Here is a 111,471-nt window from a genome sequence, read left to right on the forward strand (position 1 = left end):
TAAGCGATACCAGTCGCCGCCACGCGCCTGACTTCCACGCCGTCCTCGCCCGCGAAGACTGGCAGAACCAGACCATTACCCATCTCAACCGCCTGCCGGCCCATCCCGCGTTCGCCAGCTGGCGCGATGAGCTTGCCGCCCGCGATAATCATCCTTCGCCCCATCGTCGTCAGCTGGACGGCGAGTGGCAATTTGCTTACGCCCGCAGCCCGTTTGCCGTCGATGCGCAGTGGCTGACGCAGGACCTGCCGGACAGCCGCGGCACGCCGGTGCCCTCCAACTGGCAGATGGAGGGCTATGACGCGCCGATCTACACTAACGTCCGCTACCCCATCGACACCACCCCGCCGCGGGTGCCGGAGGATAACCCAACCGGCTGTTACTCCCTGCACGTTGCGATCGATGACGCCTGGCGCGCGGATGGGCAGACGCAGATTATATTCGACGGCGTTAACTCGGCCTTTCATCTCTGGTGCAACGGCGCCTGGGTCGGTTACTCCCAGGACAGCCGCCTGCCGGCGGCGTTCGATCTCAGCCCCTTTCTGCGTCCGGGCGACAACCGCCTGTGCGTGATGGTCATGCGCTGGAGCGCCGGCAGCTGGCTGGAAGACCAGGATATGTGGCGGATGAGCGGTATTTTCCGCTCGGTGTGGCTGCTGAATAAGCCGCACCAGCGGCTGAGCGACGTCCAGCTGACGCCGACCCTTGACACCCTCTGCCGCGACGGCGCTCTGCAGGTCCAGGCGACCGTCGAGGCGACAGAAGCGGCGCTTGCCGGGCTCAGCGTCGGGGTTAGCCTGTGGCGCGGCGAGCAGCCTGTCGTTGCCCACCGTCAGCCGTTAGGCACCCCGACGGTGGATGAGCGCGGCCGTTACGCCGAACGGGTCGATTTCTCCCTGGCGGTGGCGACGCCGGCGCACTGGAGCGCGGAAACCCCGGATTGCTACCGGGCGGTGGTCACCCTGTGGCGCGGCGAGGCATTGCTGGAGGCCGAGGCGTGGGATATCGGTTTTCGCCGCATTGAGATCGCCGACGGCCTGCTGCGCCTTAACGGCAAACCGCTGCTGATCCGCGGCGTTAACCGCCATGAACACCACCATTTACGCGGTCAGGTGGTCAGCGAGGCGGATATGGTGCAGGACATTCTGTTGATGAAGCAGAACAACTTTAACGCCGTCCGCTGCTCGCACTACCCCAACGCCCCGCGCTGGTATGAGCTGTGCAACCGCTACGGTCTGTACGTGGTCGATGAAGCCAATATTGAAACCCACGGCATGGTGCCGATGAATCGGCTGTCCGACGATCCGGCGTGGCTGCCAGCCTTCAGCGCCCGCGTCACCCGGATGGTACAGAGCAACCGCAACCATCCGTGCATTATCATCTGGTCGCTGGGCAACGAATCCGGCGGCGGCGGCAACCACGAAGCGCTGTACCACTGGCTGAAGCGTAACGACCCGACCCGTCCGGTGCAGTACGAGGGCGGCGGCGCGGATACCACCGCCACCGATATTATCTGTCCGATGTACGCCCGCGTCGAACGCGACCAGCCGATCCCGGCGGTACCGAAGTGGGGGATCAAAAAATGGATCAGCCTGCCCGGCGAGCAGCGGCCGCTGATCCTCTGCGAGTACGCCCACGCGATGGGCAACAGCCTCGGCAACTTCGCCGATTACTGGCAGGCCTTCCGCGAGTATCCGCGGCTGCAGGGCGGGTTTATCTGGGACTGGGCCGACCAGGCGATCCGCAAAATCTTTGACGACGGCAGCGTCGGCTGGGCCTACGGCGGCGACTTTGGCGATAAGCCGAACGATCGCCAGTTCTGTATGAACGGCCTGGTGTTCCCCGATCGCACGCCGCATCCGTCGCTGGTCGAGGCGAAGCACGCCCAGCAGTATTTCCAGTTCGCCCTGCTGTCAACCTCGCCGCTGCGGGTGCGCATCGCCAGCGAATACCTGTTCCGCCAGACCGATAACGAAGCGCTGCGCTGGCAGGTGCAGGCGGCCGGTGAAACCCTGTACCACGGCAACCTGACGCTGGCGCTCCCGCCTGAGGGCAGCGACGAGATAACGCTGCTCGACAGTCTGATCCTGCCGCCAGGCGCCCGCGCCGTGTGGCTGACGCTGGAGGTGGTCCAGCCCCAGGCGACAGCCTGGTCCCCGGCGGATCATCGCGTCGCCTGGCAGCAATATCCCCTGCCGGCGCCGCTGGCGCTGCCTGCGCCCACGGTGCCAGCCGGCGCCCCGGATCTTATCGTCAGTGATGAGGCCTGGCAGATCCGCGCCGGCACGCAGTGCTGGACCGTCGGTCGCCGGACCGGTTTGCTGAGTGGCTGGTCGGTTGGCGGTCAGGAGCAGCTGCTGACCCCCCTGCGGGATCAGTTTATCCGTGCGCCGCTCGACAACGACATCGGGGTCAGCGAAGTGGAGCGCATCGACCCCAACGCCTGGGTGGAGCGCTGGAAAAGCGCCGGCCTGTTCGACCTTGAGGCGCGCTGCGTGCAGTGCGACGCCCAGCGTCTGGCGAATGAGACCCTTGTCGACAGCCGCTGGCACTACCTGCGCGGCGACGAGGTGGTGATTGTCAGCCACTGGCGCCTGCGCTTTACCGCGGACGGAACGGTACGGCTGGCGGTGGACGGCGAGCGCGCGGAAACGCTGCCGCCGCTGCCGCGGGTCGGGCTGCACTTCCAGGTGGCGGATCAGCAGGCGCCGGTGAGCTGGCTGGGGCTGGGGCCGCATGAGAACTACCCCGACCGGCGGAGCAGCGCCTGCTTCGCTCGCTGGGAGCAGCCGCTGGCGGCGATGACCACCCCCTACATCTTCCCGACGGAAAACGGCCTGCGCTGTGATACCCAGGCGCTGGACTGGGGACGCTGGCACGTCAGCGGTCATTTCCACTTCTCCGTTCTGCCGTGGAGCACCCGTCAGCTGATGGAAACCGACCACTGGCACAAGATGCAGGCCGAAGACGGCGTGTGGATCACCCTTGACGGCCTGCATATGGGGGTGGGAGGCGATGACTCCTGGACCCCAAGCGTGCTGCCGCAGTGGCTCCTGACCCAAACGCGCTGGCAGTACGAGGTCTCATTGCGTTGCCTTTAATCCGTGGGGGCGGCAGCCCCCACCCTACAAACAGAATAACAAGGGATCATGGTGATGAAATTCTCTGAACTGGCGCCGCGAGAACGGCATAATTTTGTCTATTTCCTGCTGTTCTTTTTCTTTTACTATTTCATTATGTCGGCCTATTTCCCGTTTTTCCCGGTGTGGCTGGCGGACGTTAACCATTTAACCAAAACGGAAACCGGGATCGTCTTCTCCTCCATCTCGTTGTTCGCGATTATTTTTCAGCCGGTATTTGGTTTAATGTCGGATAAGTTCGGCCTGCGCAAACATCTGCTGTGGACTATTACGGTGCTGTTAATTCTGTTCGCGCCGTTCTTTATTTTCGTTTTCTCCCCGCTGCTGCAGATGAATATTATCGCCGGTTCGCTGGTGGGCGGGATCTACCTGGGGATTGTTTTCTCCAGCGGCTCCGGGGCGGTGGAAGCCTATATCGAGCGCGTCAGCCGGGCAAACCGCTTTGAATATGGCAAAGTGCGGGTCGCTGGCTGCGTCGGCTGGGCGCTGTGCGCCTCGATAACCGGCGTGCTGTTCGGCATCGACCCCAATATTACCTTCTGGATCGCCTCCGGCTTTGCGCTGGTGCTGGGTCTTCTGCTCTGGCTGTCGCGTCCGGAAAGCAGCAACAGCGCCCAGGTTATCGAGGCGCTCGGGGCCAATCGCCAGGCCTTTTCGCTGCGTACGGCGGCAGAGCTGCTGCGTATGCCGCGCTTCTGGGGCTTTATCGTCTATGTGGTGGGGGTCGCCAGCGTCTACGACGTGTTTGACCAGCAATTTGCTAACTTTTTCAAAAGCTTCTTCGCCAGTCCGCAGCGCGGTACCGAAGTGTTTGGCTTCGTCACCACCGGTGGCGAGCTGCTCAATGCCGTGATCATGTTCTGCGCCCCGGCCATCGTTAACCGTATCGGGGCCAAAAACGCCCTGCTGACCGCGGGGATGATCATGTCGGTGCGTATTCTCGGGTCGTCTTTTGCCTCATCGGCGGTGGAAGTGGTGATCCTCAAGATGCTGCATATGTTTGAGATCCCCTTCCTGCTGGTCGGGACCTTTAAATATATCTCCTCCGCCTTTAACCCGCGTCTCTCGGCCACCCTGTTTCTGATCGGCTTTAACCTGTCGAAACAGCTGTCCGGGGTGGTACTTTCCGCCTGGGTGGGCCGGATGTACGACACCGTCGGCTTCCATCAGGCCTATCTGATCCTCGGCTGCATCACCCTGAGCTTTACCCTGCTCTCGTTCATCACCTTACGCGGCGGCAAAAGCCTGCTGCCGACAGCGGAGACGCAGACCCCCGCCTGACCGGGCGCGCCCGTCAGGGATGACGGGGTTCACTCTACAATACGCGTCTCTCCGCCGCTATTCTCCAGCGCATAGCGCTGGCAGGCAGCCCCGGCGGCGATAAGATCCGCCAGCTCTGCCGAGTGGCTGGTCAGCCAGATCTGGCTGTAGCGGGAGGCCTCGACGATCAGCCTGGCCAGCGCCGGGAGCATGTCGCGATGCAGGCTGTTTTCCGGTTCATTGATCGCCAGAAAGGCCGGTGGGCGCGGGCTGAGCAGCGCGACGGCGAGGCAGAGAAAACGCAGCGTGCCGTCGGACATCTCCGCCGCCTGCAGCGGGCGGCGGATCCCCTCCCGGCGCATTTTCAGCGCGAAACGCGAGTGCTCGTTTTCACAGTAAAACTGGCAGCCGGGAAAGGCGTCGGCGAGGATCTCGTGCAAAATCTCCTCCGCGCCGATCTCGACAACGGTCTGAAAGGCGGCCGCCAGATTATGGCCGTCGCTGTCGAGCACCGGCGAACGGTAGCCGACGGCCGGCTGGCGCAGCGGTGAGTGGCGGCCGATAGCGAATTCATGGTAAAACCGCCAGCGGCGCAGGGTCTCGCGCACCCGCGAGACCTCAGGAAAACGGTGCGGCTCGCCAAGCTGACCGAACACCGACTCGTTTTCATAAATACTCTCGGTGAAGGTGCTTTTCTCCCCGGCGACATCGACGAGGAACGCCGCCTGATTCTTACGCTGCAGTACGCGGGAGGAAGGCCGACGGGAATAGCCCGCCAGCCAGATGTTCTCTTCTTTGACGATGGGATCGAGCATGAACTGCGTCGGATAGGGCAATTTTTCCGGGAAACCAACCTGCAGTTCATAATCAAAGCTCTCCGTCCGACAGGCGATTTGCAGCCGGCGGGGATGGCGATCGAGGGGGGAACGATCTCCGGACCACATCATATTTTCAAGGCCCCCCTCTTCGCTGATAAATTCCGACAGCCTGCCGTCGGCAGCCGCGGTCAACAGATGGATAGCGTTGTAAATATTGGATTTGCCGCAGCCGTTAGGGCCGAAGACAATGTTCAGCGGCCCCAGCTCCAGCGCGATATCCCTGACTGAGCGAAAGTTTTGAATACGGATGTACTGAATCATAATGCGTCCTGGCCCGGAGAGAGAAGGCTGCCACAGTAGCAAAGCCGCGGCAGGGATACTATCGCCCCCTCTCTCCGACCGGGTTTAACAGAACATTTTTTTCATTCCGCGGGTCAGCGCCACCCGCGTCAGCTTGTCGCTATCCTGATGGGCGTCACTGAAAACGCCAAAGAAATAGCGTTCATCGTCAATGGTTTGACTCACGATACGATAGCTGAGCGGCTGGCCGGACGGCGCACCGTATTGCGCAGGGGTCACTGAGACCTCGGTCGCATCGTCGGCGACGCTGACCAGCAGTCCATCCGCCTTACCGCCCACCAGCATGACCTTAATTATCGGGTGCACCAGTTCCTCCCGGGATGGCATAGATCATTGGCAAACCGCGCAGCGCGGAGGGCGTATCGTCAGCAAACAGCGGCGCCAGCCAGAGTGCGGTCTTAAGTACTTTCTTATAGTTCATTGCGGCCTTGAGTCAAAAATAGCGTGCTTAGGCTGAGCTAAATATTGATTATTCGAAATAAAAGATGACAAATGATGAAGGAAAAAAGAGGAATTGTGAATCAGCAAAACGCCAGGTTATTCTATTTTATCACTCCTCTCCTCGCCTTTAATGGCCCTGATTCAAGGAAGTATTGCGGTTATGCGTTATGTTCGCCTGTGCCTTTTCTCCCTGATTGCCGCCCTGCCACTGGCGGCATTCGCCAGCCCTCCGCCGCTCGAGCAAGTTACACGCAGCGAAAGTCAGCTGGCGGGCCGCGTGGGCATGATTGAAATGGATCTGGCCAGCGGCCGCACGCTGACCGCCTGGCGCGCCGATGAACGCTTTCCCATGATGAGCACCTTTAAAGTAGTGCTCTGCGGCGCAGTGCTGGCGCGGGTGGATGCCGGTGACGAACAGCTGGAGCGAAAGATCCACTATCGCCAGCAGGATCTGGTGGACTACTCGCCGGTCAGCGAAAAACACCTTGCCGACGGCATGACGGTCGGCGAACTCTGCGCCGCCGCCATTACCATGAGCGATAACAGCGCCGCCAATCTGCTGCTGGCCACCGTCGGCGGCCCCGCAGGATTGACTGCCTTTTTGCGCCAGATCGGCGACAACGTCACCCGCCTTGACCGCTGGGAAACGGAACTGAATGAGGCGCTTCCCGGCGACGCCCGCGACACCACTACCCCGGCCAGCATGGCCGCGACCCTGCGCAAGCTGCTGACCAGCCAGCGTCTGAGCGCCCGTTCGCAACGGCAGCTGCTGCAGTGGATGGTGGACGATCGGGTCGCCGGACCGTTGATCCGCTCCGTGCTGCCGGCGGGCTGGTTTATCGCCGATAAGACCGGAGCTAGCAAGCGGGGTGCGCGCGGGATTGTCGCCCTGCTTGGCCCGAATAACAAAGCAGAGCGCATTGTGGTGATTTATCTGCGGGATACGCCGGCGAGCATGGCCGAGCGAAATCAGCAAATCGCCGGGATCGGCGCGGCGCTGATCGAGCACTGGCAACGCTAAGCCGGCGGTGGCCGCGCGCGTTATCCGGCCCGCAGCACCTCGCAGGCGTGCCGGGCGATATGACTGGCGGCGGCATCGGAAAGATGCCGGTCGGTAATGATGGTGGTGAACCGGGTCAAAGGTAACGCCATAAACGTGGCCACCTGATTGTATTTCGAACTGTCGCACAGCAGGATGCTTCTCGCGCTGACCTGGCTGACGGTCTCCTTGACGGTAACCTTGTTCTCATCAGGGGTGAATATCCCGCGACTGTCCCAGCCGCTGGCGGAGATAAAGGCCGTATCGATAGCCAGGTGGCGTAACGTACGCGCCGCCGATTCGCCCACGCAGGAGCGGTTCTCCCGGCACAGAGTGCCGCCGGTGTGGATCACGCCGCACTGGCTGGCATCGATCAGCAGCTGGGTTATCTCAAAATCATTGGTGACCACCTGGAGATCGTTCCGGTCGAGGATCGCCCGCGCCAGCGCCAGGGTGGTAGTCCCGGCATCCAGATAGATGCAACTGTTTTTAGCGATATGACTCGCCGCCAGCGCGCCGATCGCCTGTTTCTCCTCACTCTGCAGCGTGCTTTTCACCAGATGACTGGGTTCCGCGGCCAGCCGGCTGACGGCGCGTACGCCGCCCGAGACGCTGACCAGCAGCCCCTGCTCCTCCAGTTTACTGACGTCCCGACGGATGGTCATATGGGACACGCCGAGGATCTCCGTCAGCTCGTTAATGCTTACCGCCCCACGCTGCTCCACCAGGGCTAAAATACGCTGATGTCGTTCTATTGGAATCACCGCTCTCCCCTTACCATTTTTTCACACCAGAGCTTACCACTCACGCCGGGAACCTGAAGATCCCCGGTGTTGTTATCGCGCTTTGCCGCTGTTTTTTACGCTATTTTAGGGCAAGAATCGCCGCTGTGCAGCCTCTTTCCGCCTGTGAATTTTTTATATTCATGTGGGTTATTCGTGATAACTCTCACATAAATTCACATGATAACGCTTTATTCTATCATTAAATCACATTAATTAACTAATGTTCACAAGGAGACCAGCATGGCTGCACACACTAACGTCTGCGTGATTGGACTGGGTTCAATGGGCATGGGCGCCGCCCGCGCCTGCCTGCAGGCGGGCCTGAACACCTGGGGCGTTGACATCAATCCCGACAACTGTCGCGCACTGCTGGCGGCGGGCGCCAAAGGCGCGGGCCCCAGCGCGGTGCCGTTCGCCGCGGAACTGGATGCAGTTGTGCTGCTGGTGGTCAATGCCGCCCAGGTGCGGGGGATCCTGTTCGGCGAGAGCGGCCTCGCCGCCCATCTGAAGCCGGGCACCGTCGTGATGGTGTCGTCCACCATCGCCTCCGCCGATGCTCAGGCCATTGCCGAGGCGCTGGCGGAGTACCAGCTATTGATGCTCGACGCGCCGGTATCGGGCGGCGCGGTGAAAGCGGCCGCCGGCGACATGACGGTGATGGCCTCCGGGAGCGATGCCGTCTTCGCCCGCCTCGCGCCAGTGCTGGACGCGGTGGCCGGCAAAGTCTATCGCATCGGGAGCGACATTGGCCTCGGTTCGACGGTAAAAATCATCCATCAGCTGCTGGCCGGGGTGCATATCGCCGTCGCCGCCGAAGCGATGGCCCTCGCCGCCCGCGCCGGCATCCCGCTGGAGACGATGTACGACGTGGTGACCCACGCGGCGGGTAATTCGTGGATGTTTGAGAATCGTATGCAGCACGTCCTGGATGGCGATTACTCGCCAAAATCCGCCGTCGATATTTTTGTCAAAGATCTCGGCCTGGTGAATGACACCGCCCGGGCGCTGACCTTCCCGCTGCCGCTCGCCACCACCGCGCTGAATATGTTCACCTCCGCCAGCAACGCCGGATTCGGCCGGGAAGATGACAGCGCGGTGATCAAGATCTTCAACGGCATTACCCTGCCGGGCCATAAACAGTGAGGAGAGACAAGATGCAGCTTGGTGTCATTGCCGATGACTTTACCGGCGCCACGGATATTGCCAGCTTCCTCGTACGCAATGGCATGCCGACGGTGCAGCTAAACGGCGTACCGCCCCACGAACTGCCGCTGACCAGCGAAGCGGTGGTGATCAGCCTGAAAACGCGCTCCTGCCCGGTGGAAACCGCCGTCAGCCAGTCGCTGGCGGCCCTGCGCTGGCTGCAGGCCCGGGGCTGTCAGCAATTTTATTTTAAGTATTGTTCCACGTTCGACAGCACCGCGCAGGGCAACATTGGCCCGGTACTGGATGCTCTACTGGCAGAGCTGGGCGAGACCCGGACGGTGATTTCCCCGGCGCTGCCGGTAAACGGCCGCACGGTCTATCAGGGGTATCTGTTTGTCGGCCAGCAGTTACTCAATGAGTCCGGGATGCGCCACCATCCGGTGACGCCGATGGAGGATGCCCACCTGGGCCGCTTAATCGAGCGCCAGGGCGGCGGAAAAGCGGCGCTGATCGCCTGGCCGATTATCGATCAGGGGCCGGAGGCGGTCGCTGCCGCGCTGGCGGCAATCAGCGACCCGGCGGTGCGCTATGTGGTGCTCGACGCCCTCAGTGAACAGCATTTGCTGACCCAGGGGGCGGCGCTGCGGGAGATGAAGCTGGTCTCCGGCGGCTCTGGTCTCGCCATCGGCTTCGCCCGCGACTGGGCGCAGCGCCACGGAACCCAGGGTGAAGGATCCCAGGCGGGCATGCCGCTGCCCGGCCCGGCGGTAGTGCTCTCGGGCTCCTGTTCGCTGATGACCAACAGCCAGGTGGCGGCCTATCGTGAACAGGCTCCCGCCCGCGCCGTCGACTTAAGCGCCTGCTTTACCGATCTGGAGGGCTATGCCGGGACGCTGGCGGCCTGGGTGGACGCAAACCGCGATTCGCCGCTGGCGCCGATGGTCTATGCCACGACTGAGCCGCAAACGCTGCAGCGGATCCAGGCGCAGTATGGCGACAAGGCCAGCAGCGAACGGATCGAACAGCTGTTCGCCGCCCTCGCCGCCGCGCTGAAGGAGAAAGGATTCACCCGGTTTATTGTGGCCGGAGGGGAAACGTCGAGCATCGTGGCGCAGACGCTGGGGGTCGAGGCGTTCCATATCGGGCCGACGATCTCCCCTGGGGTTCCCTGGGTGCGTGACACCCGCCAGCCGCTCTCCCTGGCGCTGAAGTCAGGTAATTTCGGCGATATCCAGTTCTTTGCCCGTGCCCAGCAGGAGTTTTGTCATGACTGAGCAACAGCTGCGAGATGAGATGGTGCAGATTGGCGCCTCGTTGTTTAACCGCGGTTATGCCACCGGCTCCGCCGGCAATCTGTCGCTCCTGCTGCCGGACGGCAACCTGCTGGCGACGCCGACCGGCTCCTGCCTGGGCGAGCTGCAGGCCCAGCGGTTGTCGGTGGTCACCCTGCAAGGCGAATGGATCGCCGGCGACAAACCGTCGAAAGAGATCGCTTTTCACCGGGCGGTCTATTTACATAACCCGGCCTGCAAGGCGATCGTCCACTTGCATAGCCACTATCTGACCGCGCTCTCCTGCCTGCAGGGGCTCGATCCGCAGAATTGTATTCGCCCCTTTACTCCCTACGTAGTGATGCGGGTCGGCGACGTCCCGGTGGTTCCCTACTACCGACCGGGCGACGACCGCATTGCCGAGGCGCTGGCCGGCCTGGCGCCGCGCTATAACGCCTTTTTACTGGCCAACCATGGTCCGGTGGTCACTGGCTCATCGCTGCGCGAAGCCACCAATAATACCGAAGAGCTGGAAGAGACCGCGCGGCTGATGTTTACCCTCGGCAATCGCGAGATCCGTTACCTGACCGCTGACGAAGTGGATGAACTGAGATAAAACCATGCCAAAATTTGCTGCAAATTTATCCATGCTGTTTACCGAACTGCCGTTCCTGGACCGCTTTGCCGCCGCCGCCCGCGCCGGTTTCGAAGCCGTGGAGTTTCTGTTCCCCTATGAGTATGCCGCCGGGGATATTAAACAGCGCCTGCAGGAAAACCAGCTGCAGCTGGTGCTGTTCAATACCCCGCCCGGCGACGTTAACGCCGGGGAATGGGGACTCGCCGCCCTACCGGGCAGGAGCGCCGAGGCCCGGCGTGATATCGAGCTGGCGCTGGAGTACGCCTGCCAACTGGATTGTCCGCAGGTGCATATTATGGCCGGCGTGGTGCAGCCGGGGATGGATCGCGCGGCCTGCGAGGCGGAGCTTTTCGATAACCTGCGCTACGCCGCCGAGCGCTTTGCCCGCCACGGCAAGCGGGCGCTTATTGAAGCCCTGAATCCGCAGACCAAACCGGGCTATTTCTACCACAGTCAATATCAGACGCTGGAGATTGCGCAGCGGGTCGACCGGCCAAACATCGCCGTGCAATTAGATCTGTTTCATGCGCAGAAAGTGGACGGCAATTTAAGCCATCTTATTACCGAGTATGCCGGTCAGTACCGCCATATTCAGATAGCCTCCCTGCCCGACCGCCATGAACCGGACGAGGGCGAGATTAATTATTCATGGATCTATGCGTTGCTGGATAACGTCGGCTATGACGGTTGGATCGGCTGCGAATATATCCCCAGGGCGGATACCCTTTCCGGACTGGAATGGTTCTCGCCCTACCGGAAAAAATAAAGCGCGGTTCTAAAAATATAACTCTCTGTACACCTGTTAATACCCGAGGCAAAACTATGTCGACATCGGCGCTGTTACTTATTGCGTTAGCCAGCGTAGTGCTGTTGCTCCTGCTGGTGATCAAAGCGAAAGCGCATCCTTTTGTGGCGCTCCTGATCGTCAGCCTGCTGGTGGCGTTCGCCACCGGCATTCCGGCGGATAAAATCATTACCACCATTGAAAAAGGCATGGGCGGCCTGCTCGGCCACATCGCCAGCATAATTATTTTGGGATCAATGCTGGGGGTGCTTATTGAAATATCCGGCGGCGCCGAATCTCTGGCGAAAACGCTGACCGGCGTGCTGGGTTCTAAACGGACTATTGCCGCCTTAACCATCGTGGCTTTTATTCTCGGCACGCCAGTCTTCTTTGAAGTCGGCTTTATTATCATCATTCCGTTAATTTACGGCTTCAGTAAAGTTGCCCATCTGTCGCCGCTGAAATTTGGCCTGCCGATGGCCGGAGTGATGTTAACCGTCCATGTGGCGTTGCCAACCCACCCTGGCGCGGCGGCGGCGGCAGGTATTCTGCATAGCGATGTCGGCTGGTTGATGCTGGCGGGAATTGGAGTGTCGATCGTCGTGGGTATCGTGGGCTATTTTGTCGCCCGGTCTATCAATCAGCGCCATTATCATCTGTCGATTAACGTGCTGGAACAGCAGCAAACGGCCGAGGTGCCCGACCTCTCCGTCAACGCCCAGCAGACCCGACTGGCGCCGCCGAATGCGCTGGTTATCGGCGGGCTGATCGTGGTGCCCATCGTGCTGATTGTTTCCGGAACGCTGTGTCAGGCCCTGCTGCTGCCGGATAACGCGATTCGCCAGCTGATGACCGTCATTGGCACCCCGCCCGTCGCCCTGCTGATCTCCCTGGGGCTGGCCAGCTGGACGCTGGGCATCCGGCGGGGGATGAACCTGAAAAAGTTGGGAGAAGTCACCGGCAGCGCGATCCCCTCCTCGGCGGACGTGATCCTCGTCGCCGGCGCCGGCGGCGCCTTTGGCGGGGTGCTGGTCGCCTCCGGCATCGGCAATGCCTTAGCCGAGGCGCTGGAGACGATTCATCTGCCGCTGATGCCCGCCGCTTTCCTGCTGTCGCTGGTGCTTCGGGCCTCGCAGGGCTCGGCCACCGTGGCGATCCTTACCACCTCCGGCCTGTTGTCACAGGCGGTCGTCGGGCTGGAGCCGCTGCAGCTGGTGCTGGTGACGCTGGCGACCTGTTTCGGCTCGCTCGGGTTATCGCACGTTAACGACGCCGGGTTCTGGGTGGTCACGCGCTATCTCGGGCTCTCGGTGCCGGACGGACTCAAAACCTGGACCGTACTGACCACCATCATGGGGGTGACGGGCTTCCTGATCACCTGGCTGTTGTGGTTTGTACTGTAATATTTACCTGGGTGGCTCCGGCCACCTTATCGTGTCCCCTTCGCGGGGACTAACTCATTATCGCTGCCCGGCAGCTGGCCTCCCGCTGACAGCGTCACCGGTATAAAATAGCGTACGTGATAGCGCTTCTCCTCTGCCTCTCCTCCTTCCGCATGACGGGTCATGAAGCATTCAATGTCATGCCCATCCCGACGGCTTACCCCCAGCGTTGGCAACTGTTCCAGATAGAGATCGCTGGACAAACGGGCATAGCGTGACCAGCTGCCGTAGAATTCAACCCCCACATACAGCCCCGACCGGGTGGTCAACGCGGACGACGGCTTTCGCGCCTCGTGACAACCGACAAAGGCGTTAACCTCGACGTTAAGCTCATTTTGACTCGCTGCCGCGTAATCGGAGAGTATGGAAAGCGAACCGCCTCCAGCGGCGAAAAAACGGTCAACCTTTTGTCTGATAGCCGTCTTGGCGGTACTTTGCAACACCATATCCGACAGGCGCAGTTCATACTTCATCGGGTAGCCATAATAGACCCGCTCCGGCAGGGAACAGATCCGAGCCAAAGGCAGGCTCTCATCATCCGTGGGGAATTTTTTTAACAGTTTTGCCGTGTCCCAGTGCGCCGCGCAGCGGTACTCCCGTGGCGAAAGCGAGAAACGTTTCTTAAACTCCCGGGAGAAGGTCTGCGGCGAATCGTAACTTAACTGCCAGGCTATGGCGGCGATCGGTTGCCGCGTTAAACGCAGACTGACCGCTGCGATGGTCAGCCGCCGCAGGCGAATATACTGCCCGATGGGTAACCGGCCATATTGATAAAACACCTCGTACACAAACCGACGCGAATAGCCCATATACTGCGCCAGGTCATCGATCGCCGGGTTACAGTAGATATTATCCTCCAGCCACGCCAGCATTTTTAAATAGAGCATTTGCTTCATAAGCACCGCATACTTCCTGTAATCTTGTCCTCCGCTAATTTTAGCAACAGATACTGGCTACCACTAAGCTTTTTATGCATCGCAAAAATAAAAAATTATTAAAGTGCTTAAAACGCCATCTAATATAGGCTTATCATTTTGTTTATTAGGAACTTTCGCATACCAACACACCGTTATCTCACTTTTCCTGGCAGATATTGCATTAACGAAAAACATCCCTTAGATTACCCCAGCTAAAAAAGACCTGCGCATCACCATTATATTCTTTAATTTATTCTGACACCTTTTTCATACCCCACTGGGAAGTTATATGACGAATTTTTTGATCAATATAAAAAATCACTATTTGCGAGTCGCTATTGCGGAGCTGGTGGATGAAGCGATGAAGACCTACGGGGGATCAGCCTATCAGTTTTCTGAACAATGGGATCTGGAGTCGATAGCGCAATCTCAGGTGTTCTTCACGGAAATGGTGGCGGGAGAATGGTACCTGTGTCATGACCTGTTTCAGCATGCCCCAGAGCAATACACGCTTTTTATTTTCCAGGACAATGAACAAGCTACCGTCGAAGAGGGCTTACCCAACTGTCTGCGGCAGGCGGTGTTTATACCTCCCCATGCTCCCGTTCAGCGTCTTAAAGATGAGATAGTCAGCGCGATTCAGCGCCCCTTATCTCCTCAGCATGACCCGGCCTTCAATCGGCTGCGGCGTTGTATCAATTGCGCCTGCAAGTCGGTCAGCGATGCGCAAACCAAAGTCATTTACGCGTTCAGTATTGGTCTGAGTCCGCATGAAGTTGCCGCGGCGCTAAAAATTAGCCACAAAACCATTCACTCGCATAAAAAGAATATTATGAACAAGTTCAATTTGCACAGCCGCCAGCAATTTAACAACCTCGTAAAACTACTCGCCAGACGTTAATACAATCGTCATTATATTACCTCTGCAGATTATCTTCTGGAACGGAAGACGTAGCGTCTTTTGCGTCTTTCCTGAATATAAGAAAGACCACTCCACAAAGAAATGACGGGACAAAAAATCAAACACAAAATAATAAATAAGTCGCTCATATCAGACCTGAAAAAAGGAATTTAACTTACGTTGATAATATGCATTTGCTTTTAATCAGGCAAGACCAGCATCTCTTTTTGAGAGCGGGCAATATAATGGCAGGATAATTCCTGGTGGCGAATGTTAACCGATAATTTAAGGCGGTAGACCAATACCGCAGGAGGAATGAGCGGCCTGTTTGCCCTTTTTTGCATTGGGAATGAGAAAATGATAGCTAAACCTCAGATTCCCTGTAGAGTGAAGGTAATCACAAAGTGAAGCTCCCGTTCCGCGTAGCGGACATCACGGTTGGTTAAATGTCATAAAAAACAGCCTCCCTTCTCCGAGGGTCTGGCCATACCTCCCTAAATACGCGCTGTGCGGACCATTACGCGCTGCCGCAGCGACCGGAATGATTATGCTAACCACCCTGATATACCGCAGCCAGGTTAATCCTGCCCGCCCGCCCACCGATCTCGACGCTTTAATTCATCGCGCCAGCGGGAAAAACATGCCTCTTGGCATCACCGGTATTCTGCTGTTTAACGGCCTGCAGTTCTTCCAGGTGCTGGAGGGAAGCGAGGAAGATCTTGAGTCGTTATTCCACGAGATACAGAGCGATCCGCGCCATCGCGACGTGGTGGAACTGATGCGCGACTATTCGGCCTACCGTCGTTTTCACGACACCGGGATGCGCCTGCTGGATCTTCGTCTTTTCGAAGCCGACAGCGCGCTGGAGGAGCTCCTGCGCTTTAGCTCGTTTGGGGTCACCGAGCCGGTCAACGACCGGATGTTCCGCCTGATTAGCGCCTTTATCGCCGACGGTGGGCGCTATTGTCTACCCGAGCCGCTGCAGCCTTCTCGCTGGACGATGATGCCTGCCCCGGCCACTGCTACGGCGCGCCACCTGCCCGATCAACCTTGCCAGTTTGCCCTGCAGGCCATCGTCGAGCCGGCCACAAAGCGGGTCTCTTCCTTTGAAGCGCTGATCCGCAGCCCCACCGGCGGATCTCCTGTAGAGATGTTTGCCGCCATCCCGGCGGAGGATCGCTACCGTTTCGACCTTGAGAGCAAAGCGTATGCCTTCTCTCTCGCCGGTCAGTTACCGCTTGGTAAACACCAGCTGGCCATTAACCTGCTGCCCGGTTCGCTGTATAACCACCCTGACGCCGTAGGCTGGCTGATGAACAGCCTGCTGGCGGCCGGCCTCAGACCTGACCAGGTGCTGATAGAGGTTACCGAAACGGAGGTGATCACCTGCTTTGACCAGTTCCGCAAGGTGCTCAAAGCGCTGCGCGTCGCGGGCATGAAGCTGGCCATCGACGACTTTGGCGCGGGTTACTCCGGCCTGTCGTTACTGACCCGCTTTCAGCCCGATAAAATCAAAGTGGATGCAGAGCTGGTGCGCAATATTCATATCAGCGGCGCCAAGCAGGCGATTGTCGCCTCGGTCGTGCGCTGCTGCGAGGATTTGGGCATCACGGTGGTGGCGGAAGGCGTCGAAACCCTGGAAGAGTGGTGCTGGCTGCAGTCGGTGGGCATTCGCCTGTTTCAGGGGTTCCTTTTCTCCCGACCGTGCCTGAACGGCATCGGGGAAATTTGCTGGCCGATAGCGCGTCAGGCCACGGATCTGTAAGGCCGCGGTAGGCGGCAGCGTCACTGCCAGTGGGGGAGCTTTTCGCCCAGCGCCGCCAGGGCGAAGCGCACCGCTTTCGCCACCACTGTCTCGCAGTCACCGGTAAAGCGCAGCAGTTGGGTTTCGATCTGGCCGCGAAAGTTCCAGGCAAACCATACCGTGCCGGCGGGGGTACCATCCTCTCCCCCCTCCGGTCCCGCATAGCCGCTGATGGCGATGGCGATGTCGGCCCCGGCTATCGCCAGCATACCGCTGGACATCTCCTTCACGCACGCTTCGCTGACAGCGCTGTGTTCCGCCAGGGTTTCCGCGCGCACCTGCAGCACATTGCGCTTGGCTTCATCGCTGAAGGTGACCACGCCGGTATCATAAAAGGCCGCGGTATCAGCCTGAGCGCAGAGCGCTGCCGCCAGATTGCCGCCGGTGCAGGATTCCGCAGTGGTGAGCCGCCAGCCGCGCGCGATAAGCGCGCGGGCCACCTCGGCGGTCAGTTGATGAGTATGTTGTGCGTCTTTATCGATCTCGTCAGCCATTCTGACTCCTCGCCGAATTTGAAAAGTATCACCGCCTCACTGCCCTGTTAACAGGATAGCATAGTGATTTCTCTCGTCGCCTGAAGGCCGTTTACGCCACCCTGAGTGAATAAAATAAAGGCCCGCAGCGCGGGCCTTGAAAGGAACTACCTCGGCACAGAGGCGGAATCACACTTTGTGTTCGATCACCCGCCCCTGGTTCTCAATGGCAATTTTGCGCGGTTTTTCGCTCTCGGGGATCTCCTGATGGATAGCAATTTTTAAGATCCCGTTCTCCAGTTGCGCCTGATTAATCTGGGCGTGTTCGGGAAGCGAAAAACTAAGCTGGAAATCAGCCCGGCGAATGCCTTTATAAATCCAGCCCTGGCTGTTTCCGGAATGATTGTCGGTTTGCGCGCGTTTACCGGTAATATGCAGATTACCGCCTACGGTCTCTATTTCCAGTTCATCATCTTTCCAGCCAGGCACGCTGACGCTGAGCAGGAAATTACTGTCATCCACTTTCTGTAAATCGTAGGCTGGTAAGGTCCCCACCGGCGTATCGCCCGTTAACTGGCTGAAAAGACGGTCGATACGGTTAAAGCGATCGGCAAAAAGGGAATCAGCAAATACCGGGAGTGCTGACAAGGTTTTGAGTGCCATAATTAACCTCCTGAATATCCATTCAAAAGCTCAACATGAAGGCAAGCATTGCTTGTCCGCTTTATAAAATAATAGCTAAAGCGCGTTTTTCAAGACCTGAAATAAAAAATTTCTTCGTCAGTCACAGAAAGAAATAACCAGGTCAGGTGGCAAAGTGACCCCCGCCAGACGGCGGGGGCTGGGGTGCTTCTGAGTCCCATAACTGATGCTGTTTAACATTCAATAAACAGAAGCGTCATGTATATATTACTTGTTCAAGGGGATGTCAACGCCCGAATCGCGCCCCCTCCCCCGTCGCCCTGCAATAGCGCCACGAGAAACGCGGTTCCCCTGCGGTCGTTTCGCCAACTGCGGCGGCCTCGACATCACTTTAGCCTCGCTGGCGCCGGCCGGAAGACCCTGGCGAAAATTTACGCCGTCAGGGAAGGAACCTTTCACCTCCCTCCGTGCCTAATAACCTGCATACGCACTTTCTGAGGCATCACTATGACCGGCATTTTTATCTCCACCACCCTGTTCGCCCTCTTCGCGTCGATGTTGATCGGTCTGGGGATGGTATGGAAAGGCATCTCCAACAACCCGGATAACTAATCCTTTTTGGACGCCGTTGCCAGTCACCTGAGGCAGCGGCGTGATAGCGCCCTCTACCGACATCCGGTCAGGACCACTTCTGCTTCCGCTCAGGCATTATTGACAAGAGTATGCCCTTGCCGAACCGTTTTTGAACAAATGATTCATGCAATAAATACATCACTTGAATTAATACATTCCAATCCAGAATTAATGTTTGTTATATGTACAATTTAAGCAGTTTGTGCCAAATCACCGGCTACATCAGGGCAAAGTCCAAAATCAACACATTGATTTATATGCTTTTTAAAGTCTTTTCCAGATAAAGTCTCAAAAATGGATTTATTGATTTTATTAGCTATTAGAAATATCCTAATCCCATATACTGTAAATACTCTCCCCCTTAAAAATATTAATATTTTGACAATCGGCATTACTATGACTAATATTTTCATTAATACTGAAAACATATTTCTTAATCGAGGTGTTTGTGAACTTCTTATCGAGGTCGCAAAGGAAGAAAACATCTGTACACCTTTTTCCATTTTGCAATACTCACCAGATACTCTCGGTCAGATAGATATGCTGTTTACGGAAATGACGACCGGTGAACATTATCTATGCCACCCGGTTTTCAAAAAAATCCCCGAACAAACGTCTATTTTTATTTTCGTTCCCACCGATAGTGCTGTGCAAGTTGATCGGATACCGTATTGTCTACGTGATGCTACTTTTATTAGTATCAACACCGGATTGCACCGTATAAAAAATCAGATTGCGAAACATCTCATGGAGTCAACAGCGTCAATTGATGATCGCCAGGTAAAAGACAGCAGACGCTGTGTAAAATGCCCTCGATTAACATTGACCAAATCACAACTTTATATTATCGATGCGATCAGAACGGGAATGAATAATCAGCAGATAGCGCAAGAACTGGGTATCAGCCATAAAACGGTCTTTTCCCATAAAATCAATATCATGAAAAAATTCCAAATAGCCACCAAACAAGAGTTAACGAAATTCTCATCCGTTGCTCTTGCGCTGTCCTCAGGAAGGATCGGTTAACGTCGAGTTTTGTTAAATCGCATCTTCATTTTTCTTCGATCTTTAACATAGGAGAGACCAAAAATTAATGATGTCAATAATAATACTACCGCCAGGGATAATAATAGCCAGTTACTCATAAACAACCTTGTCAAAGTAAAAGATGATTTTTAAATAATAAGGGGTAAAAGTTTTCGAACACAACTAAACGCCAACCATTTCAGACAAAGGTAAAGCCACATACGATAATTCTGAAAAGTAATAAAAGAGAAGAAGCCTTCTCTCTAGCCCCGGTTATTAGGGTAATAAAGATTACTCGTAAAGAGAAAAAGCCAGGTACCACACCGAACGGTTATTGCAGAGACGTCTGGCAATATGATGGCCTGAAATTATAGCCTCTTCCAGTGGAATGATTGTGGTTTTTGGTAAGGCGTCCCTTTTTTCTGCTGTTCTATACTTCTAGTCAGACATCTGGCTGGAGGTGGCGATGTGCGGACGTTTTGCGCAAGCACAGACGCGGGAAGCATACCTGGCGTTTCTCGCAGAAGAGGCCGAACGCGATATCCCCTGGGACCCGGAGCCCATTGGGCGGTATAACGTCGCGCCAGGGGCAAAAGTGTTACTCCTGAGTGAAAGGAATGAGCAACTCCACCTCGATCCCGTTCACTGGGGCTATGCGCCGGGATGGTGGGATAAATCACCGCTGATTAATGCCCGGGTTGAAACCGCTGCCACCAGCAGGATGTTCAAACCGCTGTGGCAGCACGGGCGGGCGATCTGCTTCGCCGATGGCTGGTTTGAATGGAAAAAGGTCGGAGACAAAAAGCAGCCCTACTTCATCCAGCGGAAGGATGGCCAGCCGATATTTATGGCCGCTATTGGCAGCACCCCCTTCGAACGCGGGGACAGCGCCGAAGGATTTTTGCTGGTGACCGCTGCCGCCGATCGCGGTCTTGTCGATATACATGACCGCCGGCCGCTGGTCCTGACGCCGGAAGCCGCCCGGGAATGGATGAGGCAGGATCTCACCGGCGCGGAAGCGGCGGAGATTGCCAGGGTCGGAAGCGTCTCCGCCGACGATTTCACCAGGCACGCGGTATCGCGGGCGGTCGGCAATGTGAACAATCAGGGGCCAGCGTTAATTGAGCCAGTAGAGTGAGCGCATAACTCTGTGGCCGATCCCCCGCCTGATGCGCCGGCTGCGGTGCGATCCAGCCTTGCCAATAAGCCCCCGCGAGTTATCCCGACTGGCTTAACCACTCGCTTAAGGTCAACGAATAAAGCAGACTCGGCGGCGCATTTTCTATATCGGCAATCTCGTTGATGAACCTCAAGCCTGCTTTCTCGAGCACTTTTCGCGAAGCCAGGTGATTCGCCCTCACCACCGCTGAAATCTCCGTGAGTTTGATCGCCTCGAAGCCATATCTTACCGCCGAGGTCGCGAGGTCGGTGGCCAGCCCTTTTCCCCATGCCTCAGTTGCGAATCGATAGCCAAGATTGTTGAGGATGACATCGTTATAGCGGCGAATACTTAAGCCGCCAAAGCCAATAATTTTTTCCGGGGCATCACGCGCCGATATGGCCCAGTTGCCAAACCCGCGATCGTGCCAGTGGGCAAGCCAGCGCTGGAGAACCGTACTGGCATAGTCAATATCCGGGTAGGGTCCTGCGGGGTTAAAGGTATTGATCGCCGGATCGCCATAAATTCGGTAAAGATCGGCGACATCTTCAGCCATGACAGGGCGAAGCCGCAAGCGATGGGTCTCAATATGCAAACGTATCTCCTTGACGAGTGAGGTGGCCCGCGACGCTTCGCGAACCTTCCCTGCCGTTGTGGATGCCTGGGACTCGTTCAAGCGGACCTGAGAAGCGCGATTAAACAGATACTTCCGGCAATAAAAATAGGATATGGTAATCCGGAAACGGGATCCCTTTTTATCGGCGCCACGCATATCGTTACCGAGTGAACACAGGACTGTAAATGATCGATGACATCCGCTACCTGATAGTCTTTGCCAAAATTGTCGAGAGCGGTTCTGTTTCAGGCGGCGCCGCGGCCTTAGGGTTGTCGACCGCAACAGCAAGCGCACATTTATCCAGGCTTGAGAAAAACCTTAACAGCGCTTTGCTCTACAGAAATACCCGAAAGCTTTCTCTAACACAAGATGGCGAAAGTGTGCTGGAGACCGCCAGGTCGATGCTCGAGCTTTATGAAAAAGGCGTCATTGAGTTTAAGCAACGTTCGGTATCCACAGCCGGTAAGCTGCGTATTTCCATACCTGCCGTTTTTTTAAACAGCCCATTCACTCACCATCTTGCAAATTTCATTAAAGAGAACCCGGATATTGCTCTGAGCATTTCTTATAGTGACCTGCGCGAGGACATTATTGCCGACAGTATTGATGTCGCCTTTCGCATTGGCGAACTCCCCGATAGCGCTCTCAAGGCCCGGCACCTGTTTGTTCTGCCGCGAAAGCTGGTGGCAGCAAAGGGCTTTCTCCTGCGCTATCCCCCCGTTAATCATCCCGCTATGCTTGAATCAATGCCGTGGATTGGGCTGACGATGAGGGAGAATGTGCGCGAGTTCAGACATCGCAACGGCGAACAGGCGATAATAAAGTATACACCCGGCGTGTATGTCGATAGTGTTGAGGCCGCCTATGCCCTTGCCAGACAACAAATTGGCCTGGCCGCTCCGCCGCGTTTTCTCTGCGAAGAGGATATCCGCCGCGGCGAAATGCAGGAACTACTTCCTGACTGGTCATTAGCCCCGCTAAAAGTGTATGCCCTATGGCCTGGCAATATTTCAGTTAGCGGCGCGGCCTATAAACTGATTAATTATATCTATAATGCCATTGAACATCAGCCGCTATGAATAGGTAATAGACTGCGAATACAGTATGTAACCCGCAGTCATGCACAATAATCCGCCCATCACCAGATTAAACAGGCGGATCTGTGCTCTGCTTTTGAGAATCGCTGACATTTTATCACCGAATATCGCCCAGGCCGCCAGGGACAGATAGCAGACAAAAAAGTAGATGATAATAAATAGCGATATACTCAGGCGCGACGAGGGTTCAGAAAACAAGGCGACGCCAGAGGCACAGGCAGCCCAGGCTTTAGGATTGAGCCATTGCATTAAAAAACCCTGCGCAAACCCCGGCGCCTGTGCTTTTTTCAGTGACCATTCCGGATGTGAAGTGGCAATTTTATAGCCCTGAAACAATATAAATAACGAACCAACGATATTCAGATAGCTAAAAAACCAGGGGTGCGTTGCGATGGCCGCGTAGAGTCCAAAACTAATAAAAACCAGTAACAATGTAAAACCAATAGTGGCGCCCGAGACGAAAGAAAATGTTTTTCTGAATCCATGCGCAGCGCCGGAAGAGATAATAACCATATTAACCGGGCCTGGCGAAAATGACAGGGCCAGCGCAAACATAAGCATAGTAACGATCAAAACCATTTATTTATCCGTTTTCCAGGGAGAGATATCGTGGCAGGTGGTTTTATTACCACCTGCATGACGTTATTGAAAGACTACCTCGATATCGCAACGGGATTAAGTGGCTTTTATCTAAATGTGTATTTGATTATTTTCGCGCTATTTCTTCTGACCGGCGCCTGGCGCAATCCCCTGCGATCAAAGCATGGCCAGTGAAAAGCGCCTGATAAGGAAAACACCCAATCGATCGCTTCTCACCGCCCGATGGCCTATGCGCTCAACCCGCGATTTTTCAGCATCGGCTCAATCTTTGGATCGTGTCCGCGCCACTGGCGATACAGTTCAGCTAAATCAGCGCTATTGCCGCGAGATAAAATCGCCTCGCGGAAGCGCTGACCGTTCTCACGGGTCAAACCGCCCTGCTCCACGAACCACTGATAGCCGTCGTCGGCCAGCATCTGGGTCCACAGATAGGCGTAATAGCCTGCCGCATAGCCGCCGCCGAAGATATGGGAGAAGTAGCTGCTGCGATAGCGCGGGGGAACGGCCGCCAGATCGAGGTGTTCTTCCCGGAGTACCCTCTGCTCAAATGCATCCACCTCGTCCGGAAACGCGGTGGTCGACAGCGTGTGCCAGCGCATATCGAGCAGCGCGGCGGCTAGCAGCTCGCTCATGTCGTACCCTTTATTGAAGGTTGCCGCACGCAACATATTGTCGCGCAGCGCCTCCGGCATCGGCTCTCCGGAGCGATAGTGCTTCGCATAGTGGGCGAATACCTGCGGATGGCTGGCCCAGTGTTCGAAGATTTGCGACGGAAACTCGACAAAATCCCGCGGGGTATTGGTCCCGGAGAGACTGGCATAGCGCTGGCTGGCGAACAGCCCGTGCAGGGCGTGGCCAAACTCATGGAACAGGGTGATCACCTCATCCCATGACAACAGCGCGCTCTGTCCGCTCTGCGGCCGGGCATAATTGCAGACGTTGTAGATAACCGGGCGCTGCTCCCGCAGGGTCGACTGTTCGACAAACACGTCCATCCAGGCGCCGCCGCTCTTTGAATCGCGCGCGAAATAATCACCGTAAAACAGCGCCATCCCTTCGCCATTGTGGTCGAAGATCTCCCAAACCCGCACATCCGGGTGGTACACCGGGATGTCAAAGCGTTCCACGAAGCGGAGCCCAAAGAGCTGCGATGCCGTCCAGAAGACGCCGTCCTGCAGCACGCGCTCGAGGGCAAAATAGGGTTTGAGCTGTGCGTCATCAATGGCATAGGCAGCCCGCCGCACCTGCTCGCTGTAATAGAGCCAGTCCCATGCCTGCGCGCGAAACTCCCCGCCTTCGTTGTTGATCACCTGCTGGATGTCCGCCAGCTCACGTTCCGCCCTCGCCCGCGCCGCCGGCGCAATCTGACGCATAAAGCCCAATGCCTCCGCCGGAGAAGCCGCCATTTGATCGGTCAGCGCCCAGCTGGCGTAATTTGTCGCCCCCAGCAGTTCCGCCTGCTGCGCGCGGATCGCCGCCAGCCGCAGCACCAGACTACGGGTATCATGCTCATCGCCCTGTTGATTGCGCGTCCAGCCGGCGGCGAAGAGATTCTCCCGCGTTTGCCGGTCGCGCAGCGCAAGCAGCTGCGGCTGCTGGGTGGTGTTGGTCAGCGTCAGCAGCCAGCGATCGCCGAGCCCTTTTTCGCGCGCCGCGTCGGCCGCAGCCGCTATCTCCTCATCGGTCAGGCCATCCAGTTGATGCCGGTCATCGACCACCAGGCCACCGCTTTTCGCCGCCCCCAGCAGCCGCTGCTGGAACTGACTTTGCAAAGTGGCCGCTTCGGTGTTCAGGGCGCGCAGCACCGCCTTCTGCGCCGGGGCCAGCGTTGCCCCGGCGTGAACAAAGCGTTGCCATGTCAGGGTCAGAAGACGCCGGGATTCGCCGTCAAGCGAGAGCGTCTCGCGCTGCTCGTAGACGCTGTTCACCCGCTGGAATAAAGCCTCGTTGAGCCAGATGTCATTCCCCAGCCCGGCGAGCTCGGCGGAAAATTGTTCATCCAGTGATTGCAGATAAGGGTTGGTATGGGCGCTGGCCATGGCGAAAAAGACCCGCGTCACCCGCGCCAGCAGCTGTCCGCTCTGCTCCAGCGCCTCGAGCGTGTTGGCGAAACTGGCAGGCTGCGGATTGTCGATAATGGCGCGGATCTCCTCGCGCTGCTGCCGGACGCCCTCATCAAACGCCGGCCGATAGTGACTGTCTTCAATCAGATCAAACCGCGGCGCCTGGTAAGGCAACAGACTGACGCTAAAAAAGGGGTTTTGTTCGGACATCTTTCTCTCCTGTACAGGCTTATCCTGTAAGATTAGGCTTCTCCTTAATGGGTCGCAATGATTTCCGTTACCGGTCGCCGCCTGTGCGTGCTATGGTATGAAAACACAAAAAGCGTTGAGGAACAGTAAGATGATTATCATGGTCACCGGCGCCACTGCCGGTTTTGGTGAAAGTATTACTCGCCGTTTTGTCGCTAACGGTCATAAAGTGATTGCGACCGGACGTCGCGAAGAGCGCCTGAAGACGCTGAAAGACGAGCTGGGCGATAATCTTTATATCGCGCAACTGGACGTTCGCAACCGCGCCGCTATTGAGACGCTGATTGCCGACCTGCCCGCCGAGTGGCAGGCAATCGATGTGCTGGTGAACAACGCGGGTCTGGCGCTCGGTCTGGAGCCGGCGCACCGCGCCAGCGTGGAAGACTGGGAAGATATGATCGACACCAATAATAAAGGGCTGGTGTACATGACCCGCGCCGTCCTGCCGGGCATGGTGGCGCGCAATCGCGGCCACATCATCAACATCGGCTCCACGGCGGGCTGCTGGCCTTACGCCGGCGGTAACGTCTATGGGGCGACCAAAGCCTTCGTCCGTCAGTTCAGCCTCAATCTTCGCACCGACCTGCACGGCACCGCGGTGCGCGTCACCGACATCGAGCCGGGTCTGGTGGGCGGCACCGAGTTCTCGAACGTCCGCTTTAAAGGCGATGACGCCAAAGCCGGTAAAACCTACGAGAACACCGAAGCCCTGACGCCGGAAGGTGTGACCGAGGCGGTCTGGTGGGTGGCCACCCTGCCGAAACACGTCAACATCAACACCCTGGAGATGATGCCGGTGAGCCAGAGCTTTGCCGGACTCAGCGTTCATCGCCAGGGCTAACCGTCAGCCACCCGGCCTGCTGGCCGGGTATGGGCGGAACCGCAAAAAACGCGTAAAATAGTGCGCATAACCCCATAAAAAGTAACCATCAATGGCCGCAGAATCGCAACTGAATCCGACGCAACCCGTCAATCAGCAAATTTATCGCATCCTCCGCCGGGATATCGTTCACTGCCTGATCCCGCCTGGCACGCCGCTGTCGGAGAAAGAAGTCTCCGTGCGTTTTGCGGTATCTCGTCAGCCGGTGCGCGAGGCCTTTATTAAGCTGGCGGAGAATGGACTTATCCAGATCCGTCCCCAGCGCGGCAGCTACGTCAACAAAATTTCCCTGTCTCAGGTGCGCAATGGTTGCTTTGTCCGCCAGGCGATTGAATGCGCGGTGGTCCGCCGTGCCGCTGGCATGATTAACGATGAGCAAGTCTATCAGCTGGAGCAGAATCTTCATCAGCAGCGTATTGCCGTCGACCGTCAGCAGTTAAACGACTTTTTCCTGCTTGATGATGAATTTCACCAGAAGTTGTCAGTTATTGCCGATTGTCAGCTGGCCTGGGATACGGTGGAAAACATCAAAGCCGCTATTGACCGCGTGCGCTACATGAGCCTCGACCATGTCTCCTCCCCGGAGATGCTGCTGCGCCAGCATCATGAAATTTTCACCGCGCTGGAAAAACGCGACGCCGAGGCGGTCGAGAAAGCCATGAGTATTCATTTGCATGAAATCAGCGAATCCGTGCTGTTGATCCGCCAGGAGAATCGCGACTGGTTTAGCGAAGAGTAAGGATCAGACGGCTGCGAAATAAGGCAGACGCAGCCGTCGTAATGGAAAGGATTATCTGACCACCAGCACCGGCGTTTTGGCGTAGCGCAAAATGGATTCGGCGTTGGAGCCCAGCAGATGGGTGGAGATCCCCGGTTTGCGGGAGCCAATCACTATCACATCGAACGCTTCGTTGTTACTGATAGCCAGAATTTCATCGCGCACGTTACCAAAGACGACCCGGGTATGGATCCGCGACATCGGTATGTCGAACAGTCGCGCCACCTCGCGCATCTTTTTCTCCGACTCTTCCTGCATATAGGCTTCGAATTTACGAATATCCGCCGTAAACCCGCGTAATAACGAACGGCTGCTGTTCGGCAGAACGTTGAGCAAGGTGATTTCGCCATTTTCCGCCGACGCGAGAAATTCCGCGTGACGCACTGCCTTATCGCTTAAATCCATTTCAAAAACATCAACAGGCAATAAAATCTTTTTATACATGGCCCGCACTCCTTTTCCAGAGAAAGTGATATTTCAATAACTTAACTATGCCATTTTTGCGGTGAATGACCAGCCTTTATTCGGAAAAATAACAGCTAATTATCTTTAGTAAATCAGGGAAATATAGAGTTATGTAAGGACATTGCGTTCGATCATATTTTTAGTCTGCTAAAAGCGATCGACAGCAAAAAATGAAATATCAGCGGAACCATGCGGAAACAGCAGAAGAGCCGGTGTCGACCCCATGACCGACACCGGGAATAAACGATTATTGCGCCTCAGCCCATGCGGCAACGGTGGCTTTGGCCCCCTGACGCTGCAGCGCAACATAGGCGCGGATCACCGCCGAGACGAACCGCGCTTCCTGCGGCAGCTCACGGCCGAAGATGGCCTCAATGCCCAACAGCGCTTTGACGCGCGCTTCGCCATCGGCGCTGGCGGCTACCGCCTCCTTGATCACCGGCAGCAGCGGATCGCAAATTTCGATCGCCTGGCCGGCGTCGTCAACACCGCCGACATAGCGCATCCAGCCCGCCACGCCCAGCGCCAGCAGCGTGAAGTCATGCTGGTGCGCCAGGTGCCAGCGTACCGAGTCCAGCATGCGCTGCGGCAGCTTCTGGCTACCGTCCATGGCAATCTGCCAGGTACGGTGTTTGAGCGCCGGATTGCAGTAGCGGTCAATCAGCAGACTGGCATAGTGTGACAGATCCACCCCCTGCACTTTCAAGGTCGGAGCCTGCTCGTCCAGCATCAGCGCCAGCGCCGCGCGGCGGTAGTTGTCATCCTGCATACAGTCGTTGATATGCTGATAACCGGCCAGATAGCCGAGATAGGCGAGGAACGAATGGCTGCCGTTGAGCATCCTCAGCTTCATCTCTTCGAAAGGCACCACATCGGCGACCAGCTCCGCCCCCGCTTTCTCCCACTGTGGACGTCCGGCGACAAAGTTATCCTCAATCACCCACTGGCGGAAAGGCTCGCAGGCCACGCCAGCCGGGTCGCGCACGCCGGTCAGCTGTTCAATTTTATCGAGGGTTTCCGCCGTCACCGCCGGGACAATACGGTCCACCATGGTCGACGGAAAGGTGACATTCTGTTCTATCCATGCGGCGAGGTCCGCGTCCAGCGCCCGGGCGTAGGCGCAGACGACGTTGCGCATCACATGACCGTTTTCCGGCATGTTATCGCAGGACATCACGGTAAAGGCCGACAGCCCTGCCTCCCGGCGACGCGCTAAGGCCGCCACCACCACGCCCACTGCCGATTTCGGCTGGCGCGGGTTAGCGAGATCGGCGGCGATCAGCGGGTGATCGAGCTGCAGTTCGCCACTGGCTGGCGAATGGCAATAGCCTTTCTCGGTAATGGTCAGGGAGACAATGGCCACCTGTGGCTCACACATCGCCGAAAGCACGGCCTCGAGACCATCGACCTGGGCGTGCAGCGCCTGCTTCACCACCCCGACCACGCGCGCGGTCCACGCGTCGGCGGACATTTCTGCCACGGTGTACAGCAGATCCTGCTGCCGGAGATCGGCGATCTGCTGCTCGCCGCCAATCAGGTTGACTTCAGTGTAGCCCCAGTCGCTGCCGTGCTCGCTGGCCAGTATATCGGCGTAGACCGCCTGATGGGCGCGGTGGAACGCGCCAAAACCCAGATGGACGATACGGGGGACCAGCGCGCGGCGATCGTAGTCCGGCTGTATGGCGTTAGCGGTTAAGAGGGTGTTTTCCATGATGACTCTCGTTGTTATGTGGCTCATCAACCATTCTCTGGGAGAACTCTCGAGGAGAATGCCTTTGTGCCTCAACCATCTCACGCAATTGGTATAACATCTTTGATTTCTGTCAACTACCATACAAGAAGCTTTTACCGGGTTGTGGTCGCTGGCGAGCGATCACAAAATCTCTGGGATGGCAGGAGAAAATCCGCCGCGAAGCGGTAAGAGAAGATGGAGCATGGCACAGGCCGCGCCTCCCTGCGGGCCTGTTGCTTCCTGGTCGGTTAATCGATGCGGGTTTTGACGATAAAGAAGTAGCACAGCGCCCCGGCGAAGGTCACCCCGGCGGCGATCACCAACGCCAGATTGAAAGAATGGGTGGTATCCACGACCCAGCCGGTGACTATCGGCGCGAAGGAGGCAAACACAAAGCTGCCAAAGTTCTGGATCGCCGCCACCGACGCCACTTTATGCTCTGCCACCAGCACCTGTACCAATCCCCAGGCCGAGGTGCCAGCGAAATGGACGCAGAACAGCGCCATGGAGATAAACGCCACCGCCTGGGTCGGCGTGGACGATTGCACCACCAGCAACGTTCCCAGCGCCGACAGCACCAGACCGGCAACGATCGCCGTTTTGCGGGTTTTCGCCAGATCGTAGCCTCTGCGCGCCAGGGCGTCGACCACCAGACCATTGACCCACATCCCCACCGCCGCGGCGAGGAACGGGATCGCCGCCACCCAGCCGGTGCGGGCCAGGCTTAACCCCTGCTGAGCCTGCAAATAGCCGGGCAGCCAGGCGATATACAGCCAGCCGGTATAGTTCACCCCGGAGAAGCCGAGGATCATCCCCCAGGTGGTACGCCGTTTAAACAGCGCCAGCCATTCGCTCAGTTTCAGCGCCGGCCGGGCCGCCTCCTCGCTGGCCAGATAGCGTTGCTCCTCCTCCTAGAGGGTAAATTGCCGCCGGTTACGGTATCCCACATACCAGCACAGGCCGACCAGAATACCGGCCAAACCAATCACCACAAACATTGTCCGCCAGCCCCAGGCCAGCTGCATGATGACCAGGGCCGGAGGGGCAATGGCTTGCCCCAGCACCGTCGAGGAGTTAAATATCCCCACCGCCGTGCCGCGCTCTCTTTGCGCATACCAGTCGTTGATCGATTTCACGCCGGCGGGCATAAACGGCGCTTCACCGATCCCGAGGCCAATGCGCAGCAGAATAAAATGCGAGAATGAATTGACCATCCCGGTCAGGGCCTGCATCGCAGACCAGAATATCAGCCCGGCGCCCAGCACAACCCGCGGTCCGAGGCGATCCAGCAAAATGCCCGAGGGCAGTTGCGCGAAGCCATAGGAGAGCGAAAAAGCGGAGAGCAGCACCCCGAACTCGGTGGCGCTCAGACCCAGATCGGCGCGTATCGCCTCCCCGGCGACGCTCAGGGAAGAGCGGTCAAGAAAGTTAACGATCCCGGCGATAAACAGCAGCGTCAGGGTGATCTTCTGCACCCGACGGATGCGCAGCGGCGTCGCGCCCGCCTGTGGGGCAAATGTCTCAATAGCCATCGTGATTCCTTACAGAGTCATAACCCAATATGATGTCTGATAAGTAAGGCAACAGGTCGACTACCATACAAGAATTAGGGTTTAAAAAAGTGGCAGGGATCACACAAGACGGGTTTACGCTCGTCCCCAGCCCGCCACGATGATCAGCATGCCGCACAGGGCGATGGCCGCGCCCGCCCAGTCATAATGGGTTAATTTGACCCCATCAACGACCCGCAGCCAGAGCAATGCGGTACAAACGTAGACGCCACCGTAGGCGGCATATACCCGCCCGCTGGCGGTCGGATGGAGCGTCAGGAGCCAGACAAACAGCCCCAGAGCCAGGCCGGCGGGGATCAGCAGCAGCGGCGTGGCCCCGCGCTTTAACCATAGCCACGGCAGATAGCAGCCGACGATTTCACACAGGGCGGTGGCAAAGAACAGCAGCGTTGTTTTGAGCATTAAAAGATTCGTAAAAGAGACAAAGCGTTGAACTATTCTACGCGATAATAGCCCTTTCCCTACGCTGTTTTGTCGGCTATGCCCGGCAAAATAGCTGTAGTAAACTTAACCTGAGGGTTAACCCATCACTTAAAGGAAATCGTGATGAACATGACACTGAACAAACGCTGGTGCCTGACCGCCATTCTGGCGTTAAGCGCCGTCGTCTATACCTCCAGCTCGTTCGCGGCCACCGACCGGCTGGTGATTGAGTCCGGCGACAGCGCGCAAAGCCGTCAGCAGGCGTCGATGGAAAAAGAGCAATGGAACGACACCCGCAGCCTGCGCCAGAAGGTGAACAAACGGGCGGAAAAAGAGTGGGACAAAACCGATGTCGCCTTTGACGCGCAGGATAACTGCCAGAAGAGCGCCAACGTCAATGCCTACTGGGAACCAAACACCCTGCGCTGCCTTGACCGCCGCACCGGCCGGGCGATCAATCCCTGAGCACGCTGGCGCCTGCGGGCGCCGCCTTTCAGTCCCCTCTTTTCCGCTTTGACCACAGGAATTCCCATGACCGACGCGCTACACGTCAGACTCCGCCCCCTTGAGCGCGAAGATTTGCGCTTTGTTCACCAGCTCGACAACAACGCCAGCGTGATGCGCTACTGGTTTGAAGAGCCCTATGAAGCCTTCGTTGAGCTTTCCGATCTGTACGACAAGCATATTCACGATCAAAGCGAGCGTCGCTTTGTGATCGAATGCAATGGCGATAAAGCCGGACTGGTGGAGCTGGTGGAAATCAACCATGTGCACCGCCGGGCCGAATTTCAGATCATCATCTCACCCGACTTCCAGGGAAAAGGCCTCGCCACCCGCGCCGCGCGGCTGGCGATGGACTATGGCTTTACCGTGCTCAATCTGTATAAGCTTTATCTGATTGTGGATAAAGAGAATGAAAAAGCGATCCATATTTACCGCAAGCTCGGCTTTATGGTCGAGGGTGAACTGATCCATGAGTTTTTCATTAACGGCGAGTACCGCAACACCATCCGCATGTGTCTGTTCCAGCATCAGTATCTGGCGGAACACAAAACGCCGGGCCCGTCTCTGCTGAAGCCGACGGCTCAGTAATAATCAATGCGGTTTTTAATCGTGTAGTGACGGGTCAGCGGCGGCTGGACGCTTTCATCGATCACCTGCAGCTCACAGCTCAGCGGATTGTCATGGCGATCGTAGTCGCAGGTCTGGCGCACCGTGCCCAGCGTGCGGTCGTTGAAGGTGCTGATGGCGGTATAGTCCATTTTCTTGCGCGGATCCTTCGACGGCGTGGAGGCGACGGTAAATCGCTCCTCTTTGGCGGTGGTGGTTTTCCCCAGCGGATAGCCATCGCTGTCGTAACGGTAGGTGGCGGTAGTCTCTTTGCCGCGGGCGCTGATAATAAAGCCGTTATCATCCGTTTCCCAGCTCACGCCGGTGGCGGGCATCTCCGCCAGCTGACATTTCCCCTGCAGACGCAGCCGCTTTTCATGGGTGCGGCCATCGACGTAATAGTTGGCGTCCAGCAGCAGCGTGGCGCCGGTGTTATTCTCCACATCCTCCAGCGTCAGCAGATCGAAACATCCCTCTTTTGACAGCTGCGCGCTCACCTTCTTGACCACCACATCGTGTTCGTCCAGTAACGTCTGGCTAAAATCCTTCACCGGACCGCGCAGCGGATCGAACTCAAACTCATTGGAAAAACTCGCCATCTCCGGGGTGAAGGCTTCCGGGGCGCTTTCGCGGTCGCACGCCGTCAGCAGCAGCGCGGTCGGGATTAGCCAATACAGTCTTTTCACAGATGATTCCTTTTGTGTACATCCAATCATATTAGCAAATACAATTGTTTACACCAGTTCTGCTATGCTTAAATCTGGATACCATCGATAAGGAGCGTAAGATGAAACTATCCCTCTGGACAGGCGCCGCGCTGCTGCTGTGCTCCACGACCGTGCTGGCGGCCCCCGACTCCTGTGAACGGGTCAAAAATGATATTCAACAGAAGATCATTAACAATGGCGTACCGGAAACGGCCTTCAGTCTGGCCATCGTGCCAAACGACCAGGCGGACCAGCCCGGCGCTCAGGTGGTGGGTCATTGCGCCAACGACACCTTCAAAATCACCTACACCCGTAACAGCGACAGTCCCGCCGAAAACGACGCTCAGTAAGCCCGCCTCGCTTTCAAACGAAAGATCTTATCCCTGCATTGACCAGGGATAAGATCTGCCGGCGACCCATAACGTATTATCGCTCACCCCGGCGTCTGTTAAAGACGCGGCGGCCCTTCTCCGCCCAGCATAACTATCATGGAGTGAGCAATGTCGAATCAGGAATCTTCCGGCGGCGTCACCCGACGCGCGCTACTTAAATCCACAGCCCTCGGTTCTCTGGCGCTGGCCGCCGGCGGGCTTCCCCTGCCCTTTACGCTGCGCAACGCCGCGGCGGCGGTACAGCAGGCTGCCGGCGACAACACCCGGATTGTCTGGGGCGCCTGTTCGGTCAACTGCGGCAGCCGCTGCGCCCTGCGGCTGCACGTGCGTGATGATGAAGTGGTCTACGTGGAAACGGATAACACCGGCGACGACCGCTACGGCGATCATCAGGTCCGCGCCTGCCTGCGCGGGCGTTCGATTCGCCGGCGCATCAACCACCCGGATCGCCTTAACTATCCTATGAAGCGTGTCGGCAAACGCGGAGAAGGCAAATTTGAGCGTATCAGCTGGCAGGAAGCGCTGGATACCCTTGCTGACCGTCTGAAACGCGTCGTCGCGCAATATGGCAACGAAGCCGTGTACATTAACTACTCATCAGGAATCGTCGGCGGGAACATGACCCGCTCCTCGCCTTCCGCTTCGCCGGTGGCGCGGCTGATGAACTGCTACGGCGGCTCGCTTAACCAGTACGGTACCTACAGCACCGCGCAGATCGCCTGCGCCATGCCCTACACCTACGGCAGTAACGACGGCAACAGCACCTCGGATATTGAAAACAGTAAGCTGGTGGTGATGTTCGGCAACAACCCGGCGGAAACCCGTATGAGCGGCGGCGGCATTACCTGGTATCTGGAACAGGCCCGCGAGCGCTCCAACGCGCGGATGATCGTTATCGATCCGCGCTACACCGATACCGCCGCCGGTCGCGAAGATGAGTGGATCCCCATTCGCCCCGGCACAGACGCCGCGCTGGTCGCCGGTATCGCCTGGGTGTTGATTAACGAAAATCTGGTGGATCAGCCGTTCCTTGATAAATACTGCGTCGGCTACGATGATAAGACGCTGCCGGCCGGGGCGCCTGAGAATGGCCACTATAAAGCCTATATCCTCGGCGAGGGCGACGACGGCGTCGCCAAAACGCCGCAGTGGGCTTCGCGTATCACCGGCATCCCCGCCGATCGCATCATTAAGCTGGCGCGCGACATCGGCATGAGCAAACCGGCCTACATCTGCCAGGGCTGGGGGCCGCAGCGCCAGGCCAACGGCGAACTCTCCGCCCGGGCGATCGCCATGCTGCCGATCTTAACCGGCAACGTCGGCATCAACGGCGGCAACAGCGGCGCCCGCGAATCGACCTACACCATCACCATCGAGCGTCTGCCGGTGCTGGAAAACCCGGTGAAAACCGCCATCTCCTGCTTCACCTGGACCGACGCCATCGCTCGAGGCCCGGAGATGACCGCCACCCGCGACGGCGTGCGCGGCAAAGAGAAGCTGGATGTGCCGATCAAGTTCCTGTGGAACTACGCGGGCAATACCCTCATCAACCAGCACTCCGACATCAATAAGACCCACGAGATCCTGCTGGACGAAAGCAAGTGCGAAACCATCGTGGTCATCGACAACTTTATGACCTCGTCGGCGAAATACGCCGACCTGCTGCTGCCCGACCTGATGACCGTTGAGCAGGAAGATATTATTCCCAACGATTACGCCGGCAATATGGGCTATCTGATTTTCATCCAGCCCGCCACCTCGGCGAAGTTTGAACGCAAACCGATTTACTGGATCTTAAGCGAAGTGGCGAAACGGCTCGGCGACGATGTCTACCAGCGTTTTACCGAGGGACGCACTCAGGCGCAGTGGCTGCAGCATCTGTACGCCAAAATGGTGGCGAAAGATCCGGCGCTGCCGGCCTACGATGAGCTGAAGCGAATGGGCATCTACAAGCGCAAGGACCCGAACGGCCACTTCGTCGCCTATCGCGACTTCCGCCGCGATCCTGAAGCGCATCCGCTCAAAACCCCGTCCGGCAAAATTGAGATCTACTCCAGCCGGCTCGCCGAAATTGCCGCCCGCTGGCAGCTGGAGAAGGACGAAGTCATCAGCCCGCTGCCGGTCTATGCCTCCACATTTGAAGGCTGGGACGATCCGCTGCGCAGCCAGTATCCGCTGCAGCTGTTTGGATTTCATTATAAGGCGCGCACCCATTCCAGCTACGGCAACGTGGACGTGCTGCAGGCCGCCTGCCGTCAGGAAGTGTGGATCAACCCGCTGGACGCGGCAAAACGCGGGATTAAAAACGGCGATCTGGTGCGGGTGTTCAACCAGCGCGGCGAAGTCCGGCTGCCGGCGAAGGTGACGCCACGCATCATGCCGGGCGTGTCGGCGATGGGCCAGGGCGCGTGGCACGACGCCAATATGGCCGGGGACCGGGTTGACCATGGCGCCTGTATGAATACCCTGACCACCCATCGCCCGTCGCCGCTGGCGAAAGGGAATCCGCAGCATACCAACCTGGTCGACATCGAGAAGGTTTAAGGAGTAAACCATGAGCACGCAATATGGATTCTTTATCGACTCCGCTCGCTGTACCGGGTGCAAAACCTGCGAGCTGGCCTGTAAGGACTATAAGAACCTGACTCCGGAGGTCAGCTTCCGTCGCATCTATGAGTACGCCGGCGGCGACTGGCAGGAGGACAACGGCATCTGGCAGCAGAACGTGTTCGCCTATTACCTCTCCATCGCCTGTAACCACTGCGCCGATCCGGCCTGCACCAAGGTCTGCCCGAGCGGAGCGATGCACAAGCGCGAAGACGGTTTTGTGGTGGTGGATGAAGAGGTGTGCATCGGCTGCCGCTACTGTCATATGGCCTGCCCGTACGGCGCGCCGCAATACAACGCCGACAAAGGCCATATGACCAAGTGCGACGGCTGTTATCAGCGCGTCGCCGAGGGGAAAAAGCCGATCTGCGTCGAGTCCTGCCCGCTGCGGGCGCTCGATTTCGGCCCCATTGCCGAACTGCGCGCTAAGCACGGCCAGCTGGCGGCGGTGGCCCCGCTGCCCTCCACGCACTTTACTCAGCCGAGCATCGCGATCAAACCTAACCGCAACGCCCGGCCGTGTGGCGATACCACCGGTTATCTGGCAAATCCGAAGGAGGTGTGAGATGGGAAGCGGATGGCAGGAATGGCCGCTGGTGCTGTTTACGGTACTGGGGCAATGCGTGGTCGGCGCGACCCTCGTCAGCGGTCTGGTCTGGCTGGCGCTGGCGGACCAGCGCGAAGCGCGGCAGCGGCTGGTGCGCAGCATGTTTTTTATCTGGCTGCTGATGGGGATCGGTTTTCTCGCCTCAGTGATGCATCTCGGTTCGCCGCTGCGGGCGTTTAATTCGCTGAACCGCGTCGGAGCCTCGGCGCTGAGCAACGAAATCGCCAGCGGCGCCTTGTTTTTCGTCGTGGGCGGATTCTGGTGGCTGCTGGCCGTGCTGGAAAAAATGCCGGCGGCGCTGGGGAAAGTCTGGCTGGCGATCGCCCTGCTGTTGGGGCTGGTGTTTGTGCTGGCGATGACCTGGGTTTATCAAATCGATACCGTGCCGACATGGTACACTGGCTACACCACCAGCGCCTTCTTCCTGACGGTACTCCTCAGCGGGCCGCTGTTCGCCGCCCTGCTGCTGCGAATGGCGAAAGTCGACGTTAACGTCTGGTTTATTGCCGGGCTGAGCGTGGCCGCGCTGGTCATCAGCGCCGCGATTATCGTGATGCAAAGCGCCGGGCTCGGCGCCATTGACAGCGCCGTTCAGCAGGCGGCCACCCTGCTGCCGGATTACGGCAGACTGCAGGCCTTACGTCTGATCCTGCTGGCGCTGGGACTTGGCTGCTGGCTGTGTCCGCTGATCCGCCGTCAGCCGCCGCGCGCTGCGGGGCTGTTGGCCGGTCTGTTGCTGGTCCTGATCGCGGAATGTATTGGCCGCGGCCTGTTTTATGGGCTCCATATGACCGTCGGTATGGCGGTTGCCCGTTAATGAGACGGCGCGCCGGCGCGCGCCGCAGAAAGGAATAAGTGATGATGCCGTTCCCTCACCGCGACGCTGTCGCCTTAAGCGCCCGTACCCTGGGCGCGTTGTTCTCTTATGCGCCGAATAGCCCGCAAATCGCGCCGCTGGTGGCCGCCTTCCAGGACGGCAGCTGGCAGCAACAGTGGCCCTTCCCGGTTGCCGCCCCGCTGGCATCGGGGTTTGCCGCGTCGGTTGAAGAGTCGTTGCCGGAAGCCTGGCAGCGCCTGTTTATCGGACCGTGGGCCCTGCCGGCGCCGCCATGGGGATCCGTCTGGCTGGATAAAGAGTCGGTGCTGTTCGGCGAATCCACACTGGCCCTGCGCGAATGGATGCGCGCGAACGGCATCGCACTGGACGCCGAACGCAACGAGCCGGAAGACCATTTCGGCACCCTGCTGCTGGCGGCGTGGCTGTGCGAAACGGAACAGGAGGCGTTGTTTGCCCAGCTGCTGGCCTGGCATCTGCTGCCGTGGTCCGGGCGCTTCCTGAGCGTCTTTGTCGAACATGCCGCCCACCCCTTCTACCAGGCGCTGGGCCAGCTGGCGCAGGCGACCCTGGCGCAGTGGCAGGCAGGCCTGCCCCTCGCGGTGGCGGAAAAGCCGCTCTATCGCTAATCCCTTTGCCGCGCCGGGAGTCGGCGCGGTTTCCTTGCTGGCTCCCCTCTCCGTGCCCCGCACTTATCGCTTTTGCATATAAGTTTATTCCCTATCACAATAAGGCCATGTTTTCCCAATCTCGCTGTGACCGATGCACCGTCTTCATCCCTATCCTGATGTGCAGGTGATGTTTCGTCGCCTGCTGATCGCCACGCTGATTGGCCTTCTCGCCGCCCTGGCGGTGGCCCTGTTTCGCCATGCCATGGTGGTGCTGGAAACGCTGTTTCTCGGTAACGACAGCGGGAGCCTGGTCAACGCCGCGCAGTCGCTGCCGGCGTGGCGACGGCTGATTACCCCGGCGCTGGGGGGACTGGCGGCAGGGGCACTTCTCTGGCTGTGGCAACGACGCCGCGTTGCCCGCCCGCACGCCGCCACCGATTATATGGAAGCCCTGGAGACCGGCGACGGTTGCTTCGATACGCCGGCAAGCCTGGTGAAGTCGCTGGCCTCGCTGCTGGTGGTGGTCACCGGCAGCGCGATTGGCCGGGAAGGCGCCATGATCCTGCTGGCCGCGCTGGCGGCCTCGCTGTTCGCCCGCCGCTTCACGCCGCAGGCCGAATGGAAACTGTGGGTCGCCTGCGGCGCCGCCGCCGGGATGGCCAGCGCCTATCATGCTCCACTGGCCGGCAGCCTGTTTATCGCTGAAATTCTGTTTGGCACGCTGATGCTGGCCTCGCTTGGGCCGGTAGTGATCTCGGCAGTGATCGCCCTGCTGCTGACCCAGTTTCTCAACGGCGGCGCCGCGCCGTTGTACCATGTCGTCCTGCAGCAGGATCTCAGCGCGCTGCACTATGGCCTGATGCTCGCCACCGGACTGCTGGCCGGACTGTGCGGGCCGCTGTTTATCTGGCTGATGGAATACAGCCACCGCGGGTTCGTCAGGCTGAAACTGGCGCCGCCGTGGCAGCTGGCGCTGGGCGGTCTGATCGTCGGCGGCTTATCGCTCATCACGCCGGCGGTGTGGGGCAACGGCTACAGCGTGGTGCAAAGCTATCTGCTGCTGCCGCCGCCCGGCGCGCTGCTGGTGGCGGTATTCCTGTGCAAACTGCTGGCGGTGCTGGCCAGCAGTGGCTCCGGCGCGCCGGGCGGGGTGTTTACCCCCACGCTGTTTGTCGGCCTGGCGATGGGCATGCTATTGGCCCGCTTCAGCGGGCTGTGGCTACCGGGGGAGCAGGAGATGGCTATGATGATGGGACTGACCGGCATGGCGGCGTTTCTTGCCGCCACTACCCATGCGCCAATCATGTCGACTCTGATGATTTGTGAGATGACCGGGCAGTATGTGCTGCTGCCCGGCCTGCTGATCACCTGCGTGGTGGCGTCGGTGCTGTCGCGGACGTTACGCCGGGATTCGATCTATCGCCATCACGTTGCCGAGCATGTCTAAGTCGACGTAGCGGCTTAGCTCACGCTGTTCGGCGCGCGGCAGATACGGTAGCTCGCCAATGAGCGGCGCCGGCAGCTTTTTGCTGAGCACATCGATGATTTCGGCGTAGTGCGCCAGACCGGGGTTGATGCGGTTGGCCACCCAGCCGATCAGCGGCAGCCCGTCATTGGCGATCGCCTGGGCCGTCAGCAGCGCATGGTTGATGCACCCTTCCTGGATCCCCACCACCATCAGCACCGGGAGCTGCTCCTGTACCACCCATTCGGAGAGCGGTCGCAGGTCGTTCATCAGGCTGCGCCAGCCGCCGGTGCCTTCAACCACCACGTGTTCAACCTGCCCGGCCAGCCGCTGCAAACCATCCGACAGCAGACCGTAGTTGATCGGGCAGCTGTGCGCCACGCTGCTTTCGTCTTCGCTTAAGGCGATGGGATTGACAGCCTCATAGGGTAACGCCAGCGTGGAGACGCTCTGCAGCACCAGCGCGTCTTTATTACGCAAACCGTCCGGCGTCTCTTTGCTGCCCTTCGCCACAGGCTTGTACCCGGCCACGCTTTTGCCTCTGGCAGCAAGTGCCTGCAACAGCGCACGGGAAACCACTGTCTTCCCGACAGAGGTGTCTGTACCTGTAATAAAGAAACGCTTAAACATCACTAACCCCACAGTTTTGTCGATGAAATATACGGGAGAGAAATAATCAACAGTGGGCAAAGTCTACGTGAAGCCGCTGGGGGTCAGCTTGAGATAGCGCAATTTTTGGTGTGACTATGAAAAAATGTTAACCCTGTAACAGTCGTATGAGTAAGGATCCGTTATAGAGCGCATCCTTGACCAGCGCCGCGCCAGCCATCGTTCCGCGGTTGGAGAACTGGGTGCTTTCAACTGCGATATGCTGGCTGTAGGCCGGGAGTGATTGTTGCCGAATGCAGCTGGAAATTGCCGGAAAAAGAATGTCTGCCGCCAGGTTAAACGGCGAGCCGATCAGGATTTTCTGCGGGTTAAACAGATTGACCATGATCGCCAGAATGCGACCGACGTGATGACCGACGCCGCTGATAATGTCCCGGGCCAGCAGGTCGCCCTGCAGCGCCGCCTGGCACAGCCACTCCACGCTCAGCGGACGCTGATGCAGCAGCGAGCTCATCGACTGCGCCATCCGCATCTGCGCCAGCTCCAGCACGCTCTCCACGCTGGCGATCGTTTCCAGACAGCCATGGTTGCCGCAGTAGCAGCGTTTGCCGTAGGGGTCGACCTGGGTATGACCGATCTCCACGAGGCTGCTGCTGCCGGCGTGCAGCAGACGTCCGTCGGTGATAACCCCGGCGCCGACGTTATGATCGATCACCACCTGAATGACGTCCCGGGCGCCGCGCGAGGCGCCAAACAGCGATTCCGCCATGGTCCAGGCGCTAATGTCATGCTGAATATAGACCGGCACCCCGGTATGGTTGGCCAGCGTTTCGCCCAACGGGACGTCTTTGACCTCTTCATAAAACGGCATGCGATGAATAATGCCGTTTTCGGTATCAATGATACCCGGCATCGTTATGGCGATGGAGGTGAGGCGTTCCAGCTTCTTCTGGTGTCGAATAAAGAAGCGATCGATATGGTCGATAATCCGCGTCAGAAACGGCGTGCTGTCGGTCAGCGCCAGCTCCAGCTGCTCCTCCACCACCAGCTGGCTGCTTAAATCGCGCAGCGAAAGGTGGATCTCGCCGCGGCTGATACGCACCGCCAGATAGTGCCAGGCCTCGGTTTCCACCATCAGACCCACCGCCGGGCGCCCGCGGCTGCCGGGCTCCTGAATCTCGGTCTCCTGCACCAGATGCGCTTCCAGCATCTCGCGGACAATTTTGGTGATGCTGGCGGGCGCCAGTTGCGCAAATCGGGAGAGGTCGATACGCGATACCGGGCCGAGCTGATCAATCAGGCGATAGACGGCGCCCGCATTGGTCTGCTTAATTTGATCGATATGGCCTGGTTGACTATCCGCTACCACCATTGACTCCCTTTATTTTCGCGCTTCGAAATAAACTTTCGGCTATGGTGAAGCACTTCGATGGTGAACGTCAAATTTTTGCTTAGCCTTGTGATTTACCGCACATTTCCAGCCCCTTTTTGCCTCAATTGCGCTCGTTTTTCCAGGCCAGCAGCGTGTCACGAAAGCGTTTTGCCAGCGCCCCCTGCTCATGGTGTTTCGACCACACCAGCCACATCTCCGACACCGCATCCTGTTCGTCAATCGGCAGCCAGCGCATTTCGCTGAGCTGCACGCGCTGAAAGGAGGCCGGCAGGATCGACACCCCCAGCCCGGCGGCCACCAGGCCAATAATGGTCATCGCCTCCCCCACCTCCTGGGCAATCACCGGCGTATGGCCGTAGCGGCGCAGCAGGCCAAGGATATCGTCATACAGGCCGGTACCGACGTGCGGGTCGAAAAAGACGAACGGCTCCCGCGCCAGCGCCGCCAGGCTGACCGAGGGCTGGCGGGCCAGCGGATGGTCCGCCGGGACCATCGCCAGCAGCGGCTCGCGCAGCACTCGCTGCCACGCCAGGGTGTCCGGCAGTTGGGTATTGCGCAACAGGCCGAGGTCGAGGGCTCCCTCGCTCAGCGGGACAATCTGTTCGCGGGTATTGGTCTCGCGGGTGAGAATATGCACATCCGGGTAGCGCTGACGAAACAGGGACAGCGTATCGGATACCGCCTTGATAAAAGGGGCCGAGGAGGTAAAGCCGATACGCAGTTCGCCCGTTTCCCCATGGTGCAGACGGGCGGCGCGGGCGGCCGCGTCCTCCACCTGGGCGAGAATTTGTCGGCTGTCGGCGAGAAACTGTTTTCCCGCCGCCGTCAGGCTGACGCTGCGGTTGGTGCGGGCGAACAGGCGGGCGCCGGTCTGCTGCTCGAGGATCTGAATTTGCTGGCTTAACGGCGGTTGAGAGATGTTCAGTCGCGCCGCGGCGCGGCCAAAATGCAGCTCCTCGGCGACGGCGACAAAGTAGCGCAAATGACGCAACTCGATATTCATATTTAAAACGTCTTATTTGAGATTATTAATATATTAGACAGAATATTTACATTTTCATACCCTAAAAATGTGAGCTGAATGGTCACAACACTCTGTTGGTAAGCAGCAACTTCTACCCAAGGAATTCTCTGTGAGTCGTACAACAACCGTTGACACCGTGCCGGCGGGCGAGGTCAGAGTCGCTGGTGCATCCCGCCCGGATCCGTTTATTAAGCGCGGCACCCCGCAGTTTATGCGCGTCACGCTCGCGCTATTCTCCGCCGGTCTGGCCACCTTCGCCCTGCTCTACTGCGTGCAGCCGATCCTGCCGGTGCTGTCGAACGAGTTCGGCGTATCGCCGGCCAGCAGCAGTATTTCTCTCTCCATTTCCACGGCGATGCTGGCGGTGGGCCTGCTGTTTACCGGCCCGCTGTCGGACGCCATAGGCCGCAAGCCGGTGATGGTCACCGCGCTGCTGCTGGCCGCCTGCTGCTCGCTGTTGTCGACCATGATGACCAGCTGGCACGGCATCCTGATTATGCGCGCCCTGATTGGCCTGTCGCTGAGCGGCGTGGCGGCGGTCGGTATGACCTACCTGAGCGAGGAGATCCACCCCAGCTTTGTGGCCTTCTCTATGGGACTCTATATCAGCGGCAATTCCATCGGCGGCATGAGCGGCCGCTTGCTCACCGGGGTCTTTACCGATTTTTTCGGCTGGCGCGTAGCGCTGGCGGTGATCAGCGGCTTCGCCCTGGCCGCGGCGATTATGTTCTGGCGAATCCTGCCCGAGTCGCGCCATTTCCGCCCGACCTCGCTGCGGCCAAAAACGCTGCTGATTAATTTCCGCCTGCACTGGCGCGATCGCGGCCTGCCGCTGCTATTCGTCGAGGGTTTCCTGCTGATGGGGGCCTTTGTCACCCTGTTTAACTACATTGGCTACCGTCTGATGATGTCGCCGTGGTCGTTAAGCCAGGCGGTGGTGGGTCTGCTGTCGGTGGCGTATCTCACCGGGACCTGGAGCTCGCCGAAAGCGGGCGCCATGACCGTACGCTATGGCCGCGGTCCGGTGATGCTCGGTTTTACCGGCGTGATGCTCTGCGGCCTGCTGATGACGCTCTTTTCTTCCCTTTGGCTTATTTTCCTCGGCATGCTGCTGTTCTCCGCCGGCTTCTTCGCCGCGCACTCCGTCGCCAGCAGCTGGATTGGTCCGCGCGCGCGCCGCGCGCGCGGTCAGGCGTCATCGCTGTATCTGTTCAGCTATTATCTTGGCTCAAGCCTGGCAGGGACATTAGGCGGGGTGTTCTGGCACCGCTACGGCTGGAACGGCGTCGGCGGATTTATTGCGCTGCTGCTCCTTGCCGCGCTGTTGACCGGCACTTGCCTGTATCGGCGACTCAAATAATCGCGCGTGACGTGGCCTGCGGGCCACGTTTCACCACATGCCCATGATAGATGACAAGCCCATCAGCTCTCTGACGGCATCAACGGACAGTAAGGCAATAAACAGCCAGGTGAACGGATTCATAAACCACCCCCGAACCTCCAGACTTGCGTTATCGATCACAGTTTAGTCACGATACGTTACCGATTTCTGCAATACTGCTCACAGAGCCACGCTTTTTTTCCTGCTATCACGCGGCTAATGCTTTACCCCGCCCTCTGCGCGCCACGCTCGACCCGCCAGGCGTATCAGGATAGTGTAGAGGCATACCGATAATCTGTTCATTCACCTGTCACGGACCGAACGCTACTATGACTGAAAATACGCCTTATCAGCAGCTTACCCGCACCTTTCAGCGCCTGTCGCGCTTTTCGCATCTCTCCGCCATCGCCGGCTGGGATATGTTCGCCATGATGCCTCCGGGCGGTAGCGCCGCCCGCGGCGAAGCGCTGGCGGAACTCGGCGTGCTACAGCATCAGATCCTGACCGATAAAAAAGTGGGCCAATGGCTGCAGGCGGCCCGCCAGCAGGATCTCAACGACCTCGAACAGGCCAACCTGCGGGAAATGCAGCGCCAGTACGATCAGGCGGCGCTGCTGCCGGAGAGCCTGGTGGAGGCCAAATCGCTGGCCGGTAGCCGTTGCGAACATGCCTGGCGCAGTCAGCGGCCGGCTAATGACTGGGCTGGCTTTGCCGATAATTTGCGCGAGGTGGTCAGGCTGAGCCGCGAGGAAGCGCAGATCCGCGCCGACGCCCGGGGCGGTTCACGCTATGACACGCTGCTGGATATTTTCGAACCGGATATGACCAGCGCCCGGCTGGACAGCCTGTTTGCCGATCTCAAGTCCTGGCTGCCTTCCCTGCTGCGACAAGCGGTCGATAAGCAGGCGACGCGAACCTTGATCGCCCCGCAGGGGCCGTTCCCGATCCCTGAGCAGCGCGAACTGGGTCTGCAGGCGATGCGCATCCTCGGCTTTGACTTTGACGGCGGGCGTCTGGACATCAGCGCCCACCCGTTTTGCGGCGGCGTCCCTCAGGATGTGCGCATCACCACCCGCTACAACGAAAACGACCTGCTCAGCGCTCTGTTCGGCGTGATCCACGAGACCGGCCACGCCCGCTATGAGCAGAATCTGCCTCGCCCGTGGGTCGACCAGCCGGTAGGACTGGCCCGCTCTACTGCTATCCATGAGTCGCAGAGCCTGTTCTTCGAAATGCAGCTGGGACGCAGCGAGCGCTTCCTGAAACGCCTGCTGCCGGCGGTGCGCGAACGCTTTGGCGATCGGCCGGCCTTTAGCGAGGAGAATTTCATCGCCTGGAACCAGCGGGTGAAACCAGGCTTTATTCGCGTTGATGCCGATGAGGTCAGCTATCCGGCGCATGTGATCCTGCGCTATGAAATTGAACGCGCGCTGATCGACGGCGAGATAGAGGTGGAAGATATTCCGTCGCTGTGGGATGAGAAAATGCAGCACTGGCTGGGACTGTCGACCACCGGCAACTACCGGGACGGCTGTATGCAGGATATTCACTGGACCGACGGCGGCTTCGGCTACTTCCCTTCCTACACGCTGGGGGCGATGTATGCCGCGCAGCTGATGGCCGCCGCCCGTCGCGCGCTGCCGACGTTAGACCGCGATATCGCGGAAGGGGATTTCAGCGCCCTGTTTGACTGGCTGCGGCAGAATATCTGGCAGCATGGCAGCCGCTTCACCACCTCGCAGCTGATCCAGCAGGCCACCGGCGAGGATCTTAACAGCCGCTACTTCCGCGACCACCTTACCGCCCGCTATCTGTGATCGTCCGCGCCGGGCTGCCCGGCGCGTCCTTCCACTCCCCGCCTTGTACATTCGGTTACACGCCGATACCAAACACTCACGGAAAGCCCGAAAAGACAAGCATATAGTGATTTCACCGGCCCCGCAGTGGGGTTGAAATTAAGAAAACTTTTCGAGGATATCAGAATGAAAAAAGTATTAGCTCTGGTCGTTGCCGCTGCTATGGGTCTCTCTTCCGCCGCTTTCGCTGCTGACGCAGTAAGCACCACTCAGGCGCCAGCTGCTACCCACAGCACTGCTGCCAAGACCACCCATCACAAAAAACACCATAAAGCCGCGGCCAAACCAGCTGCAGAGCAGAAAGCTCAGGCTGCCAAAAAACACAAGAAAGCAGAAGCTAAACCAGCCGCTGCCCAGAAAGCCCAGGCCGCTAAAAAACACAAAAAAGCAGAAGCCAAACCCGCCGCTCCGCAGAAAGCCCAGGCCGCGAAAAAGCACCACAAAGCTGCCGCTAAACCGGTAGCCCAGAAAGCTCAGGCAGCGAAAAAACACCACAAAACCACCAAACACCAGGCCGCTAAACCTGCTGCACAGCCGGCAGCCTAATTCCTCCCGGTGAACCAACCTTCTTAAATAATCGGCGCTGCTTCAGCGCCGTTTTTTCTGGAGAGCACTATGCTGCGGCGTTATCGTTTTGAGCTCATCCTGATCCTGTTAATCATTTGCGCAGTGGTTGCGACCCGCTTTTTCCTCTATTAATCATTTCGTCTTTCTCTCCCGTTTTGCCGCCTGGCTCAGACTTCACGGAAGGTGAATGTCGCGCAAATATTGTTGCCCACCCTTATCACTCTCTTTTACCCTGCCGCTGCCAGCGGCGCAAATCATGCCCGGCGCCCGAAGACGCCAGACACGTTAGCAATAAACCATCGCGCGCCTGGCCCCCACGCGGCGGCCAGACTCATCACAACGCTCGTACCGCTTCCATCACCAGATAGCCGGTTGCGCCCCAGATGGCCACCGAGACCAGGGAAACATAGACCAGTGCGCGAATACCTTTTTTAGACATATACCCTCCGAACGCCGGGGAAATAGAATTCAGGCTATCATCGCCGGTATTACCTCTCTATTTACTCAACGGCCGGGTGACGGTAACAACGTTTTCGGTGAGAAAATGTTTCGCATTGAAAATAATTACGTGAGGCGTAAAGAAGTGCGAATTCGGGTGAAGTTCTGGCGGGTAAAAGTATTATTTTTACGCATTATGCTGCCAAACCAGGAATAACCTCAAAGAGGTATTGCTGCATTATTCGCCAATTTCAGTACGTTCTGATACACGAATGTGCTTGCGCCAGACCGTGCTTTCTGCGGAAATAGCAGCAGAAGGTTAATGGTATTAACCGATTGAAATCAGAAGGTTTTACCCGCGCCAGAGCCTGTCGCGCGCAGATGAGACATGCCGTTTGGCCTGATTAGAATTATTGTTTACTTTCAAAAACTTAAATCTCCTGCTACTGTCAATAGACATCATAGCCTCCCCCAGAGAGTGATATGCGTAGAGACGTTCTGTTATTACTGTGTTCATTTTATCTGTTACCTCTGGGCGCACATGCCGAAGATAGCGGACTGAGCGCCAAAGATATTAAGACGTTGTTTTTCGGCCACGATGAGCGTAAAGCGGTGAGCCGCCCGGAGGAGAGTCCGTGGGACGCGATTGGCCAGCTGGAGACCGCCAGCGGCAATCTGTGCACGGCGACGCTCATCTCCCCCAATCTGGCGCTGACCGCAGGCCACTGCCTGTTAACGCCCCCGCGCGGCAAGCCGGACAAAGCGGTCGCTCTGCGCTTTATTTCCCGCAAGGGCAACTGGGTGTATGAGATCCACGGCATTGACGGACGCGTGGATCCCGGATTAGGCAAGCGTCTGAAAGCCGACGGTGACGGCTGGATCGTTCCCTCCGCCGCGGCGCCCTCGGATTTTGGCCTGATCGTGCTGCGCTATGCTCCCTCGGGCATCACGCCGATCCCGCTCTTCCCCGGCAGTAAGGCCGATTTAACCGCCGCGCTGAAGGCGGCGGACCGGAAAGTGACCCAGTCAGGTTATCCTGAAGATCATCTGGACAATCTTTACAGCCATCAGGATTGCATCGTCACCGGCTGGGCGCAAAACAGCGTCCTGTCGCACCAGTGTGACACCCTGCCCGGCGACAGCGGCTCGCCGCTGCTGCTGAAAACCGCGGACGGCTGGCAAGTGATCGCCGTGCAAAGTTCGGCTCCCGGCCCGCAGGATCGCTGGCGGGCGGACAACCGCGCCATCGCGGTGACCGGCTTTCGCGATAAGCTGGAGGCGCTGGCCGGAGAGTAATTACTCCTGCTGCCGACGCCGCTGCAGCAGGTCGGCGATCGGCATCGGTTTACTGAAGTAAAAGCCCTGTAGCCGGTCGCAACCGGCCCGCCGCAGCAGCGCCAGCTGTTGCGGATCTTCAACCCCCTCCGCCACGACCGTCATCCCCAGCGCGCGGGCGATGCGCACCGTGCCGCGCACCATCTCCGCCGCCTGCGCATCGCAATCCACTCGCCCGGCGAGGGATTTGTCAATCTTCAGGCTGTCAAAGCGAAAGCGACGTAAATAGCCGATGCTGGAGTAACCGGTGCCAAAATCGTCCAGCGCCACGGCGATGCCCTGGGCCTTCAGATTCTCCACCACCGCCTGCGAACGTTCCGGATTTTCCAGCACATAACTCTCCGTCACCTCCACCTGCAGGCGCGACGGCGGAAAGCGGCAGGCAGCGACCGTTTCCATCACCCGGCTTTCAAACGCCGGATCGCGAAATTGCGCCGGCGAGATGTTCACCGACAGCAGCAGATCGCCCACCGGCTGCAGGTCGCTGCAGGCGCGTTGCAGGACGAACTGGCCGAGGGTGTCAATCAGGCCGCTACTCTCGGCAATGGCGATAAACGCATCCGGCGCCAGCGCACCCTGCGGGCGACGCGGCCAGCGCAGCAGCGCTTCAACGCCGGTCATCGCCAGCGTATCGGCATCGACCACCGGCTGATACCAGACCTCAAATTCATCCTGCTCCAGCCCCTGACGGATGCCATTCTCAATCATCAGCTGATGACGTCGCACGGCATCCAGCGCATCGTCATACCAGGCCGTCCGCCCCTTGCCGTTCTTCTTGGCGTGGTACATGGCGATATCCGCCCGGCGAAACAGTTCGGTACTGGAGCATTCCGCCGGAGTACCGCTGGCGATGCCGATGCTGGCGCCGATATAAATTGTGCGTTTGCTCAGCGCCACCGGCGCTTTAAGCAGCTCCAGCGCCGCCCAGGCGAACGCCGCGGCCCGGTCGATCGCCTGTTCGCCGCTCACCGCCATGGCGAACTCATCCCCGCCCATTCTTGCCAGCATGGCCCCCGCCGGCACCCGTTTTTGCAGCGCGCTGGCGATATGGCGGATCAGAGTGTCGCCCACATCGTGGCCATAGTTATCATTCACATCCTTAAAACCGTCCAGATCGATAAACACCACGCACTGCATATCGTGCTTACTCGTGTCGCACACCTGGCTGAGCCGCAGCAGCAGCGCACGCCGGTTGGGCAGGCGGCTGAGCCAGTCAATCAGGGCGATCTCCCGCGCCTGACGTTCGCCGCGGGCCAGCTTATACATGCCGAGGCTGCTGAACAGAATAAACAGCAGGATCAGGCTGGCGGCCACCCCGGCGATGAGCCGCATACTGCCTGACGAGGCCAGGGCCGCTTCGGCGCCGGGCAGACGCGGCTGCCACGCCAGATAGCCCAGAACCTCGCCTCCCTGCGTGCGCAGCGGGATCCGGTGTTCGCCTGGGCCGTCGCTGAGATGCAGATGGCTTATCTGGAAGGTGTCGCCTAAACGCTCCAGCAGCTGAGGGCTGATGTGCCGGGTAATGACCAGATAGCGCCGGGTCTCGTCAGCCACCTGCAGCCGGCCGCTCGTCGGCCGTATCAGGCCGATGCCGACGAAAGCGATCCCGGCCTCGGTACGTGTGATGCCGGCGAAGGCGTTTTTCCCCTCGCGCAGAGCCTGTGCATGATAGCGGATCAGGCTGGTCAGCCCGGCGCCGAGAAATGAGAGGTCTGCCCGGGGCATGACCTGACTCTGAAAGGCGCCCCACAGGATGTGATAATGTTCATCAAGGACAAAGGTGCCGTCATACAGGTTGTTGATTTTGAAGCCGGATCCCCAGGAGTCGTACAGCCATTTTTGATCCAGGCTGGGAGCGTAAGTCTGGGTCACCGCATCGTCCCAGATGGCATTGTCCAGCACCAGCGACAGCACCCGGTTGACCGAGGTCTGCACCGCCCCTTCCACCGACAGGACCGAGCGCTGCTGATCAATTTCATTGGATTTGCTGGCAATGAGGTGTTGCGAGAGGTAAAGCAGGGAGATCACCGACGCGGTGAGGCCAAGCCCGGCGAGAAAAATCATTATTGACAACGTCCTGGCGGAAGGAATTTTCCGCCAGCCGAAAGCTGTGAGCATGCGCAGTCCTCATCGTCACCGGGCACAATACCTGCGGGGCCGGTCTTGAGTAAGCATACTACAGCGAACCCGTTTTGCCGCCTGGCTTTGCAGGCGGCGCGACGTCAGGCGAGTTTAATTAACACCATGCCGGCAACCAGCAGGATGACTCCCGCCCAGCCTTTGTTATTCAGGCGCTGGCCAAACAGCACCCAGCCGGCGGCGATGGTCGCCGCGATACCGAAGCCGCCCCACAGCGCATAGGCGACCGACAGATCGATGCCTTTCACCGCCTGCGACAGGGCGCTGAACGCGCCCAGCACCGCCGCCAGCGACAGAATGCCATAGACCTTGCGGCGGAAACCGTCGGAAAACTTCAAAAAGACGTTGGCAATAATTTCCAGAACAATGGCGATAGCCAGCCAGATGGCGTGGATCCACTCAAACTGCTGCATGAGCCACCTCCGGCTTCGACGACGCTTTTTTCTGGGTGCCGGACTTAATTAAGACGATCCCCACTACCAGGGTAGTCAGACCGGCTATTTTCAGCAGCGACAGGCTTTCATCAAACAACAGTACGCTGAACAGGGTGATCAGCAAAATACCAATCCCTTCCCATAACGCGTAGGCCACGCCGAGGGCAATTTTTTTAACCGCAAAGGCGAGAAAAATATATGACAGGGCAATCATGGCCAGCATTAAAATAAAGCCGGTATGCCCACCGCTAATGCTTGCCCATTTCATCGACAAGGTGCCGGTAATTTCAGCAATAATCGCTAAAGCTAATAAAATCCAATAAAACATGATCCCTTCTCCTGCTTGAGAATATAATCCATTACCGTTTACGCGACGCGTAAACAGGAAAATTTCTGACGTAGATTTCGCTGTGCGCTTGGCGCCAGCTCAGGCAGAAAGAAGGTGACTATAGCGCCGAATGCCAGTGCTGTTCGCCGGCAAAACGGGAAAAAGTGAGGGATACTGCGGGGTGATTTAAAATATACATCCTGAACTGATTGTCCATAAAATTACAATTATCCGCGGTGTTGCTTCTCGTCCGGTGCGGATGAAAATTGTCCTCAGTAGTTAAACACAGGTAGATTTGTAGCATAGTGCTACATTTTATTCAAAGACTTTGCAATTCTTTACGCCGCGGTTTTGCTGCAATGCGTTTTTTCTGAAAAAAAACGTCATTATGCTAATGTAACGCAACCTGTTAACAGGCAAGGAAGATTGAGGACGGGATCCTATGGCTAAACCTATTATTACACTTAACGGATTAAAGATGGTCATCATGCTGGGCATGCTGGTGATCATCCTGACCGGCATTCGCTTTGCGGCAGACATTATTGTCCCGTTTATACTCGCGCTTTTTCTGGCGGTGATTATTAATCCGCTGGTCCAGCTGCTGGTCCGCTGCCGAGTGCCACGCGTGCTGGCGATCTCGTTGCTGATCGGCCTTATCGTCATGTTAGCCGTTGTGCTGCTGGCCTCGCTGGGAACCTCGCTTAACGAGCTGGCGCGCACCCTGCCGCAGTACCGCAACTATCTCTACGAACCGATGCAAACCATCGCTCCCTGGCTGCAGCGCCTGGGCTTTACCGTCTCGGTGGTGGAGCTAAACAAATACATCGACCCCAACGCCGTGATGACCCTGGTCACCGGTCTGCTCACTCAGCTGTCGAACGCCATGTCCTCGATTTTTCTGCTGCTGCTGACGGTGGTGTTTATGCTGCTGGAGGTTCCGCAGCTGCCCGCCAAACTGCAGCAGCTGATGTCCCGCCCGGTAGAAGGCATGGGGGCCATTCAGCGCGCCATCGACAGCGTGTCGCATTATCTGGTGCTGAAGACCGCGATTAGCCTGGTCACCGGGCTGGTGGTCTGGGGCATGCTGGTTCTGCTGGACGTGCGTTTCGCCTTTATGTGGGGGCTGCTGGCCTTCGCGCTGAACTATATTCCCAATATTGGCTCCGTGCTGGCGGCCATCCCGCCGATCCTGCAGGTCCTGGTATTCGGCGGTCTGTACGAGGCGCTGGTGGTGCTGGCCGGCTATCTGATCGTTAACCTGGTGTTCGGCAATATTCTCGAACCGCGGATCATGGGGCGCGGCCTGGGACTCTCCACCCTGGTGGTATTCCTGTCGTTGATCTTCTGGGGCTGGCTGCTGGGTCCGGTCGGTATGCTCCTGTCGGTGCCGTTGACGATCATCGTCAAAATCGCCCTCGAGCAGACCAGCGGCGGTCAGAGCATCGCATTCTTATTAAGTGATGTGAGCAAAGAGTAACCCTTCCCCGAGCCGGCGACTGGCCGGCCCCCTCTCCCTGACACCTGTGGTAGACCACTACGCCTTTCGTATTATTGATCCTCATCACAAAGGGCCAATCACAATTGTTACTCTCAGGCTAACGATTGGCCGCCGTGCTTAATTGATGCTCCGCGCCTCGCATCGCACACTACCCTCCACCAGGACAAACAAAACGATTTGTCGAATCAGGAGGTTAATAATGAATGCCGAACAAACGACGGGGCGGGTCTGGAACCGTCGCCGGACGGAAAAGCAGCGGCGGCTGGCCGAGGCCAACATCCCGGGCAAAGTCATCCCCACTGACCAGCTGGTCAGCGTACTGGAAAACCTGATCGCCCCCGGCGACCGGGTGGTGCTGGAAGGCAACAACCAGAAGCAGGCCGATTTCCTCTCCCGCATGCTGGCGGAAGTCAATCCGCAGAAAATCCACGATCTGCATATGATCATGCCGAGCGTCGGTCGCAGCGAGCATCTGGACCTGTTTGAAAAAGGTATCGCCCGCAAACTCGATTTCTCCTTCTCCGGTACCCAAAGCCTGCGCATTTCGCAGCTGCTGGAAGATGACCTGCTGGAAATCGGCGCCATTCATACCTATATCGAACTCTACTCCCGTCTGTACGTCGATCTGTCGCCCAACGTCGCGCTGATCGCCGGCTACAAAGCCGACCGTAAAGGTAACCTGTATACCGGGCCGAGTACCGAAGATACCCCGGCGCTGGTGGAAGCCGCCGCCTTCCACGACGGTATTGTTATCGCCCAGGTCAACGAACTGGTGGACGACGAGTGCGATCTGCCCCGCGTCGATATTCCCGGCTCGTGGATTGATTACGTGGTGGTCGCCGACAAGCCGTTCTTTATTGAACCGCTGTTCACCCGCGACCCGCGCCTGATTAAGCAAGAACACATTCTGATGGCGATGATGGCGATCAAGGGCATCTACGCCGAGCATCAGGTGCAGTCCCTCAACCACGGGATCGGCTTCAACACCGCCGCCATCGAACTGCTGCTGCCGACTTACGGCGAACAGCTCGGTCTGAAAGGCAAAATCTGTAAACACTGGACCCTGAACCCGCATCCGACGCTGATCCCGGCGATCGAGAGCGGCTGGGTGGAGAGCGTGCACTGCTTCGGCGGCGAACTGGGGATGGAAGAGTACATCCGCGCCCGTCCGGATATCTTCTTTACCGGCCCGGACGGCTCCATGCGCTCCAACCGCGCCTTCTGCCAGCTGGCGGGGCAGTACGCGGTGGATATGTTTATCGGTTCGACCCTGCAGGTTGATGGTCTGGCTAACTCCTCGACCGTCACCCGCGGCCGCCTTTCCGGCTTCGGCGGCGCACCGAACATGGGCCACGATCCGCACGGCCGCCGCCACGCCACCCCTGCCTGGCTCAATATGATCACCGAGCCGGACCCAATGCAGCGCGGTAAAAAACTGGTAGTGCAGATGGTCGAAACCTTTCAGGCCGGGGTGAAGCCGACCTTTGTTGAGACCCTCGACGCGGTCGACGTCGCCAAAACCTCCGGCATGCCGCTGGCGCCGGTGATGATTTACGGCGATGACGTCACCCACGTGCTGACCGAAGAGGGTATCGCCTACCTGTATCGTGCGGAAAGCCTGGAAGAGCGCCGGGCGATGGTCGCCGCCGTGGCCGGGATCACCGACATCGGCCTCGGAGTGGACGCGAAACGCGTGGCTGCCCTGCGTCAGAGCGGCAAAGTGGTTTACCCGGAAGATCTCGGCATTCGCCGTAGCGAGGCCACCCGTTCGCTGCTGGCCGCCGGGAGCGTCGCCGACCTGGTGGAATGGTCCGACGGACTGTACAACCCACCGGCAAAATTCCGGAGCTGGTAATGAAAATTCTCTCCCCCCTGCACGCAGAAAGCCGCGTCAGCTGGCTGGCGGATACCGCCGGCGCCTGTCTGATTGACGAAGCCCGTCTGAGCCCGAAACCGGGTCTGGTTGACAGCCGCGGCAGCGGCGCGCATCAGGACCTCACGCTGGCGCTGATGGAACGCTCCGCCCGCAGCCTGCAGCCGACCTTCCACGCGCTGGCCCAGCAAAGCTGGCGCCGCCCGGCGGATATCGCGCTGCGCGAAACCGTCGGCCGCCTCGGCCGGGAAGGCGAAGCGCAGATGATGCAGGCCACCGGCGGGGTCAACACCCACCGCGGCGCCATCTGGGCGCTGGGGCTGCTGGTCAGCGCGGTAGCGATGTTGGGGGGAGCGGGTCATTTACAGGCGATCGCCGACACCGCCGCCGCCCTCGCCCGCCTGCCCGACGGCCTGGCGCCGAAAAGCTTCAGTAAAGGGCTACGCGCCAGCCGCCGCTGGCAGGTGCCGGGCGCGCGCGAAGAGGCGCAGCGCGGTTTCCCGCATATCACCGCCCTGGCGCTGCCGCAGTTACAGCAAAGCCGCGCCCGGGGCGCCAGCGAGCCGCAGGCGCGACTTGACGCGCTGATGGCCATCATGACCTCGCTGAGCGATACCTGCGTGCTGTCGCGCGCCGGCATGACCGGCCTGCAGACCATGCAGCAGGGCGCCCGCGCGGTGCTGGCGGCCGGTGGTTGCGCCAGCGTCGCCGGACGCGCCGCCCTGGCGCGGCTTGACGCGCAGATGCTGGCGCACAACGCCTCGCCGGGCGGCGCCGCCGATCTCCTTGCCGCCACCCTGTTTCTCGACCGGGTTGCCGGCTAACGCATTCAGAGGATGTTATGGAACAGATTACATTGTCATTTCCTGCCAGCCGCGCCCTCCGCGGCCGAGCGCTGGCAGGGGTTGTAGGTTCAGGCGATATGGAAGTGCTCTATACCGCCGCCGGAAGCGATACGCTCAGCGTGCAAATTACCACCTCGGTGGATAACAGCCAGGCGCGCTGGCAGGCGCTGTTCGACCGGCTGAGCCTGATCAACGGCCTGCCCGCCGGGCAGTTGGTTATTCACGACTTCGGCGCCACGCCGGGCGTCGCCCGTATTCGTATCGAACAAGTCTTTGAGGAGGCCGCTCATGCGTAACGATCGCAGCTTTATCGAACTGCGCGCTCGCGAACGCGCCCACGCACTGCTGGACGACGGCAGCTACCGCGAACTGCTGGATCCGTTTGACGGCATTATGTCGCCGTGGCTCGGCGCGCAGGGCATTGTCCCACAGTCCGACGACGGTATGGTGGTCGCCAAAGGCACTATCAACGGCCAGCCGGCGGTGGTGATTGCCATCGAAGGCACCTTCCAGGGCGGCAGTATGGGCGAAGTCTCCGGCGCCAAAATGGCCGCCGCGCTGGAGCTGGCGGCGGAGGATAACCGCAACGGTATTCCGACGCAGGCGGTCCTGTGCCTGGAAACCGGCGGCGTCCGGCTACAGGAGGCCAACCTTGGCCTGGCCGCCATCGCCGATATTCACGCCGCGATTGTCGATCTGCGCCGCTACACCCCGGTAGTCGGCATCATCGCTGGCACCGTCGGCTGCTTCGGCGGCATGTCCATCGCCGCCGCGCTGTGCAGCTATCTCATCGTCACCCGAGAAGCCCGTCTCGGCCTCAACGGCCCGCAGGTTATCGAGCAGGAAGCCGGCATTGAAGAGTACGACTCGCGTAACCGGCCGTTTATCTGGAGCATGACCGGCGGCGAAATTCGCGCCGCCAGCGGCCTGGTCGACGCGCTGGTTAACGATGGCGTCAAGGCCGTCAAAACCGCGATGAACGAAGCGATCGCCAAAGGCGTACCGGCGCAGCACCGCAGCGACAATTATGACGACTATCTGCGCCGTTTAAGCCAGTTCGACACCCGCCAGCAGGCGGATACCGCGCAGATTAAACAGCTTTTTGCCCGGGAGGAAAAATAATGAGTCAGTTCCCAAACCGCGCCGCGCTGTGGCTGAATAAACTGGCGCCCGACGCGCCGCTGATGAGTGGTCTGTGCCCTTCCGTGCAGGTGGCAGACGGCCAGATTGATGGCGAAAAGGTGCGTTTTATCGCCGTAGTGCCTGACGCCAATAACCACTACCCGCGCGCCGCCGGTGGCGAAGTCGGTCTGCTGGAAGGCTGGACGCTGGCGAAAGTGGTCAATGAAACCCTCGACGCCGATGCCGATAAAACGGTAAAGCGCCCGATTATCGCGGTTATCGATGTCCCCAGCCAGGCCTATGGCCGTCGCGAAGAAGCCTTTGGTATTCACCAGGCGCTGGCCGGAGCGGCAGGCGCCTACGCCAAAGCCCGTCTGGCCGGCCACCCGGTGATTGGCCTGATCGTCGGCAAAGCGATGTCCGGGGCGTTTCTGGCCCACGGCTACCAGGCCAACCGTCTGATCGCCTTTAACGACAGCGGCGTACTGGTTCACGCGATGGGTAAAGCGTCGGCCGCGCGCATTACCCTGCGCAGCGTGGAGGCACTGGAGAAACTGGCGGCGACCATCCCGCCGATGGCCTATGACGTCAGCAACTACGCCACGCTCGGCCTGCTCTCCGCTCTGCTTGACATCAGCCATCCGGACGCCCCTGACGACCACGATCTGGCGCTGGTCAGCCACACCCTGCGCGACGCCATCGCTGACGCGCGCCAGGATCCCTCGCTGAAGTGCCGCCTGGGTGCGGAAAACCGCCGCAGCTCGCAGCGGGTCCGCGACCTGATGCGCGCCAGCTGGTAGCACGTTCGTACGTAAGTAGTAGAAGAAAACCTGCCGGAAGCCGTCCCCCGGAGCGCGTCATAACCGCGCCGGGTAGGGACGGCTTTTAGAAAAAATAACAATCGCGCCAGTACTCTATTTTATTTACAGGTGATTTATGACTTATGTGATTATTCATGCTCTTGCCCCGATTTTCGTCATTATGCTGCTGGGCTTCTGGGCCGGTAAGGCCGGGATGGTAGATAACAAAAATGTCTCCCTGCTCAATATCTTTGTAATGGACTTTGCCTTACCCGCTACGCTGTTCAGCGCCACGGTACAAACGCCGTGGGCCGGTATCGTCGCCCAGTCACCGCTGGTGCTGGCGCTCACTGGCGCGATGTGGATCACCTACGCCGGGATTTACTTCCTCGCCACCAGCGTCTTCAAACGCACCCCGCAGGATGCCGCGGTGCTGACCCTCACCGTCGCCCTGCCGAACTATGCCGCGCTGGGCCTGCCGATCCTTGGCAGCGTGCTCGGCGAAGGCGCATCGACTTCGCTGTCGGTGGCGGTCTCTATCGCCTGCGGTTCGGTACTGATGACCCCCTTCTGCCTGCTGATTCTGGAACGTGAAAAAGCCCGCGCCGCGGGGGAAACCACCGGTTCTACGCTGGCGATGCTGCCGGTGCTGATGTGGCGTTCGGTGAAAAAGCCGATCGTCTGGGGCCCGCTGCTCGGGGTGGTGCTTTCCGCTATCGGCATTAAAATGCCGGACCTGCTGCTGGCCGCCATCAAACCGCTGGGCCTGGCCGCCACCGCCGCGGCGCTGTTCCTCACCGGGGTGATCCTCTCGGCGCGTAAACTGCAGCTCAATGCGCTGATCGCCACCTCCACCATCGTGAAACTGCTGGTGCAGCCGTTTATTGCCTGGGGTCTGGTGATGCTTCTGGGTCTGCACGGCTCTATCGCCATTACCGCGATCCTGATGATTGCCCTGGCCGCCGGCTTCTTCGGCGTGGTCTTCGGCAACCGCTTCGGCGTGCAGTCCCCGGATGCTGAAGCCGTGCTGCTGTTGAGCTCGGTTCTGTGTATCCTGTCGCTACCGCTATTTATCTCTTTGACTTCAGGACTGTAAACCATGCCATCAACACCGCGTCCCCACGATTTAGTGTGGTTAAACCACGCCAGCGCCCTGGAAGATGTTGTCGAGCCGTGGGTGGCTCAGCAGTGGCGAGCCGCGCTGCCGGTGGTGGTGAGGCGCGATGTTGACGGTCAGGCCCGCATCCCGGTTGGGGTGCGGGGCATGAAACGCGAACAGCGCGCCGCCGGCTGGGTACAGGCGCACAATATCGTGCGCAGCGTCACCCCGGAGATGCTGGTGGAGCGCGAGCGCCTGCTGGGCTCCCCTTTTGTTTCGCAGCCGCCGGTCCAGGCGGCCATCGCCCTGACGCTGGGCGACTGGCCCTGGCGCTGGGGCGTCACCGGCAGCACCGGCTACGCGCTGGCGACCGAAATCCCGGTACTCCATGCGGCAAGCGATCTGGATCTACTGATCCGCGCCCCGCAGCCGCTGGCCCGCGAGGCGCTGCTGGAATGGCAGTCCCGGGTGGCCCAGCTCCCGTGCCGCGCCGATACCCAGGTCGAAACGCCATACGGCGCCTTCGCCCTCAATGAGTGGCTCCGCGATGGGCGAGCGCTGCTGAAAACGTCCCGCGGCGCGCGCTTAACCGCTGCGCCGTGGCGCAGGGAGGAATGATGAAGATTTTGTTTACTTTTCCCGGACAGGGTGCCCAGCGTCCCGGCATGCTGGCGGCTATCCCCGACCGCGAAGCGATCCTCAGCCAGGCGCGCGCCGTGCTGGGGAATGAAGTCGAGGCCCTCGATAGCGCCGGATCGCTAAAACATACCCGTGCGGTCCAGCTCTGCCTGCTGATCGCCGGGGTAGCCTGGGCGCGCGAGCTACAGCGCCAGGGCGTCAATCCGCAGATTGTCAGCGGCCTGTCCATCGGCGCCTTTCCCGCAGCGGTGATTGCCGGCGCGCTCGATTTCGCCAGCGCGCTGCGCCTGGTGGCCCTGCGCGGCGATCTTATGGAGCAGGCCTATCCCGAAGGTTACGGGCTGACGGCGATCATGGGCCTGACCCGCCCGCGGGTTGAGGCGCTGATGCAGGGCCACGAGGTCTATCTTGCCAACCTGAACGCCGAAACGCAGATCGTGATCGCCGGACGCGATGAAGCCATGGCCGAGGTGGCGCAGCTGGCGCTGCAGGCGGGCGCCAGTAAGGCGCAGCGGCTGGCGGTCAGCGTCCCGTCGCACTGCGCGCTGCTGGATAAACCCGCCGCCGCGCTGGCAACAGCCTTTGCCGACGTTGCCTTAACGCGCCCGCAGTGCGCCTATTTAAGCGGCTCGACGGCGCGCGTGCTGTGGGATCCGCAGCGGATCGCCGACGATCTGGCGATGAACATGGCGCGCACCGTCCACTGGCAGGAGGCGATGATCGCCGCCGATGAGCGCGACGCGCGCTTAGCCATTGAGATGCCCCCCGGCGGGGTATTGACCTGCCTGACCCGCCAGGCGGGCTGGCGCGGAGAGACCCTTTCGCTGGAACGCAGCGGCGTGGACGTCGCCCGCCATCTGGCGCAGCGGCTTAGCGATTAAGGCTCCGGGCGTACATTCTCCCTTCCGCCGCCAGCGCCAGCAGGTCGGCATCGCGTTCGCGATGGTGTGAATAGACAATCGAGATCAGCTGGCGCATCTGGTACGGTTCCGCCAGCTTTAACAGCTGTACATCTTTTTCATAGACTTTTTTCATCCGCCCCGGCAGCAGCGCAAACCCGACGCCCGCCTGCACCAGGCTAATCATCGAAAAGATGTCATTCACCCGGGTGACGATCGTCGGCTCGAAGCCAGCGATATGAAACGCTTCCCGGAACCCGGCATAGGTGGCGAACCCCTCCGCCAGCGAGACGAATTTCCGGTCGGCGTAATCGCGCAGGTCAGCAAGCTGTGTGCTATCCAGCTGCGCCGTCGCCGGGGCGGCGAGAAAGATATCGTCCTCAAACAGCGGCACCACGTCGAAAGAGGTATTGTTGAACTCCCCTTCATTGGTGGCGATCAGGATAGCGTCGAGGGCGTCGTCTTCCAGCATATCCAGCAGCATCTGGTTAGAGCCCATGGTGAGATCCAGCTCCAGCTCCGGGCGACGCAGCTTCATACCCATGATAATGCGCGGGACGGTTTCCAGGGTCAGGGAATAGAGGGTGCCGATGCGCAGCCGCCCCTGGCCGACGCCGGCGACTTTGCGCGTCGCCTCAAGGCCGCGGCTCATCAGACTCATCACATCCTGACAATATTCCAGCAGCGTCCACGCCGCCTGCAGCGGCAGCAGATTGCGCCCTTTATGGACAAACAGCGGGCAGCCCACCCCCTCTTCCAGGGTATGCAGCGCGCGGTGAACGCTGACGCTGCTAAGCTTCATCGCTTCGGCGGTTCTGGCGATATTGCCCTTCGCCATAAACATCATAAAGACCGACAGCTTGCGGAAGGTGATCTCCTGGTTGATATCGTCTTGCATAGCCCTTCCACGCTCCTGATTTGCTTTTCTTTTTTCAATTCAAATCAGTATATCGTTTATGACGGCAAAGTTGCAGGCAGAGAGCGGCTTAGGCCGGCAAGGAACGCAAAAAAGGGAAGACCGTGGTCTTCCCTTTTGTTCTCTATCGAGTTTGCTTTTACAGCGCCATATCGTGCTGCGGCGAGGCGTCGCGCTGCGGCTCCGCCGGCTTCGCGGTCGCGGTGGGCGCAGCCGCTGGCATCTGGATCACCGGCGGTTTCGTCAGCTGCAGGGTCGCGGCGGTATCATCCCAAACCTGCTGGGTCAGCGCCACGTTACCGTTCAGCTTCTGACCGTAGCTCGGCACGATCTGGTGGATACGGGTCTGCCACTCCGGCGAGTTAAACTGCGTCGGGAACATCTGCTTGAGCACATTGAGGGTGATCGGCGCGGCGGTGGAAGCCCCCGGCGACGCGCCGAGCAGCGCGGAAATGGTTTTCTGCTGATCGACCACCACTTCGGTGCCCAGTTTCAGCACGCCGCCCTTCTCTGCGTCTTTCTTAATGATCTGCACGCGCTGGCCGGCCTGGATCAGCTTCCAGTCCTCTTTACGCGCGTCCGGGTAGTACTCTTTCAGCGCGGCGAAGCGGTCATTATCGCTGAGCATCACCTGGCTGACGAGATATTTCACCAGGTCGAAGTTATCGAGTCCGACGTGGGTCATCGGCAGCACGTTGTCAGTGGTGGTGGTGCTCAACAGGTCGAAGAAGGAACCGTTTTTCAGGAACTTGGTCGAGAAGGTGGCGAACGGCCCAAACAGCACCACGCGCTTGCCATCCAGGTAGCGGGCGTCAAGGTGCGGTACCGACATCGGCGGCGCGCCGACCGAAGCCTGGCCATACACTTTCTCGAGGTGCTGCGCGGTGACCGCCGGGTTCTCGGTCATCAGGAACGAACCGCCCACCGGGAAGCCAGCATAGTTGTCCGCTTCCGGAATACCGGTTTTCTGCAGCAGCTTCAGCGCGCCGCCGCCGGCGCCGATAAAGACGTATTTCGCGTCAATAGTCTGCGCTTCCCCGCTCTGCACGTTCTTAATGGTCACGTGCCAGGAGTTATCGGCATTGCGTTTGAAATCGGTGACCTCAGAGGAGGTTTGCAGGGTGAAATGGCTGTTTTTCTTCAGGCTGCCGATCAGCTGCCGGGTGATTTCGCCATAGTTAACGTCGGTACCTACCGGCGTCCAGGTGGCAGCGACTTTCTGCTGCGGATCGCGGCCTTCCATCACCAGCGGCGCCCACTGTTTAATTTGCGCGTGGTCGGTGGAGAATTTCATCCCCTGGAATAAGGTGGTCTGCTGCAGCGCGGTATAACGCTTCTGTAGATAGTCGACATTATCGCCCCAGACGAAACTCATATGCGGCGTGGAATTAATAAAGGAGTGCGGATCGTGCAAAATACCGCGCTTCACCTGTGCCGACCAGAACTGACGGGAGATCATAAACTGTTCGTTAATATCCAGCGCTTTGCTGACGTCAATCGATCCGTCGGCCCGCTCCGGCGTATAGTTCAACTCCATATTCGCCGAGTGACCGGTACCGGCGTTATTCCAGCCGTTGGAAGATTCCAGGGCCACGCCGTCCAGTTTCTCCACCATCGTCAGGTCCCAGTCCGGCTGCAGCGCCTGCAGCCAGGTGCCAAGCGAGGCGCTCATGATCCCGCCGCCAATCAGCAGGAAGTCAGTTTTTTTAGAGGTATCCGCTTCAGCATGCGTCGCCGCGCTGACGAACATCGCTAATGCGGTAAAGGAAATAATCGTTTTTTTCATTGCAGGCATAATAGAATTATCACGTAGCACACGGTAATAAGAGGCAGCATATTAACGCACTTTTACTTTATTTTAAAATATCATTTACACTCTCGCATTTTTAATCAAATAATTATTTAACTTAAAAAATCAGAGCGGTGAAAAAAATAAGAGCCGCCGTAAAATTATCGCTGAAAATTCAGCGCGATTGCCGGGGAAAATAGAAAAGAGGGGTTTCTTTAGTTAATAAAGTCCAGACGCGCACACCGTTGGTGCGCGCCTGGCGACAGGCTTAATGGGCGGGAGTGACAGCGCTGCGCTGGGCTTCGCGCAGGGCAAGACGCAGATGATCGTGATGTTTGGTCAGCAGCTCCCGCGCGTGCCAGGCGTCCAGCCCGCTGAGCAGCATCAGGATCGCGGTGCGGCAATGGTGGTGGCAGCTGGTCAGCGCGGCTTTTGCTTCGCTGCGCGTGCAGTCGGTGGCCGCCATGACAATCGCCACCTGCCGCTCCGCCCAGTGCGGAGTGTCAGCCTGCAGATCCACCCGCAGGTTGCTGTACACCCGGCCGTCACGGATAGCGAGGCCCGTCGACACCATGTTAAGGATCTGCCGCTGGGCCAGCCGGGCCTTCGGATTGGTCAAACCCGCCACCGCTTCCGGCCCGGTCTGCGGAGCAATAACAATATCCGCCAGCTGCGCCGCCTCGCTGGCCGCCTGCTGGGTCACCACCGCGATCGGGGCCCCCAGCGACCAGGCGTGGCGCATCGCCCCCCAGACCCACGGGGTCTTGCCGCTAACGGTCAGCGCCAGCAGCATATCGTGGCTGGAAAAGTCCAGCGACTGCAGCTCGAAGGCGCCAAGATCGTAATTATTCGCCGCCGTCTCCCGCTCGGCCATCGCCGCCGTCTGGCCACCGGCAATTAGCCCCACCAGCGCATGTTTGCCTTCCGGAGAGTAGTCGCTGACCGCCTGGACTGCCGTGCGGCCTGATTCCCCGGCGCCGATAATGACCAGACGCCCTCCCCGGCTCATTGTCGCGGTGGCGATATCAATCAACCGGGCGATATCCGGCAGACAGGCGCCGACCGCCTCCGATATCTGCTTATCATCCTGATGCAGCATCGCCAGCATGTCGGCGGTGGCGAGGCGATCGATGTGGGTGGTATCCGGGTGACGACGTGCCTGCATTGACGCGGTTAGCGAACTGCTCATAACAACCTCCATTTACGACAGAAAAAGCGCATCTCGGCGAAATCAGCGGCCTGATGCATATCCTTATATTCATCAGGACTATTTAACCTCTGTCGCCACTATAAGGGGAATCTTCCGCGCTTTACCGCCGTCGGGGTCACAGTTTACCGTCCCGATCGCCCGTTCACGGGCAATTGCCGATTATCTGAGCAATCCTGTATCAGGTCTTATCTTCACCTTCCGCCTGCATGGCCAGCCAGAAGGATTGCTGACAGAGGTTATAAAATTGTTTGCGCATTGGCTTCACCTCCAGGCCGGCGCTATCGATAACCTGCCAGTCGATCCAGCACTCCGGGCAGGAGGCGGCATCCTGTTGCGGAAGCTCGAGCTCGTAGCGGTGCTGGATCACCACCCCGCTGCGATGCCGCCAGCGCGCGATCTCCCACTCTGCTTCCGCTTCACGGTCCTGTTCACGATGCTGCGTCAGTCGTTCAACGTGCTGTTGCCGGAGGATATCCCGGACCAGAGATGCCAGTTCCATCATGTCTGCCTTAAGCCTGTGGCGAAAAGCGACAGTTTATCGTGGACGGGCCGAGGCTACCGTAGCAAAAGCGGCCTTTTGCTTTGATTACACGGCTTTATGAATGCCGCGCTATCAGCGATAATAATCGTTCACTGAATCTATCCGGGATCGTCATGAAGGCATCAGAGCACCCGCCTCGCGTTCGTCAACGCGCCTTACCGCTAAAGCTGAGCACCGCCGTCTCCTTGATGATTGGCAGCGTGATCGGCGCCGTGCTGCTGCTGGTCTATGCCCTGTGGTATATGCAGATCAGCAATGCCACCCGCGACGGCCTGAAAGAGACCGCGCTGGCGGTGGCGCGCACCATGGCTGATATGCCGCAGGTGAAGCGCGGACTGGCGGCGCCGCCGCAGCAGCAGATTATTCAGCCGCTGGCGCAGGCCATCACCCGGCGCAACGACCTGCTGTACGCTATCGTCACCGATATGCACGGTATTCGCTATTCGCATCCGGACAGCTCAATTATTGGCAAACCCTTCATCGGCCACGATATCCAGCCGACGCTGCAGGGAAAAGAGAACGTGGCCATTAACCACGGGGTGCTGGCCCCGGCGCTGCGAGTATTTACCCCGGTGTTCAACGACCAGCATCAGCAGATTGGCGTGGTAGTGGTCGGCATTTCGCTGAGTAAAGTGGACGAGCAGATCGCCAACAGCCGCTGGGACGTGCTGCTGACCATCCTGTTCAGCGCGCTGGTCTGCGCCATCGGCACCTGGAGCCTGGTGCGCGGCCTGAAGCGCGTCCTGCTGGGGCTGGAGCCGCACGAAATCTCCACTCAGTTTCAGCAGCGTCAGGCCATGCTTCACGCCCTCAAGGAGGGGGTGGTGGCGGTCGATGCCCATGGTGAGGTTAACCTGATCAACCCGGCGGCGCGCGAGATACTCTTTTCCGGGCCGGACAAGACCCTCGCGCATACCCCGCTGCTGGCCGACCTGCAGACGGTTTTGCACAGCGGCGAGCCGATGTACGACCGCGAGCTGGGGTGCAATGGCCTGTTGCTCATCAGCAACACGGTGCCTATCCGCAGCCAGGAGGCGGTGGTCGGCGCCATCTGTACCTTCCGCGATAAGACCGAAGTCAGCCAGCTGCTGCAGCGGCTGGACGGCATGATGAGCTATGTGGATGCCCTGCGCACCACCTCACATGAGTTTATGAACAAACTGCACGTGATCCTCGGCCTGCTGAATATGAAAAGCTATGGCAAACTCGAGGAGTACGTGCTGCAGACCGCCCACCGCTACCAGGCGGACATCGGCGATATTCAGCACCGCATTAAATCCCCGGTGGTGGCTGGCTTTCTGATAAGTAAAATGCAGCGCGCCACCGAGTGCGGCTTTACCCTTAAGCTGGCGGAAGAGAGCCTGGTGCCGGATTGCCCGAATGAGAAGCAGGTCACCGTGCTGGTGACGGTGCTGGGCAACCTTATCGAGAACGCGCTGGACGCCATGAGCGGTCAGGCGGAGGGCGAAATCGGCCTGCTGCTGCACTATCAGGACGGCTGGCTAAGCGGTGAAGTGAGCGACGACGGGCCGGGGATCCCGGAAAACAACATCGACGCTATCTTTAACAAAGGCTTCTCCACCAAAGGCGAGAATCGCGGCGTCGGGCTGTTTCTCGCCAACCAGCAATTACGCGAGCTGGGCGGCACTCTCGCCGTCGAGTCGGAACCCGGCGTATTTACCCAATTTTTTGTTCATCTCCCCTGGGATAGTAAAAGGAAACGTGCGTGATAAATGTGTTGATTGTTGACGATGATGCCATGGTGGCCGAACTGAATCGCCTGTACGTGGCAAGGGTTCCCGGCTTTCGTTGCAGCGGGAGCGCCTCGACGCTCAGTCAAGCCCGGGAGATGATTAACGATCCGCAGCTGGAGATCGATCTGGTGCTGCTGGATGTCTATATGCAGCAGGACAGCGGGCTCGATCTGCTGCCGACTATCCGTAAATCGGGGCGCGCCATCGACGTCATCATGATCACCTCGGCGGCGGATGCCGCCACGGTGCAGACCGCCATGCATTACGGAGTGGTCGATTACCTGATTAAACCTTTCCAGTTTCCCCGTTTTGAAGAGGCGCTCACCACCTGGCGGGAGAAGCGCAAGCTGATAACCGGCCAACCCTATTACGAGCAGGCCGACGTTGACCGCCTGCTGCACGGCGGCGCGCCGGAGGCCAGCGACGTGCGCAAGCTGCCCAAGGGGCTCACCGCGCAAACCCTGCGCACCCTGTGCCAGTGGATTGACGCTCACCCGGACGTTGAATTCTCTACCGATGAGCTGGCGGCGGCGGTGAATATCTCCCGCGTTTCCTGCCGCAAATATCTGATCTGGCTGGCGCAGATCAATATTCTCTATACCACTATTCACTACGGCGCCACCGGGCGGCCGGTATATCGCTACCGCCTGGTGGCCGAACAGTACAGTTTGCTTAAGCAGTACAGTCAGTAACACGGTAGCCGCTGTCCAGCGACGCAAAGCGCAAGCGCTGCGGCGATGACAGTATAATGTCGCGATTTTTGGTGACGAAAATCGCGTCGATATCCTGCCGCTGACGCAACGCTGCGCAGCCTTTCTCGACGCCGAGGCCGAACAGCAGCGTGGTCCAGATATCGCCGTCTAAAGAATCGCTGGAAATCACCGTGACGCTGTCGAGTTCGTTGTCCAGCGGGTAACCGCTGCGCGGGTCGAGAATATGGTGCCAGCGCTTGCCGTCCTGCTCAAAATAACGTTCGTAGGTGCCCGAGGTGACTACCGACTGTCCGTTGACCGTCAGGGAGCCGATCAGCGCCTGCGCATCGGCAAACGGTTTTTTCAGGCCAATAGCCCATTCGCCGAGGGTATGCACATTGCCGCCGAGGTTGATCAGCGCCCTTTCCACCTGCTGCTGACGCAGATAATCACGCACCCGGTCAGCGATATAGCCTTTGGCGATCGCCCCAAGATCCAGCTCCATCCCCGGCTGCTGAAGAAACACGCTGCAGGTTGCCTCCTCAAGGATCACCTCCTGCGGGCGGGTTAGCGCCAGCCGGGCCCTGATTTCGCCGGCGTCAGGCACGCTGTGTCCCTGAAAGCCAATCCGCCACAGCTTCACCAGCGGCCCAATCGCGAGGTTAAAGGCGCTGTCGCGCACCATGCTGGCGGCTTTGGCGCACTGAATGAGCTGAAAGACCGGGCGGCTGACGGTCACCGGGTGACGTCCGGCGGCGTGGTTGATATCCATCACCTGGGACTCGGCGCGGTTAACGGTAAGCAGACCTTCGTAGCGCTTGATTAACTGAAATACGCGGGAGGCCAGCGCCTCATCATGGGAGCAGAGTTTGAGCAGGATGGGAGAACCCATCAGAACGGCGGAGTAGCTATAGACGCGGTTATCAGACATCGGGCTCTCCTTAGTAGGGGTAAGCCGGGCGGCGACAGCGCCGGCCCGGCATCAACAATGGCGTGTTATCCTCTGGCGCGTTTCGCCGCCTGGTGGCCCGCGAGGGTGCCGAAGATGATGATATCCGCCACCGCGTTACCCCCGATACGGTTGCCGCCGTGGATCCCGCCAACCACCTCACCGGCGGCGTAGGCGCCGCGGATCGGCTGCCGGGCAACGTTCAGCACTTCGCCATCGGTGTTAATGGTCACGCCGCCCATGGTGTGGTGCACCCCCGGGGCGATACGAATGGCGTGGAACGGACCTTCGTTAATCGGCGCGCGCAGCGCGGTGGTACGGCCAAACTGTTCATCATGCTGTTTTTCCACCGCCCCGTTGTAGCACTCGAGGGTGGCGAGGAAGGCATGGTAATCCATCCCCAGTTTCTCCGCCAGTTCACGCGGCGAGCTGGCGCTGGTGACGAAGCCTTTGGCGATGTACTCATCGGCGGCTTTGTTTTTCGCCCGTACATGTTCGTCAAAGACGATGTACGCATAGTGTTCCGGCAGGGCGATAATCGCCGCGGAGACTTTATCGCGGGTCTCCATTTCGTTGAAGAAGCGGTTACCCTGCTGGTTGACGAGGATCGCCCCACCGCCGCGAATCGACTCGGAAATCAGATAGGAGGTCTGCTGTTCAACGGTCGGGTGAATTTGAATTTCGCCCATATCCACCGTGTCGGCGCCGATACGCTCCAGCAGCGCGATACCGCTCCCGGTGGCCCCTTTGTGGTTGGTGGTGACGAACCCTTCGAGGTCAGGACGATACTTCACCACCATCGCGCTGTTGGCGCTGAAGCCGCCGGTGGCCACCACAATGCTTTTGCTCTGGACTTCAATGATCTCGTTTTCGTCGTTGATCAGACGCACGCCGCTGACTTCATCGCCGCTCATCAGGATCTCTTCCACCGAGGTATCCAGCAGGACGTCGATGCCGCGTTTGGTGATGTTGCGCACCAGGCCGCTAATCAGATAGCCGCCGACCGCTGACCCGTCGCGCGGACGGTGGGTGCGGTCAATGCTCATCCCGCCGGTGGTGGTGATATCGTTGAGCATAATGCCGCGGTCAGCCAGCCATTCAATGGCTTGCGGGGCATTCTCCACGAAGCGGCGCAGCAGCTGCGGGTTGTTTTTATTGTGCCCACCTTTCAGGGTTTCCTGATAGAACAGCTCTTTGCTGTCCTGAATGCCTTTCACGCGCTGGAAGCGGGTCTCCGCGGCGTTCATCCCGGCGGAAGCCTTGATGGTGTTCCCGCCAATGGTCGGCATTTTCTCGACGATCAGCACGCTGGCGCCTTCGTCGTGAGCCTGAATGGCGGCCGCCAGACCGGCGCCGCCGCTGCCGACCACCACCACATCATAGCTTTTCGGCGCGGCGTCATTGCCGCCCTCTTCCGCCGCCAGCGCTTTGCTCGATTTCAGCATCGCTTTGGCGACCGCTTTTTTCACCGCCTCGCTCTGGCTGGTGGCCCCGGAAATAGCGTCCACGTGCGGCGTATTGGCGGTCAGAATACGTTCGCGGATTTCTTCGAAGCTGGTGGTGAACTCCACGGTCTGCACCGGGCTCGCCGCCAGTTCGATATCGGCGATATGGTCATTTTCGAGGCTGACGTTGATCACCAGCTCATTGGCGTCATCCTGAACGGTTTCAACAAACATCCCCGGCTTAAATTTGGCGTCGCCCATGCTCATGTCGCGGATCATCGCTTCCACCAGCGAGAAGCGCCACAGCGGTTCCGGAATGTGCAGCGCCTCGCGCTGGGTGCTGTCGATAAAGAGCTCCAGCTCTTCACCCGCGGCGATACGAGCCGCCCAGTCCGGATAGGCGATGCAGGCGCGGCCCACGGCGATCAGGTCATAGCCGTGATCGAGGCCCAGCTCGGCATCGGCGACGTTAACCACCCCGCCGACGCCCATCACCGGCACCTGAGCCAGAGTGTCAGAGCGCATGGCGCAGTATTTCTCAATCAGCGGCGTTGGGTCGCAGGTATCAACGATAGAGGGACGCAGAGTCGCGCCCACCGAGAAGTGCAGATAATCGACGCCGCGACCGGCCAGTTTTTCCAGCAGATACATGGTGTCGTCGAAGCGGATCCCCGGGACCTCCATCTCTTCCGGCGAGAAGCGGTAACCGATGATAAAGGCATCGTCAGCGTACTGGCGGGCCATTTTATGGGTGATGTCGAGCACCGCCAGCGGGAAACGAGCACGATTGTCGCGGCTACCGCCCCACTCATCGTCGCGCTGGTTGGAGTTCGGCGAATAGAACTGCTGAATGAGATAGGTGTTAGCCCCGTGAATTTCGACTCCGTCGAAACCGGCGAGGATAGCGCGACGGACCCCATCGCCAAACTTGGCGATCATGCCTTCCACTTCGTCTCCGCTCAGCGCCCGCGGCATCGCGGCGCCCTCACGCGGGGCGGCGATAGCGCTCGGCGCCACCGGCTGGCGACCGCCGATCAGCTGCGGGTCGACCATGCGGCCGCCGTGATAGATCTGCAGAATCGCTTTCGAACCTTCCGCTTTAATCGCATCGGCGATTTTCGCCAGGCCGGCGATTTTTTCATCGTTATCGATACCGATAGCACCCGGGAAGGCCAGGCCGTAGTCATCAATAAAGCAGCACTCGACAATAATGGTGCCGATGCTGCCGGCGCGAGCGCGATAGTACTCCACCAGCTCGCTGGTGACAGTCCCATCGAAATAACCGGTGCAGGTGGTCATCGGCGCCATGAGCAAACGGTTTTTCAGCTCCGTACCATTTGGTAAAGTAAATGGCTGCAGAATTCGTTCGTTACTGGTCATAAATTACGCTCCAGATTTTAAAATATTAAAAATTCAGAATGGGGTGACGGAATCATTAATGGTTGTGGTTTTTTTAATTCCTGTTGTCATGCCAATAATATAACGGGTTTTTTAGTTACTAAATCAATTACGTTAGTTATAAAACTATTTAACCCCAGCAATAACATCGCTACCTCTATTGTATTATTAAAATAATAAATAGCATTTACATAATACAAATGAACGATAACATTTCAGATACTTACGTTAACATTCACAACGACCAAACTCGCGCATATTGCAGTTATTATTCAGCAACTTACGAAACACATGGAAAAAATTAGCATTAATTGCTTATTTTTATTTTAACATTTACCGATATTTTCGCCAAAATAACACCTCATCACATAGGGTTATACTGATAATAAAAAAATAGTGAAATCACCTGCTTTTCTTGATCTTGATCAATTGCAACGGCCATTGAAAGCGCAATATATAAATAACCAATAAATTTAATTTAACGCCCATCAAATCGCGTTAAATAATCGCCCCAACGATACTCAGAAACGCAAAATAAAAACTAAAGAAACTTTTGTAATTAAAGAAACCACTGAGCGCATCGCTGGCGTAAACGTTATTTTCAACAACTTGCAGATACTCATTATGAAAGAGAAAAAGACAACCATACCGCCTGCCGGTGCAGTCAATCCAACGACTGCGAATAAAAAACGTCTCCTGATGATGGCGCTGCCGATTATCGTTGCCGTGCTGTTACTCTTCGTCCCGGTCCCGGACGGCCTACCGCCGTACGCCTGGCACTACTTCGCTATCTTCGTCGGGGTGATCGTCGGGTTGATTTTTGAACCACTGCCTGGCGCCGTTATCGGCATCACCGGCGTGGTGGTCATCGCCCTGTGCAGTCAGTGGCTGCTGTTCAGCCCGGAACAGATGGCCGCACCTGGCTTCAAAATGGCCGGCGCCTCCTTTAAGTGGGCGGTGAGCGGCTTCGGCAACTCCACCGTGTGGCTTATCTTCGGCGCCTTTATGTTCGCCGCCGGCTACGATAAAACCCAGTTCGGCCGCCGCCTGGCGCTGATTCTGGTGAAATATCTCGGCCGTCGCAGCCTGACGCTGGGCTACGCCATCACCTTCGCGGATCTGCTGCTGGCGCCGTTTACGCCGTCGAATACCGCGCGCAGCGGGGGCACCATCTACCCGATTATCGCCAACCTACCGCCGCTGTACGGTTCAAAACCGAACGATCCGAGCGCGCGTAAAATCGGTTCCTATCTGATGTGGGTAGCGATCACTGCCGCCTGTATCACCAGCTCGATGTTCCTGTCGGCACTGGCGCCGAACCTGCTGGCGCTGGCGCTGGTAAAAAGCATTGTCGGTATCAACATTTCCTGGGGCACCTGGTTCATCGCCTTCCTGCCGCTTGGCGTACTGCTGATCCTGACCATGCCGCTGCTGGCCTACTGGTTCTACCCGCCGGAAGTGAAAGTCAATAACGAAGTGCCGCTGTGGGCCGCTCGTGAACTGGAAAAACTGGGCAAACTGTCGCGCAATGAGATCCTGCTGCTGGTGTTCGTCTGCTTCGCGCTGATGATGTGGATCTTCGCCGCCGACTGGATTGAACCGGCTCTGGCCGCCCTGCTGGTTATCGTGCTGATGCTGTGGACCGGCGTGCTCTCCTGGAGCGATATCACCAACAACAAAGCGGCGTGGAACACCTTTGTCTGGTTCGCCACCCTGGTGGCGCTGGCCGACGGCCTCTCCTCTACCGGCTTTATCGCCTGGCTGGGTAAAGAGGGCGGCGCGCTGATGAGCGGTATCTCCCCGGGGATGGCGACCATTGTCCTGCTGCTGGCGTTCTACCTGCTGCACTATCTGTTTGCCAGCACCACCGCGCACACTACCGCGCTGCTGCCGGCCATGCTGACCATCGCCGCCACCATCCCGGGGATGAATATGGAAGTGTTCGTTCTGCTGATGGTGACCTCGCTGGGCGTGATGGGGATCATCACCCCGTACGGTACCGGCCCAAGCCCGATCTACTACGGCAGCGGCTATCTGCCGACCAAAGATTACTGGCGCCTCGGCACCATCTTTGGCGCCATCTTCCTGGCCGCCCTGCTGCTGATTGGCTATCCGTGGATGTCCATGATGTTCTGATTCATAACCGCCGGGACCACCCCGGCGGTTTTATCTTTATGGAGTAAGTGATTATGTCGACTAAACCGTTTGTTTATCAGGATCCGTTCCCGCTGGCGCACGACGATACCGAATACTATCTGCTCAGCAAAGCGCACGTCTCCGTCGCCGAATTTGACGGCCAGGAAGTGCTGAAAGTGGAACCGCAGGCGCTGACCCTGCTGGCGCAGCAGGCCTTCCACGACGCCGCCTTTATGCTGCGCGTCTCTCATCAGCAGCAGGTCGCGTCGATTCTGCTCGACCCGGAGGCCAGCGATAACGATAAATATGTCGCCCTGCAGTTCCTGCGCAACTCGGAAATCGCCGCCAAAGGCGTCCTGCCCACCTGTCAGGACACCGGCACCGCCATCATCATGGGTAAAAAAGGCCAGCGCGTCTGGACCGGCGGCGGCGACGAAGCCGCCCTGGCGCAGGGCGTGTACAACACCTATACCGAAGATAACCTGCGTTACTCGCAGAACGCCCCGCTGGATATGTATAAAGAGGTCAACACCGGCACCAACCTGCCGGCGCAGATCGATCTCTACAGCGTCGACGGCGACGAATATAAATTCCTGTGCATGGCGAAAGGCGGCGGTTCCGCCAATAAAACCTATCTCTATCAGGAAACCAAAGCGCTGATCACCCCGGCGAAGCTGAAAAACTATCTGGTGGAGAAGATGCGTACCCTCGGCACGGCGGCCTGCCCGCCGTACCATATCGCCTTTGTCATCGGCGGTACCTCGGCGGAAGCGACGCTGAAAACCGTCAAGCTGGCCTCCACCCGCTACTACGACGGTCTGCCAACCGAAGGCAACGAGCACGGTCAGGCGTTCCGTGATGTGCAGCTTGAGCAGGAACTGCTGCAGGAAGCGCAAAACCTCGGCCTCGGCGCGCAGTTCGGCGGCAAATACTTCGCCCACGATATCCGGGTGATCCGCCTGCCGCGCCACGGCGCCTCCTGTCCGATCGGCATGGGCGTCTCCTGCTCCGCCGACCGCAACATCAAAGCCAAAATCAACCGCGACGGTATCTGGATCGAGAAACTGGAGAGCAATCCAGGAAAATATATCCCTGAACATCTGCGTCAGCAGGGCGAAGGCAAGGTGGTCAGCATCAACCTGAATCAGCCGATGAGCGAGATCCTGGCGCAACTGTCCGCCCATCCGGTTTCCACCCGCCTGAGTCTCAACGGCACTATTATCGTCGCCCGCGATATCGCCCACGCCAAGCTGAAAGAGCTTATCGATAATGGCGAGGAACTGCCGCAGTACGTGAAAGATCACCCGATCTACTACGCCGGCCCGGCCAAAACGCCTGCCGGTTACGCCTCCGGCTCCCTCGGCCCGACCACCGCAGGCCGCATGGACTCTTACGTCGATCTGCTGCAGTCCCATGGCGCGAGCATGGTGATGCTGGCGAAAGGCAACCGCAGCCAGCAGGTCACCGACGCCTGCCACAAACACGGCGGCTTCTACCTCGGCAGCATCGGCGGCCCGGCGGCGGTGCTGGCGCAACAGAGCATCAAGAGCCTTGAGTGCGTGGCGTATCCGGAACTGGGGATGGAGGCGATCTGGAAAATCGAAGTGGAAGATTTCCCGGCGTTTATTCTCGTCGATGATAAAGGCAACGATTTCTTCCAGCAGATCCAGAACAAGCAGTGCGCCGGCTGTAAACAGCACGGCTAACGCCCCCTCTGGCGCTAACAGCAGGCCGTCGCCGTTCAGGTGACGGCTTTTTTTATGCCCGCGCCGCGCCAGCTTGAATTCACTTCCTGCCCGGCTATGCTCAACGACAAGTCGTCCCTTGGATGCTGAATAATAACAATAATTCCCTTTCCCGGGTTGATGCTGACCCTCGGGTCGACCGGGACGATGCCCCAGCCGTCGCGCCGCAGGAGGGTGAGAAATAAGGATAACGTAGCGGCATTTCCGCCGGGTGGCGGCGTACGCCTTACCCGGCCTACAGGGGCCGTGCAGCCAGCCGTTAATTAACCCACTTGCGCGACTGAAACTGCCGGTGCTGGCGGCCTCAACATCGCTGAGACGTTCCCGGAAGACGGGGGCACAGGGGGCGGCGGCGACTGGCCGCTCCCTGCGCCATGAGTGACATAACGCAGAAGATCAACCGGGAGCGCAATCTGCCCGGAGTTAACATAGACGTTGTAACCCTGCCAACATAGTGCGAACAGGAACACTTCCGGTTGCGCCGTTATTTCGCCGGGTGGCGGCTGCGTCTTACCCGGCCGACAACGACTGCCGGGCAATCCGACCTGGACGACGACTCAACCCTGCGCGGCGTCAATGTCGTCAAACACCTGCTGCGCCAGATGCATCGTGGCATTGGCCGCCGGCAGTCCGCAGTACAGCGCAGAGTGCATGATCAACTCTTTCAGCTCATCGCGGGTCACCCCGTTGTTAAACGACGCGCGCAGATGCATCTTCAGCTCCGCCTCGCGATTGAGAGCAATCAGCATGGCAATGGTGATCATACTGCGGGTGTGGTGGTCGAGCCCCGGACGGGTCCAGGTCTCACCCCAGGCGTAGCGGGTGATAAAGTCCTGAAACTCTTCGTTCAACGGCGTCAGATGCTGCAGCGTACGGTCGACGTGGGCGTCGCCCAGTACTTTGCGCCGCACCGCCAACCCGTCCTGATAGCGCTGTTTATCCTCCATGGCGTTCTCCCTGGAAAAAGCTCAGCAGCTCTGAAGTAAAGCTTTTCGCCGCCTCAATGTTTGACAGATGCGATGCCGGCAGAACTACCACCTGGGAGGCGGGGATCTGCTGCTGCAGGAAATTAGCGTCACCGACCGTGGTGACAGGGTCACTTTCCCCGGCGATGATTAACGTCGGCAGCGGGATCTGCCCTACTTCGCCCCGCAGGTCGGCGGCGGCCAGCGCCTCACAGCAGGCGGCATAGCCTTCGGCGTCGGTATGGGTCAGCTGGTGACACAGGGCCTCCACCACCTCCGGCGCCTTCTGGCGAAACGCGTGGGTGAACCAGCGATCCGCCGCCCCGGCGGCCACCACCGCCATTCCCTCCTGGCGTACCGCCCGCGCCCGCGACAGCCAGCTGGCCTGATCGCCGATGCGCGCGGCGGTGTTCGCGACGGCCAGACCATAAAAACGCTCTGGCGCGAAGCGGCCCAGCCACAGACCGGTCAGACCGCCCATCGAGATCCCGCAGAACCAGGCGCGGTCGATATTCAGATGATCGAGCAGCGCAATCACATCTTCTCCCAGCTGGGCGAGGGTCACTTTGCCATTTTTCGTCGTTTTACCGTGGCCGTGGGTGTCGTAGCGCAGCACCCGGAAATGGGCGGTTAACGCCTCTGTCTGCGGCTGCCACATCGCCCGGGTGGTACCCAGCGAGTTGGAGAGAACGATAACCGGCGCACCTTCCGGTCCGTCGAGTTGATAATCAAGATTCATCATGTTGCTCCTGATAACGCGCCAGCACCTGGCGCACAAAGCGTTCGGCGCTGCCGGTCGCCGTTGCCGGGTCCAGCAGCGTGGTTAAGCGTTCGCGGGAGAGATACTGACTAACCTGCGGGTCTGCCGCGAGCAGATCGACCAGCGGGCAGTGGCGGTCCAGCGCCTGACGGCACAGCGCCTCAATATGATGGTGCGCCTCAGCTTTGCCGATGCATTCCGCCAGCGCCAGGGTCACCGCCTCAGCCATGATCAGCCCGTGGGTGATATCGAGGTCGGCGCGCATCTTTTGCGGGAAGACCTGCATGTCGCGCACCAGCGCCTCGCTTTGCGCCAGCGCCCCGCCCACCAGGGTAATCAGCTCCGGCAGGGTCTCCCACTCCGCCTGCCAGCCGCCCAGCGCCCGCTCGTGCTGCTGAATCTGGCAGGCGTAGAGGGTGGCCATCAGACCCGGGGTGCGCTGGGCGGCGGTCAGGATCGCCGCGCAGGCCACCGGATTGCGCTTATGCGGCATCGTCGACGAGCCGCCGCGCCCTTCCGCTACCGGCTCGCCCACCTCAGCCACTTCAGTCTGCATCAGCAGGGAGAAGTCGTTAGCGAATTTCCCCAGGGTGCCGCAGACGCCAGCGAACCAGGCGCCTGCCTCCAGCAGCCGATCGCGCTGGCTGTGCCACGGGGTATCCGGCAGCGACAGACCGAGGTTCTGCGCCAGCGCCTGGCTAACCGCCGGTCCTTGCGCTTTCAGCGCGTCCAGGGTCCCCGCGGCGCCGCCGAACTGCAGCACCAGCAGACGCGGACGCATCTCCCGCAGCCGCTGCTGCCAGCGCAGCAGCGCGTCGAGAGTGCCCGCCAGCTTCAGACCAAAGGTCACTGGCAGCGCATGCTGCATCCAGGTCCGGCCCGGCATCACGCTGTGGCAATGACGGTCGGCCTGTCCGGCGAGGGCCGCCAACAGTCGCTCAAGCAGTTGCTCGGCGGCATCCAGCGCCCCGCGCAGCTGGAGCACCAGCCCGGTGTCGATAGCATCCTGACTGGTGGCGCCCCAGTGAACGTAGCGCGCGGCGTTTGGATCCCGCGCTTTTACCTGGGCCGTCAGCTGTTTCACCAGCGGGATCGCCAGATTACCCGCCCCCACAGCCGCCTCGCCCAGGGCGGTAAAATCGATCGCCTCGTGGCGGCAGGCCGCGACAATCGGCCCGACCGCCGCCGCCGGCACCATCCCGCAGGCGGCCTGCGCCTGGGCCAGCGCCGCTTCAAAATCCAGCATGCCCTGCACCCGCTGCGCGTCGCTGAACCAGTCGGTGAGCGGACTGCTGCGCAGCATCGGGGTCAACAAACTCATTCTGGCTCCTTAAACACGTTCAATAATCAGGGCGATCCCCTGCCCGACGCCGATGCACATGGTGCACAGCGCGTAGCGGCCGCCGGTCCGTTTCAGCTGGTAAGCTGCGGTCATCGCCAGGCGGCCGCCGGAGGCGCCGAGCGGATGCCCCTGGGCGATCGCCCCGCCGTTGGGGTTCACATGGGCGGCATCGTCCGGTAAGCCCAAATCGCGGGTCACCGCCAGCGCCTGGGCGGCGAAGGCTTCATTCAGCTCGATCACATCCATCTGGGCTAACGTCAGACCGGTCTGCGCCAGCACCTTCCGCACCGCCGGCGCCGGGCCAAAGCCCATAATGCGCGGCGCCACCCCGGCCGTCGCCACGCCGACCACCCGGGCCAGCGGCTGAAGATCGTTGGCCGCCAGCGCGGTTTCGCTGGCCAGCAGCAGCGCGCAGGCGCCATCGTTAACGCCTGAGGCGTTGCCGGCGGTGACACTGCCGTCGGCGCGCACCACGCCGCGCAGTTTCGCCAGCGCCTCCAGCGAGGTGCTGCGCGGGTGTTCATCGCGACTAAACCGCAGCGGCTCGCCTTTACGCTGCGGCACCTGGACGGCGATCAGCTCATCGGCAAAATGCCCAGCCTCCTGGGCCGCGGCGGTGCGCAGTTGACTGCGTAAGGCGAACGCATCCTGATCGGCGCGGGAAATGGCAAACTCATCGGCGACATTTTCCGCCGTCTCCGGCATGGAATGCACGCCGTACAGGGCTTTCATCTGCGGGTTAATAAAGCGCCAGCCGATGGTGGTATCCTCCATCTGCATGCTGCGGCTAAAGGCGCTCTCCGCTTTACCCATCACAAACGGCGCCCGGGACATACTCTCCACGCCGCCGGCGATCATCAGCTGCGTCTCCCCGCTTTTAATCGCCCGCGCCGCGACGCCGATCGCATCGAGGCTGGAGCCGCACAGGCGGTTGATGGTGCTGCCGGGCACGCTCTCCGGCAGCCCGGCCAGCAGCAGCGCCATCCGCGCCACGTTGCGGTTGTCTTCCCCGGCCTGGTTGGCGCAGCCAAAGATCACATCGTCAATGCGCGAAGGATCCAGTCCCGGGTTACGCTCCAGCAGCGCTTTCAGCGGTAGCGCCGCCAGATCGTCAGCGCGCATCGTCGCCAGGGTACCACCAAAACGGCCAAAGGGTGTACGCACCGCATCACAGATAAATGCCTGATTCATCATAGGTTCCTTACGCGCTTTCCGCCAGTTGTTCAAAGGTCAGCGTCACCGGAGTGATGCGCTGCAGCTCTTCAAAAGAGAGACCGTTAAAGATTTCCCGCACCACCGGGCCGCGGTCGGTAATGTCGATCACCGCCAGGTCGGTATAGATCCGGCTCACGCAGCCGACGCCGGTCAGCGGGTAGCTGCACTGTTCCACCAGCTTGCACTCGCCGTCGCGGGTTAGATGGTCCATCATCACAAACACCTGGCGAGCGCCGATGGCCAGATCCATCGCCCCGCCGACCGCCGGGATGGCGTCCGGCGCGCCGGTGCTCCAGTTGGCGAGATCGCCGCTGGCGGAGACCTGATAGGCCCCCAGCACGCAGATATCGAGATGGCCGCCGCGCATCATGGCGAAGGAGTCGCCATGGTGGAAATAGCAGCCGCCCTGCAGGAGGGTGACGTACTCTTTACCGGCATTGATCAGCTCGGGATCTTCTTCTCCGGGCTGCGGCTTCGGCCCCATGCCCAGCAGGCCGTTCTCGCTGTGCAGGAACACCTCTTTGTCGGCAGGCAGGTAGTTGGCAATCCGGGTCGGCAGGCCAATGCCGAGGTTAACGTAAGCGCCTTCGGGGATATCGCGGGCCACGCGCTGGGCCATTTCGTCACGGGTCAGTTTTTGCATCTCGGGCTCCTCAGGCGCGTTGTGCGGCAGTCAGGTTTTCCAGCGAGAACACGCGCTGGACGAAAATGCCGGGGGTGATGATGTGTTCCGGGTCGAGGTCGCCCAGCGACACCAGCTGCGAGACTTCTACGATGGTGGTTTTCGCCGCCGTCGCCATAATCGGGCCAAAGTTGCGCGCTGCTTTGCGATACACCAGGTTGCCCCAGCGGTCGCCCTGGTGGGCTTTAATCAGCGCGAAATCGGCTTTGATCGGATACTCCAGCACATAGTGGCGGCCGTCGATTTCCCGTGTCTCCTTGCCTTCCGCCAGCGGCGTGCCGTAGCCGGTGGGGGTAAACACCGCGCCCAGCCCGGCGCCGGCGGCCTGGATCCGCGCCGCGAGGTTGCCCTGCGGCACCAGCTCCAGCTCCACTTTGCCGCGGCGATAGAGGTCATCGAAAATCTGGGAATCGACCTGGCGCGGGAAGGAGCAGATCATTTTGCGCACCCGGCCAGCCTTAAGCAGCGCCGCGAGCCCCACTTCGCCGTTGCCGGCGTTGTTGTTAATGATGGTCAGGTCGCGGGCGCCCTGGTCAATCAGGGCGTCAATCAGAAAGGTCGGCTGGCCGGCAGGACCAAAGCCGCCGATCATAATAGTCGCCCCGTCGTGGATCCCGGCGATGGCCTCGCTCAGCGTCGATACGCTTTTATCAATCATCAGGTCGCTCCATTGATGTGCGGTAATCGCACTTTTATTCGTTGTTCGCACAAAATGTGACCCGCTTAACGATGTCGGTCAAGGGCGATAATCGAAATATGGTGCGATAATCGAACATCGGTTATCTTTAGCGAAAGAATGTGATCGATGGCAAATATGGGGAACAGAAATGGACAAGCATCCAGACGATTTACTGACCGGCGACGGCGATCCGTTTAAGGGCGATCCTAACTTCATGGCCTCGCTGGCGCGCGGCCTGGAGGTGATTCAGGCATTCACGCCGCAGCGGCCCCTGCTGTCTATCTCACAGATCAGTCAGAAGACCGGCATTCCGCGCGCAGCGGTGCGCCGCTGCCTGTATACCCTGAGCAAGCTGGGGTTCGTTTATGCCGAAGACGGTAAGCATTTTCAGCTGCGGCCGCGGATCCTGGCCCTGGGGCACGCCTGGCTGGCCTCGACGCCGCTGGCGCGTTCGGCGCAGCCGGTGCTGCGGCATCTGAGCGAAATGCTCAATGAATCCTGCTCCATCGCCACCCTCGACGGGGACGATATCCTGTATATCGCCCGCGCTTCCAGCTCGCGGATCATGACCATCGACCTCGATATCGGCAGCCGCCTTCCGGCGTGGGCGACCTCGATGGGTCGGGTGCTGCTCAGCCATCAGCCGGAGGAGAAGCTCAACGACATGCTGGCCCGGGTAACCATGATCCGCTATACCCCGCAGACGGTGGATTCGGTGGCGAAGCTGCGCGCCGAGCTGAAACGAGTGCATCAGCAGGGGTATGCCCTTAACGATCAGGAGCTGGAGATGGGCCTGCGCTCCCTCGCGGTACCGCTGTTTAACGCCCAGGGGCAGGCGCAGGCGGCGCTGAACGTCGGGGTGCATGCGGGCCAGATGTCGGCCCGCGAGATGATCGACCGCGTGCTGCCGGAGCTGCAAAAAGCCGCCCGCGAGCTAACGCTGCTGCTGCGCTAACGGCTGCGCTTGGCGTGCCGCTCCCAGGTCTCCTGCTTCGCTTCGGCCGATTTACGCAGCGCGACATAGCAGGCGCCGCTACCGCCATGATGTGGTAGCGCGGCGCAGAAGGCCTGCACCTCCGGCAGCTCTTCCAGCCAACGCGCCAGATAGCTGCGGATGATATTGGCATGGGACTGGTCGTCGCGGCCTTTGCCGTGAACGATCAGCACATTGCGTAACCCCTCTTTCTGCGCCTGCACCATAAAGGCGAAGAGCATCTGCCGGCACTGTTCCACCGGCTGGCGCAGCAGGGAGAGGCTCGCCTGCTGGCTGTATTTCCCCCGCCGTAGCTTATCCAGCACACCGCTCTGCAGCCCTTCGCGCTTAAACTCCAGCGGCGTGGCGAGCGGTACGATATCGAGATAGCCGGTAGTGAGAAAATTATCCAGTTGCAGGGTGTCGACGCGCTGCGGGGCGCGACTGTTGCGCCCGGGATGCCAGTGCACGTCATTGTTACGTTTCAGGGGCTGGACATCTTCCATGGCGTCAAGAAACAGGGATTTGTCATCAAGGTTCATGGGCTCTCCTCCAGCGGCTGTCGCCAGCTACTATAGCCGCCTCGCGCTCCCCCCTCAACGCGTTTAGCCCCGTCTGCTGGCAAAGTGAGCGCGACGGGCGGTTAAGGAAACAATTGTCGACTCTGGCGGCGAAACAGGGTGATTAATGACGCCGTTAGCGGCGTCTGCCGGGTGTCGCGCCGCTGGATCAGAAAATAGGCCGCCGTCGGCAACGCTTCGCGGACGGGGATCATCATCAGCTTGTCCGCCATTATCGGATCGTTGCCGAGCTCCACCGGCAGGATACTGAGAAAATCGCTTTTCACCACCAGGCTGATGCACGACGAGAAGGTCTCGCACACAATATCCACCTTTGGCGCCAGCCCGGCCTGATTAAACCGGTCCTGCAGCTGTTTAAAGTAGCTGCCGCGCGGCGTCGGCATGGTCCAGTGGTGATCCATCAGCTCCACCAGCGAGGTGGCCTGCGCCGCCGGATGCCCCGCGCGGGCGAAGACCGCGAACGGTTTCTCAAACAGTTTTTCAAAGCTGAACTCATGGTCGTACGGCCCGGGATAGTAGGTGTTGATGGTGAAATCCAGCTCCCCCTGGCGCAGCTCATTGATCATCGCCAGCAGCTGGCCCTCCATGATCCGCACCTTCACCTGCGGATGCTGCTGATGAAAGCGGCAGATCACCGACGGCATCAGCGACCGGGCGACGCTGGCGCCAAGGCCAATATTGATCTGCCCGGCCTGCTCTCCCTGGCGCTGCAGCAGTTCATCCTGCGCCGCCCGCAGCTCCTCGAGGATCAGGCTCGCATGTTGATAAAAACTTTCGCCATCGTCAGTCAGTGCCACCCCCTGGCGGCGGCGGACGAACAGCTGAGCGGAAAGCCCCTCCTCCAGCTCTTTAATCGCTTTGGTCAGGGCCGGCTGCGAGACCGCCAGCGAGCGGCTGGCGCCGCGAATACTCCCTTCCCGGGCCACCTCGACGAAGGCGCGAATTTGATGAAATTTAATCTGAAATGCCATGCTTTTGGTGATAACCGTTGTTTATCAGACGGAAGAAAATGACATCTACTGTAATCCATCAGGCTGTGGCAGGTTAAGAGCGTTAAGGCCTGTAGCGCGTCAGTGATAAACAAAAGCTATCACATCGTGAACGCCGTCACATTTTTTACTTATGACAGGATAAGCTATGCCGCAACTTGATGAATACCTGCGCCAGCTGGCGCCAGCCATGACCCAATGGCGCCGCGATTTTCACCTGCACGCTGAATCCGGCTGGCTGGAGTTTCGCACCGCCAGCAAGGTGGCGGAGATCCTCGACGGACTCGGCTACCAGCTGGCGCTGGGGCGTGACGTCATCGATGCCGACAGCCGGATGGGGCTGCCGGATGAGGAGACCCTGACCCAGGCTTTCGAGCGCGCCCGCGAGCAAGGGGCGCCGGAACGCTGGTTGCCGGCGTTTGAAGGCGGGTTCGCCGGCGTGGTGGCGACGCTCGACACCGGACGTCCCGGCCCAACCCTGGCCTTTCGCGTCGACATGGACGCCCTCGACCTCAATGAGCAGCATGATGACAGCCACCGCCCCCATCGCGACCATTTCGCCTCCTGCAACGCCGGCATGATGCACGCCTGCGGCCACGATGGGCATACCGCCATCGGGCTGGGTCTGGCGCATGTGCTCAAGCAGTATGCCGCCCAGCTCAACGGGGTCATTAAACTGATTTTCCAGCCTGCTGAAGAGGGTACCCGCGGCGCCCGCGCGATGGTGGCCGCCGGCGTGGTGGACGAGGTGGACTATTTCACCGCCATCCATATCGGCACCGGCGTTCCGGTCGGCACCGTGGTGTGCGGGGGGGACAACTTTATGGCCACCACCAAATTCGATGTGCATTTTAGCGGCGTGGCCGCCCATGCCGGCGGTAAGCCTGAAGATGGGCGCAACGCGCTGCTCGCCGCCGCCCAGGCCGCCCTTGCTCTGCACGCCATCCCACCGCACAGCGCCGGCGCGTCGCGGGTCAACGTTGGGGTGATGCAGGCCGGCACCGGACGCAACGTGGTGCCCTCTTCGGCCCTGTTAAAAGTGGAAACCCGCGGCGAAAGCGAAGCCATCAATCAGTATGTTTTTGACCGGGCGCAGCACGTCATCGCCGGGGCCGCGGCGATGCATCAAGCCGGGTACGAGTTACGCATGATGGGCGCGGCCACCGCCAGCGCCCCGTCGCCGGCGTGGGTGGCGTACCTGCGCGAACAGGCCGCCCTTGTGCCCGGCGTGCAGCAGGCGGTGGATCGCATCGCCGCCCCGGCGGGATCGGAAGACGCCACCCTGATGATGGCCCGGGTCCAGGCGCGTGGCGGCCTCGCCTCGTACATGATATTCGGCACCGAACTGAGCGCCGGTCACCACAACGAGAAGTTTGACTTCGACGAGAGCGTAATGACGGTCGCGGTCGACACCCTGGCGCGCGTCGCGCTTAATTTTCCCTGGCAGCGGGGGGTGTGATGGAACCCATCTTTCAGTTTGTGGACGAGGTGATTGAGGCAAGCCGCGAGACGTATTGCGCTATCGCCGATGATATCTGGGATCACCCGGAGACGCGCTTTGAGGAGTTCTGGTCCGCCCGCCGGCTGGCGGACGCCCTGGAAGCGGAAGGTTTTCAGCTTACCCGGGATGCCGGCGGGATCCCCAATGCTTTTATCGCCAGCGTCGGCGAGGGCCAACCGGTTATTGCCCTGCTGGGCGAGTTTGACGCCCTGGCGGGTCTTAGCCAGCAGGCCCACAGCGCGGAGCCGACATCGTCGACGCCGGGGGGCAACGGTCACGGCTGCGGGCACAATCTGCTCGGGACGGCGGCTTTCGCCGCGGCGGTCGCCGCTAAAAAATGGCTGCAGCAGCACGGCAGCGCAGGCACCCTGCGCTTCTACGGTTGCCCGGGGGAAGAAGGCGGCTCGGGCAAAACCTTTATGGTGCGCGAAGGGCTGTTTGATGACGTCGATGCGGCCCTCACCTGGCATCCGGAGGCCTGGGCCGGGATGTTCAGCACCCGCACCCTCGCCAACATTCAGGCGGCGTGGCGCTTTACCGGCACCGCCGCCCACGCCGCCAATTCGCCGCACCTGGGGCGAAGCGCCCTGGACGCGGTCACCCTGATGACCACCGGCAGCAACTTCCTGAATGAACATATTATCGAGAAGGCGCGGGTTCATTACGCCATTACCGATACCGGCGGCGTCTCGCCCAACGTCGTCCAGGCCCAGGCGGAAGTGCTGTATCTGATCCGCGCGCCGGAGATGGCCGACGTGGAACAGATTTTCGCCCGCATTGAGAAGATTGCCCAGGGGGCCGCGCTGATGACCGAGACCCACGTCAGCTGCCGCTTTGAAAAAGCCTGCTCGGGCTATCTGCCCAACCGCACGCTCGAAGCGGCGATGTACCAGGCGGTATGCCATTACGGCACGCCGGCATGGAGCGACGCCGAGCGCGCCTTTGCCGCGGCGATCCGCGCCACGCTCAGCGACAACGATATCAACAACAGCCTGAACAATATCGCCGGCACCGGCGGCGAGGCGGGGAAAACCTTCGCTCGTCGCCACCGCGACACCCTGCTGATTGATGAGGTGGCGCCGTGGGCGGCCACGGATACGCTCCTCGCCGGCTCCACCGACGTCGGCGACGTCAGCTGGAAAGCGCCGGTGGCCCAGTGCTTCAGCCCCTGCTTCGCGGTGGGTACCCCGCTGCACAGTTGGCAGCTGGTGAGCCAGGGACGCACCGCCATCGCCCATAAAGGGATGCTGCTGGCGGGGAAAGTCCTCGCGGCGACGGCGATCCGCTTATTCAGCGACCGCGCGCTGCTGGAGGCCAGCCAGCGAGAGCTCAGGCAAGCGCTGGCCGAACATCCCTACCGCTGCCCGATCCCGGCGGAGGTGAGTCCGTCGGTTTTACGCTAACCATACAGACCAGACCGCTCCTGACAGACGCTGACCGGCATCGCGGCACGCACCGACCATAATAACCGCCGGCAGTACGGGAGCAGGCCTGCCTAACACAACAACGACAACAGAGGAACGCTCATGAGTATGTCATCCATACCGTCGCCTTCCCCCGCCGGAAAGCGCTATGGCTGGGTAGAGAAGATCGGTAATAAGGTCCCGCACCCGTTTTTGCTGTTTATCTATCTTATCGTGGCGCTGATCGCCGCCACGGCGATACTCTCCGCCTTCAACGTCGGGGTCCAAAACCCTGCGGACGGGTCGTGGGTGGTGGTCAAAAACCTGCTCAGCGTGGAAGGGTTGCACTGGTTTCTACCGAACGTGATTAAAAACTTCAGCGGTTTCGCGCCGCTGGGGGCGATCCTCGCCCTGGTGCTGGGCGCCGGCTTTGCCGAGCGGGTGGGCCTGTTGCCCGCGCTGATGGTGAAGATGGCCTCCCACGTTAGCGCCCGTTATGCCAGCTATATGGTGCTGTTTATCGCCTTTTTCAGCCATATCTCTTCGGACGCCGCGCTGGTGATCATGCCGCCGCTGGGGGCGCTGATGTTTCTCGCCGTCGGTCGGCATCCGGTCGCCGGCCTGCTGGCGGCCATTGCCGGCGTGGGCTGCGGCTTTACCGCCAATTTACTGATCGTCACCACCGACGTGCTGCTCTCCGGGATCAGCACCGAAGCGGCCAAATCCATCGATGCCTCTCTGCACGTCAGCGTGATCGACAACTGGTACTTTATGGCGACCTCAGTGATCCTCCTGACCCTCGTCGGCGGTTTGATCACTGACAAGCTGGTGGAGCCGCGGCTGGGCCAATGGCAAGGCAGTCGTGATGACAAGCTGCAGACCCTGACCGCCGAGGAGCGTTTCGGCCTGCGCATCGCCGGCGTGGCGACGCTGGCGTTCGTGGCGGTCATCGCCCTGATGGTGGTTCCGGAAAACGGCATTCTTCGCGATCCGGTTCAGCACACGGTCATGCCCTCGCCGTTTATCAAAGGCATCGTGCCGCTGATCATCTTTTTCTTCTTTGTCGTGTCGCTGGCATACGGCATCGCCACCGGCAAAATTCGCCGCCAGGCTGACCTGCCGCAGCTGATGATTGAGCCGATGAAAGAGATGGCCGGTTTTATCGTGATGGTCTTCCCGCTGGCGCAGTTCGTGGCGATGTTCAACTGGAGCAATATGGGTAAGTTTATGGCCGTTGGCCTGACGGACCTGCTGGAGAGCGCCGGCATGAACGGCGTCCCGGCGTTTGTCGGTCTGGCGCTGCTGTCGGCTTTTCTGTGTATGTTTATCGCCAGCGGCTCGGCCATCTGGTCGATTCTGGCGCCGATCTTCGTGCCGATGTTTATGCTGCTGGGCTTCCACCCGGCGTTTGCGCAGATCCTGTTTCGCATCGCCGATTCATCGGTGCTGCCGCTGGCGCCGGTTTCACCGTTTGTGCCGCTGTTTCTCGGTTTTTTACAGCGCTACCGACCGGACGCCCGCCTCGGGACATACTATTCGCTGGTGCTCCCTTACCCGCTGATTTTTCTCGCCGTCTGGCTGCTGTTGCTGGTGGGCTGGTATCTGGCAGGACTGCCCATCGGCCCTGGCATCTATCCGCGGCTTCCTTAAGCCGTTGAAGCGCCAGGGACGGCGGCTTACGCTTAACGCGGCACCTTCACTTTGACCTTGCGGGGGAGATCCGCGGCTCCGGCGAAGATGCCGAAAAGCGCGCGATACCCGCGTTCGAGCAACAGCGTGAGGCAATGGATAACCAGGCCGCTGAAGATCAATACGATTACGCCAGTCAGTATATATTGCATAGCCCCACCTCTGAGTTATTAACCGCGCCGCGCCGACGCGGCGGCACCTTCCCGGGCGCGCAAAGCTGCGCGGAGGACCGGCGTCGTCAGCTTAAAAGTAGCAAAAACCATGCCCGATAACCCGTCAGGATCGATCCAAAAATAAATCAACGTAACGGCCGGTGGCTGCCGGTCGATGATGCGGGTTTATCTTTTGGGAGTATAGTTGACCGCCGCCGGCGCGTGGTATCGTGTGGCCCTCGTGTACGATGGTGGATGACCGAAACGATGTTGACCTTGCTGCAGGATAAAATGGATACCCCGCTGGGGGCGCTGTGGGTGCTCTGCGACGAACAGTTTAATTTGCGCGCCGTCGAGTGGGACGAGCACCGCGATCGGATGGAAACCCTGCTCGATGTACACTATCGCCGGGAAGGCTATCAGCGCGTCGACTGCCGCAATCCAGGCGGTCTCAGCAGTAAGCTGAACGACTATTTTGCCGGCGATCTGGCCGTTATCGAGACCCTGCCTACCGCCACCGCCGGCACCCCTTTCCAGCGCCAGGTCTGGCGGGCGTTACGCGAAATCCCCTGCGGCCAGGTGATGCACTATGGTCAGCTGGCCGAGGCGCTCGGTCGTCCCGGCGCGGCGCGCGCCGTGGGGGCCGCCAATGGCGCCAACCCGGTGAGTATTGTGGTGCCCTGCCATCGGGTCATCGGGCGTAACGGCACGATGACCGGCTATGCCGGCGGCGTGCAGCGTAAAGAGTGGCTTCTGCGCCACGAGGGCTATCTGTTGCTTTGACTGAAAGTGCGTTTTCGGAATTTTCAGGTAATTTTACAATCCAATGTGGCCGAATAATCTATTTTTAATCAAGCAGATATCAGCCTGTTTTGATTTACCCTGCTGATATTACGTGTTTCAGAGCCTGAAGACTTACCTGCTCATCAAAAAGATGTTAAAATTGACCAATATCAATTAAGGCCTGAGCAGACATATGATCCCTGAGAAGCGAATTATTCGACGCATTCAGTCTGGCGGTTGTGCTATCCATTGTCAGGATTGCAGTATCAGCCAGCTCTGCATCCCCTTTACTCTGAACGAGCATGAGCTTGATCAGCTGGATAATATTATCGAGCGGAAAAAGCCCATCCAGAAAGGTCAAACCTTGTTCAAAGCGGGTGATGAGCTGAAATCGTTGTACGCCATTCGCTCCGGGACCATCAAAAGCTACACCATCACCGAGCAAGGCGATGAGCAGATTACCGGCTTCCATCTGGCGGGCGATCTGGTGGGCTTCGACGCCATCGGCACCGGCCTGCACCCGAGCTTCGCCCAGGCGCTGGAAACCTCGATGGTGTGCGAGATCCCCTTTGAAACCCTCGACGATCTTTCCGGAAAAATGCCGAATCTGCGTCAGCAGATGATGCGCCTGATGAGCGGTGAGATCAAAGGCGACCAGGATATGATCCTGCTGCTTTCCAAAAAGAACGCCGAAGAGCGCCTGGCCGCGTTTATCTATAACCTGTCCCGCCGTTTCGCGCAGCGCGGTTTCTCTCCCCGCGAGTTCCGACTGACCATGACCCGCGGCGACATTGGCAACTATCTCGGCCTCACCGTCGAAACCATCAGCCGTCTGCTGGGGCGTTTCCAGAAGAGCGGCATGCTGGCGGTGAAAGGCAAATACATCACGATTGAAAACGGCGACCTGCTGGCCCAGCTGGCCGGTCAGGCGCGCAACGTCGCTTAATCTCCGCGCAACACCTGGTCAGGATCGGCATTTTTTTCAGATTTGTTGATCTGACCAGGCTCCTCCCCTGTTTCAATTCATCCATATAGGTTATCTTTTTAATAACTGACGGTAGCTGCAGTTGTAAGGAGACCCTGTATGGCGAAGTATCAGAGCATGCTGGTAGTAATCGATCCTAACCAGGACGACCAGCCGGCGCTAAGGCGAGCGGTGTACCTGCACCAACGGATTGGTGGACGCATCAAAGCCTTTTTGCCGATCTATGATTTTTCTTATGAAATGACCACCCTGCTGTCGCCGGACGAACGGACGGCGATGCGTCAGGGCGTCATTGCCCAACGTACGGCCTGGATCCGCGAGCAGGCGAAATTCTATCTTGAATCCGGTGTGCCGATTGACGTGAAAGTGGTGTGGCACAACCGCCCCTTCGAAGCCATTATTCAGGAAGTGATCAGTGAGAAACACGACCTGCTGCTGAAGATGGCCCACCAGCACGACAAGCTGGAAGCGGTGATCTTCACCCCGACCGACTGGCATCTGCTGCGTAAGTGCCCCTGCCCGGTCTGGATGGTGAAAGATCAGCCGTGGCCGGAAGGCGGTAAAGCGCTGGTCGCCGTCAATCTGGCCAGTGAAGAGAATTATCACAACACCCTCAACGAGAAGCTGGTTCGCGAGACGCTGTCGCTGGCGGAAGAAGTCAACCACACAGAAGTGCACCTTATCGGCGCCTATCCGGTCACCCCGATCAATATCGCGATTGAGCTGCCGGATTTCGATCCCAGCGTCTACAACGACGCCATTCGCGGTCAGCATCTGCTGGCGATGAAAGCGCTGCGGCAGAAGTTTGGCATTGACGAGAAATTCACCCATGTGGAAAAAGGGTTGCCTGAGGAGGTGATCCCGGATCTCGCCGAGCATCTGCAGGCGGGGATCGTGGTGCTGGGTACGGTCGGACGCACCGGCCTCTCCGCGGCGTTCCTTGGCAATACCGCGGAGCAGGTCGTCGACCACCTGCGCTGCGATCTGCTGGTGCTTAAACCAGAGGCCTATCAGACGCCGGTGGAACTGGACGACGACGACGACGATTAACCTTCCCTCCCGGAACGTTCACCTTCCCCCGCCTCGCGGGGGATTTTTTTGCCCGCTTTCCCTCAGGCACAAAAAAGGGCCGCTTGCGGCCCCGTCATTGCATGGCGATCATGAACGACTCAGTGGATACCCAGACGCCAGGCCAGATCGATCTCTTCTTTCAGCTCCAGCGAGGAGAGCGCCATCAGGTCAGCAAACTCCAGCTCCAGCAGTTTAAGTTTTTTCAGATACTGCGCTGGGGTCATGACGGTGGTGTCGCGGCGTAAGAATTCGATGGCCATCTGCGTTGGGGTTAACTCGGTATCCATAATATCCTCTGTCTGATGTAAGAACCGGAACATTATATCACCTCTCGCTGCTTATTTTATGAACAATTCCTGGCATCCTTCTGCATATAAAAAAGCCGTCTCACAGGAGACGGCTTATAAACAAACGTTGTAAAACAATAATGTTACATTACAGCGCTTTCAGGATCGCATCGACGCTGGCTTTGGCATCGCCAAACAGCATATGGGTGTTCTCTTTAAAGAACAGCGGGTTCTGTACGCCGGCGTAACCGGTGTTCATCGAACGCTTAAAGACCACCACGTTCTGCGCTTTCCACACCTCAAGCACCGGCATACCAGCAATCGGGCTCTTCGGATCGTCCTGCGCCGCCGGGTTGACGGTATCGTTAGCGCCAATGACCAGCACGGTGTCGGTGTCGCTGAAATCATCGTTGATCTCATCCATCTCCAGCACGATGTCGTAAGGCACCTTGGCCTCCGCCAGCAGGACGTTCATATGCCCCGGCAGACGGCCGGCGACCGGGTGAATGCCAAAGCGCACCTTAATGCCGCGCGCCCGCAGCTTCTCGGTGATCTCGGCCACCGGATACTGCGCCTGGGCCACCGCCATACCATAGCCCGGGGTGATGATGACCGAGTGCGAATTTTTCAGCATCTCCGCCGTCTCTTCGGCGCTAATTTCGCGGTGCTCGCCCACTTCTTCATCGCCGCCGCTGGAGGAACCATCGGTGCCGAAGCCGCCGGCGATCACGCTGATAAAGGAGCGATTCATCGCCTTACACATAATGTAAGAGAGGATGGCGCCGGAAGAGCCCACCAGCGCGCCGGTGACGATCAGCAGGTCATTGCTCAGCATAAAGCCCGCCGCCGCCGCCGCCCAGCCCGAGTAGGAGTTGAGCATAGAGACCACCACCGGCATGTCCGCGCCGCCGATAGAGGCCACCAGGTGCCAGCCGAAGGCCAGCGCGATCGCGGTCATCACCAGCAGGCACAGGACCTGGGTGCCGGTGCTGTCGGAGCGCACGAAAATCACCATCAGTACGAAGGAGACCACCAGCGCCGCCAGGTTCAGCTTATGGCGATTAGGCAGCATCAGCGGTTTGGAGGAGATCTTGCCGCGCAGTTTACCAAACGCCACCACCGAACCGGTGAAGGTCACCGCGCCGATGAAGATGCCGAGGAACACTTCGGTCAAATGGATATTGACCAGAATCTGCTCCATACCGGTTTCATGCTGCAGGTAGCTGTTAAACCCTACCAGCACCGCCGCCAGGCCCACGAAGCTGTGCAGGATGGCCACCAGCTCCGGCATCTCGGTCATTTCGACCTTCTTCGCCAGACGAATACCGATGGCCCCGCCGATCACCATCGCGAGGATAATCCAGCCGACGTTGCCGGCGTCCGGCCCCAGAATGGTGGCGATCAGAGCGATGGCCATCCCGGCGATGCCGAAATAGTTGCCCTGCTGCGAGGTTTCGTGTTTCGACAGACCCGCCAGGCTGAAAATAAACAGGATTGCAGCAACAATGTATGCAGCTGTAACTAATCCACCAGACATGTGCTACCCCTTATCCTTTGCGAAACATTTTCAGCATGCGCTGAGTCACGGTAAAACCACCGAAAATATTAATGCTGGCGATCAGTACCGCGATAAAGCTCAGGAAGCTGACCCAGCCGCCGTGGCCTATCTGCAACAATGCGCCAACCACGATAATGCCCGAAATGGCGTTCGTCACCGACATCAGCGGCGTATGCAGGGCATGGGAGACATTCCATACCACGTAGTAACCCACCACGCAGGCCAGCGCGAAGACGGTGAAATGGCCGAGGAACTCTTTTGGCGCCACGTTGGCCAGCCAGCCGAAGAGGATAATCGCCAGCGCGATCAGCGCATATTTGCGCCACGGCGACGCCGGTTTGACCTCTTCTTTCGGCGCTTCCACTTTTTTCGCCGCGGCCTGCGGCTGAGCGGAGACCTGAATCGGCGGCGCCGGCCATGTGATTTCGCCTTCGCGCACCACGGTCACGCCGCGCACCACCACGTCATCGAAATCGATAACGATATTGCCGTCTTTCTCTTTGCACAGCAGCTTCAGCAGGTTCACCAGGTTAGTGCCGTAGAGCTGGGAGGACTGGGTCGGCAGACGGCCTGGGAGGTCGGTATAACCGATAATTTTCACGCCGTTGGCGGTGGTCACCACTTCGCCCGGCACGGTGTACTCGCAGTTGCCGCCGTTTTGCGAGGCGAGATCGACCACCACGCTGCCCGACTTCATTGAGTCAACCATTTCCCGGGTGATCAGCTTCGGCGCCGGTTTGCCCGGTATTAACGCCGTGGTGACGATAATATCGACCTCTTTCGCCTGGGCGGCGAACAGCGCCATTTCGGCTTTGATAAAGGCTTCGGACATCACCTTGGCATAGCCGTCGCCGCTGCCCGCTTCCTCTTTAAAATCCAGCTCGAGGAACTCGGCGCCCATACTCTGCACCTGCTCCTTCACTTCCGGGCGGGTATCGAAGGCGCGGACAATCGCGCCCAGGCTGTTGGCGGCGCCAATCGCCGCCAGTCCGGCCACCCCGGCGCCGATAACCATCACCTTGGCAGGCGGAACTTTGCCTGCCGCCGTGATCTGCCCGGTAAAGAAACGACCGAATTCATGGGCCGCTTCAACGATAGCGCGGTACCCGGCGATATTGGCCATTGAGCTGAGCGCATCCAGCGACTGGGCGCGTGAGATACGCGGCACCGAATCCATCGCCATCACGTTGATATTACGGGCCGCCAGTTTGTCCATCAGCTGCGGGTTTTGCGCCGGCCAGATAAAGCTAATCAGCGTGGTTCCTGGGTTTAACAGGGCAATTTCATCGTCATTCGGGGCATTGACCTTGAGGATGACATCAGACTGCCACACCTCGTCGCCGGTCACGATTTCAGCCCCTGCCTGGGCAAAGGCCTCATCGTCAAAGCTGGCCAGTTTCCCGGCGCCGTTTTCTACCGCGACGCTAAAGCCGAGTTTGAGCAACTGCTCAACGGTCTTCGGCGTGGCGGCGGCCCGGGTCTCCTGGGCTAGCCTTTCTTGTGGTACACCAATACGCATAGTTTTCCCTTCCATCGGTTTTTGATGATGGTTTACTTTTCTGACCAACAGCGACAGGACGGCAAAATCATCCTCGCCATCTTTCGCTGTCTGCAAAATGAAACAGTAACAAACTTTTTATAACCTACTGAAAATAGCGATTGTGATCTACAGCGATAAAACAGAAATTTTGATTTTATTGCTTATTGTCAGCACAGATGGTTCCGGGCAGCAATATTTACCTGAATTTGCCTCTCAGGCCTGATAATCCGCTTATCCAGTGGTATAAAACGCCATTTATCGCCATTGAGATCATTGTATTAACATTACATTAACTAATAAAAGTGGTATCGATTATCGTTTTTGCTGGTCAAGCGGCTGTTTTTTCAACATATCGAAAAATGTTATCTTTCCGTAGTATACGATTCGGGCGGCACGCAAAAAATGACGCAGACAGTCACAGCGATTAAATGCAATAATCAAACGTTTTCAGTCAACAACAACACCAGTATATGGTTTGCGCAAGGCAAAGGATTATTTTTATGAAGCTTAAAAACACCCTCCTGGCGTCTGCTCTCCTGACAACCGCCACGTTGTCTGCCCACGCAGCGACCGAGTTGACCCCGGAGCAGGCGGCTGCGCTGAAGCCCTACGATCGCGTTGTCGTCACCGGCCGCTTTAATGCCATTGGCGACGCGGTGCAAGCGGTATCGCGCAAAGCTGACAAAGACGGCGCGGCCTCATTCTATGTTGTCGACACGTCGGATTACGGCAATGGCGGCAACTGGCGCGTCACGGCTGACCTCTATAAAGACGACGCGCCGAAAGCGGATGCGCCGAAAAATCGCATCATCAATGGCGTGATGGAGCTGCCGAAAGATCAGGCCGTTGAGCTGATGCCTTACGACACCGTCACCGTCCAGGGCTTCTATCGCAGCCAGCCGGAAGTGAACGACGCCATCACCAAAGCGGCGAAAGCGAAAGGCGCCTATGCGTTCTTCATCGTCCGCCAGGTGGACGCCAACCAGGGCGGCAATCAGCGCATTACCGCCTATATCTACAAAAAAGATGCGGAAAAACGTGTTCTGCAGAGCCCGGACGCTATCCCTGCTGATTCTGAAGCCGGCCGCGCGGCGCTGGCCAAAGGCGGCGAAGCGGCGAAAAACGTCGAAATCCCGGGCGTCGCCACCACCGCGGCGGTTGGCTCCGGCACCGGCGTAGGTCGTTTCTTCGAGACCCAGTCGTCAAAAGGCGGACGTTACACTGTCACGCTGCCGGACGGAACCAAAGTTGAAGAAGTGAACAAAGTGACTGCGGCGCAAATGGTGCCGTTCGATAACATCAAGTTCACCGGCAACTACGGCAACATGACCGAGATCTCCTATCAGACGGCAAAACGCGCGGCGAAGAAAGGGGCGAAGTACTATCACATTACCCGCCAGTGGCAGGAACGCGGCGGCAACATCACCATCAGCGCCGATTTGTACAAATAATCGCTACTGACTGGCTAAAAAGGCGGCGCATTGCCGCCTTTTCATTTTTTTTCATCCCCCGCCATTGCATGGCCCCCGGACACTCCGTAAAATCCCGCGCCTTAGCGCAATCCTCCATTTTTATGCGATTTCGCAAAATAAATATTCTGGAACAGCCATTTTCACCTCGGGAATGCAATGGAAAAGAAACTGGGCCTGAGCGCCCTGACCGCCCTGGTCCTCAGCTCAATGCTCGGCGCTGGCGTATTCAGTTTGCCGCAAAATATGGCGGCCGTGGCCAGCCCTTCCGCTCTGCTCATCGGCTGGGCGATTACCGGCGTCGGGATCCTGTTCCTCGCCTTCGCGATGCTGCTGTTGACCCGTATTCGTCCCGACCTCGACGGCGGGATCTTCACTTACGCCCGCGAAGGGTTCGGCGAGCTGATCGGCTTCTGTTCCGCCTGGGGCTACTGGCTGTGCGCGGTGATCGCCAATGTCTCCTATCTGGTGATCGTCTTTTCGGCGCTCAGTTTCTTCACCGATACCCCGGAGCTGCGCCTGTTTGGCGATGGGAACACCTGGCAGTCTATCGTTGGCGCTTCAGTTCTGCTGTGGGTGGTCCACTTCCTGGTCCTGCGTGGCGTGCAGACGGCGGCGGGGATTAACCTGGTCGCCACCCTCGCCAAGCTGTTGCCGCTGGGGGCGTTTGTCGCCCTCGCCGCCCTGGCCTTTCAGCTGGATACGTTCCGCCTCGATTTCAGCGGCATGGCGCTGGGCGTACCGGTGTGGGAGCAGGTTAAAAACACGATGCTGATCACTCTGTGGGTGTTTATCGGCGTCGAGGGCGCGGTGGTGGTCTCCGCCCGCGCGCGACACAAGCGGGACGTTGGCCGCGCGACGCTGCTGGCGGTGCTTTCGGCCCTCGCGGTGTATCTGCTGGTCACCCTGCTGTCGCTGGGCGTGGTGCCGCGTAGCGAACTGGCCGAAATGCGCAACCCGTCGATGGCGGGACTGATGGTCAGACTGATGGGCTCGTGGGGTGAAATTGTGATTGCCGCCGGGCTTATCGTGTCGGTGTGTGGCGCCTATCTCAGCTGGACGATCATGGCTGCCGAAGTGCCTTACCTCGCCGCCACTCACAAAGCCTTCCCGCGCCTGTTCGCCCGCCAGAACCGCAACAACGCCCCCTCCGCTTCGCTGTGGCTGACCAATATCAGCGTTCAGGCGTCGCTGGTCCTCATCTGGCTGACCGGTTCGGACTACGGCACCCTGCTGACCATCGCCTCAGAGATGATCCTCGTGCCCTATCTGCTGGTCGGCGCCTTTTTGCTCAAAATCGCCACCCGTCCGCTGCATAAAGCGGTGGGTATCGGCGCCTGCATTTATGGCTTATGGTTATTATACGCGTCGGGACCTGTGCATTTGCTGTTGTCGGTGGTACTTTACGCTCCGGGTCTTCTGGTCTTTTTGTACGCCCGACGTACGCACCAGCACGATCGTTCGCTCAAACGCCGCGAATTGGCGCTAATTGGTTTATTGCTGGTTGCCGCTGTGCCGGCAACGTGGATGCTGGTGGGGTAAGCGGTCGCCCTGCCGCAGAAATCAAAGGAGATACCCATGGCTGAACAACAGCCCCGCCCGGTTCTGATCACAGGAGGAGGCCGCCGCATCGGCCTCGCGCTGGCGCACCATTTTCTGCAGCAACACCAGCCGGTGATCGTCAGCTATCGCACGCCCTATCCGGCGATCGAAGACCTGCGCGAAGCGGGCGCCCTCTGTCTGCAGGCCGACTTCAGCAGCGATGACAGCATTCTGACCTTTGCCGAAGCGGTTAAATCGCATACCAGCGGCCTGCGGGCCATCATCCACAACGCCAGTGACTGGATGGCGGAGAAGCCGGGCGTACCGCTCAGCACGGTGATCAACCGCATGATGCAGATCCACGTCCATGCCCCCTATCTGCTCAACCACGCGCTGGAGGAGCTCCTGCGCGGCCACGGCCACGCCGCCAGCGACGTTATCCATATCACCGATTACGTGGTGGAGCGCGGGAGCGATAAACATATCGCCTACGCCGCCAGCAAGGCCGCGCTGGACAACATGACCCGCTCCTTTGCCCGCAAGCTGGCCCCAGAGATCAAAGTCAACGCCATTGCGCCGTCGCTGATCATGTTCAATGAAGGTGACGACGAGGCTTATCGTCAGCAGGCGCTGGATAAGTCGCTGATGAAAATCACCCCGGGCGAGAAAGAGATCAGCGACCTTATCGACTATCTGTTTACCAGCCGCTACGTGACCGGCCGGTCATTCGCCGTCGACGGCGGTCGCCCTCTACGTTAGTGGAAGCGGCTCCAGCCAACAATCAACAGCCACGCGCACAGCCCCCAGCACCCCACTGCGCCTGCCAGCGCCAACGGCAGGCGCATGATCCCGGTGAAATACCACAGCGACAGCAGATAGATAAAATAGGGAACGATCGACCACATGCCGAACACGATAGTGGTGCGCAGGGCTTCAATACCGCGCTCGCTGGCGACAATATAGTGGGCGATGAGCGCAAAGGTGGGAAACAGCGGAACAAGTCCGGCGATGGCGTAATTTTTGGTTTTCGCCAGCACGCCAATCAGCACCACCACCAGCGCGCCCAGCAGCCCTTTGATTAACAGCCCCATGTCCTTATGCCTTAACAATGAATCAACAAGTTAGCGCAGCATAGCGGAATTAGCGCTGTTTATAAAAGAGGAATGGCGGGTAAAATAGGCGCGGTGTATGTTACTTCTTTTACTGATGTGCAATAGACATGAATAAAATCGTTTTTGTTGAGGATGACCCTGAGGTAGGGGCGCTGATCGCCGCCTATCTCGGCAAGCATGATATGGATGTGGTGGTCGAGCCTCGCGGCGACCGCGCAGAGGAAGTGATCGCGCGGGAGAAACCGGACCTCGTGCTCCTGGACATTATGCTGCCCGGCAAGGACGGAATGACGCTCTGTCGCGATCTGCGTGGGCAATGGCAAGGGCCGATTGTCCTGCTGACCTCGCTCGACAGCGATATGAACCATATCCTCTCCCTGGAGATGGGCGCCAGCGATTATATCCTGAAAACCACCCCGCCGGCGGTGCTGCTGGCGCGACTGCGTCTGCATTTGCGCCAGCATATCGCCCCGGCGGGAGCAGGCGCGCCTGCGACGCTCACCCCGCACAAGACCATCTCCTTTGGCTCACTGACCATTGACCCGGTCAACCGCCAGGTGCTGCTCGGCGGAGAAAGCGTCGCCCTGTCTACCGCCGATTTCGACCTGCTGTGGGAGCTGGCTACCCACGCCGGGCAGATTATGGACCGCGACGCCCTGCTGAAAAATTTACGCGGCGTCACCTACGACGGGATGGATCGCAGCGTCGACGTCGCCATCTCGCGCCTGCGCAAAAAACTGCTCGATAACGCCACAGAACCCTACCGGATTAAGACGGTACGCAATAAAGGCTACCTCTTCGCCCCCCACGCCTGGGACAACTGAGCGGTCCTTCTGCGGCCCTGAAAGGGGCCCGTTTCACCGCCTGACCCCGGCGGCATGCGCATCGCGTTTTTCGCCGCCTTCGCGCTGGCGGGTCGCCGCCAGTTTGTCATATTGAGTAAATCAATATGTTTCGCCGTACAGAAGCCCATCACATAACCCCTCAATATGATTGTGCTCAAGGACTTACCGTTTTCAGAGTGGCATAAAGCCTGAAAACACAGGACTTTTGCATGATGAAATACGTTGTACTTTTGGCACTTACCCTCTTCACGTCACTCTCTGGCTGGGCTTTTTCCCTCGACAACGCCGATATCCGGCTCCTCTGTCCACAGCGCGGGCAAATTAAGGTGCTCCTCCACCGCTATCAACATACCCAGCAATCCTGGGGAGATCACCATTTCGAAACCGGCGGCGGATACGTGCGCCAGGGGCCGCTGCTGGTGATCCCGTTTGCTAACCTTGATCAGATGATTTACCACCAGACCACCGGCGAATTTGCTTACTGGTATGCCGAAGCAAAACAGCTGGTGCGCTGTCGACTGCTGAGCCTGGCCACCCTCTATCCGGTGGATATCCCCTACTATCGCGAGTAGCGCCCAGCGGCGTGCAGATGACAGTGGAGACAATCCTTGCCTAATGCAGAGGTAAGCTCGCAATAAGTGACACCGTCACATTTTCAACGACGTCGCTCCCCCCCGGCTGGCTATTGTCAGGGGACATAAACCCTGCTTTGATAGCGTATCGGTTACTCCCGCGCGGGCCTCGGCTCGCCCCGGTAAACCCGAGACGTTTCCGCCTCGCCGGGCAGATGGTCCCGAGGCGCCGGCAGGTTTCTCTTTTTGACTATGCGGTAATGTAATGAAAAAGCTGTTCGTGCAGTTCTACCTTCTGCTCTTCGTCTGCTTTCTGGTGATGACCATGCTGGTGGGCCTGGTCTATAAATTTACCGCTGAACGCGCCGGCCGGCAGTCGCTTGACGATCTGATGAAAAGCTCACTGTATCTGATGCGCAGCGAGCTGCGGGAAATTCCGCCTCGCGACTGGAGCAAAACGCTGAAAGAACTGGATCTTAATCTGTCGTTCGACCTGCATATCGAGCCGATGAGCAAATTCAAATTGTCGGAAAGCTCGATGCAGCACCTGCGCGCCGGGGATATCGTCGCGCTCGACGACCAGTACACCTTTATCCAGCGCATCCCCCGCAGCCACTATGTGTTATCCGTGGGCCCGGTGCCCTATCTCTATTTTCTGCATGAAATGCGTCTCCTGGACGTGGCGCTGATGGCGTTTATCGCTATCTCGCTGGCCTTCCCGGTGTTTATCTGGATGCGTCCGCACTGGCAGGACATGCTGCGCATTGAGACCGCCGCCCAGCGCTTTGGCGAAGGCCACCTCAGCGAGCGTATTCATTTTGACAGCATGTCCAGCTTTGAGCGGCTCGGGGTGGCCTTCAACCAGATGGCCGACAACATTAACGCCCTCATTGCCAGTAAAAAGCAGCTGATTGACGGCATCGCCCATGAGCTCAGGACGCCGCTGGTGCGCCTGCGCTACCGTCTGGAGATGAGCGAAAACCTCACCGAGGCGGAATCGCAGGCGCTGAACCGCGACATCGGCCAGCTGGAGGCGCTCATAGAAGAGCTCCTGACCTACGCCCGTCTCGACCGCCCGCAGACGGAGCTCAGCCTGACCACCCCCGATTTCCCCACCTGGATCAGCGACCACGTCGAGGATATCCAGATGGTCAACCCGCAGCGCGAAGTCGGCCTGGCGACGCTGACCCGCGGCAACTATGGCGCGCTGGATATGCGGTTGATGGAGCGGGTGCTGGATAATCTGGTGAACAACGCCCTGCGCTACAGCGGTCAGCGGGTGGCGGTCAGCCTGACCCTGCAGGGTTCCCGCGCGTCGTTGCAGGTCGACGATGACGGCCCGGGCATTGCCCCCGAGGAGCGCGAGCGGGTGTTCGAACCTTTTGTTCGTCTTGACCCCAGCCGCGATCGGGCGACCGGAGGGTGCGGCCTCGGCCTGGCCATTGTCCACAGTATCGCCCAGGCGATGGGGGGCGACGTTCGCTGCGAGGCCAGTCCACTCGGCGGCGCCCGCTTCTGCTTTAGCTGGCCGGTCTATCATCAGTTGCCCGATTTTACCTCTGCCTGAATAAAACTTGCGCAGAGGCCGCGGGCTGGCTATGCTGCAAAAATCGAATAGTATGTTGTAACTAAGGTGAAGGCGATGGCCAGCTACGACCTCGTTGAACGTCTGAATGATACCTTTCGCCAGATCGAGCTGGAGCTGCAGGCGCTGCGCCAGGCGTTAGCGACCTGCCGGCTGCTGGCGGGCCGGGTGTTTGAGCTGCCGGCGATCAGTAAGGATGCCGAGCATGACCCGCTGGCGAACATTACGGTCGTCCAGCACACCGGCGAGGCGGCGCTGGATCTCGCCCTGCGCCACTACGGCCATCTGTTTATCCAGCAGCAGTCGGAAACCCGCAGCAGCAAAGCCGCCGTCCGCCTGCCGGGCGCTATCTGTCTCCAGGTCACCGCCGCGGAACAGCAGGCGCTGCTGGCGCGCATTCAGCAGATTAACGCCCTGAAGGCCACCTTCGAGAAAATCGTCACTGTCGACGCTGGCCTGCCCCCCACCGCCCGCTTTGAGTGGGTGCATCGCCATCTGCCTGGGTTAATCACCCTCAGCGCCTATCGCACGCTAACGCCCCTCCTCGACCCGAGCACTATCCGCTTCGGCTGGGCCAATAAGCACGTGATCAAAAATCTGACCCGCGACCAGGTGTTGATGATGCTGGAAAAAAGCCTGCAATCGCCGCGGGCGGTGCCGCCCTGGACCCGCGAGCAGTGGCAGAGCAAACTGGAAAGGGAGTATCAGGATATCGCCGCCCTGCCGCAGCGGGCGCGGCTGAAAATCAAACGGCCGGTGAAAGTGCAGCCGATTGCCCGCGTCTGGTATGCCAGCGAGCAGAAACAGGTGCAGTACGCCTGCCCCAGCCCGCTGATCGCCCTGATGTCCGGTAGCCAGGGGGTCAGCGTGCCGGATATTGGCGAATTGCTCAACTACGATGCCGACAATGTGCAATACCGCTACAAACCGGAGGCGCAGGCGCTGAGATTACTGATCCCTCGTCTGCACCTCTGGCTGGCTAGCGAGTAGCCAGGCTGCCGACCATCTGTTCCGGGCGCACCCAGCTATCGAATTCGGCTTCCGTCAGGTAGCCCAGCGCCAGCGCCGAAGCCTTCAGGGTCAGCCCCTCATGGTGCGCTTTTTTGGCGATCTCTGCCGCTTTATCATAGCCGATATGGGTATTCAGCGCGGTCACCAGCATCAGCGACTCGTTGAGCAGCTGGGTGATCCGCTCACGATTCGGCTCAATTCCCACCGCACAGTGCTCGTTAAAGCTCGCCATGCCGTCCGCCAGCAGACGCACCGACTGCAGGAAGTTGTGAATGACCATCGGCCGATAGACGTTGAGCTCAAAGTTACCCGAGGCGCCGCCGATATTCACCGCCACGTCGTTACCCATCACCTGGCAGCAGACCATGGTCAGGGCCTCGCACTGCGTCGGGTTGACCTTACCGGGCATAATCGATGACCCAGGCTCGTTTTCCGGGATGGCGATTTCGCCAATCCCGCAGCGCGGCCCGGAGGCCAGCCAGCGGACATCGTTAGCGATTTTCATCAGCGAGGCCGCCAGACCTTTCAGCGCGCCGTGGGCATGGACCAGGGCATCGACAGTGGCCAGCGCTTCGAATTTATTCGGCGCGGTGACAAACGGCTGTCCGCTGAGCGAGGCCAGCTCGGCCGCCACCCGCACGGCATATTCCGGATGCGTATTCAGCCCGGTCCCCACCGCCGTCCCGCCCAGCGCCAGCTCGGCAAGGTGCGGCTGGCTGGCTTCAAGATGCTTCAGGCTATGGTCCAGCATCGCCACCCAGCCGGAGATTTCCTGGCCTAAGGTGAGCGGCGTGGCGTCCTGCAGATGGGTGCGACCGATCTTCACGATATCCCTGAAGGCCACCGCTTTTTCGTTGAGCGTGGCCCGCAGCGCCTGCAGCGACGGGAGCAACTTTTCCCGCAGGGCGACCAGCGCCGCAACGTGCATGGCGGTGGGGAACACATCGTTCGAGCTCTGGCTTTTATTGACATCGTCATTGGGGTGGATTTTTCGCGCCATCCCCCGCTCACCGCCGAGCAGTTCACTGGCGCGGTTAGCCAGCACCTCGTTCATATTCATATTGCTCTGGGTGCCGGAACCGGTCTGCCAGATAGCCAGCGGGAACTCCTGGGGATGTTTTCCGGCCAGCACTTCGTCAGCAGCGGCGACGATCGCCCCGGCTTTCTCCGCCGTCAGCAGGCCAAGATCCTGATTGACCTTCGCCGCCGCCCGCTTGGTCAGCGCGAGGGCATATATCAGTTCCCCGGGCATTTTTTCGGTCGAGATGCGGAAATGCTCCAGCGAACGCTGGGTCTGGGCGCCCCAGAGTTTATCGGCCGGGACGTCGATGGCGCCCATCGAGTCTTTTTCACTGCGATGCGTTGTCATTACTTTCTCCTTGGATGAAAAGTGCGTCATAGCGACAAAGCTCACCTGCTTAAAAGAGTAAGTATTGGCCAGATTGATAAGTTGTTTTGGTGGTTCGTGCCGCAAAGCGGCATAAAAAAGCCGCCCCGAAGGGCGGCCCGGACGGCTGACAACGTGCCATCTTCAGCGATTGCCCGGCGGCGCTGCGCTTGCGCGGGCCAACAGGGAATAGCATAACCGGTTGATATTGCTGTTTTTTTTCGTAGGCCGGGTAAGGCGAAAGCCGCCACCCGGCAGAAGGCGCGCACGATAACGAAAACAGGTTTGTCATCGGCCAGAGCCGCCCCGAAGGGCGGCCAGGTTTATTTCACGCAGCGGGCGCACTGCGACGTCTGGATCTGCTGGAAGAAGTCGTTGCCTTTATCATCGACGAGGATAAACGCCGGGAAGTCTTCCACTTCGATTTTCCAGATCGCCTCCATTCCCAGTTCCGGATACGCCACGCACTCCAGGCTGCGGATGCTCTGCTGAGCCAGTACCGCCGCCGGGCCGCCGATGCTGCCGAGGTAGAAACCGCCGTGCTTGTGGCAGGCGTCGGTGACCTGCTGGCTGCGGTTGCCTTTCGCCAGCATGATCTTACTCGCACCGTGAGACTGCAGCAGATCGACGTAAGAATCCATGCGGCCTGCGGTGGTCGGGCCGAGGGAGCCGGAGGCGTAACCGTCCGGCGTCTTGGCCGGGCCGGCGTAGTAGATCGGGTGATCTTTCACGTACTGCGGCAGTTCCTCGCCATTATCGATAAGCTCTTTCAGCTTGGCGTGGGCGATGTCGCGGGCGACGATAATGGTGCCGCTCAGCGACAGACGGGTGGAGACCGGGTACTGCGACAGCAGCGCCAGGATCTCGCTCATCGGCTGGTTAAGGTTCACCTTCACCGCTTCGCCTTCGCCGGCCTGGCGCAGATGCTCAGGGATATATTTCCCCGGATTGCTCTCCAGCTTCTCGATCCAGATGCCGTCGCGGTTGATTTTGGCTTTGATGTTGCGGTCGGCGGAACAGGAAACCCCCATCCCTACCGGACAGGAGGCGCCGTGGCGCGGCAGGCGGATCACCCGGATATCGTGGGCGAAGTATTTGCCGCCGAACTGCGCGCCGAGGCCGAGATTTTGCGCCTCCACCAGCAGCTCCTGCTCCAGCTGAATGTCGCGGAACGCCTGGCCATGCTCATTACCTTCGGTCGGCAGACCGTCGTAGTATTTGGTGGACGCCAGCTTGACGGTCTTCAGCGTCGCTTCCGCTGAGGTACCGCCGATGACAAAGGCGATGTGGTACGGCGGGCAGGCAGCGGTACCAAGGGTACGCATCTTCTCCACCAGATAGTTTTTCAGCTTCGCCGGGGTGATCAGCGCTTTGGTTTCCTGGTAGAGATAGGTTTTGTTCGCCGAGCCGCCGCCTTTGGCGATACAGAGGAATTTGTACTCATCGCCATCGGTAGCATAGAGGTCGATCTGCGCCGGCAGGTTGGTGCCGGTGTTGACCTCTTTATACATATCCAGCGGGGCGTTCTGCGAATAGCGCAGGTTGTCCTGGATGTAGGTGTTGTATACCCCCTGCGCCAGCGCGGCTTCGTCGCCGCCGCCGGTCCAGACGCGCTGGCCTTTTTTACCCATGATGATGGCGGTGCCAGTATCCTGGCAGGTGGGCAGAATGCCTTTGGCGGCGATATCGGAGTTGCGCAGGAACTGCAGGGCGACGTATTTGTCGTTTTCGCTGGCTTCCGGGTCGTTAAGGATATCCGCTACCTGCTGCTGATGGGCCGGGCGAAGCATAAAGGAGGCGTCGTGGAAGGCATGTTGCGCCAGAAGGGTCAGCGCCTGAGGGTCAACTTTTAGCACTTCCTGGCCGGCAAATTCGGCGACGGAGACGTAATCACTGCTGAGGAGATAATACTCGGTGTCATCCTTTTTGAGGGGAAAAGGATCCTGGTAAACAAACGGTTTATTCGACATTGTACTCTCACTTACTGCTTTGGCTGATTATGTTTCAGGCAGGGACTCCATGTGCCTGTAGAAAAGCGAGTCGATCAATTTTACACAAATTTTTAACAAAAACTGAGACAGGGACGACTTTTTCTTTCAGCAGTTGCTTCTCCAGCGTTTGCTGGTTTAATAGGGCGATAAATTTTACTTTGATTGAAACAGGGATTGAGAATGCAAAAGCTGATTAACGCCGTGCAGAACTATGCATGGGGAAGCCACACCGCCTTAACTGAACTGTATGGCATCGCCAACCCGGACAACCTGCCGATGGCAGAGCTGTGGATGGGGGCGCATCCGAAGAGCAGCTCGCAGATCCTGGCGGCAGACGGCCAGCCGCGTTCGCTGCGCGAAGTGATTGATGCGGACAAAGCCGCCCTGCTCGGCGACAAAGTGGCGCAGCGCTTCGGTGAACTGCCGTTCCTGTTTAAAGTGCTGTGCGCCGCGCAGCCTCTCTCCATTCAGGTCCATCCTAACAAGCAGGCCTCCGAAGAGGGTTTCGCCCGCGAGAACGCCGCCGGCATCCCCCTCTCCGCCGCCGAACGTAACTACAAAGATCCGAACCACAAGCCGGAGCTGGTCTTCGCCCTGACCCCGTTCCTGGCGATGAACGCGTTTCGCGAGTTCAGCGAGATTGTCAGCCTGCTGCAGCCGGTGGCTAACGCGCACCCGGCGATCGGCGCCTTCCTGCAGCAGCCGGACGCGGCTCGCCTGAGCCAGCTGTTTGCCAGCCTGCTGAATATGCAGGGCGAGGAAAAAGCGCAGGCGCTGCAGGCGCTGCGCGAGGTGCTGGACCGCGAACAGGGCGAACCGTGGCAGACCATCCGCCTGATCGCCGAATTTTATCCCGACGACAGCGGCCTTTTCTCCCCGCTGCTGCTGAACGTGGTGAAGCTGAATCCGGGCGAAGCGATGTTCCTGTTTGCCGAAACGCCGCACGCGTATCTGCAGGGGGTGGCGCTGGAGGTGATGGCCAACTCGGATAACGTGCTGCGCGCCGGCCTGACGCCGAAGTACATTGATATCCCTGAGCTGGTGGCCAACGTCAAGTTCGAGGCCAAACCGGCGGGTGAGCTGCTGACCCAGCCGCAGCGGCACGGCGCGGAGCTGGACTTCCCGATCCCGGTGGAAGATTTTGCCTTCTCCCTGCACGATCTCTCCGCCGAGGCCAGCGATCTGGCCCAGGCGAGCGCGGCGATCGTTTTCTGCGTCGACGGCGAAGCCCTGCTGCGCAAAGGCGACCAGAGCCTGACTCTCAAGCCGGGCGAATCGGCCTTTGTGGCCGCCAATGAGTCGCCGGTGCAGGTCAGCGGCCATGGCCGCGTGGCGCGCGTGTTCAATAAGCTCCAGTAAACGACAGACCTTTCAGGTCGCGCTTACTGATTATGACAACTCAGCCAGGCGGTCTCTCCGCCTGGCTTCATTTATGGACAAATGCTATGAAAAAATCGCTGGTCGCAGCAGGAATCATCGTGGCGCTGGGCGTGGTATGGACAGGCGGCGCCTGGTACACCGGCAAACAGCTGGAAGGCCGGATTGCCGATATGGTGCAGCAGGCTAACGCGCAGTTACGCAGCAGCGCGCCGGAGTCAGGTCTGGAGCTGAGCTATCAGGACTACCAGCGCGGGCTGTTCAGCAGCCATCTGCAGCTGGTGGTGAAGCCGATCGCCGGTCAGGCTAACGGCTGGCTGGCCGCCGGGCAGAGCGTGGTGCTTGACGAGGTGGTCGATCACGGCCCCTTCCCGCTGGCCTCGTTAAAAACCTTTAATCTGGCCCCGGCGATGGCCTCGGTCCACACCACGCTGGTGAAAAACGACGCCAGCCAGGCGCTGTTCGAAATAGCCAAAGGCAATACCCCCTTTACCGTCGATACGCGCATCGCCTACAGCGGCGACAGCCAGTCGGCGATCGTCCTCAATGCCCTCGACTACGCCAAAGGGGATGAGAAAGTCACCTTCAGCGGCGGCGAGTTCCAGCTCGACGCCGACCGCGACGGCAAAAACATCAGCCTGAAGGGCCAGGCCGGCAGCGGCCAGATCGATGCTCTCAACGAATATAACCAGAAGGTGCAGCTGCGCTTCGTCAACCTGACCACCGACGGCGCCACCGAGCTGGCCAGCTTCAACGAGCGTATCGGCCAGCAAAAAATGACCCTCGATAAACTGGCCATCAGCGTCGAAGGCAAAGAGCTGGCGCTGGTTGACGGCATGGCGCTGGACGGCGGCTCCACGCTGACCAAGGACGGCAAAGGCGTGAACAGCCAGGTGAACTACACCGTCAACAGCCTGAAGCTGCAGGGGCAGGATATGGGTAGCGGCAAACTGACGCTGAAAGTGGATAACGTCGACGGTCAGGCGTGGCACCAGTTCAGCCAGCAGTACAGCGCGCAGTCTCAGGCGCTGCTGGCGAAACCAGAGCTGGCGCAGAACCCGGAGCTGTACCAGCAGGCGCTTACCGAAACCCTGTTCAATGCGCTGCCGATCCTGCTTAAGGGCAATCCGTCGGTGACTATCTCACCGCTGAGCTGGCGCAATGCCAAAGGCGAAAGCAGCCTCAACCTCTCGGTGCTGCTGAAAGATCCGGCCCAGGTGACCGCCCCGCCGCAGACCCTGGCGGACAGCCTGGATCGCGTGGTGCAGTCCCTTGACGGCAAAGTGGTGATCCCGGTGGATATGGCGACGGAGTTTATGACTAAGATCGCCGGTCTGGAAGGCTACCAGCCAGCGGACGCCGCCAAACTCGCCGATCAGCAGGTCAAAGGCCTGGCGGCGATGGGCCAGATGTTCCGCATCACCACCATGGAAGATAACGCCATCAGCAGCAGCCTGCAGTACGCGAACGGCCAGGTGACGCTGAACGGCCAGAAAATGCCGCTGGAGGATTTTGCCGCGATGTTTGGTCTCGAAGCGCCTTCGTTACCGGACAGCGCGCCGCAGGAGGGCCAGCCGCAGCAGGATGACGCCGCGCCTCAGCAGGACGACGCCGCCCCGCAGCCGTAATTTATCGGCTCAGGAGACGGCCAGCGCGCGCCGTCTCCGTCATTTTCTCGTCACCAGCCGCGGGGGCATGATCTGATTTCGCGTCTCGCCCGCGCCCTCCTCCAGCCGCCGCAGCATCGACTCCGCCAGCGTTTTCCCCATCTCGCGCGCCGGGGTGGTGACCCAGGTGAGCGGCAGGTCGTCAAGCGCGGCCTCAGGCACATCGGCGAACGCCGCCAGCGCCACCCGCTGCTCGAAGTAGCTGTCGACGCCATCTTCCCCACTCTGCCTTCCGGCGCGCAGCAGACCGAACCACGCGCTGATCGCCGGGCAGAAGGTGGCGATTATGCCGGGGTATACCTATGGTCCCGAAGGCAATGGCTTTCTGCGCCTCAATGTCGGCTGTCCACGCGAGAAGCTGGAGCGCGGTGTCGTAGGGCTAATAGCCGCCCTGCGCAGCATTATCTGATGCGCCGGCAAAGTGAATTATCTGGTTGTCAAACCCTATCCTGCCTGCCAGATGGCTGGCAGGATGATCGAGGCTTTCCCCCTGGCGCAGGCAAACCCTGTAGCGGCCATGAATGACTCTCGCGCCCGGCTGATGTCGGCATTATTAAAATAATTTTGATATCCCTCAAAACTTTTTTAGGCAGGAAGCGGTATTAATTTGGCCGCTTAATCATTGCTTACACTGGTTTATTGAGGAGGAGAGCATGAAAACCTATGACCGTAATCGTAACGCTATTGCCACCGGCAGTATGGTCATGATCGCCGGTAACGGTACGACGGGCGTGATTAAAGCGATCCATGGCGAGGGGAAAACCGCCGAGCAGCTGCGTCGGACGGACTGCGTGGAAATCGACGGCTGCGAGGGCCGCTTCTGTCCGTTAGATCTGATCCGTCTCGGTTTCCATTAATTCCTGCCGCCAGGGCAACATGAGCAGGCCACCCAGGGTGGCCTCTCCTTTACCGGCCTGATACAGGCGCTTAGCGAAAGCTCCACTGAATACTCATCACAAAGATCGCCGGGAGAATAATCCCGCCCTCGACGCCTAAATAATCGGTAAAGTTATACTGCAGACCATGATAGATATAGGGCGAAAAACCGACGCCGGTGATTTTTTTGGCGGTGCGGTAGGTGCCTGAGTCGCCGCAGTGGCTGAAAGCGTCAAAGAAAAATTCTCCGGTATAGGCATACACCCCTTTCAGCAGCCAGCCGGTGTCGTTTTTCAGCCAGTCGCGGCGCACGCCGAGGGTCAGACAGCGATCGTCGAAGCTGTTTTTCATGGTGCCGACCAGCGCGCTGTATTTTGAATCCGCTGAAAACTTGCGCTCCACCGAGAAAAAGTTGTTGTTGAAATGCTCGTTATATTGTCCGTGGTTGCCGGTCATGTGATAAACATAGGAACCGGTATTCATCGAATAGAGATTTAATTCCCCGGCCTGCGCCGACGGCATGGCAACCAACAGCATCCCGGATAACACAACCCATAATTTATTCAACATTCAGTAACCTACGCCACACCCGTAAAAAAAGAACCCGGCATACTATCACCGCTAAGCTAAACCAAAGGGCAATCAGATAAACCGGCGCTCGTCGCGGCAGGCAAACATGACGCTATATGCACTATAGCAGTCGCCCTCTCGCCTGGTGAGCGCCAGCGGCTATACTGCAGACACATTCATCTCATCGATTAAGGACTGCTGTGTTAGCCACTCTCCTCGTTGCGCTGGTCGCTATTATTCATCTCGCCATCCTGGTGCTGGAGATGTTTTTCTGGGAAGCGCCCGCCGGGCGCCGGGCCTTTAACCTCAGCGCCGATTTCGCCCGGGAAACCCGGGTGCTGGCGGCCAACCAGGGGTTGTATAACGGTTTCCTGGCCGCCGGCCTGGCGTGGGGGCTGTGGCTGGGGGAGTCCGGCGAGCCGGTGGTGATCTTTTTCCTCGCCTGCGTGCTGGCCGCCGGGATATTCGGCGCGCTGACCGCCAGCCGCAAAATTCTCTATATTCAGGCGCTGCCCGCGCTGCTGGCGCTGCTGGCGGTGCTGACGCAGGGGTAGGGTCTTGATCTAAAACAGAGAAAGCAGGCGCTAAGGCGGATACTATGTGCCCCCTTCGGTCGGTCATCGACCTTTAATACCTTCTGAGTTCAGAGGCATTTTTATGACATGGCAATCCTTCAAACAGGCCTGGCTTATCCGGTTCTGGTCCCCCGTCCCGGCGGTCATCGCCGCGGGCATTCTCTCAACCTACTATTTTGGCATCACCGGCACCTTCTGGGCGGTGACCGGCGAATTTACCCGCTGGGGTGGCCAGCTGCTGCAGCTGCTGGGGGTCCACAGCGAACAGTGGGGCTATTATCAGCTGATCCATCTCGACGGGACGCCGCTGACCCGCATCGACGGCAGGATGATCATCGGCATGTTCGGCGGCTGCCTGGCGGCGGCGCTGTGGGCCAATAACGTCAAATTGCGCTTGCCACGCAGCCGGATCCGCATTGTGCAGGCCGTAGCCGGGGGTATCATCGCCGGGTTCGGCGCGCGGCTGGCGATGGGCTGCAATCTGGCGGCCTTTTTCACCGGCATTCCGCAGTTCTCCCTGCACGCCTGGCTGTTTGCCATCGCCACCGCCATCGGCTCCTGGTTTGGCGCTCGCTTCACCCTGCTGCCTCTTTTTCGCATACCGGTAAAAATGCAAAAGGTATCCGCTGCTTCGCCGTTAACCCAAAAACCGCAGCAGGCGCGCCGCCGTTTCCGCCTGGGCATGGTGATCTTTTTCGCCATGATCGGCTGGGGCCTGCTCACCGCCGCAGACCACCCTGCGCTCGGCCTGGCGATGCTGTTCGGCATCGGCTTCGGTCTGCTTATCGAGCGCGCGCAGATCTGCTTCACCTCCGCCTTTCGCGATATGTGGATCACCGGCCGGACGGTGATGGCGAAGGCGATAATCTTCGGCATGGCGGCGAGCGCCATCGGCATCTTCAGCTATGTGCAACTGGGGATGGCGCCGAAAATCATGTGGGCCGGTCCCAACGCGGCGATTGGCGGGTTGCTGTTTGGCTTTGGCATCGTGCTGGCCGGCGGCTGTGAAACCGGCTGGATGTACCGGGCGGTGGAAGGCCAGGTTCACTACTGGTGGGTGGGGCTGGGCAACGTTATCGGCTCCACGCTGCTCGCCTGGTGCTGGGACGATATCGCTGCCCCGCTCGCCACCCACTGGCAAAAGGTCAACCTGCTGAACGCTTTTGGTCCCTTCGGCGGACTGCTGGCGACCTATCTGCTGCTGCTGATCGCCCTGCTGCTGGTGATCGCCTGGGAGAGACATTTCTTCCGCCGCCAGTCGGCAGCGGTCCGGACCGTGAAGGAGAGCGCATGAAAAACATCACCCCTGATTATCGTCTGGACATGGTCGGTGAGCCCTGCCCCTATCCGGCGGTCGCCACCCTGGAGGCGATGCCCTCCCTGCAAAAAGGCGAGAT

The 111,471-nt window shown here is 59.3% G+C and carries 109 protein-coding genes and 3 pseudogenes (2 of these 112 running past the window's edge); 64 read left to right on the forward strand and 48 right to left on the reverse strand.

The window, feature by feature from the left end; all coding sequences use genetic code 11:
- Positions 1-3,101: the 3' portion of a beta-galactosidase gene (locus ACOI6Z_RS12800; RefSeq protein WP_420687393.1), read on the forward strand. Its footprint begins 7 nt before the window's first position; only the last 3,101 of its 3,108 coding nucleotides appear in the window; the start codon falls outside the window, past its left edge; the stop codon is at positions 3,099-3,101.
- A 54-nt stretch (positions 3,102-3,155) separates the two neighbouring features.
- The gene (locus ACOI6Z_RS12805) at positions 3,156-4,421 is read left to right on the forward strand and encodes an MFS transporter (protein WP_420687394.1); all 1,266 of its coding nucleotides are present in this window, start codon (positions 3,156-3,158) and stop codon (positions 4,419-4,421) included.
- Positions 4,422-4,450: 29 nt separating this feature from the next.
- Here ACOI6Z_RS12805 and ACOI6Z_RS12810 read toward each other — a convergent pair whose 3' ends face one another.
- From ACOI6Z_RS12810 to ACOI6Z_RS12820, 3 genes are all read right to left on the reverse strand, one after another.
- The gene (locus ACOI6Z_RS12810) at positions 4,451-5,539 is read right to left on the reverse strand and encodes an AAA family ATPase (RefSeq protein ID WP_420687395.1); all 1,089 of its coding nucleotides are present in this window, start codon (positions 5,537-5,539) and stop codon (positions 4,451-4,453) included.
- Between the two features lie 84 nt (positions 5,540-5,623).
- Positions 5,624-5,884, reverse strand: coding sequence for a hypothetical protein (locus ACOI6Z_RS12815; protein ID WP_004205993.1), 261 nt, complete (start codon positions 5,882-5,884; stop codon positions 5,624-5,626).
- The gene (locus ACOI6Z_RS12820) at positions 5,868-5,999 is read right to left on the reverse strand and encodes a hypothetical protein (RefSeq protein WP_420687396.1); all 132 of its coding nucleotides are present in this window, start codon (positions 5,997-5,999) and stop codon (positions 5,868-5,870) included. Before ACOI6Z_RS12820 ends, ACOI6Z_RS12815 begins: the two co-directional genes overlap by 17 nt.
- A gap of 180 nt (positions 6,000-6,179) precedes the next feature.
- Here ACOI6Z_RS12820 and blaSHV point away from each other — a divergent pair, with 180 nt between their 5' ends.
- On the forward strand, positions 6,180-7,040 hold the full coding sequence (gene blaSHV, locus ACOI6Z_RS12825) for an SHV family class A beta-lactamase (protein ID WP_420687397.1): 861 nt from the start codon (positions 6,180-6,182) through the stop codon (positions 7,038-7,040).
- A 20-nt stretch (positions 7,041-7,060) separates the two neighbouring features.
- Here blaSHV and ACOI6Z_RS12830 read toward each other — a convergent pair whose 3' ends face one another.
- Positions 7,061-7,822 carry a DeoR/GlpR family DNA-binding transcription regulator gene (locus ACOI6Z_RS12830; protein WP_002210513.1) on the reverse strand — a complete coding sequence of 254 codons (762 nt, stop codon included), beginning with the start codon at positions 7,820-7,822 and terminating at the stop codon, positions 7,061-7,063.
- Between the two features lie 261 nt (positions 7,823-8,083).
- Between ACOI6Z_RS12830 and ltnD the strand changes: the two genes are divergently transcribed.
- From ltnD to ACOI6Z_RS12855, 5 genes are read left to right on the forward strand one after another with little or no spacing between them, the layout of a single operon-like run.
- Positions 8,084-8,986 (forward strand): L-threonate dehydrogenase, encoded by a 903-nt coding sequence (ltnD, locus tag ACOI6Z_RS12835; protein ID WP_233993225.1) that lies wholly within the window; start codon positions 8,084-8,086, stop codon positions 8,984-8,986.
- An 11-nt stretch (positions 8,987-8,997) separates the two neighbouring features.
- Positions 8,998-10,263 carry a 3-oxo-tetronate kinase gene (otnK, locus tag ACOI6Z_RS12840; protein ID WP_348890097.1) on the forward strand — a complete coding sequence of 422 codons (1,266 nt, stop codon included), beginning with the start codon at positions 8,998-9,000 and terminating at the stop codon, positions 10,261-10,263.
- Positions 10,256-10,876, forward strand: a complete 621-nt coding sequence (locus tag ACOI6Z_RS12845) for an aldolase (protein ID WP_023289601.1) — start codon at positions 10,256-10,258, stop codon at positions 10,874-10,876. The genes otnK and ACOI6Z_RS12845 overlap by 8 nt, the downstream gene beginning before the upstream one ends.
- 4 nt (positions 10,877-10,880) lie before the next feature.
- Complete coding sequence (locus tag ACOI6Z_RS12850; protein WP_420687398.1) at positions 10,881-11,663, forward strand: HPr family phosphocarrier protein; 783 nt, start codon at positions 10,881-10,883, stop codon at positions 11,661-11,663.
- Positions 11,664-11,719: 56 nt separating this feature from the next.
- On the forward strand, positions 11,720-13,084 hold the full coding sequence (locus tag ACOI6Z_RS12855) for a GntP family transporter (RefSeq protein WP_023289599.1): 1,365 nt from the start codon (positions 11,720-11,722) through the stop codon (positions 13,082-13,084).
- Positions 13,085-13,110: 26 nt separating this feature from the next.
- Here the strand turns inward: ACOI6Z_RS12855 and ACOI6Z_RS12860 are convergent, their stop codons facing one another.
- Positions 13,111-14,019 carry a helix-turn-helix domain-containing protein gene (locus ACOI6Z_RS12860; RefSeq protein ID WP_044522848.1) on the reverse strand — a complete coding sequence of 303 codons (909 nt, stop codon included), beginning with the start codon at positions 14,017-14,019 and terminating at the stop codon, positions 13,111-13,113.
- A 310-nt stretch (positions 14,020-14,329) separates the two neighbouring features.
- On the opposite strand from ACOI6Z_RS12860, the gene kbvR reads away from it, so the two are divergent.
- Positions 14,330-14,941, forward strand: coding sequence for a LuxR family transcriptional regulator KbvR (gene kbvR / locus ACOI6Z_RS12865; protein ID WP_048297462.1), 612 nt, complete (start codon positions 14,330-14,332; stop codon positions 14,939-14,941).
- A 29-nt stretch (positions 14,942-14,970) separates the two neighbouring features.
- On the opposite strand, the gene ACOI6Z_RS12870 is transcribed toward kbvR, so the two are convergent.
- Positions 14,971-15,090: a small membrane protein gene (locus tag ACOI6Z_RS12870; protein WP_137910593.1), complete on the reverse strand. Its 120-nt coding sequence runs from the start codon at positions 15,088-15,090 to the stop codon at positions 14,971-14,973.
- Positions 15,091-15,488: 398 nt separating this feature from the next.
- Here ACOI6Z_RS12870 and ACOI6Z_RS12875 point away from each other — a divergent pair, with 398 nt between their 5' ends.
- The gene (locus tag ACOI6Z_RS12875) at positions 15,489-16,706 is read left to right on the forward strand and encodes a diguanylate phosphodiesterase (RefSeq protein WP_044522842.1); all 1,218 of its coding nucleotides are present in this window, start codon (positions 15,489-15,491) and stop codon (positions 16,704-16,706) included.
- Between the two features lie 20 nt (positions 16,707-16,726).
- Here ACOI6Z_RS12875 and ACOI6Z_RS12880 read toward each other — a convergent pair whose 3' ends face one another.
- The 3 genes from ACOI6Z_RS12880 to ACOI6Z_RS12890 all read right to left on the reverse strand — a co-directional run bounded on the left by ACOI6Z_RS12880 (position 16,727) and on the right by ACOI6Z_RS12890 (position 18,417).
- Positions 16,727-17,239 (reverse strand): 2-oxo-tetronate isomerase, encoded by a 513-nt coding sequence (locus ACOI6Z_RS12880; protein WP_182962007.1) that lies wholly within the window; start codon positions 17,237-17,239, stop codon positions 16,727-16,729.
- 168 nt (positions 17,240-17,407) lie between these two features.
- Positions 17,408-17,881, reverse strand: coding sequence for an Hsp20 family protein (locus ACOI6Z_RS12885; RefSeq protein WP_420687399.1), 474 nt, complete (start codon positions 17,879-17,881; stop codon positions 17,408-17,410).
- Between the two features lie 434 nt (positions 17,882-18,315).
- On the reverse strand, positions 18,316-18,417 hold the full coding sequence (locus ACOI6Z_RS12890) for a hypothetical protein (RefSeq protein WP_224222711.1): 102 nt from the start codon (positions 18,415-18,417) through the stop codon (positions 18,316-18,318).
- Between ACOI6Z_RS12890 and ACOI6Z_RS12895 the strand changes: the two genes are divergently transcribed.
- Both ACOI6Z_RS12895 and ACOI6Z_RS12900 read left to right on the forward strand, forming a co-directional pair.
- Positions 18,377-18,472 carry a YnaM/YnfT family protein gene (locus ACOI6Z_RS12895; RefSeq protein WP_272482055.1) on the forward strand — a complete coding sequence of 32 codons (96 nt, stop codon included), beginning with the start codon at positions 18,377-18,379 and terminating at the stop codon, positions 18,470-18,472. The genes ACOI6Z_RS12890 and ACOI6Z_RS12895 overlap by 41 nt on opposite strands.
- A gap of 411 nt (positions 18,473-18,883) precedes the next feature.
- The gene (locus ACOI6Z_RS12900) at positions 18,884-19,519 is read left to right on the forward strand and encodes a helix-turn-helix transcriptional regulator (RefSeq protein ID WP_072199086.1); all 636 of its coding nucleotides are present in this window, start codon (positions 18,884-18,886) and stop codon (positions 19,517-19,519) included.
- Here the strand turns inward: ACOI6Z_RS12900 and ACOI6Z_RS12905 are convergent.
- Positions 19,516-19,638 (reverse strand): small membrane protein, encoded by a 123-nt coding sequence (locus ACOI6Z_RS12905; protein WP_044522836.1) that lies wholly within the window; start codon positions 19,636-19,638, stop codon positions 19,516-19,518. The genes ACOI6Z_RS12900 and ACOI6Z_RS12905 overlap by 4 nt on opposite strands.
- A gap of 347 nt (positions 19,639-19,985) precedes the next feature.
- On the opposite strand from ACOI6Z_RS12905, the gene ACOI6Z_RS12910 reads away from it, so the two are divergent.
- Entirely contained in the window at positions 19,986-20,657 is a 672-nt protein-coding gene (locus ACOI6Z_RS12910) for an SOS response-associated peptidase (protein WP_049014034.1), read from the forward strand.
- Positions 20,658-20,736: 79 nt separating this feature from the next.
- Here ACOI6Z_RS12910 and ACOI6Z_RS12915 read toward each other — a convergent pair whose 3' ends face one another.
- On the reverse strand, positions 20,737-21,273 hold the full coding sequence (locus ACOI6Z_RS12915; protein ID WP_420687400.1) for a GNAT family N-acetyltransferase: 537 nt from the start codon (positions 21,271-21,273) through the stop codon (positions 20,737-20,739).
- Positions 21,274-21,479: 206 nt separating this feature from the next.
- On the opposite strand from ACOI6Z_RS12915, the gene ACOI6Z_RS12920 reads away from it, so the two are divergent.
- On the forward strand, positions 21,480-22,373 hold the full coding sequence (locus ACOI6Z_RS12920) for a LysR family transcriptional regulator (RefSeq protein WP_101866253.1): 894 nt from the start codon (positions 21,480-21,482) through the stop codon (positions 22,371-22,373).
- Here the strand turns inward: ACOI6Z_RS12920 and ACOI6Z_RS12925 are convergent.
- Positions 22,368-22,970, reverse strand: a complete 603-nt coding sequence (locus ACOI6Z_RS12925; RefSeq protein WP_044522826.1) for a LysE family translocator — start codon at positions 22,968-22,970, stop codon at positions 22,368-22,370. The two genes, ACOI6Z_RS12920 and ACOI6Z_RS12925, sit on opposite strands and share 6 nt — an antisense overlap.
- A 30-nt stretch (positions 22,971-23,000) precedes the next feature.
- Between ACOI6Z_RS12925 and ACOI6Z_RS12930 the strand changes: the two genes are divergently transcribed.
- Positions 23,001-23,165 carry a hypothetical protein gene (locus tag ACOI6Z_RS12930; protein ID WP_158238024.1) on the forward strand — a complete coding sequence of 55 codons (165 nt, stop codon included), beginning with the start codon at positions 23,001-23,003 and terminating at the stop codon, positions 23,163-23,165.
- A 53-nt stretch (positions 23,166-23,218) separates the two neighbouring features.
- Here ACOI6Z_RS12930 and dcp read toward each other — a convergent pair whose 3' ends face one another.
- Positions 23,219-25,264 carry a peptidyl-dipeptidase Dcp gene (dcp, locus tag ACOI6Z_RS12935; protein ID WP_420687401.1) on the reverse strand — a complete coding sequence of 682 codons (2,046 nt, stop codon included), beginning with the start codon at positions 25,262-25,264 and terminating at the stop codon, positions 23,219-23,221.
- Positions 25,265-25,394: 130 nt separating this feature from the next.
- Here dcp and ydfG point away from each other — a divergent pair, with 130 nt between their 5' ends.
- Together ydfG and ACOI6Z_RS12945 are read left to right on the forward strand one after the other, a co-directional pair.
- Positions 25,395-26,144 (forward strand): bifunctional NADP-dependent 3-hydroxy acid dehydrogenase/3-hydroxypropionate dehydrogenase YdfG, encoded by a 750-nt coding sequence (ydfG, locus tag ACOI6Z_RS12940; protein WP_420687402.1) that lies wholly within the window; start codon positions 25,395-25,397, stop codon positions 26,142-26,144.
- Between the two features lie 91 nt (positions 26,145-26,235).
- Entirely contained in the window at positions 26,236-26,922 is a 687-nt protein-coding gene (locus ACOI6Z_RS12945) for a GntR family transcriptional regulator (protein ID WP_004206025.1), read from the forward strand.
- A gap of 51 nt (positions 26,923-26,973) precedes the next feature.
- Here ACOI6Z_RS12945 and ACOI6Z_RS12950 read toward each other — a convergent pair whose 3' ends face one another.
- The 4 genes and pseudogenes from ACOI6Z_RS12950 to ACOI6Z_RS12965 all read right to left on the reverse strand — a co-directional run bounded on the left by ACOI6Z_RS12950 (position 26,974) and on the right by ACOI6Z_RS12965 (position 31,167).
- Positions 26,974-27,405 carry a universal stress protein gene (locus ACOI6Z_RS12950; RefSeq protein ID WP_048334875.1) on the reverse strand — a complete coding sequence of 144 codons (432 nt, stop codon included), beginning with the start codon at positions 27,403-27,405 and terminating at the stop codon, positions 26,974-26,976.
- A gap of 268 nt (positions 27,406-27,673) precedes the next feature.
- A complete protein-coding gene (locus tag ACOI6Z_RS12955) occupies positions 27,674-29,137 on the reverse strand; it encodes a mannitol dehydrogenase family protein (protein ID WP_420687403.1) in 1,464 nt (487 codons plus the stop codon).
- A 269-nt stretch (positions 29,138-29,406) separates the two neighbouring features.
- A pseudogene (locus tag ACOI6Z_RS12960) lies at positions 29,407-30,690 on the reverse strand (MFS transporter).
- Between the two features lie 114 nt (positions 30,691-30,804).
- Positions 30,805-31,167, reverse strand: a complete 363-nt coding sequence (locus tag ACOI6Z_RS12965; protein ID WP_072140454.1) for a YnfA family protein — start codon at positions 31,165-31,167, stop codon at positions 30,805-30,807.
- A gap of 108 nt (positions 31,168-31,275) precedes the next feature.
- Between ACOI6Z_RS12965 and ACOI6Z_RS12970 the strand changes: the two genes are divergently transcribed.
- The gene (locus ACOI6Z_RS12970; protein WP_004206035.1) at positions 31,276-31,617 is read left to right on the forward strand and encodes a DUF1283 family protein; all 342 of its coding nucleotides are present in this window, start codon (positions 31,276-31,278) and stop codon (positions 31,615-31,617) included.
- Positions 31,618-31,683: 66 nt separating this feature from the next.
- Positions 31,684-32,244, forward strand: coding sequence for a spermidine N1-acetyltransferase (speG, locus tag ACOI6Z_RS12975; RefSeq protein ID WP_004206037.1), 561 nt, complete (start codon positions 31,684-31,686; stop codon positions 32,242-32,244).
- On the opposite strand, the gene ACOI6Z_RS12980 is transcribed toward speG, so the two are convergent.
- Positions 32,238-32,948, reverse strand: coding sequence for a YnfC family lipoprotein (locus tag ACOI6Z_RS12980; protein WP_023289554.1), 711 nt, complete (start codon positions 32,946-32,948; stop codon positions 32,238-32,240). The genes speG and ACOI6Z_RS12980 overlap by 7 nt on opposite strands.
- Positions 32,949-33,049: 101 nt before the next feature.
- Here ACOI6Z_RS12980 and ACOI6Z_RS12985 point away from each other — a divergent pair, with 101 nt between their 5' ends.
- The 6 genes from ACOI6Z_RS12985 to clcB all read left to right on the forward strand — a co-directional run bounded on the left by ACOI6Z_RS12985 (position 33,050) and on the right by clcB (position 39,468).
- Positions 33,050-33,319 carry a DUF1161 domain-containing protein gene (locus tag ACOI6Z_RS12985; RefSeq protein WP_004206039.1) on the forward strand — a complete coding sequence of 90 codons (270 nt, stop codon included), beginning with the start codon at positions 33,050-33,052 and terminating at the stop codon, positions 33,317-33,319.
- A 150-nt stretch (positions 33,320-33,469) separates the two neighbouring features.
- Positions 33,470-35,905, forward strand: coding sequence for a selenate/tellurate reductase subunit YnfE (gene ynfE / locus ACOI6Z_RS12990; RefSeq protein WP_065812485.1), 2,436 nt, complete (start codon positions 33,470-33,472; stop codon positions 35,903-35,905).
- Positions 35,906-35,915: 10 nt separating this feature from the next.
- Positions 35,916-36,533 carry a DMSO/selenate family reductase complex B subunit gene (locus ACOI6Z_RS12995; RefSeq protein ID WP_065812484.1) on the forward strand — a complete coding sequence of 206 codons (618 nt, stop codon included), beginning with the start codon at positions 35,916-35,918 and terminating at the stop codon, positions 36,531-36,533.
- Position 36,534: 1 nt separating this feature from the next.
- Positions 36,535-37,392 (forward strand): DmsC/YnfH family molybdoenzyme membrane anchor subunit, encoded by an 858-nt coding sequence (locus ACOI6Z_RS13000; RefSeq protein WP_420687404.1) that lies wholly within the window; start codon positions 36,535-36,537, stop codon positions 37,390-37,392.
- 41 nt (positions 37,393-37,433) lie between these two features.
- Positions 37,434-38,039: a Tat proofreading chaperone DmsD gene (dmsD, locus tag ACOI6Z_RS13005; RefSeq protein ID WP_060590796.1), complete on the forward strand. Its 606-nt coding sequence runs from the start codon at positions 37,434-37,436 to the stop codon at positions 38,037-38,039.
- 133 nt (positions 38,040-38,172) lie between these two features.
- Positions 38,173-39,468 (forward strand): voltage-gated ClC-type chloride channel ClcB, encoded by a 1,296-nt coding sequence (clcB, locus tag ACOI6Z_RS13010; protein ID WP_064154666.1) that lies wholly within the window; start codon positions 38,173-38,175, stop codon positions 39,466-39,468.
- Here the strand turns inward: clcB and bioD are convergent.
- The 3 genes from bioD to ACOI6Z_RS13025 all read right to left on the reverse strand — a co-directional run bounded on the left by bioD (position 39,421) and on the right by ACOI6Z_RS13025 (position 42,491).
- Positions 39,421-40,116, reverse strand: a complete 696-nt coding sequence (gene bioD / locus ACOI6Z_RS13015) for a dethiobiotin synthase (RefSeq protein WP_023289548.1) — start codon at positions 40,114-40,116, stop codon at positions 39,421-39,423. The two genes, clcB and bioD, sit on opposite strands and share 48 nt — an antisense overlap.
- A 127-nt stretch (positions 40,117-40,243) precedes the next feature.
- Positions 40,244-41,464, reverse strand: a complete 1,221-nt coding sequence (gene mlc / locus ACOI6Z_RS13020) for a sugar metabolism global transcriptional regulator Mlc (protein ID WP_048298665.1) — start codon at positions 41,462-41,464, stop codon at positions 40,244-40,246.
- 124 nt (positions 41,465-41,588) lie between these two features.
- Positions 41,589-42,491: a LysR family transcriptional regulator gene (locus ACOI6Z_RS13025; RefSeq protein WP_023289546.1), complete on the reverse strand. Its 903-nt coding sequence runs from the start codon at positions 42,489-42,491 to the stop codon at positions 41,589-41,591.
- A 130-nt stretch (positions 42,492-42,621) separates the two neighbouring features.
- Here ACOI6Z_RS13025 and ACOI6Z_RS13030 point away from each other — a divergent pair, with 130 nt between their 5' ends.
- Positions 42,622-43,872 (forward strand): MFS transporter, encoded by a 1,251-nt coding sequence (locus tag ACOI6Z_RS13030; RefSeq protein ID WP_420687405.1) that lies wholly within the window; start codon positions 42,622-42,624, stop codon positions 43,870-43,872.
- A gap of 30 nt (positions 43,873-43,902) precedes the next feature.
- Here ACOI6Z_RS13030 and ACOI6Z_RS13035 read toward each other — a convergent pair whose 3' ends face one another.
- Positions 43,903-43,995, reverse strand: a complete 93-nt coding sequence (locus ACOI6Z_RS13035; protein WP_004206050.1) for a KPN_01571 family protein — start codon at positions 43,993-43,995, stop codon at positions 43,903-43,905.
- A gap of 227 nt (positions 43,996-44,222) precedes the next feature.
- On the opposite strand from ACOI6Z_RS13035, the gene ACOI6Z_RS13040 reads away from it, so the two are divergent.
- From ACOI6Z_RS13040 to ACOI6Z_RS13050, 3 genes are all read left to right on the forward strand, one after another.
- Positions 44,223-45,710, forward strand: a complete 1,488-nt coding sequence (locus ACOI6Z_RS13040; RefSeq protein ID WP_420687406.1) for a carboxypeptidase M32 — start codon at positions 44,223-44,225, stop codon at positions 45,708-45,710.
- 165 nt (positions 45,711-45,875) lie between these two features.
- On the forward strand, positions 45,876-46,295 hold the full coding sequence (gene asr / locus ACOI6Z_RS13045; protein WP_004206052.1) for an acid resistance repetitive basic protein Asr: 420 nt from the start codon (positions 45,876-45,878) through the stop codon (positions 46,293-46,295).
- Between the two features lie 942 nt (positions 46,296-47,237).
- Entirely contained in the window at positions 47,238-48,050 is an 813-nt protein-coding gene (locus tag ACOI6Z_RS13050; protein ID WP_044522790.1) for a trypsin-like serine peptidase, read from the forward strand.
- Here the strand turns inward: ACOI6Z_RS13050 and ACOI6Z_RS13055 are convergent, their stop codons facing one another.
- Positions 48,051-50,207, reverse strand: coding sequence for a putative bifunctional diguanylate cyclase/phosphodiesterase (locus tag ACOI6Z_RS13055; RefSeq protein ID WP_420687407.1), 2,157 nt, complete (start codon positions 50,205-50,207; stop codon positions 48,051-48,053).
- On the opposite strand from ACOI6Z_RS13055, the gene ACOI6Z_RS13060 reads away from it, so the two are divergent.
- Complete coding sequence (locus ACOI6Z_RS13060; RefSeq protein ID WP_258315333.1) at positions 50,167-50,256, forward strand: ArsR family transcriptional regulator; 90 nt, start codon at positions 50,167-50,169, stop codon at positions 50,254-50,256. The two genes, ACOI6Z_RS13055 and ACOI6Z_RS13060, sit on opposite strands and share 41 nt — an antisense overlap.
- Positions 50,257-50,311: 55 nt before the next feature.
- Here ACOI6Z_RS13060 and kpnF read toward each other — a convergent pair whose 3' ends face one another.
- Positions 50,312-50,641 carry a multidrug efflux SMR transporter subunit KpnF gene (gene kpnF, locus ACOI6Z_RS13065; protein ID WP_023289540.1) on the reverse strand — a complete coding sequence of 110 codons (330 nt, stop codon included), beginning with the start codon at positions 50,639-50,641 and terminating at the stop codon, positions 50,312-50,314.
- Positions 50,628-50,990, reverse strand: coding sequence for a multidrug efflux SMR transporter subunit KpnE (gene kpnE, locus ACOI6Z_RS13070; protein ID WP_032452729.1), 363 nt, complete (start codon positions 50,988-50,990; stop codon positions 50,628-50,630). The genes kpnF and kpnE overlap by 14 nt, the downstream gene beginning before the upstream one ends.
- A 442-nt stretch (positions 50,991-51,432) precedes the next feature.
- Here kpnE and ACOI6Z_RS13075 point away from each other — a divergent pair, with 442 nt between their 5' ends.
- The 9 genes from ACOI6Z_RS13075 to mdcH all read left to right on the forward strand — a co-directional run bounded on the left by ACOI6Z_RS13075 (position 51,433) and on the right by mdcH (position 59,747).
- Entirely contained in the window at positions 51,433-52,467 is a 1,035-nt protein-coding gene (locus tag ACOI6Z_RS13075) for an AI-2E family transporter (protein ID WP_023289538.1), read from the forward strand.
- A 220-nt stretch (positions 52,468-52,687) separates the two neighbouring features.
- The gene (gene mdcA / locus ACOI6Z_RS13080; RefSeq protein WP_420687408.1) at positions 52,688-54,343 is read left to right on the forward strand and encodes a malonate decarboxylase subunit alpha; all 1,656 of its coding nucleotides are present in this window, start codon (positions 52,688-52,690) and stop codon (positions 54,341-54,343) included.
- The gene (locus tag ACOI6Z_RS13085; RefSeq protein WP_420687409.1) at positions 54,343-55,185 is read left to right on the forward strand and encodes a triphosphoribosyl-dephospho-CoA synthase; all 843 of its coding nucleotides are present in this window, start codon (positions 54,343-54,345) and stop codon (positions 55,183-55,185) included. Before mdcA ends, ACOI6Z_RS13085 begins: the two co-directional genes overlap by 1 nt.
- A gap of 17 nt (positions 55,186-55,202) precedes the next feature.
- Positions 55,203-55,502 (forward strand): malonate decarboxylase acyl carrier protein, encoded by a 300-nt coding sequence (mdcC, locus tag ACOI6Z_RS13090; protein WP_023289535.1) that lies wholly within the window; start codon positions 55,203-55,205, stop codon positions 55,500-55,502.
- Entirely contained in the window at positions 55,495-56,328 is an 834-nt protein-coding gene (locus tag ACOI6Z_RS13095; protein ID WP_032452728.1) for a biotin-independent malonate decarboxylase subunit beta, read from the forward strand. Before mdcC ends, ACOI6Z_RS13095 begins: the two co-directional genes overlap by 8 nt.
- Positions 56,328-57,128 carry a biotin-independent malonate decarboxylase subunit gamma gene (gene mdcE / locus ACOI6Z_RS13100; RefSeq protein ID WP_109547392.1) on the forward strand — a complete coding sequence of 267 codons (801 nt, stop codon included), beginning with the start codon at positions 56,328-56,330 and terminating at the stop codon, positions 57,126-57,128. Before ACOI6Z_RS13095 ends, mdcE begins: the two co-directional genes overlap by 1 nt.
- Positions 57,129-57,264: 136 nt before the next feature.
- On the forward strand, positions 57,265-58,224 hold the full coding sequence (locus ACOI6Z_RS13105; RefSeq protein ID WP_064157582.1) for an AEC family transporter: 960 nt from the start codon (positions 57,265-57,267) through the stop codon (positions 58,222-58,224).
- 3 nt (positions 58,225-58,227) lie between these two features.
- Entirely contained in the window at positions 58,228-58,845 is a 618-nt protein-coding gene (locus ACOI6Z_RS13110) for a malonate decarboxylase holo-ACP synthase (protein WP_420687410.1), read from the forward strand.
- Positions 58,845-59,747 carry a malonate decarboxylase subunit epsilon gene (gene mdcH, locus ACOI6Z_RS13115; protein WP_152842589.1) on the forward strand — a complete coding sequence of 301 codons (903 nt, stop codon included), beginning with the start codon at positions 58,845-58,847 and terminating at the stop codon, positions 59,745-59,747. Before ACOI6Z_RS13110 ends, mdcH begins: the two co-directional genes overlap by 1 nt.
- Here the strand turns inward: mdcH and ACOI6Z_RS13120 are convergent.
- The 4 genes from ACOI6Z_RS13120 to ACOI6Z_RS13135 form a co-directional block, all read right to left on the reverse strand.
- Positions 59,737-60,663 (reverse strand): LysR substrate-binding domain-containing protein, encoded by a 927-nt coding sequence (locus ACOI6Z_RS13120; RefSeq protein ID WP_048334894.1) that lies wholly within the window; start codon positions 60,661-60,663, stop codon positions 59,737-59,739. The genes mdcH and ACOI6Z_RS13120 overlap by 11 nt on opposite strands.
- Before the next feature lie 157 nt (positions 60,664-60,820).
- The gene (gene mqo, locus ACOI6Z_RS13125) at positions 60,821-62,431 is read right to left on the reverse strand and encodes a malate dehydrogenase (quinone) (protein ID WP_256207319.1); all 1,611 of its coding nucleotides are present in this window, start codon (positions 62,429-62,431) and stop codon (positions 60,821-60,823) included.
- Positions 62,432-62,738: 307 nt separating this feature from the next.
- Positions 62,739-63,659: an N-acetylmuramic acid 6-phosphate etherase gene (locus ACOI6Z_RS13130; RefSeq protein ID WP_023289527.1), complete on the reverse strand. Its 921-nt coding sequence runs from the start codon at positions 63,657-63,659 to the stop codon at positions 62,739-62,741.
- 199 nt (positions 63,660-63,858) lie between these two features.
- Positions 63,859-64,179 (reverse strand): hypothetical protein, encoded by a 321-nt coding sequence (locus ACOI6Z_RS13135; RefSeq protein WP_032428815.1) that lies wholly within the window; start codon positions 64,177-64,179, stop codon positions 63,859-63,861.
- A 155-nt stretch (positions 64,180-64,334) separates the two neighbouring features.
- Between ACOI6Z_RS13135 and ACOI6Z_RS13140 the strand changes: the two genes are divergently transcribed.
- Positions 64,335-65,951: a sensor histidine kinase gene (locus ACOI6Z_RS13140; RefSeq protein ID WP_023289525.1), complete on the forward strand. Its 1,617-nt coding sequence runs from the start codon at positions 64,335-64,337 to the stop codon at positions 65,949-65,951.
- Entirely contained in the window at positions 65,948-66,667 is a 720-nt protein-coding gene (gene dcuR, locus ACOI6Z_RS13145) for a two-component system response regulator DcuR (protein WP_065812475.1), read from the forward strand. Before ACOI6Z_RS13140 ends, dcuR begins: the two co-directional genes overlap by 4 nt.
- On the opposite strand, the gene ACOI6Z_RS13150 is transcribed toward dcuR, so the two are convergent.
- Together ACOI6Z_RS13150 and ACOI6Z_RS13155 are read right to left on the reverse strand one after the other, a co-directional pair.
- Entirely contained in the window at positions 66,648-67,598 is a 951-nt protein-coding gene (locus tag ACOI6Z_RS13150) for an FAD:protein FMN transferase (RefSeq protein ID WP_065812474.1), read from the reverse strand. The two genes, dcuR and ACOI6Z_RS13150, sit on opposite strands and share 20 nt — an antisense overlap.
- Before the next feature lie 65 nt (positions 67,599-67,663).
- Positions 67,664-70,441 carry a flavocytochrome c gene (locus tag ACOI6Z_RS13155; RefSeq protein ID WP_065812473.1) on the reverse strand — a complete coding sequence of 926 codons (2,778 nt, stop codon included), beginning with the start codon at positions 70,439-70,441 and terminating at the stop codon, positions 67,664-67,666.
- Positions 70,442-71,083: 642 nt separating this feature from the next.
- Here ACOI6Z_RS13155 and ACOI6Z_RS13160 point away from each other — a divergent pair.
- Both ACOI6Z_RS13160 and fumA (ACOI6Z_RS13165) read left to right on the forward strand, forming a co-directional pair.
- Complete coding sequence (locus tag ACOI6Z_RS13160) at positions 71,084-72,595, forward strand: anion permease (RefSeq protein ID WP_049092623.1); 1,512 nt, start codon at positions 71,084-71,086, stop codon at positions 72,593-72,595.
- Between the two features lie 53 nt (positions 72,596-72,648).
- Positions 72,649-74,301: a class I fumarate hydratase FumA gene (gene fumA / locus ACOI6Z_RS13165; RefSeq protein ID WP_023289520.1), complete on the forward strand. Its 1,653-nt coding sequence runs from the start codon at positions 72,649-72,651 to the stop codon at positions 74,299-74,301.
- A 596-nt stretch (positions 74,302-74,897) separates the two neighbouring features.
- Here fumA (ACOI6Z_RS13165) and pcaC read toward each other — a convergent pair.
- From pcaC to ACOI6Z_RS13195, 6 genes are read right to left on the reverse strand one after another with little or no spacing between them, the layout of a single operon-like run.
- On the reverse strand, positions 74,898-75,287 hold the full coding sequence (gene pcaC / locus ACOI6Z_RS13170) for a 4-carboxymuconolactone decarboxylase (protein WP_023289519.1): 390 nt from the start codon (positions 75,285-75,287) through the stop codon (positions 74,898-74,900).
- Positions 75,277-76,044 carry a 3-oxoadipate enol-lactonase gene (gene pcaD / locus ACOI6Z_RS13175; RefSeq protein WP_065812472.1) on the reverse strand — a complete coding sequence of 256 codons (768 nt, stop codon included), beginning with the start codon at positions 76,042-76,044 and terminating at the stop codon, positions 75,277-75,279. Before pcaD ends, pcaC begins: the two co-directional genes overlap by 11 nt.
- Complete coding sequence (locus ACOI6Z_RS13180) at positions 76,034-77,386, reverse strand: 3-carboxy-cis,cis-muconate cycloisomerase (RefSeq protein ID WP_065812471.1); 1,353 nt, start codon at positions 77,384-77,386, stop codon at positions 76,034-76,036. The genes pcaD and ACOI6Z_RS13180 overlap by 11 nt, the downstream gene beginning before the upstream one ends.
- Before the next feature lie 9 nt (positions 77,387-77,395).
- Complete coding sequence (gene pcaF / locus ACOI6Z_RS13185) at positions 77,396-78,598, reverse strand: 3-oxoadipyl-CoA thiolase (protein WP_065812470.1); 1,203 nt, start codon at positions 78,596-78,598, stop codon at positions 77,396-77,398.
- 10 nt (positions 78,599-78,608) lie between these two features.
- Positions 78,609-79,265 carry a 3-oxoacid CoA-transferase subunit B gene (locus ACOI6Z_RS13190; protein ID WP_023289515.1) on the reverse strand — a complete coding sequence of 219 codons (657 nt, stop codon included), beginning with the start codon at positions 79,263-79,265 and terminating at the stop codon, positions 78,609-78,611.
- A gap of 10 nt (positions 79,266-79,275) precedes the next feature.
- Complete coding sequence (locus ACOI6Z_RS13195; RefSeq protein ID WP_023289514.1) at positions 79,276-79,962, reverse strand: 3-oxoacid CoA-transferase subunit A; 687 nt, start codon at positions 79,960-79,962, stop codon at positions 79,276-79,278.
- Between the two features lie 169 nt (positions 79,963-80,131).
- Between ACOI6Z_RS13195 and ACOI6Z_RS13200 the strand changes: the two genes are divergently transcribed.
- Positions 80,132-80,938: an IclR family transcriptional regulator domain-containing protein gene (locus ACOI6Z_RS13200; protein ID WP_023289513.1), complete on the forward strand. Its 807-nt coding sequence runs from the start codon at positions 80,132-80,134 to the stop codon at positions 80,936-80,938.
- Here the strand turns inward: ACOI6Z_RS13200 and smrA are convergent.
- Together smrA and ACOI6Z_RS13210 are read right to left on the reverse strand one after the other, a co-directional pair.
- Positions 80,935-81,498: a DNA endonuclease SmrA gene (gene smrA, locus ACOI6Z_RS13205; RefSeq protein ID WP_032452707.1), complete on the reverse strand. Its 564-nt coding sequence runs from the start codon at positions 81,496-81,498 to the stop codon at positions 80,935-80,937. The genes ACOI6Z_RS13200 and smrA overlap by 4 nt on opposite strands.
- A 101-nt stretch (positions 81,499-81,599) precedes the next feature.
- The gene (locus tag ACOI6Z_RS13210; RefSeq protein ID WP_065812468.1) at positions 81,600-82,508 is read right to left on the reverse strand and encodes a LysR family transcriptional regulator; all 909 of its coding nucleotides are present in this window, start codon (positions 82,506-82,508) and stop codon (positions 81,600-81,602) included.
- 166 nt (positions 82,509-82,674) lie between these two features.
- Between ACOI6Z_RS13210 and ACOI6Z_RS13215 the strand changes: the two genes are divergently transcribed.
- From ACOI6Z_RS13215 to abgT, 3 genes are all read left to right on the forward strand, one after another.
- Positions 82,675-83,985, forward strand: a complete 1,311-nt coding sequence (locus ACOI6Z_RS13215) for a M20 family metallo-hydrolase (protein ID WP_023289510.1) — start codon at positions 82,675-82,677, stop codon at positions 83,983-83,985.
- On the forward strand, positions 83,985-85,430 hold the full coding sequence (locus tag ACOI6Z_RS13220) for a M20 family metallopeptidase (RefSeq protein WP_065812467.1): 1,446 nt from the start codon (positions 83,985-83,987) through the stop codon (positions 85,428-85,430). Before ACOI6Z_RS13215 ends, ACOI6Z_RS13220 begins: the two co-directional genes overlap by 1 nt.
- A gap of 123 nt (positions 85,431-85,553) precedes the next feature.
- Complete coding sequence (gene abgT / locus ACOI6Z_RS13225; protein WP_064157570.1) at positions 85,554-87,080, forward strand: p-aminobenzoyl-glutamate transporter; 1,527 nt, start codon at positions 85,554-85,556, stop codon at positions 87,078-87,080.
- A gap of 32 nt (positions 87,081-87,112) precedes the next feature.
- Here abgT and ACOI6Z_RS13230 read toward each other — a convergent pair whose 3' ends face one another.
- Complete coding sequence (locus ACOI6Z_RS13230) at positions 87,113-87,271, reverse strand: hypothetical protein (protein WP_064154677.1); 159 nt, start codon at positions 87,269-87,271, stop codon at positions 87,113-87,115.
- A 267-nt stretch (positions 87,272-87,538) separates the two neighbouring features.
- On the opposite strand from ACOI6Z_RS13230, the gene ogt reads away from it, so the two are divergent.
- From ogt to uspE, 3 genes are all read left to right on the forward strand, one after another.
- Positions 87,539-88,054: a methylated-DNA--[protein]-cysteine S-methyltransferase gene (gene ogt, locus ACOI6Z_RS13235; protein ID WP_023289506.1), complete on the forward strand. Its 516-nt coding sequence runs from the start codon at positions 87,539-87,541 to the stop codon at positions 88,052-88,054.
- 193 nt (positions 88,055-88,247) lie between these two features.
- Complete coding sequence (gene fnr, locus ACOI6Z_RS13240) at positions 88,248-89,000, forward strand: fumarate/nitrate reduction transcriptional regulator Fnr (protein ID WP_004887031.1); 753 nt, start codon at positions 88,248-88,250, stop codon at positions 88,998-89,000.
- A 138-nt stretch (positions 89,001-89,138) separates the two neighbouring features.
- Positions 89,139-90,089: a universal stress protein UspE gene (uspE, locus tag ACOI6Z_RS13245; RefSeq protein WP_004887033.1), complete on the forward strand. Its 951-nt coding sequence runs from the start codon at positions 89,139-89,141 to the stop codon at positions 90,087-90,089.
- 119 nt (positions 90,090-90,208) lie between these two features.
- On the opposite strand, the gene ACOI6Z_RS13250 is transcribed toward uspE, so the two are convergent.
- The 3 genes from ACOI6Z_RS13250 to pntA form a co-directional block, all read right to left on the reverse strand.
- Positions 90,209-90,397 carry a YdiH family protein gene (locus ACOI6Z_RS13250; RefSeq protein ID WP_004887037.1) on the reverse strand — a complete coding sequence of 63 codons (189 nt, stop codon included), beginning with the start codon at positions 90,395-90,397 and terminating at the stop codon, positions 90,209-90,211.
- Positions 90,398-90,545: 148 nt separating this feature from the next.
- Positions 90,546-91,934, reverse strand: a complete 1,389-nt coding sequence (pntB, locus tag ACOI6Z_RS13255; RefSeq protein ID WP_023289505.1) for a Re/Si-specific NAD(P)(+) transhydrogenase subunit beta — start codon at positions 91,932-91,934, stop codon at positions 90,546-90,548.
- Between the two features lie 10 nt (positions 91,935-91,944).
- Positions 91,945-93,474 (reverse strand): Re/Si-specific NAD(P)(+) transhydrogenase subunit alpha, encoded by a 1,530-nt coding sequence (gene pntA / locus ACOI6Z_RS13260; RefSeq protein ID WP_065812466.1) that lies wholly within the window; start codon positions 93,472-93,474, stop codon positions 91,945-91,947.
- Between the two features lie 521 nt (positions 93,475-93,995).
- On the opposite strand from pntA, the gene ydgH reads away from it, so the two are divergent.
- The 3 genes from ydgH (at position 93,996) to folM (ending at position 97,265) form a co-directional block, all read left to right on the forward strand.
- A complete protein-coding gene (gene ydgH, locus ACOI6Z_RS13265) occupies positions 93,996-94,946 on the forward strand; it encodes a DUF1471 family protein YdgH (protein ID WP_004887044.1) in 951 nt (316 codons plus the stop codon).
- Between the two features lie 177 nt (positions 94,947-95,123).
- Positions 95,124-96,506, forward strand: coding sequence for an amino acid permease (locus tag ACOI6Z_RS13270; protein WP_065812465.1), 1,383 nt, complete (start codon positions 95,124-95,126; stop codon positions 96,504-96,506).
- 36 nt (positions 96,507-96,542) lie between these two features.
- Positions 96,543-97,265 (forward strand): dihydromonapterin reductase, encoded by a 723-nt coding sequence (gene folM / locus ACOI6Z_RS13275; protein ID WP_065812464.1) that lies wholly within the window; start codon positions 96,543-96,545, stop codon positions 97,263-97,265.
- On the opposite strand, the gene ACOI6Z_RS13280 is transcribed toward folM, so the two are convergent.
- The gene (locus ACOI6Z_RS13280) at positions 97,262-97,597 is read right to left on the reverse strand and encodes a GlpM family protein (RefSeq protein WP_023289501.1); all 336 of its coding nucleotides are present in this window, start codon (positions 97,595-97,597) and stop codon (positions 97,262-97,264) included. The genes folM and ACOI6Z_RS13280 overlap by 4 nt on opposite strands.
- Before the next feature lie 128 nt (positions 97,598-97,725).
- Here ACOI6Z_RS13280 and rstA point away from each other — a divergent pair, with 128 nt between their 5' ends.
- From rstA to tus, 4 genes are all read left to right on the forward strand, one after another.
- Positions 97,726-98,442 carry a two-component system response regulator RstA gene (gene rstA, locus ACOI6Z_RS13285; protein WP_023289500.1) on the forward strand — a complete coding sequence of 239 codons (717 nt, stop codon included), beginning with the start codon at positions 97,726-97,728 and terminating at the stop codon, positions 98,440-98,442.
- A 230-nt stretch (positions 98,443-98,672) separates the two neighbouring features.
- Entirely contained in the window at positions 98,673-99,035 is a 363-nt protein-coding gene (locus tag ACOI6Z_RS13290; RefSeq protein ID WP_023289499.1) for a hypothetical protein, read from the forward strand.
- Positions 99,036-99,300: 265 nt separating this feature from the next.
- Positions 99,301-100,602 carry a two-component system sensor histidine kinase RstB gene (gene rstB / locus ACOI6Z_RS13295; RefSeq protein WP_420687411.1) on the forward strand — a complete coding sequence of 434 codons (1,302 nt, stop codon included), beginning with the start codon at positions 99,301-99,303 and terminating at the stop codon, positions 100,600-100,602.
- A 75-nt stretch (positions 100,603-100,677) separates the two neighbouring features.
- On the forward strand, positions 100,678-101,610 hold the full coding sequence (gene tus, locus ACOI6Z_RS13300; RefSeq protein WP_065812462.1) for a DNA replication terminus site-binding protein: 933 nt from the start codon (positions 100,678-100,680) through the stop codon (positions 101,608-101,610).
- On the opposite strand, the gene fumC is transcribed toward tus, so the two are convergent.
- Together fumC and fumA (ACOI6Z_RS13310) are read right to left on the reverse strand one after the other, a co-directional pair.
- A complete protein-coding gene (fumC, locus tag ACOI6Z_RS13305) occupies positions 101,600-103,000 on the reverse strand; it encodes a class II fumarate hydratase (protein ID WP_023289496.1) in 1,401 nt (466 codons plus the stop codon). The genes tus and fumC overlap by 11 nt on opposite strands.
- A 341-nt stretch (positions 103,001-103,341) precedes the next feature.
- Positions 103,342-104,988, reverse strand: coding sequence for a class I fumarate hydratase FumA (gene fumA / locus ACOI6Z_RS13310; protein ID WP_023289495.1), 1,647 nt, complete (start codon positions 104,986-104,988; stop codon positions 103,342-103,344).
- A 201-nt stretch (positions 104,989-105,189) separates the two neighbouring features.
- On the opposite strand from fumA (ACOI6Z_RS13310), the gene manA reads away from it, so the two are divergent.
- Both manA and ACOI6Z_RS13320 read left to right on the forward strand, forming a co-directional pair.
- Positions 105,190-106,368, forward strand: coding sequence for a mannose-6-phosphate isomerase (manA, locus tag ACOI6Z_RS13315; protein WP_023289494.1), 1,179 nt, complete (start codon positions 105,190-105,192; stop codon positions 106,366-106,368).
- An 86-nt stretch (positions 106,369-106,454) separates the two neighbouring features.
- Complete coding sequence (locus ACOI6Z_RS13320; RefSeq protein ID WP_065805667.1) at positions 106,455-108,014, forward strand: YdgA family protein; 1,560 nt, start codon at positions 106,455-106,457, stop codon at positions 108,012-108,014.
- A gap of 39 nt (positions 108,015-108,053) precedes the next feature.
- On the opposite strand, the pseudogene ACOI6Z_RS13325 reads toward ACOI6Z_RS13320, so the two are convergent.
- Positions 108,054-108,320, reverse strand: a pseudogene (locus ACOI6Z_RS13325) (substrate-binding domain-containing protein); the annotation flags it as partial.
- Here ACOI6Z_RS13325 and ACOI6Z_RS13330 point away from each other — a divergent pair.
- Together ACOI6Z_RS13330 and ydfZ are read left to right on the forward strand one after the other, a co-directional pair.
- Positions 108,310-108,462: pseudogene (locus ACOI6Z_RS13330) on the forward strand (transcriptional regulator); the annotation flags it as partial. The pseudogenes ACOI6Z_RS13325 and ACOI6Z_RS13330 sit on opposite strands and share 11 nt — an antisense overlap.
- Before the next feature lie 244 nt (positions 108,463-108,706).
- Positions 108,707-108,910 (forward strand): putative selenium delivery protein YdfZ, encoded by a 204-nt coding sequence (gene ydfZ / locus ACOI6Z_RS13335; protein ID WP_065812459.1) that lies wholly within the window; start codon positions 108,707-108,709, stop codon positions 108,908-108,910.
- A 70-nt stretch (positions 108,911-108,980) separates the two neighbouring features.
- On the opposite strand, the gene ACOI6Z_RS13340 is transcribed toward ydfZ, so the two are convergent.
- Positions 108,981-109,460 (reverse strand): hypothetical protein, encoded by a 480-nt coding sequence (locus ACOI6Z_RS13340; protein WP_175361222.1) that lies wholly within the window; start codon positions 109,458-109,460, stop codon positions 108,981-108,983.
- Between the two features lie 239 nt (positions 109,461-109,699).
- Between ACOI6Z_RS13340 and ACOI6Z_RS13345 the strand changes: the two genes are divergently transcribed.
- The 3 genes from ACOI6Z_RS13345 to yedF form a co-directional block, all read left to right on the forward strand.
- A complete protein-coding gene (locus tag ACOI6Z_RS13345) occupies positions 109,700-110,053 on the forward strand; it encodes a DUF1304 domain-containing protein (RefSeq protein WP_048297423.1) in 354 nt (117 codons plus the stop codon).
- A gap of 103 nt (positions 110,054-110,156) precedes the next feature.
- Positions 110,157-111,368, forward strand: a complete 1,212-nt coding sequence (gene yedE / locus ACOI6Z_RS13350) for a selenium metabolism membrane protein YedE/FdhT (protein ID WP_048294706.1) — start codon at positions 110,157-110,159, stop codon at positions 111,366-111,368.
- Positions 111,365-111,471 carry the start of a sulfurtransferase-like selenium metabolism protein YedF gene (gene yedF, locus ACOI6Z_RS13355; protein ID WP_065813078.1) on the forward strand. 127 nt of this gene lie beyond the right edge of the window, so 107 of the gene's 234 nt are visible here — the first part of the coding sequence; the start codon lies at positions 111,365-111,367; the stop codon falls past the right edge of the window. The genes yedE and yedF overlap by 4 nt, the downstream gene beginning before the upstream one ends.

The sequence above is a fragment of the Klebsiella sp. C239 genome, from assembly GCF_048822715.1.
Lineage (GTDB): Bacteria > Pseudomonadota > Gammaproteobacteria > Enterobacterales > Enterobacteriaceae > Klebsiella > Klebsiella quasipneumoniae.

Bases quoted from the DNA above. Each gene is read 5' to 3' on its own strand.
- ACOI6Z_RS13180 (WP_065812471.1), bottom strand. From the start codon at position 77,386: ATGAGTTTGTTGACCCCGATGCTGCGCAGCAGTCCGCTCACCGACTGG.
- ACOI6Z_RS12925 (WP_044522826.1), bottom strand. From the start codon at position 22,970: ATGGTTTTGATCGTTACTATGCTTATGTTTGCGCTGGCCCTGTCATTT.
- ACOI6Z_RS12820 (WP_420687396.1), bottom strand. From the start codon at position 5,999: ATGAACTATAAGAAAGTACTTAAGACCGCACTCTGGCTGGCGCCGCTG.
- ACOI6Z_RS12905 (WP_044522836.1), bottom strand. From the start codon at position 19,638: ATGAGTAACTGGCTATTATTATCCCTGGCGGTAGTATTATTATTGACA.
- ACOI6Z_RS13050 (WP_044522790.1), top strand. From the start codon at position 47,238: ATGCGTAGAGACGTTCTGTTATTACTGTGTTCATTTTATCTGTTACCT.
- asr (WP_004206052.1), top strand. From the start codon at position 45,876: ATGAAAAAAGTATTAGCTCTGGTCGTTGCCGCTGCTATGGGTCTCTCT.
- ydgH (WP_004887044.1), top strand. From the start codon at position 93,996: ATGAAGCTTAAAAACACCCTCCTGGCGTCTGCTCTCCTGACAACCGCC.
- pcaC (WP_023289519.1), bottom strand. From the start codon at position 75,287: ATGGAGGATAAACAGCGCTATCAGGACGGGTTGGCGGTGCGGCGCAAA.
- ACOI6Z_RS13130 (WP_023289527.1), bottom strand. From the start codon at position 63,659: ATGAGCAGTTCGCTAACCGCGTCAATGCAGGCACGTCGTCACCCGGAT.
- pntB (WP_023289505.1), bottom strand. From the start codon at position 91,934: ATGTCTGGTGGATTAGTTACAGCTGCATACATTGTTGCTGCAATCCTG.
- clcB (WP_064154666.1), top strand. From the start codon at position 38,173: ATGCACCGTCTTCATCCCTATCCTGATGTGCAGGTGATGTTTCGTCGC.
- ACOI6Z_RS12910 (WP_049014034.1), top strand. From the start codon at position 19,986: ATGTGCGGACGTTTTGCGCAAGCACAGACGCGGGAAGCATACCTGGCG.
- ACOI6Z_RS13230 (WP_064154677.1), bottom strand. From the start codon at position 87,271: ATGCAATATATACTGACTGGCGTAATCGTATTGATCTTCAGCGGCCTG.
- abgT (WP_064157570.1), top strand. From the start codon at position 85,554: ATGAGTATGTCATCCATACCGTCGCCTTCCCCCGCCGGAAAGCGCTAT.
- folM (WP_065812464.1), top strand. From the start codon at position 96,543: ATGGCTGAACAACAGCCCCGCCCGGTTCTGATCACAGGAGGAGGCCGC.
- pntA (WP_065812466.1), bottom strand. From the start codon at position 93,474: ATGCGTATTGGTGTACCACAAGAAAGGCTAGCCCAGGAGACCCGGGCC.
- otnK (WP_348890097.1), top strand. From the start codon at position 8,998: ATGCAGCTTGGTGTCATTGCCGATGACTTTACCGGCGCCACGGATATT.
- dmsD (WP_060590796.1), top strand. From the start codon at position 37,434: ATGATGCCGTTCCCTCACCGCGACGCTGTCGCCTTAAGCGCCCGTACC.
- ynfE (WP_065812485.1), top strand. From the start codon at position 33,470: ATGTCGAATCAGGAATCTTCCGGCGGCGTCACCCGACGCGCGCTACTT.
- uspE (WP_004887033.1), top strand. From the start codon at position 89,139: ATGGCGAAGTATCAGAGCATGCTGGTAGTAATCGATCCTAACCAGGAC.
- ACOI6Z_RS12885 (WP_420687399.1), bottom strand. From the start codon at position 17,881: ATGGCACTCAAAACCTTGTCAGCACTCCCGGTATTTGCTGATTCCCTT.
- ACOI6Z_RS13215 (WP_023289510.1), top strand. From the start codon at position 82,675: ATGCCGCAACTTGATGAATACCTGCGCCAGCTGGCGCCAGCCATGACC.
- ACOI6Z_RS12875 (WP_044522842.1), top strand. From the start codon at position 15,489: ATGCTAACCACCCTGATATACCGCAGCCAGGTTAATCCTGCCCGCCCG.
- ACOI6Z_RS12850 (WP_420687398.1), top strand. From the start codon at position 10,881: ATGCCAAAATTTGCTGCAAATTTATCCATGCTGTTTACCGAACTGCCG.
- ACOI6Z_RS13025 (WP_023289546.1), bottom strand. From the start codon at position 42,491: ATGAATATCGAGTTGCGTCATTTGCGCTACTTTGTCGCCGTCGCCGAG.
- ACOI6Z_RS13160 (WP_049092623.1), top strand. From the start codon at position 71,084: ATGAAAGAGAAAAAGACAACCATACCGCCTGCCGGTGCAGTCAATCCA.
- ACOI6Z_RS13000 (WP_420687404.1), top strand. From the start codon at position 36,535: ATGGGAAGCGGATGGCAGGAATGGCCGCTGGTGCTGTTTACGGTACTG.
- ACOI6Z_RS13155 (WP_065812473.1), bottom strand. From the start codon at position 70,441: ATGACCAGTAACGAACGAATTCTGCAGCCATTTACTTTACCAAATGGT.
- ACOI6Z_RS12970 (WP_004206035.1), top strand. From the start codon at position 31,276: ATGAACATGACACTGAACAAACGCTGGTGCCTGACCGCCATTCTGGCG.
- pcaD (WP_065812472.1), bottom strand. From the start codon at position 76,044: ATGAATCTTGATTATCAACTCGACGGACCGGAAGGTGCGCCGGTTATC.
- ACOI6Z_RS12805 (WP_420687394.1), top strand. From the start codon at position 3,156: ATGAAATTCTCTGAACTGGCGCCGCGAGAACGGCATAATTTTGTCTAT.
- ACOI6Z_RS12955 (WP_420687403.1), bottom strand. From the start codon at position 29,137: ATGGAAAACACCCTCTTAACCGCTAACGCCATACAGCCGGACTACGAT.
- fumA (WP_023289495.1), bottom strand. From the start codon at position 104,988: ATGTCGAATAAACCGTTTGTTTACCAGGATCCTTTTCCCCTCAAAAAG.
- tus (WP_065812462.1), top strand. From the start codon at position 100,678: ATGGCCAGCTACGACCTCGTTGAACGTCTGAATGATACCTTTCGCCAG.
- ACOI6Z_RS12870 (WP_137910593.1), bottom strand. From the start codon at position 15,090: ATGAGCGACTTATTTATTATTTTGTGTTTGATTTTTTGTCCCGTCATT.
- ACOI6Z_RS13220 (WP_065812467.1), top strand. From the start codon at position 83,985: ATGGAACCCATCTTTCAGTTTGTGGACGAGGTGATTGAGGCAAGCCGC.
- ACOI6Z_RS12810 (WP_420687395.1), bottom strand. From the start codon at position 5,539: ATGATTCAGTACATCCGTATTCAAAACTTTCGCTCAGTCAGGGATATC.
- ACOI6Z_RS13040 (WP_420687406.1), top strand. From the start codon at position 44,223: ATGACTGAAAATACGCCTTATCAGCAGCTTACCCGCACCTTTCAGCGC.
- ACOI6Z_RS13320 (WP_065805667.1), top strand. From the start codon at position 106,455: ATGAAAAAATCGCTGGTCGCAGCAGGAATCATCGTGGCGCTGGGCGTG.
- ACOI6Z_RS13085 (WP_420687409.1), top strand. From the start codon at position 54,343: ATGAAAATTCTCTCCCCCCTGCACGCAGAAAGCCGCGTCAGCTGGCTG.
- ACOI6Z_RS12880 (WP_182962007.1), bottom strand. From the start codon at position 17,239: ATGGCTGACGAGATCGATAAAGACGCACAACATACTCATCAACTGACC.
- ACOI6Z_RS13135 (WP_032428815.1), bottom strand. From the start codon at position 64,179: ATGGAACTGGCATCTCTGGTCCGGGATATCCTCCGGCAACAGCACGTT.
- blaSHV (WP_420687397.1), top strand. From the start codon at position 6,180: ATGCGTTATGTTCGCCTGTGCCTTTTCTCCCTGATTGCCGCCCTGCCA.
- ogt (WP_023289506.1), top strand. From the start codon at position 87,539: ATGTTGACCTTGCTGCAGGATAAAATGGATACCCCGCTGGGGGCGCTG.
- mdcH (WP_152842589.1), top strand. From the start codon at position 58,845: ATGAAGATTTTGTTTACTTTTCCCGGACAGGGTGCCCAGCGTCCCGGC.
- ACOI6Z_RS13035 (WP_004206050.1), bottom strand. From the start codon at position 43,995: ATGAATCCGTTCACCTGGCTGTTTATTGCCTTACTGTCCGTTGATGCC.
- ydfG (WP_420687402.1), top strand. From the start codon at position 25,395: ATGATTATCATGGTCACCGGCGCCACTGCCGGTTTTGGTGAAAGTATT.
- ACOI6Z_RS13250 (WP_004887037.1), bottom strand. From the start codon at position 90,397: ATGGATACCGAGTTAACCCCAACGCAGATGGCCATCGAATTCTTACGC.
- rstB (WP_420687411.1), top strand. From the start codon at position 99,301: ATGAAAAAGCTGTTCGTGCAGTTCTACCTTCTGCTCTTCGTCTGCTTT.
- kpnF (WP_023289540.1), bottom strand. From the start codon at position 50,641: ATGCAGCAGTTTGAGTGGATCCACGCCATCTGGCTGGCTATCGCCATT.
- ACOI6Z_RS13270 (WP_065812465.1), top strand. From the start codon at position 95,124: ATGGAAAAGAAACTGGGCCTGAGCGCCCTGACCGCCCTGGTCCTCAGC.
- ACOI6Z_RS13055 (WP_420687407.1), bottom strand. From the start codon at position 50,207: ATGCTCACAGCTTTCGGCTGGCGGAAAATTCCTTCCGCCAGGACGTTG.
- smrA (WP_032452707.1), bottom strand. From the start codon at position 81,498: ATGAACCTTGATGACAAATCCCTGTTTCTTGACGCCATGGAAGATGTC.
- kbvR (WP_048297462.1), top strand. From the start codon at position 14,330: ATGACGAATTTTTTGATCAATATAAAAAATCACTATTTGCGAGTCGCT.
- mdcA (WP_420687408.1), top strand. From the start codon at position 52,688: ATGAATGCCGAACAAACGACGGGGCGGGTCTGGAACCGTCGCCGGACG.
- ACOI6Z_RS12920 (WP_101866253.1), top strand. From the start codon at position 21,480: ATGATCGATGACATCCGCTACCTGATAGTCTTTGCCAAAATTGTCGAG.
- fumA (WP_023289520.1), top strand. From the start codon at position 72,649: ATGTCGACTAAACCGTTTGTTTATCAGGATCCGTTCCCGCTGGCGCAC.
- fnr (WP_004887031.1), top strand. From the start codon at position 88,248: ATGATCCCTGAGAAGCGAATTATTCGACGCATTCAGTCTGGCGGTTGT.
- ACOI6Z_RS13190 (WP_023289515.1), bottom strand. From the start codon at position 79,265: ATGCAAAAACTGACCCGTGACGAAATGGCCCAGCGCGTGGCCCGCGAT.
- mdcC (WP_023289535.1), top strand. From the start codon at position 55,203: ATGGAACAGATTACATTGTCATTTCCTGCCAGCCGCGCCCTCCGCGGC.
- ydfZ (WP_065812459.1), top strand. From the start codon at position 108,707: ATGAAAACCTATGACCGTAATCGTAACGCTATTGCCACCGGCAGTATG.
- ACOI6Z_RS12845 (WP_023289601.1), top strand. From the start codon at position 10,256: ATGACTGAGCAACAGCTGCGAGATGAGATGGTGCAGATTGGCGCCTCG.
- ACOI6Z_RS12950 (WP_048334875.1), bottom strand. From the start codon at position 27,405: ATGTATAAAAAGATTTTATTGCCTGTTGATGTTTTTGAAATGGATTTA.
- fumC (WP_023289496.1), bottom strand. From the start codon at position 103,000: ATGACAACGCATCGCAGTGAAAAAGACTCGATGGGCGCCATCGACGTC.
- ACOI6Z_RS13150 (WP_065812474.1), bottom strand. From the start codon at position 67,598: ATGTCTGATAACCGCGTCTATAGCTACTCCGCCGTTCTGATGGGTTCT.
- rstA (WP_023289500.1), top strand. From the start codon at position 97,726: ATGAATAAAATCGTTTTTGTTGAGGATGACCCTGAGGTAGGGGCGCTG.
- ACOI6Z_RS12855 (WP_023289599.1), top strand. From the start codon at position 11,720: ATGTCGACATCGGCGCTGTTACTTATTGCGTTAGCCAGCGTAGTGCTG.
- ACOI6Z_RS13110 (WP_420687410.1), top strand. From the start codon at position 58,228: ATGCCATCAACACCGCGTCCCCACGATTTAGTGTGGTTAAACCACGCC.
- bioD (WP_023289548.1), bottom strand. From the start codon at position 40,116: ATGTTTAAGCGTTTCTTTATTACAGGTACAGACACCTCTGTCGGGAAG.
- ACOI6Z_RS13210 (WP_065812468.1), bottom strand. From the start codon at position 82,508: ATGGCATTTCAGATTAAATTTCATCAAATTCGCGCCTTCGTCGAGGTG.
- kpnE (WP_032452729.1), bottom strand. From the start codon at position 50,990: ATGTTTTATTGGATTTTATTAGCTTTAGCGATTATTGCTGAAATTACC.
- ltnD (WP_233993225.1), top strand. From the start codon at position 8,084: ATGGCTGCACACACTAACGTCTGCGTGATTGGACTGGGTTCAATGGGC.
- mqo (WP_256207319.1), bottom strand. From the start codon at position 62,431: ATGTTCGTCAGCGCGGCGACGCATGCTGAAGCGGATACCTCTAAAAAA.
- ACOI6Z_RS13095 (WP_032452728.1), top strand. From the start codon at position 55,495: ATGCGTAACGATCGCAGCTTTATCGAACTGCGCGCTCGCGAACGCGCC.
- ACOI6Z_RS12985 (WP_004206039.1), top strand. From the start codon at position 33,050: ATGAAACTATCCCTCTGGACAGGCGCCGCGCTGCTGCTGTGCTCCACG.
- ACOI6Z_RS13280 (WP_023289501.1), bottom strand. From the start codon at position 97,597: ATGGGGCTGTTAATCAAAGGGCTGCTGGGCGCGCTGGTGGTGGTGCTG.
- ACOI6Z_RS13120 (WP_048334894.1), bottom strand. From the start codon at position 60,663: ATGCAAGACGATATCAACCAGGAGATCACCTTCCGCAAGCTGTCGGTC.
- dcp (WP_420687401.1), bottom strand. From the start codon at position 25,264: ATGTCCGAACAAAACCCCTTTTTTAGCGTCAGTCTGTTGCCTTACCAG.
- yedE (WP_048294706.1), top strand. From the start codon at position 110,157: ATGACATGGCAATCCTTCAAACAGGCCTGGCTTATCCGGTTCTGGTCC.
- ACOI6Z_RS12945 (WP_004206025.1), top strand. From the start codon at position 26,236: ATGGCCGCAGAATCGCAACTGAATCCGACGCAACCCGTCAATCAGCAA.
- manA (WP_023289494.1), top strand. From the start codon at position 105,190: ATGCAAAAGCTGATTAACGCCGTGCAGAACTATGCATGGGGAAGCCAC.
- pcaF (WP_065812470.1), bottom strand. From the start codon at position 78,598: ATGAATCAGGCATTTATCTGTGATGCGGTGCGTACACCCTTTGGCCGT.
- ACOI6Z_RS13140 (WP_023289525.1), top strand. From the start codon at position 64,335: ATGAAGGCATCAGAGCACCCGCCTCGCGTTCGTCAACGCGCCTTACCG.
- speG (WP_004206037.1), top strand. From the start codon at position 31,684: ATGACCGACGCGCTACACGTCAGACTCCGCCCCCTTGAGCGCGAAGAT.
- ACOI6Z_RS12860 (WP_044522848.1), bottom strand. From the start codon at position 14,019: ATGAAGCAAATGCTCTATTTAAAAATGCTGGCGTGGCTGGAGGATAAT.
- ACOI6Z_RS13075 (WP_023289538.1), top strand. From the start codon at position 51,433: ATGGCTAAACCTATTATTACACTTAACGGATTAAAGATGGTCATCATG.
- mdcE (WP_109547392.1), top strand. From the start codon at position 56,328: ATGAGTCAGTTCCCAAACCGCGCCGCGCTGTGGCTGAATAAACTGGCG.
- ACOI6Z_RS13105 (WP_064157582.1), top strand. From the start codon at position 57,265: ATGACTTATGTGATTATTCATGCTCTTGCCCCGATTTTCGTCATTATG.
- ACOI6Z_RS13290 (WP_023289499.1), top strand. From the start codon at position 98,673: ATGATGAAATACGTTGTACTTTTGGCACTTACCCTCTTCACGTCACTC.
- ACOI6Z_RS13195 (WP_023289514.1), bottom strand. From the start codon at position 79,962: ATGATTGATAAAAGCGTATCGACGCTGAGCGAGGCCATCGCCGGGATC.
- ACOI6Z_RS12995 (WP_065812484.1), top strand. From the start codon at position 35,916: ATGAGCACGCAATATGGATTCTTTATCGACTCCGCTCGCTGTACCGGG.
- ACOI6Z_RS13200 (WP_023289513.1), top strand. From the start codon at position 80,132: ATGGACAAGCATCCAGACGATTTACTGACCGGCGACGGCGATCCGTTT.